Here is a 115,343-nt window from a genome sequence, read left to right as displayed (position 1 = left end):
ATTCGCGCGACGACATCCGAAAGATCTAAATGGTGCATATGATTATTCATTTAATATTTAATTCTTTCAAAAGGCGGCAAATTTTCGGGGATGAGAGCTCTATGCTCGCCTATACTAAAGATGTTAAGTCATTTTGGCGAGCTCGATTAACAAGGTATTGATATATATGGAAATTTAAAATATTGGTTGCCTTTGAGGTTGCTAGTTAATAAATTTTCTGTGAGATGGTTTGGTGTCGTGACGAGGTTTTGATATGAACGTCTTGTTGAAAGAACTTCAGGCCTATCATCATGAGGCAGCTATAAAAATCACTCAGATCAAAGAGTTGCTGAGGAAGATAAGGCATGAATCCGATGGTTCTGATGACTGCAAGTTGTTGTTCAAGATGCTGGAAGCCATGCATGGTGACGCAGAACAACACCACCATGAAAATGAAGAACTTATTCGGCTGTATTTGCTAGGGACTGAGGCACCGATCCACCGACGGGTCAAGGATATCGAGCGAGATCATCAAGCATTTGGACGCATTGCTGGACAGCTAAAGATGTTGGAGGATACAACTCAGGAAACGAGAGTAATTGCTGACACTATCGATGACTTTATCAAAAAATATTTCGATCATATGGACTCGGAGGAAAATATTTTCTTTCCGTTGGCAGATAAGTGGCTGTCAGACGAGCAGTGGCAGGAAATAAAACGTCAGTGGCATTAATTGGGTCTTATCGTAGACCTTAAAATTCTAGCTACTACTTAGTCCGCGATCTAACAAGCTCGGTTTGCTTTGCTTGATTTGGTAATCGGAAAATTGAAATGCGCTCATTTAAGCCTCTTCACTTTTTCTCCGGTGAGAAAAATTATAAACTCGGAATCGCTGATTTGACTGACCGGCCAAAAATCTATCGCGCGCAAATATGATGATCCGTTAACCCACTTTGACTCATCGCCAATCATGGCATCTCGTGACGACTGGCTCGTTGATTCAACAATCGTGTATTGCCGTCCAAACTTACCTATTGCTTCGAAGCGATCGGTTTCTTGAAGACGACCTCCATTTCGGTTGATAGATGTTAAAAGATAGCATCGTGGCGCTAAATTGCCAGAAAACGGGCTTGTTTCAGCTTCAGTGATTTATCCGATGTAATAGGCAAGCCCTCAAACGTCGCTGCAAGCGTAATCGGCTTCAAAGATGATGTTATTGGCGCTTTGCCGACCTCTACAACTAGCCCCATAAATGCACATCCTTACCCAGTGGATCGATTCCCGTCACATACCAGAGGCAAGAGCGTATGCGTTAACCACTCGGGTGCAGGGTGCGTTTAGCTAGCGTAGCGAACGTCCTGATTGGCCAAACCTACGATTTACTGCCGCCTTAGCATGCTGTGGCTTGTGTCGTAGCGGCCATGATTCAGGTCGTATTTGGGTACATCCAGATCTTACCGGTCAGTATAGTCAATTCCGTCCCTATGCCGGAGTGCCTTAAATTGGACAATACCCGCGAGCGCTTGATTGACTCAGCGCTGAAGCTATTTCTGTCACAAGGTATAAACATTACTGGTGTGATGGCCATCGCCGCGATGGCGGGCGTTACCAAGATGACGCTCTACAACCATTTCCCCTCCAAAGATGCGCTGATAGTGGCTTGCCTTGAGGAGCGTGACCGACGCTGGCGTGAAGAGGTAGCGCGCACCTTGGCAGGGCATCCTGACCCGGTCAGTGGCATGCTCGCTTTTTTCGATTTGTATCAACGCTTTCTTTTGCAAGATAGCGAGCGCGGGTGCCTGTTCGTCAACAGTGCGGCTGAATTCCCCAAGTTTAGCCACCCTGTGCATTTGGCAGTGAGCAGGCATAAGCAAGGGATACGCGAAAAACTTACTGACTTGGCTGTGAGCGCCGGTACAAGCGACCCTGACGCAGTTGCTGAGGGGCTCTTTATCTTGCTGGAGGGTAGTTTTGTCAGCGGCGCCATGGGCCAGGATGTGCGGGTATTCGACACTGCCCGGCACGTAGCTCATTGCTGGATCCGGAAGCTGTGCCAGAAGGAGCAGAGCGTATGACCCTAGGTTTAATAGCGGCCATTGCCGCCACTTTTTCCTGGTCCCTTCTCTACATCTTTCCGGGGTTGGTCGGCGATTACAGCCTTTTTGATCTGGCTGTGGTGAGCTATGCCTTTGCCGGTTTAGGTAGTCTGCTTGTGCTGTTTGTTTACCGTAGCGAAGTGAGGCAATTGCGACTCACCGACTGGGCCTGTGCAGCACTGCTGGGCTTCTTGGGATACATCGGCTACTTCTTCCTGATCACCACTGCGGTCTTGGCAGCTGGGCCGGTGATTCCTCCGGTAATGATGGGGTCAGTACCGATTGTGCTAGCGATTGCCGGTAACATGCGAAGCTCCAGCGTGCCCTGGCGCGCCATTGCCGGGCCGCTGCTGGTGGCCGCATTGGGCATAAGTTTGGTCAACTTGAGCGTGTTTGATTTTAGCGCCGCAAAGGTGGTGCTCCCGACCCATTCGATACTGCTGGGGCTGCTCGCATCGTTAATGGCAATTGGATTTTGGACGGGCTTTGGATTGTTAAATGAAAGTGCTTTGGCTCAGCGCCCAAGCATGTCGCCAATGTTGTGGTCAGCCATGCTGATCTTCATGTGCAGCGTCGAGATGCTGGCGTTCATACCCGTTGGTCTGCACTTGAACCTGTCCCACTTCGCTAGCCATCCGAGCGGGTTAGCAGGTACTCAGGCGCTATTAGTCTGTGGGTTGATTCAGGGGTTAGGGGCTACCCTTGCGGGTGCCTGGGCGTGGTCAATTGCAACTCGACGTCTACCTTTGGCGCTCAGCGGGCAATTGATCGCCAGCGGAACCATTTATGCAACTACGATGGGCCTGCTGATCAACCAACGCTGGCCCTCTCCTATGGAAGCGCTTGGGACAGGGTTGCTATTGGTCGGGGTGGTATGGGCAATTCACGCCTTTTATCGCAGGCAAACACGCCTCGTGGTGGGATAACTGACCTTGGCCAAAACTAATTCGACTGCGCCGGCAGCAGTAATAGCCCCTTTGGTATCCTTTGCAGCGTCTTGTTCATCACTACCCCATTTCTCAGAGTCGCCAATTCGCTAGGAGGTAGCCGACCGGGGCCACCACCTTTTTGGATTTACTCCTGCGTGCCAGCAGAGGCCTGGACGCGGGTTTTCCACAGCGACAGCAGCACACCGCCCAGCAGCAGCACCAGGGTCACGCTCAGGGAAATAACCGCCGGAATCTTGCCGATGATGCCGACCAGGAAGATCTTGCCTCCGATAAACACCAGCACCAGTGCCAGCGCGTACTTTAGGTAGGCGAAGCGGTGAATCATCGCCGCCAGGGCGAAATACAACGCACGCAGGCCAAGGATGGCGAAGATGTTCGAGGTGTAGACGATGAAGGGGTCTTGGGTGATGGCGAAGATCGCCGGCACACTGTCCACGGCGAACACCAGGTCGGCACACTCGATCAGCACCAAGGCCAAGAACAACGGCGTCGCCCAGACCACGGACTTGCCGCTGGCATCTGCCTGACGGACAAAGAAGCGCCCTTCATGCAGTTGCTCGGTCACCCGCATGTGTTTGCGCAGGAACTTCACCAGCAGGTTTTCGCTAAGGTTTGGATGGGCATCGACCTTGCTGAACAGCATCTTCACTCCAGTTAACAGCAGGAAGATGCCGAACACATAGAGAATCCAGCTGAACTCGGCGATCAGCGCCGCCCCCAGGCCAATCATGATCGCGCGCATCACGATGACACCGAGAATGCCCCAGAACAGCACCTCGTGCTGATACCTGCGCGGGATAGAGAGGAAGCTGAAGATCATCGCCATCAGGAACACGTTGTCCATCGACAACGATTTCTCGATCAGAAAACCGGTGTAGAAATCCATCCCGGCGTCAACCCCCTTGACCTGCCAGACCCAGAGGCCAAACAGCAAGCCAGCCGTGATATAGCCAGCAGACAGCAGCAGACTTTCAGTAACGCCGATTTCTCGCTGCTCACGGTGGAGAACCCCGAGGTCGAAGACCAACAGGCCTATCACGATGCTGATAAAGACTAGCCACAACCAAGTGGCGGTGCCGAGGAACTCGGCCAGGAAGAACGGTTCTAGGGCAGTCATGAGCCCCTCCTCTAAGTGTCGAAGTTGTACAAACTGCAACTCCGACATGGCAGCGGGTAGCTGTCAGAGGGGCCCGGCATTGCGACATCAAATCTAGAGAGACGCGTGCGGTTTCTCAATCACACAAGAGTTGCAAGTTATTTCATTCTGGAAGGCCGCATCAGAAGTCGGAATGCCGATATGCAAAAATGATATCTGCATCCAGAGAACCTTTAATAGAGCCTGGCTCCCTGGCTTTTTTTGTTGCCGAACTTAGCGATTAAATGAGCCTGAACATCCTATTAGCATCTCAAGCTTGCGGGGACTCAGTCATCGCGACTCCTCTTCGCCCCAGTTGTTTAACGCCATACATGGCCTGATCCGCTGCCTTAAGCAATGTATCGAGACTATTGCCATGGATAGGACAGAGCGAGACACCAATACTGCACGATATTGAAAGCTCTCCCGCACTGGTCACGACTGTCTGCTCGATGGTTTCGAGCACTCTCGCCGCCTTCAGTTCCGCACTCTCGGGGTGGGTAATGCCTGTAACCAGAATCACGAACTCATCCCCGCCGTAGCGTGCGATGGTGTCACACGAGCGAGTGGCTTGAAGCATGCGATTTGCGACCGCTCGGAGAACCTGATCGCCGACCTCATGGCCGTACTTATCGTTGATATCCTTGAAGTGATCCAGGTCGATCAACAGCACGGCAAACGGAACCCCGTTCACGTTCCAATCGGCGGAGGCCTGTTCAAAGCGATCGGCGAAAAGGTAGCGATTAGGCAATTGGGTGAGCACGTCATGAGTTGCGAGATAAACCGAGCGTTCGTGTTCAACCTCTGCTCTTTCGATCGCTTTGAAATGCCGAGTCAACACCACAGGCACAAGCACGAACGCCCCCGCGAGAACCGCAAGGATGATCAATGTTTGCGCTGTCAGAATATCCTCCAATCGCAACTGACGCTCAAACAACAAGGTCATCGGTTGCGAAACACTCCTGATCTCGACCCGGTCAGATAGCGCCGGTAATAGGAAGCGATCCAAGATACAGGCTTGCTCGGTCTGCGTTGAAAAAACATTGCTTTCAGATCCTGCAGCGGTTTTCAGGGCCGCACTGACGCGAACCAGGGGATCCACGTTCGCATAACTCACAGCATCCTTTAGCGAATCCGTCTTGATCAAAAGCAAAGACACCATCGTGCTGCCAAAGAAATTGGGGCGAGTGTTCTCTCGATCCTGTTCAGGACGAATGACTGACTGCATCAGAATGTAAGCGTCACCGCCCTCATACATTGAGAAAACAGGCGATACGACCGGCTTCTGATTATTGTGTGTTCGAGCCAACGCATAGGAGAGATAGGCGACGGTTTCTAGCTTGACGCCATAGATCGAACTCGATTCAGGGAGTAAGGGGTACATGAACAACACAGGCCAAGTCTCATTGAGATAGACCTGATGTTGCGCAGGTTGGTGAGTGAGACTCGGAAAATCCTTGAGTTGAAAGTCTGGACGCCAAGTACGGCGCAACAGATCTTCAAAAGCCGCCTGTTCGGCGATGGGTACCGCCCGCGCCGCCTCAAGCATATAAATATGAGGGTAAGCGGCTAAAACGACAGCTGCATACCGGGCCGCAGCTTCCGTATCGCTCTGATCGACGGCCTGAAGAAATGCCGAGAAACCCGCCAGCACAGCCTCATTAGTATCAAGCTGATTTCGCACGATACCTGAAATATTTTGCACGTATTCCGAGAAACGCTTTTCTCTACGCTCAGTCTCAGACTTCAGCAGTAACAGAGCTGAAAAACCGACCAATCCGACAGCGAGGATAATGAAACCTGCCAGGGAGCGGCGCCGCCTGGTAAGCATCACTTTAACTTTTCCAAGGCGCAGAGTGAGAGCCGAGCCTTGGCAAGCACCGTTGAAGCTAAAAGAGATCGCGGGTGAACGAACGATAAATGCCGATTTGAAGGTCGCTGAGCATTGAAAAAAATTCCCAAGGAATCAGATCCGATACGATTTGTGCTCTGCACTGCGACTCCCCCTTTCGCATGTGCTCGAAAGAAAAATTTTCGAGCTCCATTTGCTGCTTCCTCGATGGTCACCACTGCAACGAGACTCACTATAGGGCAATTTGCCATCATTCGCTGTGTCGTGTGCAATACCTTCGGTTAGAGCTCAGGCGTTTATAAGGGGAAACTCCAAGTGAAAGCTCGTACCTGCGTCACTGCTATCAACGGTTATACAACCGCCATGCAGTTGCATAATCGAACGAACGATGGCCAATCCCAGACCACCTGAATCGTCGGGTTGATTGCGTGATGGGTCACACCGGTAAAAGCGCTCAAACAATCGTGGAAGATGTTCTGCCGCAATCGGCTCGCCGTGGTTGTGCACCGTGATGTTGAGACGGTGCTCCAAAACCCTGCTGCAGATCGTCACTGCAGAGGTAGGAGTTGCATAGCGCAGCGCATTCGCCAGCAAGTTAGCCAGTGCTCGACGGATCAAGCCTGGATCCCCCAGCAATTGATCCTGGGCCTGGTTTATCAGCTGTACATCTCGTTCTTGCGCTACCCCTTCGAAATACTCACAGAGCTGCTCGATCAGATCGTGCAGGTTGATTTGCTCGAATTTTACGCAAGCGTTTGGCTGCTCGGTGCGAGCGAGAAACAGCATGCTGTCGATCATGCGGGCCAGCCTTTCATACTCTTCCTGATTGGAAACCAGCAGGTTCTGATAGTCCTCTATAGAACGACTGCGCCTCAGGGTTTGTTGGGTATGTCCCATCAGGTTGCCTAGTGGGGTTCGCATCTCATGGGCGAGGTCTTCGGAGAAACGTGAAAGCTGGGCGAATCCGTCCTCAAGGCGTGCAAGCATCTGGTTGAGGGCATTACACAGCGGTTTGAGCTCATTCAGCTCACTGAACTCATCCAGCCGCAGATGCAGATGCTGCACATCGATTCCGGCAGCGCGCTTGGCCAGCAGGCGCACAGGGTGCAGGCCTCGTTGACTAACCCACCAACCGAATGCAAAAGCCAATAGCGCTCCGACTGACATGGCCAACCAAAGCCTGAGTCGGTAAACCCCCAGCATCTGCTCACGCTCAGCCAACAACTTGCCAGCGATCAGGGTCAAGCCGCGATCACCCTGCATGACATCCTGCCAGGCAAGCCGCACAGGCTCGGAAGAGTGATCCTCAACAAGGCGCGCCTGGGGGGCAGCCGGCAACTTTGGAAAAGTCATACCCACCGGGTTGATTTCGATCAACACCTTGCCGGTGTCATCGACAATCCATAGCAGACTGTCGCGATTGCCCAGCATGTTTTCGTAAAGCTTGGGCCGAGCTCGCAGTTGCTCGATGCTGTCGCTATCGCTGATCAATGCTTGCATTCGCTCCAGGCGTCCCAGCAGGGCTTGGTCGTCGCGCCACGCAATCTCTCGCTGTAACGATTGATAAAGATAAAAACCAATGGAGCCCAGTAACAGTGCGCTGACCAATGCGAACATGATCGCCAGGCGCAGGCTCAGGGTGCGCGGAAAAAGAGTCAAGATTGCACCTCAAGCATGTAACCGATACCACGCACTGTGTGTATCAACTTGAGCGAGTATGGATCGTCGACCTTGGCCCGCAGGCGACGAATCGCGACATCCACCACATTGGTGTCACTGTCAAAGTTCATTTGCCAGATCTGTGAGGCAATCAACGAACGCGATAGCACCTCCCCTTCACGACTGAGCAGAAGATGCAGCAGGGCGAATTCCTTGTTGGTCAGGGTGAGGCGCTCTCCGTTGCGCGTTACCTTGCGTCGCAACAAATCCAGGCTCAGGTCGCCAGCCACAAAATGCTCCACCTCGCGAGGCGGGCCACGGCGCAGCAAAGTGCGTACGCGCGCCAACAGCTCGGCATAGGAAAAGGGTTTGACCAGATAATCATCGGCCCCCAACTCCAGCCCTTTGACCCGATCATCAACCGAATCACGTGCGGTGAGAAACAGCACCGGGGTCTGCCACTTACGGCGGATGATTTGCAGCAATTGCCAGCCATCCAACCCCGGCAGCATGACATCCAGAATGATCAGATCGTACTCACTCTCCTGCGCCAAATGCTGGCCATCCAGCCCGTCAAGGGCGATCTCTACGACATAGCCCGATTCAGTCAGGGCTTTGCGCAGGTAATCCGCCATTTTCGTTTCATCTTCAACCACCAGGATACGCATTTTTTCCTCCAGGACTGGAGCACAGGCTAGCCCGCTTCGCTGATTTCTCACATTACATATTGGTAATCCGCAGGCAATCATTCTGACGGGGTGCGCTGTTCATGATGTCTGGCAATGACTCAGACAGACTCAACCCACCAAGGAAACAGCATGCGTAAAAGCCTATCGACTTCATTGCTGATCCCACTCGCAATGAGCTCTGCATTCGCCGTTGCAGCCCCGGATCAAGTTGCGCAGCGCAAGGACGTGTCACTTGCAATGGCCAACGATTTGCTAAATGCCGCGCTGACGGCCTGTCACGGCGATGGCCGCACAGCCGTTGCCGCAGTTGTCGACCGTGGCGGCAATCTGGTTGCCGTGCAACGCGATGACAATGTCGGCCCGCACAACACCTTAGCCGCACAACGTAAAGCCTATACCGCCCTGTCGACCAAGACGTCGACGCGCGTGTTGGCGGAGCGTGCTCGCGCTATTCCAGATGCTGAAAACCTCAACACCCTCGATGAGTTGTTACTGCTCGGTGGAGGCGTGCCCTTGAAATTCGATGGTCAGGTCATCGGCGCCATCGGGGTGGCTGGTGCGGGGGGCGCAGCACACGATGAAGGTTGCGCAGAGGTCGCTATCAACAAAGTTTTACCTGCCGTTAAAAACTAAGGACATCACCATGACTGTATTGAAAAGCTTCTTCGCTGGCGCTGTATTGAGTGCTCTTTCAGCCCTTGCATCAGCGGCAACAAATCCATTGAGCGTGCATGTACTCAACTTGCAGGATGGCCTGCCCTCCCCTGGAGTCAATGTCACGTTGGAAAAACAGGATGGGAAAAACTGGGACATGCTCAACAGCGCGGCAACCAATGAGCAAGGTCGTATTACCGGGCTGTATCCGGAAGGTCGGGGTCTGGAGAAAGGTACGTACCGTGTCACCTTCAAGACTGGCGAGTGGTTCAAGGCGCACAAAACATCCAGCTTCTTTCCGGAGGTACCCGTCATATTTGAGGTGGACGGCACTGTCCCGCACTACCACATCCCGTTGCTTCTCAGCCCCTATGGTTTCTCCACGTACCGAGGAAATTGATAAATAAGCGATACCCAATGGTAGCCGCCCGAAGGGGAAGACAGCCGCCCTACTCGAAAGGGCGGCACTGTGGCCTGACTTTGCGGCGTCAAAACCTTGCGCGATAACCGGCTACGGAAATGACTTTAGGCGCCATCCGTGCGCCCCTTTCAGTCGGATATTGAGTGCTCTGCCAATCATGCGGCAGCTGCGAAAAGAGAGGGGCAAACGCCGATGCGCAATCCCCTACCCGATCAATGCGTGATTCGCGATCAACGTGCGTACCTCGTGTTTAACCACGGATTTTCTTGTACAATCTCTATCGCTATGTATAAGTATTGCGTTTAATGAAAGTGCCAAGCAGTCCATACCACTGAGGTACATATGTTCAACTCGCAAATCAAAAAAGAACTGGCCATCAGCCAGCAGCGCTTGGCCGACTGCGAAGCCACCCTCGCTGCACTGGGTGGCTCCATGGCTCTGATTGAGTTCCAACCTGATGGCACTGTCCTCGACGCCAATACCAATTTCCTGAGACTAATGGGCTATCGCCTTGAGGAAATTCAATCCCGGCATCACCGCTTATTCTGTACGCCGACATACGCCAACAGCCTCGCTTATCAAGATTTTTGGTCGCGCCTGAGCAAGGGTGAGGTCATAAACGACAACTTCCTGCGCCTGGACAAACAAGGGCGTGAGATCTGGCTGGGGGCCACTTATAACCCAGTTCGCGACATATCCGGACGGGTGATCAAGGTCGTCAAGATTGCGACTGATGTCACTGCCCGGGTACAGAAGGAACAAGAGCAGGAGAGCCAAATCAAGGCGATTAACCGTTCCATGGCAACCATTGAGTTCAACCGGCAGGGAGAAGTGATCAGCGCCAACGAAAACTTCCTTGCAGTGATGGGTTACCGCCTGGATGAGATTATTGGCAAGCACCATCGTCTGTTCTGTGAGCATAGCGAAAGTGAATCCAACGAGTACCGACAGTTCTGGGAGCGCTTGAATCAAGGCGAATTTTTCTCCGGTAACTTCAAGCGCCTCAACAACCAGGGACACACCGTCTGGTTACGTGCGACTTACAATCCGGTGTTCGACGCCAACGGCAGCCTTTACAAATTCGTCAAGTTTGCGAGCGATATCACTGCTCAGGTGCTCCAGCAGGAAGCTGAGTCACGAGCCGCGCGCATGGCCTGTGAGACTTCATTGAAAACCGACGGTACAGCGCGCGAAGGAGCACGAGTGGTGCAGGAGACAGTGGATGTCATGCAAAGCCTGGCTGGCGAATTGAATCACGCAGCCGAAGGTATCAATGCTGTCAGTCAGCAGTCGGAAGTCATCAGCAGCATCGTGCAGACCATCCGTGGCATCGCCGAACAAACGAATCTTCTCGCACTTAACGCAGCCATCGAAGCGGCGCGTGCCGGAGAGCAGGGTCGTGGTTTTGCGGTGGTCGCCGACGAAGTGCGCAATCTCGCTTCGCGCACAAGCCAAGCCACCACCAAGATTGTCGAGGTGGTGCAACACAATCGTGAATTGGCCAAGGGGGCCGTGACCAGGATGGAGGCGAGTAAAGACAAGGCAGAACAAGGCGTCAAATTAGCCGGTGAGGCTGGACAAGTGATCCTGGATATTCAGGACAGTGCTCGCCAAGTCGTACACGCGATCAGCAATTTCTCGTCGGCATTAGCACGATGATTCAGCCTTGCAGCCTTGTGCAAAGTCTTGTTTTGTCAGCATCAATTTTTTACCCAATGCGGCCTATGTTATGCAAAACCTATACGCGACCATACCATCTGTACAATAAAGAGCATCGACCACTGACGCTGTGTCCTGAGCGTGAAGTTAACTTTACTGGACGATGTAGCGAAGCCTATGCACCTTCGTTCTATCAATCACCTGCGTGAGTTAATGCCGCTTGTCCCGCCATTTCCATGCGTGCTTGTGCAGCAGTGTGTCCATGACGAGATGTGCGGCTCACGTGAGGGTCCCATCGAGCCGTTGCGCATTCCTTTCTCCCTGGCTGCGCCTTGGTAAGTCACATTTAGGCTGGATCCTGTCAAATGAACAAGACTCACCGGCTATACCTGGTCTTGGGCGACCAGTTGTCCTTCGACCTGGCCTCATTGAAAGGGCTGGATGCGGAGCGGGATACGGTTCTGCTGGTGGAGGTAATGGAGGAAGCCAGCCACGTGCCCCATCACCCGCAAAAAATCACCCTGATCTTCAGCGCCATGCGCCATTTTGCCGAAGCGTTGAAGCAGCGTGGCATCCGCGTGCAGTACGTCACCCTTGATGACCCACAGAATAGCGGAACGGTGCCGGGCGAATTGCGCCGCTGGCAGGCGCTGCTGCACGCAGAGGAACTGCACCTGACTGAGTGTGGTGACTGGCGCTTGGAGCAGTCGCTCAAGGACTGCGGCTTAGCGATCCAATGGCATAGCGATAGCCGTTTTCTCTGCAGCCGCGCCGAATTTTCGTCCTGGGCCAAAGATAAAAAACAACTGCGCATGGAGTTCTTCTACCGAGAGATGCGGCGCAAGAGTGGCCTGTTGCTCAATGGCGACGGCAGCCCGGTCGGCGGCTCCTGGAACTTTGATGCGGAAAACCGCAAGGCATTACCCAAAGGCGTGAGCCCCCCCTCGCCCGTGCGCTTTTCGGCAGATGCGATTACCCAGGAAGTGCTGGCGCTGGTCGTAAAGAACTTCTCCAGCCACTATGGCGTCCTCGACACCTTTGACTACCCGGTAACCCACGCCGACGCCCAGGCGTTATGGGACTATTTCCTCGATTGGGGTCTGGCAGCCTTCGGCGACTATCAAGATGCGATGGCCAGTGATGAGCCCTTCCTGTTCCACGCGCGGATCAGCGCTGCACTCAATATTGGCCTGCTGGATCTGCGTGAATTGTGCAATGACGTGGAAGCTGCTTACTGGGCGCACAGGATTCCGCTGAACGCTGCCGAAGGCTTTATCCGCCAACTCATCGGCTGGCGTGAATACGTGCGAGGGGTCTACTGGCTGAAAATGCCCGAGTACGCCAGCGGTAATCTGTTTGGCAACAGCAGGCCGCTTCCGGAGTTCTATTGGACGGGCGCTACGAAGATGAACTGCATGAGCCAGGCGATCGGTCAAAGTTTGAAACACGCCTATGCCCATCATATCCAGCGCCTGATGGTGACCGGCAACTTTGCGCTGCTGGCCGGCATCGCGCCGAGCCAGATTTGCGACTGGTACCTGGCGATATACATGGACGCGTTCGACTGGGTTGAACTGCCGAATACGTTGGGGATGGTCATGCACGCCGATGGCGGTTACGTGGGCTCCAAGCCTTATTGCGCCAGTGGCCAATATATAAAGCGAATGTCTGACTACTGCCGTAACTGCGCTTACAAAGTCAGTGAAAGTACGACGCACGACGCTTGCCCTTTCAACTCGCTCTACTGGCATTTCCTGATGCGTCACGGTGACCTTCTGCGTGGCAATCAGCGCATGAGCATGATTTATAAGAACCTTGATCGCATGCCTGAATCCAGGCAGCAGGCACTATGGCAACGTGGCCAATTTTTGCTCGCGAAACTAGATGAAGGTGAGTCATTCTGAAAAGAGTGAACGCCTGTCAACGCATGCCTGGCATGCGGCCTTCTCTTCACATGGAGGAAGAAGTGGGCTCACTGCCGGGAGGAAGTGCGCTACTGCCCGGAATGCTGCCATAGGTAGTCTTCAGACGTAGGCATTCCAACAACAAATTGACGTGGAGCAGCAACGCTTGGAATTAAGACAACTGCGTTATTTCGTAAAAATCCTCGAACACGGCAGCCTGGGACGCGCAGCGCTTGAACTGGACGTGGGCGTATCAGCCCTTAGCCAACAGATCGCGAAACTTGAAAGTGAACTGTCAACCCGCCTCCTTAATCGCACCACCACTGGCGTCACACCGACCAGCTCCGGTATGGCGTTCCTGCACCATGCCCAGCTGTGTTTGCGGCAGGCCGACAATGCGATCATGGCGGCTCACCGTGGGCGAATGAGTGGGTATGTCACCGTCGGAATGGCGCCCACGACTGCCACTGTTCTCGCCCTGCCATTGATCAACGCGATGCGAGAGCGCTACCCGGATATTCAATTGCACCTGGTCGAGATGCTGTCCGGGCATTTGGCCACGCAACTCAATGCTCGCCAGATCGACCTGGCCATTCTGTTTCAACTCGAAGGGGGTAAGCGCTGGAGCGTGACGCCGCTGCTCGACGAGAAACTATTTGTCATCAGCTCACCTCACCTGCTCCACGCCCCCCAAGGAACCAGCGTGCAACTGGCGGATCTGGGTCAACTTCCACTGGTGATGCCGAGTGTGCAACACGGTTTGCGTTCTACGCTGATGGTTGCGTTTGAACGTTCGGGATTGGCGCCCAACATCATCATGGAAGTGGATGGTCTTGCCGTATTGATGAACGCCGTACGCGCAGGTCATGCCGCCACCATCCAGCCCGGAGCGGCGGCGGCGCTTAAAGGCGAGTCGGGACTTTCCGTGGTGGATATTTCCGATGCTCACGTGGGTCGACGAAACCTGTTGGCGACACTGCCTGATGATGAACTGGCTCCCGCAGCCCTGGCGGCGCGGCTGGTCATCACTGATGTCGCGCGACAGTTGGTGATTGATCATCAGTGGCCGGGCGCTTCGTGGATCGAAGACGTCGCGCCATGATCTCTATGCCCCCTACCCCGGCTTTACGGTGAGCGCCAACCGGCAAAGCCTTTACGAAAACTAAACACCCCAACTCATTTCGCGCCTTTCGACAATAAGCTGACAGCTCTACCTTCTCCCCACTCGCGAGGAGCACTTCGTTCATGCCTCCTTGCGATTGAGGAGTGATGATGATCGACGTATTAGTAATTGGCGGTGGCAATGCTGCCTTGTGTGCAGCGTTGATGGCTCGAGAGGCCGGCGCTAGCGTCATGTTGCTGGAAGGTGCACCAAAAATCTGGCGCGGCGGCAACTCGCAACACACCCGAAACCTGCGCTGCATGCACGACGCGCCGCAAGATGTACTGGTCGATGCCTATCCCGAAGAAGAGTATTGGCAGGATCTGCTGAAAGTCACCGGTGGGATTACCAACGAAAAGCTTGCTCGTATTGTCATCCGCGCCTCGTCGAACTGCCGTGACTGGATGCGCTCCCATGGTGTGCATTTTCAGCCGTCGTTGTCTGGAGCCCTACATGTTGCGCGCACCAATGCGTTTTTCATGGGCGGCGGCAAAGCGTTGGTTAATGCCTACTTCCGCAGCGCCGAGCAGCTGGGCGTCAAGATCCGCTACAACGCACAAGTCACTGACATTGAGTTGAAGGGTGGAGAGTTCGTCGCGGCGTACATCGGTGAACGTGAGGTCGATGGTCAGCGTTTTCCCGCCGAGCGTATCCAGGCCAAGGCCTGCGTTCTGGCCGCTGGCGGATTCGAATCCAACCGCGAATGGCTCCGTGAAGCCTGGGGTCAAAACGAGCGCGGAGAATGGCCTTCAGACAACTTTCTGATTCGCGGGACGCGTTTCAATACCGGCGTACTGCTTCGGCGCATGCAGGCCCTGGGCGCCGATTTCATTGGCGACCCGACGCAAGCGCACATGGTGGCCATCGACGCCCGTGCGCCCCTGTATGACGGTGGTATCTGTACCCGTATCGATTGCGTATCGCTGGGCGTGGTGGTTAATCGCGACGGTGAACGCTTCTATGACGAGGGCGAAGACTTCTGGCCCAAGCGGTATGCGATCTGGGGGCGCCTGGTCGCGGGTCAACCCGGCCAACAGGCTTACTCGATCATCGACCAACAAGCCCTCGGCCGGTTCATGCCGCCTGTGTTTCCGGGCACTAAAGCCAACTCGTTGGAAGATCTGGCCCGCCAGTTGAAGCTTCCCGTTACCCAATTCGTCAAAACCATCGAGCAATACAACGCGGCCTGCCGCGTCGGCACGTTCGACCACACCGCACTGGACGATTGCCACACCGAGGGTTTGGCGCCCGCCAAAACCCATTGGGCCCGCCCGCTGGTAAAGCCACCGTTCTGCGCCTACCCACTCAAGCCCGGCGTGACATTCACCTATTTAGGTCTCGCTACCGACGAAACCGCCGCCGTTCACTTCAACGGCAAGCCTAGCCCCAACCTTTTTGTCGCAGGAGAAATGATGGCGGGCAACGTATTGGGCAAGGGCTATACCGCCGGCATCGGCATGGCCATCGGTACCGCATTCGGTCGCATCGCCGGTGTGCAAGCCGCGGCTGCGGCCGGCTTCCTTACCTCTTCATCCACGGAGCCCCAACATGCAGCTGTTTGATCCCCAGGCACCGGGTCAATTGATACCGGTACTCAACCTTGAAGAAAGCGAAGTCCAGCGACAAATGACCGTTTGCAATGCCTGTCGTTATTGCGAGGGCTTCTGCGCTGTATTCCCGGCCATGACAAGGCGTCTGGAGTTTTCTCAGGCCGATATCCATTACCTGGCGAACCTTTGCCATAACTGCGGTGCGTGCCTGCATGCCTGTCAGTACGCCGCCCCTCACGAGTTCGAAATCAATGTGCCCAAGGCCATGGCCAAGGTCCGCCTCGACACTTACGCCGAGTACGCCTGGCCACAGGTGATGGGCAAGTTGTACCGGCGCAACGGACTGACTTTGGCGCTGGCATCCGGTGCAGGGCTCGCGCTGTTTCTCTGCCTCACGTTGTTGGCGATGGGCAATCTGTTTACCGCAATGCCCGGGGGAAATTTCTACGGGATCTTCCCGCATAACACCCTGGCACTGATGTTCGGTGCGGTCTTCGGCTTCGCGGTACTGGCTTTGACGATTGGCGTGCGACGCTTCTGGCGCAACGTTTCACCGGCGGATGCGCCCCGCCAGGAAAAGACAGCCGCTGCGCTGGAGGCCACGGCCAACGTCGCCCAACTCAAATACCTGGACGGGGGTCATGGCGAGGGCTGCAATAACGCCGATGATCAATTCACCCAGTGGCGGCGGCGCTTCCACCACTTCACCTTCTACGGCTTCATGCTGTGCTTCGCCGCCACGGGTGTCGCCACGCTCTACCATTTCCTGTTGGACTGGTCGGCGCCCTACCCCGTCCTGAGCTTGCCGGTAATGCTGGGTATCACCGGTGGACTCGGCCTGCTGATCGGCCCCGCAGGCCTGTTGTGGCTGAACCTGCGTCGCCACCCCGAGCACGGCGACGAGAATCAGAAACCCATGGATCGCGGCTTTATCGCGCTGCTGTTTCTAGTTAGCGCCAGCGGCCTCGCACTTCTCGCGTTTCGCGACACCACTGCCCTGGGCCTGCTGCTGGCGATCCATCTCGGCCTGGTCATGGCGTTTTTCCTGACCATGCCCTACAGCAAATTCGCCCATGGCATTTTCCGCAGCGCCGCGCTGCTCAAATACTCCATCGAAAAACGCCAACCGAACCCGATCAACGCTGGAAGCGACTGATCGTTGAGCCATCCATTCCAAAAACAATATTGATCACCACGGTAGCCATGATGAAAACAACAACTCAAGACACCCGATCCAAGGGGTCGAAACTGGGCGCCATCCTGCGTGTCACCAGCGGCAATTTTCTCGAACAGTTCGACTTCTTTCTGTTCGGGTTCTACGCGACCTACATCTCGCAGACTTTCTTCCCTGCCACCAGCGAGTTTGCTTCGCTGATGATGACCTTCGCCGTATTCGGCTCGGGGTTCCTGATGCGTCCGTTGGGCGCTATCGTGCTGGGGGCGTACATCGACAAGGTGGGACGGCGCAAGGGACTGATCGTGACGCTGTCGATCATGGCTGCCGGAACAGTATTGATCGCCTTGGTGCCCGGCTACGCCAGCATAGGCATCGCAGCGCCGATATTGGTGTTGCTCGGGCGACTGTTGCAGGGATTCTCCGCGGGTGCGGAAATGGGGGGTGTTTCCGTGTACCTGGCTGAAATCGCCACGCCCGGACGCCGGGGTTTCTTTACCAGTTGGCAGTCGGCCAGCCAACAAGTGGCAATCATTCTTGCGGCTTCGTTGGGTTATGCGATTAACGCGTCCATGGACGCTGCGGACGTTGCAGCCTGGGGCTGGCGTATCCCATTCTTCATTGGTTGCCTGATTATCCCATTCTTCATTGGTTGCCTGATTATCCCGTTCATCTTCATCATTCGCCGCTCGCTTCAGGAAACCGATGCTTTCAAAGCGCGCAGCCATCACCCAAGTGCCAGTGAAGTCTTTCGCTCGATGCGCGACAACTGGCGCACGGTACTGGCTGGTGGTCTGTTAGCGTCGATGACCACCACCACGTTCTATCTCATTACCGTCTACACCCCGACTTTTGGCCGGTCTGTACTGAACCTGAGCACCAGCGACAGTCTGGTGGTCACGCTCTTCGTCGGCCTGAGCAACTTCATCTGGCTGCCCATCGGCGGTACGATCTCTGATCGCATTGGTCGCCGCCCCTTGTTGCTGGCGGTCAGCTTGCTGTGCATCTTCACCGCCTATCCCGCCATGCATTGGCTGGCCGCGGCGGCAAGCTTCGAACGACTGCTCGCCGTGCTGCTGTACTTCTCTTTTTTCTTTGGCATTTACAACGGCGCGATGGTTGCGGCATTGACCGAGGTAATGCCGCAGAACGTACGAGTCGTAGGATTTTCACTGGCATTCAGTTTGGCAACGGCTGTGTTTGGCGGTTTTACACCCGCCATCTCAACAATCCTGGTACAGGCAACAGGAGACAAGGCGTCGCCCGCCTACTGGCTGATGTTTGCTGCGGTGTGTGGGTTCACAGCGACGACGATCCTGTATCGCAGGCAAAAAGCAGTGCCAGTCAACGCTTGATCAAAGATAGGTTTCGGCGGAATTCAGGGCTTTGCGCTGAATAGATATCGCGCCCTGGCCTGCATTGAGTCCTCTTCGTCTCAATGCAGGCCAACAACCTACCTATCCTTTCCAGAGCCCTGCTCCACGGTGCCCAAACCTAAAACCAGAGCAAACAACATCACGGGTGCGCGAGGCCGCGATCAGGGGATCACCAAAGAACGATGTCGTAGGTAAAGTAGACCCGGTTGCTGTCTCGGCCACGGGAATAATCCGAGCGGTAAACGTAGTTACGCAACCGCACACCCAGGCCTTTGAAGGTGCCTTGCTGTACGACGTAAGCCAGTTCGGCATCACGTTCCCACTCTTTTACCGTGGTGTTGGATTTACCGTCATTGCCGCTTAAATAGCGGGTGGAGAACGTCAGGCCCGGCACACCAACGGCAGCAAAGTTATAGCCGTAATTGAGCATCCAGGTTTTTTCATCTTCCTCGACGAACTTGCCTATCCCGGCGTTGCTGAACGAGTAAACCGTAGCGCCACTGATAAAGGGCAAACCAGCATCACCACTCAGGGTCTGGTATCCGCCACCGAAGGTATGGCCGGAGATGGCGTAGGACAGTTGCCCGCTCAGCATGTTGTTGTCGATCTTGCCGCTGTAGGCAGAACCGGTATCAACACTGTTGAAGTAGCGCAAATCACTGGTCAGCACGCCGCCGCCCAACGGAAGATCGTGCTGGATACCCGCAAAATTCTGACGGTAGAAATTTTCCAGCTCGCCGTAGAAGTAACTCAAGCGAATGGTTTTCCCCAGCTTGTACTCGGCCCCTGCGTAGCTGAAGTCGCCTGATTTATCACCGCCATAACCGTCGGGCACAATCGGCATGCTGTCGGTGGAATCACGCTGTTTGAATCGATCCAGGTAGCCCCCGGTGAGGGTGAGGTTGTCGATGTCGACGCTACTGATCTGTGTGCCCTGGAACGTTTGCGGCAATAGTCGCGCATCGTTGTAGATCAGCACCGGAGTCTTGGGTAACAAGGTGCCGTATTTGACCGTGGTCTTCGCCAATTGGGCCTTGGCGGTCATGCCCAGGCTTGAAAACTCGTCAGCCGCACGTCCGTCATCATGGACAGGCAACAAACCAGTGCCGCTACGGCCCCGGCCGGAGTCAAGCTTGACCCCGAGCAGGCCAAGGGCATCCACACCAAACCCGATGGTGCCGGGGGTAAACCCTGACTGGTAATCCAACAGGAATCCCTGGGCCCACTCGGTTCGCTCGCTCTTCGCCGTCCTTGCCGATTTGGCACTCAAACCATGCTCGTCGCGGAAATTTTCATTGAAATAGACATTACGCAATTGCAGCTTGAGCTTGCTGTCATCGATAAATCCTTGCGCACTGGCACTGGCCAGCGGCATCAAACAAAGAAGTGGAAATAGCGCCCGTTGGGTGTGCAAAGTGGTCATGACAAGCTACTCATTGTTGTTTTTTTGGAGTGCAGGACAGCGCGCGCCTCACTGGCGAGGCGCGTCAGGAAAAAGCAAGTGGTATTGGGGGAATCAGGTGAAGAGACTGATCGCCCCGGTCAACAGCGCTAGCGCGGTAATCACCAGGGAAGTGAGCACCGCCCATTTGACGGTGGCTTTCTGGAAGTCGCCGATATCGCGATCAACCATTCCCACCAGCAACAGGGTTGAAGCTACCAACGGACTCATCAGGTGTACTGGCTGGCCGAGAATCGATGCGCGGGCGATCTCCACCGGATCAATGCCATACGCTGCAGCGGCATTCGCCAGGATGGGCACCACACCGAAGTAGTAAGCATCGTTGGACAGGACGAAGGTCAGCGGCATGCTGGTAATCGCCACTACCAGTGGGAACAGATGCCCCCAAGACGGCGGAATCCAGTCAACCAGGGTTTGCGCCAGCGAGTCGACCATCTTGGTGCCCGAAAAAATCCCGGCAAAGATACCGGCGGCAAACACCAGGAGTACGACTGTCATCGCGTTGCCCGAATGGGCAAGGATGCGTTCCTTCTGAATATCCAGTTGCGGATAGTTGATCATCAGCGCCAGTACGAACCCGATCAGGAACAGGATCGCGGAATGCATGATCCCCATCACCAGCGCGACCATCACCACGATGACCAACAGCAGATTGACGTAGGCCAGCTTCGGGCGCTTGTGCGGAGTATCTTCAAGAATCGCCTTGATGTAGCAATCACCGCCGCCGCTTTCCAGTTGGATATTACCGATACGCTTGCGCTCGGCACGGCCCAGCAGGAAGGCGGTGAAGACCACCCACATTGCACCGCCGATCATGGTCGGCAGCAACGGCACGAAGTAGGCACCGGCATCCAGGCCCAGCGCCGCGATCGCTCGGGTCGCGGGCCCTCCCCAAGGGGTCATGCCACTCATGATGCTCAGAGAAAGCATGGCAATGGTCGCCAGGATCATTGGATTCATCCCGATACGTTTGTACAGGGGAAGCATTGCCGCACAGGTAATCATGTAGGTGGTGGTGCCATCACCGTCCAGGGCTACCAGCAGCGAAAGCAACGCTGTACCGACTGCGATTTTCATCGGGTCGCCGTTGACGCGCTTGAGGATCTTGCGAATCAGTGGGTCAAACAGGCCGGCGTCGATCATCAAGCCAAAAAACAAGATCGCGAACAGCAGGAGCGCGGCCGAAGGTGCGACCATTTTCAAGCCGTCGAGCATCATCTTGCCGGTAGTGCCCCCAAAACCGCCAATGACGGCAAACACAATCGGCACCACTGTCAGGGCGACAATCGGCGACAACCGTTTGGTCATTATCAGGACTGTGAAGACCACCACCATGGCCAAGCCAAGCAATGCGAGCATAGGTAAGTTCTCTTGTTCTTATGAGTAGCGTGGCCGACGCACAGACGCACGACCCCGTGCCCGCCAGATGGCACGATCAACGGTACCTGGCGGGGGGTGTTAATTGAAGTATTGAAGGGGGCTCGATTCAGCCGTGACCGGTTAGACGTGTTCCGTGACCTTCAGGCCGTCCCCGTCCGGCGTCTGGACTTGGGTAGAGGCCACCGCGGGCAAAGGTGTGCCGTCCAGGGTGCGCATCAAGGTCTCGCGATCGCAGGCGTTCTCCGAGATGGACATCACTACGGTAGCCACCGCGTTGCTTGCCAGACTGGTCAATGCCCGGGCTTCCGACATGAAGCGGTCGATACCGATCAGCAGGGCGAGGCCGGCCAGGGGAATATCATGGATCACGGTGAGTGTCGAAGCCAGCGCGACAAAACCGGCGCCGGTGACACCCGCAGCCCCCTTGGAGGACAAGAGCATGATCGCCAGCATGGTCACGGTCTGGGTCATGCTCAGTTCGATGTTGCAGGCTTGGGCAATGAACACTGCTGCCAGCGAGAGGTAGATCGCCGTACCGTCGAGGTTGAACGAGTAACCCGTTGGCAGCACCAACCCCACCACACCTTTCTTGCAACCCAGGGCTTGCAGCTTTTCCAGCATCCGCGGCATCACAGGCTCAGTGGAAGAAGTCCCCAACACCACCAGGAATTCTTCACGGAAGTAGCGCAGCAACTTCCAGAGGCTGAAACCATTGGCCCGGCAAATGCTCCCCAGCACCACAAAGACGAAGAACGCGCAGGCGATGTACAACGTCATGATCAACTTGGCTAACGAGCCCAGCGATGTAATACCGTACTGGCCTACGGTGAACGCCAAAGCGCCGAAGGCACCGATCGGAGCGAAGCGCATCAGGTAGGAGAAGATCTTGAACACCATGTGCGAGGCGGATTCCAGTACATCCAGCACCGGCTTGCCACGCTCGCCGATGGCCGAGAGTGCAAAACCGCAAAGCACTGCGATGAACAACACCGGCAGTACTTCACCTTTATTGAAAGCACCGATGAACGTGTCCGGGATGATGTGCATGAAAAACTCGACCACTCCCAGCTTCGCGGCAGAATCGGTGTACTGCGACAGGCCCTTGGTGCTCAACTGGGTGGGGTCAATGTTCATGCCCACACCGGGCTTGAACAGGTAGACCGACACCAGGCCGATGATCAAACTGATCACGGTCAGCGCCAGGAACAGCAGCATGGTCTTGCTCAACAGGCGGCCGAGGGAGCGTTTGTCGCTCATGCCGGCGATGCCGGTGACGATGGTGCAGAAAACCACCGGAGCGATCATCATCTTGATCAGCTTGATGAAGGCATCACCCAGCGGTTTCAAGGCAATGGCCTGTTGCGACCAAAAATGTCCGACCAGCACGCCCAACAGCACGGCGAGGAGGATCTGGAAGTAGAGCGATTTTACAACTTTCATGGCATCACCCATTTTTAGAATTGTGCTGATGCAACAACGGCAATGACTGGGGGGAATTATCCGGCGAGTCGTTGGGAAGCCGCGGCGTAGACAAAACCGGAGAACAGTCGACGCGATGTACGTACCACCGAGGCGCGAATGGTCTCACCCTGATCGCCGGTGTAAGACAATACGACATCTATTCCACCACTTGGATGTTCAATGCGTACTTGCTTCAAGCGCGGCTCGCTAACCCCGCCAAGCAATTGCGCGACCACACTGCCTGGCGTGACGCAAGCGGTGGCCAGGCCGATGGAACCGGTGATCGCCAAGGCCCGGTGGCAGTTGTGGGGCATGAAGTAGCGCACCTGGATTGTGCCGCCGGCCTTGGCCGGAGATACCAGTACGGGCTTGGGAATCACTTTATCGCTGACATCACCCAGGCCCATTGCCAGGCCCGCTTGCAGTCGCAAGGACTCCAGGCGACGCAGGAACTCTTTATCGGCATCCAGTTCAGCAGGGCTTTCATCACCCTGTTTACCCAGTTGGCCGGCTTCGACGATCATCATCGGCATTGCCATGTCGATGCAGGTCACGGGGATACCGTCGATTAAATCCTGCGTTTGCCCCGTCGGGAAAAGTTTGCCGGTCTTGCTGCCCGCAGCATCCAGGAACGTCAGTTGCACAGGAGCGGCGGTACCCGGCACTCCATCGATGGCGGTGTCGCCTTCATAGCTGACCGTGCCACCGGGGGTCTGTACCTCGGCGTTCACAAAAGTCCCGGTATTGAGGTTGCGAATACGCACACGGGTCAGGTCTTTGCAGGCTTTGACCAGCCCCTGCTCGATGGCGAACGGGCCAACGGCGCAGAGCATGTTTCCGCAATTGGGCGCGGTATCGACTCGACGCTGGGAGACCATGACCTGAACGAACAGATAGTCGACATCCGCATCAGGATGCAGCGACGGGCTGACGATCGCCACCTTGCTGGTTTGTGGGCTACCGCCACCGATACCGTCAATTTCCAGCTCATGCCCAGAACCCATAAGGTTGAGCAACAGTTCATCACGCTCTGCGATCGCAACAGGTAAATCCCAGGCGAGGAATACCGGGCCCTTGGAAGTACCACCGCGCATTAGCACACAGGGAATTCGTTGCATGAATACTGACTCTTGTTGATCAATGGGGGTTATTGATGTCTTGTGAGCAAGAGTCGCAGGCTTTCAAAATTGTTTCCAATGCAAATATCAGCCTGATTATTGCGTTTGACGAATGATAAACCTAGGATGACTGGGCTGACCAACGCTCCTCTGAGGGGATAAAAAAAGTGAATTATGAGCTCAATGACATTCGATCTTTCGTGAAGATCGCAGAACTTGGCAGTTTCCACGAAGCTGCCGATGCATTGCATCTCTCTCAACCTGCGTTGAGTCGCAGAATGAAAAAGCTTGAAGAGGGATTGGGAACAGCGCTCCTCGATCGCACGACAAGAAGGGTAAGCCTCACCAGTGTCGGGCGAGACTTCCTGCCCAAGGCACGACGCTTACTGGATGACTTCGACGACTCGATACTCAACATCCGGGAGCTGGCGGAGCGCCAAAGCGGCCGGGTAACCCTGGCCTGCATCCCCACCGCAGCCTTCTATTTTTTGCCATCGGTCATCCGTCTCTACAACGAGCGCTATCCACAAATTCGCATTCGCTTGCTTGACCTGAGTGCGAACGAAGGGCTGGAGGCTGTCCTGCGTGGCGAAGCCGACTTTGGCATCAACATGATGAGCGGCCAGCACCCGGACATAGAGTTCGTGCCGTTGGTCAACGAGCCTTTTGTACTGGCGTGTCGACGCGATCATGAGTTGGCCAAACGAAGCGCCGTCACCTGGTCTGAACTCAGCAATTACCGCCTGATCGGGGTCGGTCGCCTGAGCGGCAACCGAATGTTGCTTGACCACGCTTTGTCGGGCTTGAGCTGGCGCCCGCAGTGGTTTTATGAGGTGCAACACCTGTCTACATCGCTGGGTCTGGTAGAAGCTGGATTAGGCGTTTCGGCAATGCCGAGCCTGGCAATGCCTGCAGTGGATCATCCAACGTTGGTGAGCATCCCTTTGATCGAGCCTGTTGTGAACCGATCGTTGGGACTGGTTTACCGACGAGGCGCCTCCCTCTCCCCTGCAGCGGAAAAATTCGTCTCCATCCTACTGGAACAGTGGGAGCAATGACCCTTGAGTTTCCGCTAGCCTAAGTTGAGAGAAAGGCCGATCGGCTTGGGCGGCTTATCCAGCAAAACGCGCCGGTGCATCAAATCAATGATCACATTTTGGCGCGTGTCAGCCGTAATCGGGTCGCCTCCTACCTGTGACACTCAGCCGCTTACGAATAACACTCGCAGAAATCTAAGCGACTGGATCGTCCGGCACTGTTTTTATCGTACACCCCTTCGATCCTTGGTCTTTACTGCCAAGCGGACAGGAGCGCTCGATTTCGACCTGTCCTTAGGACTTAGTCAACGCCATCTAGGGAATGATCGATGAAGTGCATCCAGTTGAAAGAAAATCATCCGGGAAAAATGCCTAAAAAACGCGTTGCATTTCAATGGACAGCCATTGGGATGTTGGTATTCAGCTTTCCGCTCAGCGGCCTCAGCGCTGCAAAGGCGGCTACTCAAGTCGCAGACACCGTCTATTTCGGCGGCTCTATCTTGACCATGGAAGGTGATAATCCAACCTATGCTGAGGCGATTTCCGTGAAGGACGGAAAGATTCTGTCTGTCGGAAACAAGACTGATGTCCTGAAGGGTCAGGGAGATCACAGTCGCCTTGTGGATTTGAAAGGTAAGGTACTTCTTCCGGGATTCATTGATGCGCATGGCCATGCCTGGACAACGGGCTTTCAGAAACTGTCCGCTAACCTGCTGCCACCTCCGGATGGCGGGGGCAAATCCATTCCAGCGGTGGTAGCTGCGTTGAAAAGCTGGCAGCAAAAAAACGCTGTCGCTATCGATAAGGTTGGCTGGATTGTCGGATTTGGCTATGACGACTCTCAATTGGTGGAGCAGCGCCATCCCAACGCAGATGATCTTGACCAGGTTTCTACCGAGCTGCCTGTTGTCATTATCCATCAGTCAGCCCACCTGGCAGTGATGAATCATAAAGCACTGGAAATGTCCGGCATTTCGGCGCAGAGCACCGACCCTTCCGGCGGCGTGATTCGTCGTACAAGCGACGGTAAAACCCCTGACGGCGTGCTGGAGGAAATGGCGTTTTTCGCCCCGATCTTCAAACTGCTGGCCACTTTTGACCCTTCGGTGAATGAAAAAATTGCCTTGGCCGGTGCCGATTACTACGCACAATACGGATTTACCACGGCCCAGGAAGGCCGAGCCAGCAAAGCGCAGGTAGAGACCTGGCAAAAACTGGCCAGCCAGAAAAAGATGAAGATTGATGTGGCAGCCTATCCAGACCTTCAGGCTGAGCAGGCTTTCATGAAAACGGTTTCTCCGAGTGTCGAGTACGACAACCACTTCCGGATCGCCGGGGTAAAGCTCAGTTTGGATGGCTCTCCCCAAGGACGCACTGCTTGGCTGACAGAACCGTACAAGGTTCCGCCGCCAGGCCAGGCAGCCGACTACAAAGGCTACCCTGCAATTCCCAAAGCTGAAGATAGAGAAGCGCTTGTCAATCAGGCATTTGAGAGTAACTGGCAGGTGCTTGCCCATTGCAATGGTGATGCTGCATCCGACGCATTCATTGATGCGGTGACAAAAGCCGAAAAAAGGTACGGCAAAGGTGATCGTCGGACGGTGATGATTCATGCTCAGGCTGTTCGTGAAGATCAGTTGGACAAGATGAAATCGCTGGGCATCATCCCGTCTTTCTTCGGCATGCAGACCTTCTATTGGGGGGACTGGCACCGCGATGTGACCATGGGCAAAGAGCGTGCATTTCGTTGGGATCCTGCCGCCTCTGCCATCAAACGCGGAATGCTTTTCACTGAGCATCACGACGCGCCAGTCGCCACACCTAGCGCAATGATGATCGTCTTTGCCTCAGTCAACCGCACCAGTCGCTCGGGAGAGGTGATTGGACCTGACCAGCGCATCAGCCCATACGTGGCTTTGAAGTCCATTACGGCCTCTGCGGCTTATCAATATTTTGAAGAACGGAGCAAAGGAACCTTGCAGCCAGGCAAACTCGCCGACTTCGTTATCTTGAACAAGGATCCTACCAAGGTTGCCCCTGAAACCATCAAGGACATCCAAGTTCTCGAAACGATCAAAGAGGGCGACACTGTCTATCAGGCAGTAGAAGGATAACTATTTCTAGAAGTCGCGGCTTATCGCGGTGTTGGAAGCCGGTAGGTGTGTTTGGCAAACGCTTACGCATGATGCGCGGACAAGGTGAGGCTGCCGAGAACATACGCGGGGCCCTGGCTCCCAAACAGGTGAAGGGCGATCCAACCGCATGGCCGGATTATCACGCCCTGGAATCCACCATTACGCTGATGCCTCACTCAATGCAGCGCGTTCGGCCACATGCCGTAAAGAGTCGAAATTGATATTGGCGCCGGAGTCGATGGCAATCAGTGTCTGATCCCGCACACCCGTTCGCGCAACGTATTTCTTGATGCCAGCAACGGCCAGAGCGCCAGAAGGCTCTGTGATAGAGCGTGTATCGTCGTAGATATTCTTCATCGCGATGCAAAGCTCATCGTTACTGACAGTCAGTACCTCATCGACGCAAAACCTGCACACCTCAAAGCCGTGGGCGCCGATCTGCGCGACCGCCACACCATCGGCAAAGGTGCCCACACTTGGCAGCACCACTCGATCATCGGCCTGGAGGGCTGCATTCAAACAGGCTGAATGTTCCGACTCGACGCCAATGATGCGCACCTCTGGCCGCAAGTATTTAACGTAAGCCGCGATGCCGGCGATCAAACCGCCACCGCCCACCGGAACAAAGATGGCATCCAGCCCCCCTTGATGCTGACGCAGTATTTCCATGGCGACCGTGCCCTGCCCGGCAATGACATCTGGATCATCGAAAGGCGAAACAAAAGTTTTGCCGGTTTGGCTTGCCAGTTCTAGTGCATGAGACAAGGCAAACGGAAAGCTTTCGCCGTGCAGCAGTGCCTGGGCGCCACGACTACGGACTCCTGACACCTTCAACTCTGGCGTCGTGGTGGGCATGACAATCATGGCGTCGATGCCAAGTTGCCGTGCTGCCAATGCCACACCCTGGGCATGATTACCCGCTGAAGCGGTGATCACTCCGCGCTTCTTTTGCGCCGCGCTCAAGTTGACCAGTTTGTTGTAGGCGCCTCGGATCTTGAAGGAAAAGGTCGGTTGAAGATCTTCGCGCTTGAGCAGGATCTGGTTACCCAATGCCAACGATAATGCAGGTGCCGGCTGCAGGGGCGTATGCACGGCCAGTTCGTAAACCGGCGCGGCGAGGATCTTTTTGACGTACTGCTCAAGTAGGGTGTGTTGGGCGAGCGTACTGGGCATGATCGTCTCCTGACATTGATCAGAGCCCCGAGACAGAAAATGAAAACCCGCCTCCAGGGCGGGTTGGGTGCTGCAGTCGTGAGCTAGCCCGCCAAATGAGGAATGGCGGTAATAATGCTTGGCTGGCAGCGCAATACGATGAAAGTCATGCTCGGAAATTAGCCGGGCGCCGACGGCAAGTCAACGGCCAATTTCCAAATTCTTCGGTAGCTGATTGGCAACGCCTCATTTACGTTTGCGTGGCGGCAAAAGCATCGGACTTTGCAGTGTTCCGTAACGCAGTTGCCCCTTTATCTGAAACATTGCAGTGGATTAGACCGCACCAACTCAACAACGGACTGGCTCCAGCTAAGGCCGAGAAAAAACTTAACGTCGTGTCCGGGATTAGTTGCCCACTACAGAGCGTCCGTTCTGAGTGACTGAAGAACTCGACCTTTATCGAACCCTTGCCGAAGCGATAGGTCTGCTCTTGTACACGTCCACGGAAATAATCGAATGTCCGCTCAACACACCCTTGTCGTCCTCGCTCGGGGCGGATATGCCGCTCGCGGCGTTCTGTATCTGATCATTGGTATCTTCGCGCTGCTGGCGGCTCAAGACTCAACAAAACCGAAGGACAGCCACAAAAGCCTTGAAGCGTTATTGAGCCAGCCATTTGGATATGTCCTGGTTGGGCTAGTGGTGGCGGGACTACTGGCCTTCGCAGGGTGGCGAGTGCTGCAAGCCATTCGCGACGTCGATCATCACGGTACGAAACTAAAGGGGCTGGTGATTCGTGCGGGTTTGTTGGCGGGCGGTTTACTCAATGGTGCTCTTGCATTTTTTGCCTTAGGGTTGCTCATCAGCGGCGTCAGAAGCTCAGGTAATGCCGGAGGTGGAGAGACGAAGGATCTACTGGCGCATCTTTTGTCCTGGGATCACTCAAACGTGGTCGTCTACCTCGTGGCGCTCGTTCCATTAGGCGTAGGAATCGCTCACATCATCAAAGGATGGAAAGCGTCGTTCGAGAAGTATTTTGAGGCTGATGAGGACGTGATGCGATACGTCCGTCCGGTGGCTCGTTTCGGACTCATCGCTCGCGGCGTGGTGTTTCTCGAGATAGCCCTGCTCCTGGCGATCAGCGGCTCCCGTTATCAAGCCACGGATCCACCCGGCATGAAGGAAGCGCTCGATGCTCTTCAGAACCTGCCTGTTGGCGGTTTGATTCTGATGGTGATGGCATTGGGATTGATCGCCTTTTCAGCTTACAGCTTCTCCGAAGCCGCATGGCGCAAAATAAACATGGATGTGCCTGGGGTAACGAAAACATAGACGCGTGGCAGGAGCCATCGCCAAGGCGGAACCCTCAGTATTAAATTAATTTGAACCGCTTTGAGACGTGCCCGCCTAATGATCAGCTTGTGATGAATTGCACAGGCAATGTGCCAATAACGGCATACTCCGAGAGGTGATCGACGTGGCTAAAGACGATAAGAAAAGCAAAGGTGACGCTTCGAAAGCAAGCAAGGATTTGAAAGACAAAAAGGCATCACCGGCGAAGAAATCAGCTGCGGCCTCGGCTCTTTCGAAGTCTTCCGAAAAGAAAGACAAGAAAAAAGATGCCGAACCAAAGAAATCTGCAAAAAAAGCTGATAGCAAGCCAGAAAAGGCTAAGAAATCAGAGAAAGCAGAAAAGTCGACGAACAAGAAAAAGTGACATCCTGGTATTTGCTAGGGCTTTACGCCCTAGCTTACTCAGGCCGAGTTGTTCGCAACCGCGATCAGTACCTTCGCCATGAAGGTGGAGCATTTGGACAATCTTGATTGGGTTCAATGGCCCGCGATGTTCGTCACGGTACTTGCGGCGTGGCTGATCGGATCTCAGCGCCCAAGAAGGCGAATGACCGGGTTCGTATTGTTCAGCTTGAGTAACGTGCTATGGGTGATTTGGGGCATTTATGCGCAAGCTCATGCCCTTATCGTGTTACAGATTTGCCTGTTCCTGATGAATCTCCGTGGGTTCAAAAAGAACTCTAGAGCTCCGTAGCATCAGGATCCTGGGATACCCTCGAACCCTTGAGATTCTTTCTGAAACCCCGGGCGTTCATCCCTAGAAGCACACACTCAAGTACGATCAACGCATAAGCGTGCGAGTGAAGGCCCCAGACAACCCACAAAGCATTACTCGCGATGAAGCCCCAAAAAGCGATCATCCGTCGGCGTGGTCGTTGGGAACCGACGAACCAGGCCGAGATCACCGTGACCACCATAGCGGGCCATTGCACAAAATCGATGTAATCCAAGCCAGCCCCCCCTCGCGCTACAGCCTTATTCAATGTGCAGCGCCAGCACTCGCCAGCGAGTTGAGAGTTGGCAGTCCACTCAAACCGTGGATATGGCGAATAGGTGATTCAGGCCATCGGCCCGGTAGATGTAAGGGTCTGGACACCGCTGCACAGCTCAAAGTTCTAAGCGAAGCCTTCGGGTTACGGTTTCGTTCGCTAATCGCACGACATCTCCTGCCAGGACACCCGCCTGCGCCCATTGTTTGGCACCCTATGCACATCGTTGCAGTAACCATGAATTCATGCGGTTTGGCGTCAGAGCATTCTGTTCGGCCAACTTGAAAACAGGAGTAAGCCTTGATCAATAAAACATTTGAATCCGTCGCTGCTGCACTGGACGGTATTGCCGATGGTTCGGTCATCATGGTGGGTGGCTTCGGCACTGCCGGGATGCCGTCGCAGTTGGTAGATGGCGTCATCGCTTCGGGTGCTCGCGATCTGACCATCATCAGCAACAATGCCGGCAATGGTGAAATCGGCCTGGCCGCATTACTCAAGGCCGGACGCGTTGCCAAGGTCATCTGTTCGTTTCCACGCCAATCCGATTCCTATGTATTCGACGAACTCTACCTGGCGGGAAAGGTGCAGCTTGAGGTAGTGCCGCAAGGCAATCTGGCCGAACGTATTCGTGCGGCAGGCTCTGGAATCGGTGCGTTTTATTCGCCAACCGGATATGGCACGTTGCTGGCCGAAGGCAAGGAAACCCGAGTAATCGACGGTCGCAATTATGTGCTGGAAATGCCGTTGCACGCTGATGTCGCATTGATCAAGGCCGAAAAAGGCGATCGCTGGGGCAACCTGACCTATCGCAAAGCCGCGCGAAATTTTGGACCGATCATGGCGATGGCAGCGAAAACGACAATCGCCCAGGTCAACCGGATCGTCGAGTTGGGAGAGCTGGACCCCGAACACATTGTCACCCCGGGGATCTTCGTTCAGCGCGTGGTAGCAGTGCCGCTCGCCCCTATCTCGAATGCCAACGTCAACTGAGGCCCGCCATGACTGTCATGAAAAAACTATCGCGTAGCGAAATGGCCCAACGTGTGGCCGACGATATTCTCGAAGGCTCTTACGTGAACCTGGGCATTGGCGTGCCCACGCTGGTGGCCAACTACCTGGGTGACAAGGAAGTGTTCCTGCACAGTGAAAACGGTGTACTGGGCATGGGCCCGAGTCCTGCGCCGGGCGAGGAAGACGATGACCTGATCAACGCGGGCAAACAGCATGTGACGCTGCTGCCCGGTGGGGCCTACTTTCACCACGCCGATTCGTTTTCGATGATGCGCGGTGGGCACATCGATATTGCCGTGCTTGGCGCCTTCCAGGTTTCGGTCAACGGCGACCTTGCCAACTGGCACACCGGTGCCGAAGGTTCCATTCCCGCAGTGGGTGGCGCAATGGACCTCGCGACAGGCGCACGCCAGGTGTTCGTCATGATGGATCACCTGACCAAGACTGGCGAAAGCAAATTGGTGCCGCAATGCACTTACCCGCTGACCGGCATTGGCTGCGTGACTCGGATTTATACCGACCTGGCTATTCTGGACGTGACTGCGCAAGGCTTGAAGGTGCGGGAGATCGTCGCCGATATCAGCTTTGAAGACTTGCAAGCGCTCAGTGGCGTGCCGCTGATTCGATAACGGATCGAGTTTGCGTGGCCACGCAGCCATGTTGCCGGACGACTTCAAGCGTGTCCGGCAACATGGCTGCGATGGGTTGCTTGTTCGCTGGCGGCCGGACGCAGGCTGAACTGAACGTCATCTCGACGTTGTGGCCCTGGGTCGAACTGGGAAGAAGAGTCAGCCTGTTCAGGCCGCTATCCGGGTTGCCTGCAGTGCCAACTCGTGCAAACTGGCCAAACGCTGCATGACGCGCTCGACCACTTCCAGCCTGGCCACCGCACCACTGCGCAACTCCCCCATCGATTGCAAGGCGACCTCGGCCTTGTCCAGGCCCAGGCGCGTTGAATCGGTAAGCTGTTCAAGCCCCTGACGGGCATCTTGGGCCGACTTTTCCAGGCCTGTGGCGATCTGCCGGATTTGCGCACTGGAGTCCGCTGCCTGGCGCGACAGATTACGGACCTCGTCCGCCACCACTGCAAAACCGCGGCCATGATCACCGGCCCGCGCGGCCTCGATCGCGGCATTGAGTGCCAGCAGGTTGGTATGTCGGGCGATGTCCTGGATGCTGCCGACAATCGCACCGATGCGTACCGACTGGCTGCCCAGCTCGTCGAACACCTGGTCCAGGCGCTGCAGATACTGATCCAGGTCCCCAAGCACCGCAGCCGAAGACTGCATGCTCACCGCACTGGCCTGTACCCGCTCGCCCGCGCCTCGCGCCAACTGGTTGGCAAAGCGCATGTCTTCTTCAGTTTGCAGCACCACTCGGGTCAGGTGTTCAAGTGCCACCTTTACTTGAGCCCCCGGCCAAGCGGGCTCGGCCACAGGCAACGACACAAGCGGGACCGGCGCGTTGCAAATCATCGGTTCCGGCTCCTGCTGTACAAGCACTTCAACCACCCGCACTGGCTGACGGTGATAAAGCACCGCCGCTGCCAGCAGCAACAGGTCGATGATGCCGGCATATATCAGGTGCAGGCCGTTGCCGGCAGCGAGCAGCAACACCGCGCTGCCAGCGGCAACCAAGGCCAATCGCGCCAGAATTTTATTGCTCATACTTGTCTCCAGGTCACTCACAGCAACGTCCAGGTGTAGCTCAGGATCCGTGTGCTCTTATTGTTGTTATGAACGAGGCAAGGCGTGGCGGCAGCACTGTTGCGCGCCATGTAAAGCACCGTTACGCAGGAAGCAAGTGGAAGGTATTGAGACGGTGAGAGTGGCAATATCCGCTTTGCGCTTATCGCTATCCGCTTTGTGCAAAGGCACGACATAGATGCTGATCACCGTGCGTACCGATACTGCAAAGACCGAAGGCAAAATCAATGACGCCAACGTACCGATCAAGGTGTTCTGAACAGCATGAGCGCGCCCTGCTCAACCCGGTCGTGAAATACCGTGCTGACGCAGTTTGCGATAGAGCGTATTGCGGCTAATCCCCAGGCGTGCGGCAACATGGGCGATATGCCAGTGTTCTGCCTCAATCAACGTCAGCAGCGTCTGCCGTTCGGATACCCCAAGCGGATTTTCAGCCAGCGCGGCGGTCGCTGGCGGTTCCGGCAGCAACTCTGCCAAGTCGTCCAGGGTGACACGTCCCTCCAACGCCAACGCCACCAGTGTGCGCAAACACGTGCGCAACTGCCGGACATTGCCCGGCCACGGCTGTTTCAGCAAGCGATCCCTGACGCCTGCCTCCAGCCGAATCCTTGCACCTTTGGTCTCTTCGCGTAGCAGCAGGTCGAGCAAACTGCCTTTGTCTGATCGTTCGCGCAACGGCGGGAGCTGCACGGCGAATCCGGCGATGCGATAAAACAGATCTTCGCGAAAGCGCCCTTCGGCCACACAGGTCTGCAGATCCTGGTGGCTGGCACTGATAAGGCGTACGTCGAGGGGACGCGCCGTCGAGCTACCTAGCGGCACCACTTCACGCTCCTCCAGCACCCGCAACAAGCGAGTCTGTAACGCCAGTGGCATATCGGCGATCTCATCGAGAAATAGAATGCCGCCATGGGCCTGTTCCAGCTTACCGATCATCCCGTCCTTGCGTGCGCCGGTGAAGCTGCCGCCGCGATAGCCGAACAGTTCGCTCTCGATCAGCGTTTCTGGAATGGCCGCACAATTGATCGCCACAAACGGCTGGCTAGCCCTGGCGCTGGCGCGATGCAGCGCCGTCGCAAAGGCTTCTTTGCCGGTACCGGTTTCGCCCTGCAGAAACACCGGAACGTCACGTTCCAAAACACGCAATGCGCGAGCAAAGCCGCGTTGCAGGCGCGGGTCTTCCAGGCACACGCGCACATCGTTGATCTTGGGGATAGCAGGAGTGACCAAAGGCACCTGGCGCAGGGGTTCTCGCAACTGCCCGTAGAGCAGGCGCCCGTCCACCAGCCGCATTGGCCAACAGACACTCGGCTGGGCGCTGGCCTGACTCATCACCTGATCGATAGGTGTTTCCAGCAGCATCGTCAGAGATTGACCGATCAATTGATCACGGCTGAGGCCCAGCAGATCCAGCGCCGCTTGATTGACGGAACAGATACGGGCGCCCTCGTCGAAACTGAGCAGTCCTTCACCCAGCAGCCCAACGAAGCCGGCCTCAGGATGGAAGCGCAGCAAGTATCGTTGCGGATCATGCCCCAGGAAAAAACAGTTCTCGATCAACTTGGCTGACAGGTTGGTCAATGCCATGGCCTGGAAGTGTTGCTGAAGACTGTGGTCATCCCTTGCAGAAGAGAGGTTGAGCACGGCAAGCAACTCTCCACCGGCATCGAATATCGGGCTGGCCGAACAGGTCAGGCCGACGTGTTTGCCACGGAAATGCTCATCTCGACGGATGGTCACATGTTGGCGCTCGACCAGGCAGGTGCCGACACCGTTGGTGCCCTCACAATCCTCACTCCACACCGAGCCGAGCCACAGCCCGGAGCGCTGGGCATCGGCGCGTTCCGATTCGTTGAACACACTGTCGATCGCCACACCGCGCGCATCGGTGAGTAGCACCACGTGGCCGTCACGACCGAGTTGCTGGTGCAAATTGCCCATCTGCCAATGCGCCACAGCGATGATGTGTTCCAGTGGCCCGCGGTGATCCTGCAAGCGTGCTTGTTCAACCACATTAGGTGCGCGGCGGCTGGCCGGATCGAGCTGATACTGATCCAGGCATCGGCGCCAGGAGCGTGTGATGGCCAGGTCAGCAACAGGACTGTGGCTGGCGATAGTGCCCTGCACAGCTTGTAGCACTTGTTGTGCATGGGCGTTGATCAAAGCCGGCTTCATTGTTCTTGTTCTCCGTTACGGTCAGGACACGGGGCTGCTTGCAGCTTATATGAAAAGACGGCAACGAGCGTTTTTTGCACCGAGTGACACTCTGTCACCCCCCATTCCCGGATTCGTGACATAGATCCGCATCAAAGCCTGTCCAATACTGCGCCAGCCGCTCTGCAACGAGGCTTTCATGAAGATGGCCCGGGCCTTGCTCTAGTGCAAGTCGTACAAAAACAACAAGATCGGAGATGCCCCATGAACATCGCTGTTGAAACACCTCTGAACACGCCCACTGCTCAGCTCGCGACCTGGGTCGAAACCCTCGGCGAGCGCCTCGCCCAACGTGATGTGGACGGCGCGTTGGAATTGTTTGCCGAGGAGTGTCACTGGCGGGACCTGCTACTTTTCAGCTGGAACCTGGTGACCTTGGAAGGCAAGCCTGCCATCCGGGATATGCTCGAAACGCGCCTCGACCAGACTCGTCCCGGGCGATGGATACTGGAAGGTGAGGCGACGCTGAACAACGGTGTGCTCGAAGGCTGGATCAGCCTGGAAACCGACGCGGCGCGAGGTAAAGGCTACGTGCGCTTGAAGGAAGGCTTGTGCTGGACGCTGCTGACGACCATGCGTGAGCTCAAGGGTTATGAAGAACCCAGCGGCCGCCGTCGCCCAATGGGGGCCAGTCATGGTCACGCCCATGCCGACAAACGCAACTGGCTGGAGCGCCGTCGTGATGAAGAAGCCGCGCTCGGTATCACCAGCCAACCGTACTGCCTGATCGTGGGCGGCGGCCAGGGCGGGCTGGGGCTCGCAGCACGGCTCAAGCGAATGGGCGTACCAACCCTGATCGTCGACAAGGCCGAACGGCCTGGCGATCAGTGGCGCGGTCGCTACAAGTCGCTGTGTTTGCACGACCCGGTCTGGTACGACCACATGCCCTACCTGCCCTTCCCCGATCACTGGCCGGTCTTCACCCCGAAAGACCAGATTGGCGACTGGCTGGAAATGTACACCAAAGTCATGGAGCTCAATTATTGGCCGCGCACAGAATGCGTGAGCGCCAGCTTTGACGAACAAAGTGCCACCTGGAAGGTTGAAGTGCAGCGCGATGGCGAGCGTCTGACTTTGCAGCCGACCCAGTTGATCCTCGCCACCGGCATGTCTGGCGTACCCAATGTGCCCAGTTATCCGGGTGCCGAGGCATTCAAAGGCCAGCAGCATCATTCCAGCCGCCATCCCGGCGGAGACGCCTGGAGCGGCAAGCGTGCGGTGGTCATCGGTGCGAACAATTCGGCTCACGACATCTGCGCCGACCTGGTGGAGAACGGCGCCGAGGTGACCATGGTGCAGCGCTCCAGCACCCACATCGTGCGTTCCGACAGTTTGATGGAGCTCGTCTTCGGCGGGCTCTACTCTGAAGACGCCGTGGAATCGGGTTTGACCACGGACAAGGCTGACATGCTGTTCGCCTCGATCCCCTACAAGGTCATGCCAAGCTTTCATCAACCCGTCTTTGACGCGATCAAGGAGCGTGACAAGGACTTCTACGAGCGCTTGGCCAAGGCCGGCTTCATGCTCGATTTCGGTGACGACGAGTCCGGCCTTTTCATGAAGTACGTACGCCGTGGTTCTGGTTACTACATCGACGTCGGCGCCTCTGAACTGATCGCCAACGGCACGATCAAGCTCAAGAGCGCGCCTGGCCTGGGTGTCGAACGCATCGAAGCGGATGCCGTCGTGCTCAACGATGGCAGCCGGCTGCCGGCAGATCTGATCGTCTACGCCACGGGCTATGGCTCAATGAATGGTTGGGCGGCGAAGCTTATTTCCCAGGAAGTCGCTGACAAGGTCGGTCGTTGCTGGGGCTTGGGTTCCGGAACCACGAATGATCCTGGCCCCTACGAGGGCGAACTGCGGAACATGTGGAAGCCAACCCAGCAGGAGAACCTCTGGTTCCACGGCGGCAACCTGCATCAATCAAGGCATTATTCGCTGTATCTGGCGCTGCAGTTGAAGGCGCGCTTCGAAGGGATCAACACATCCGTCTACCGCCTTGCAAAGCGTCACCATACCGGCTGAGTCAAATGGCGCCCAGCCTTGGCTGGGCGCCTCTGCACTCTGGCCCCAGTGGGGCTTCTGCTTCTCCATCCGTTGCCATCGAGTCGTGCGTATAATGCGTTTCCTTTCAATCGCTTAAGCTGTCCAATGAAAAAACTGCTTGCTATCGTAGCGCTGTCGCTCTCGATCATTACCCCCGCCTTTTCCAGTCCTCCATCGACCTTCTCCGAAGCCAAGGTCGTCGCAAAGCAGAAGATCTACCTCGACCAGGCGAACAGCGCCATGGGCGAGTTGTATTGCGGCTGCAAATGGACGTGGGTCGGTAAGTCGGGTGGCCGTATCGATGCCGAATCATGCGGCCTGAAGGCCAGGAAACAAGAGAATCGTGCGCAACGGACTGAGTGGGAACACATCGTTCCCGCCTGGACGTTCGGTAACCAACGCCAATGCTGGAAGAACGGCGGGCGCGAGCACTGTGTAGACGATGATCCTGTGTTTCGGGCAATGGAAGCAGACCTGTTCAACCTCTACCCATCTGTTGGAGAGGTGAACGGCGACCGGAGTAATTTCAACTACGGCATGGCCGCCGGGATAGCGCCGCAGTATGGCCAATGCAAGACGCGGGTGGATTTCGACCAACAGGCTGCGGAACCGCGTGACGAGGTCAAAGGGCTGGTTGCCCGAACAACCTTTTACATGTTCGACAGATACAAACTGAGCATGTCACGTCAGCAGCAACAGCTACTGATGGCTTGGGACAAGCAGTACCCGGTTTCGCCTTGGGAAATAGAGCGGGATCGACGCATTGCAGCGATCATGGGGCACTCCAATCCATTCGTAACGGGCGAGCGTCGATGGTCGCAAGGATACAAGGCAGTGGGTGATGGGGTGGTTAGCGCCATTCCTGTCAATCCTCCGCGAACAGCAGCCCAGCCAACCTTGGCCAGCGCGACCGGCGCAGGCTTGATCATTGGCAACCGAAATAGCCAGGTCTACCACCTCTCCATCGGGTGCCCTGGGTATGCTCAGATGTCCGCAAAAAATCAGATCTCCTTCACGTCAGAATCTGAAGCTCAGGCGGCGGGATATCGAAAGGCAGGCAACTGCAAATAGTGGATTTGCCGCCCCCGGCAACGTCAAGATAACGGCCTTTCCAGCAAAGGCCGTTCCGACCACTGATCATTTATATTCGTATTTTTCCCGTACTTCCGATATGCGGTCATAACTTTCGCGTTCCTCCGAGTCTTAACAAGCTGATCGTCGATGGAATATTGGCGTGCGCTGCGGTTTAGCCTGTTACGGAGATAAGTTAATGATATTCAACGTACAAAATTTTGGCGCTAAAGGCGATGGAAGTACCGACGACACGGCGGCGATACAGAGTGCCATTGATGCGGCAGCTGCTGCAGGTGGCGGTCAGGTGTATATGCCAGCCGGAACCTATATCGTTTCCGCAGGCACGGAACCCTCAGACGGTTGCCTGATGCTCAAGAGCAACGTCTACCTGTACGGAGACGGCATGGGCGTCACCAACGTCAAGGTGGCCGACGGCTCCGACACCAAGATCACGGGCGTTATCCGCTCTGCCTATGGTGAGGAAACCCACGATTTCGGGGTCAGTAATCTCACCATCGACGGCAACCGCGACAACACCACGGGCAAGGTCGACGGTTGGTTCAACGGCTACATTCCCGGCGAAGAAGGCTACGATTCCAACGTCACCCTCGACAGCGTCGAGATCAAGGATTGCTCCGGGTATGGTTTCGATCCCCACGAGCAGACCGTCAACATGGTCATCAAGAACAGCGTGTCCCATGGCAATGGCCTGGACGGCTTCGTCGCTGACTTCCTGAGCGACAGCACCTTTGAAAACAACATCGCCTACGACAACGACCGCCACGGTTTCAACGTCGTTACCAGCACCCACGACTTTACCCTGACCAATAACATTGCCTACGACAACGGCGGCAATGGCATCGTGGTGCAGCGCGGCAGCGAGGACATCCCCTCCCCGAGCAATATCACCATTACCGGTGGCGAGGTGTACGGCAACGGCGCCGAAGGGGTGCTGATCAAGATGTCCAGCGAGGTGACTGTCAGCGGCGTCGATATCCACGACAACGCCAGCGCCGGGGTGCGCATCTACGGCAGCAATCACGTCGAGATCATCGACAACACGCTCAACAACAACTCCCTTGGCAACCCCGTTCCGGAAATCATCATCCAGTCCTACGACGACACCCTGGGCGTGTCCGGCAAGTACTTCAACGGCAGTGACAATACGATCCAGGGCAACATCATCAGCGGCAGCGACCTGTCGACCTATGGCGTTGCAGAGCGCAATGAAGACGGCACCGATCGCAACGCCATCGTCGGCAACACCATCAGCCACACCAGCAAAGGCGCGACGCTGGTCTATGGCGACGGCAGCTACGCCAGTGCCACGGTGCCGATGACCACTGTGCAAGGCACGGCTGGCAACGACACCCTGCTGGGCAGCACCGCCAGCGAGATCTTCTTCGGCGCAGCCGGGAACGACACCATCAACGGCGGAGCCGGTGCCGACATTCTGGTGGGCGGTGCGGGCATCGACAAACTCACGGGCGGTACCGGCGCCGATACCTTCCGTTTCTCCTCGCAGTCCGACAGTTACCGCAACGCCACAGCAAGCTTCGATGACACGATCACCGACTTCGACGTCACCCAGGACAAGATCGACCTCGCCGGCCTTGGTTTCACCGGCCTGGGCAATGGCCGTGGCGGCACGCTGCAGGTCAGCTACAGCGCCAGCAATGACCGTACCTACATCAAGGACTACGATGCCGACGCCAGCGGCAATCGCTTCGAGCTGATTCTTTCGGGCAATCTCGCCAGCACCCTGACCGCCAGCAATTTCATCTTCAATCGAGTAATCACCGGCACCAGCGCCAGTGACGCGTTGTCCGGCAGCGATTCGGCCGACACCTTGCTTGGCCTGGCAGGTAACGACAGCCTGGCTGGTGGCGCGGGCGATGACAAGCTTGACGGCGGCGCCGGCATGGACAGCCTTTCCGGTGGCGCCGGAGCGGACACTTTTGTCTTCTCCAGCCGCATGGACAGTTATCGCAACTACAACACTGGCGGCGCCAACCTCAGCGACGTGATCACCGATTTCGATATCAGCGCCGACAAGATCGACCTCTCGGCCATCGGTTTTACCGGCCTGGGCGATGGCAAGAACAACACCGTGTACCTGGCGCTCAACAGTACCGGCACCAAGACCTACATCAAGTCGCTGGCCGCCGACGCCGATGGTAACCGTTTCGAAGTGACGCTCACTGGCAACTACCTCGACAAGCTGACCAGCGCCAACTTTGTCTTCGCTACGGCGTCTACGACCAACCAGGCGCCGGTGCTGGCTACCCCCCTGCTCGATCAGAACGCCACGGAAAGCACCCCGTTCAGCTACGTGGTGCCGGCCACCAGCTTCACCGATCCGGATAACGACAGCCTCAGCTACATCGCCAAACTGGCCGATGGCAGCGCCCTGCCCGCCTGGCTGACGTTCGATGCAGCGACTCGTACGTTCAGCGGAACACCGAGCGATACCGCATCGGGCACTTACTCTATCCAGGTCACCGCGACGGATGGCAGCAACGCCACGGTCAGCGACAGCTTTACCCTCGCGGTGCAGGATGTGCCGGCCTCTTCCACGCAGATCAACGGCACGCCGAACAATGACACCCTGACCGGCACCGCTGCCAATGAACAACTGTTCGGTGGCGCCGGCAACGACACGCTCAATGGCGGCGCGGGCAACGATATCCTGGTGGGTGGCACGGGGGCGGACAAGCTCACCGGCGGCGCGGGTGCCGATGTGTTCCGCTACACCTCGTCACTCGACAGTTACCGCACCAGTTCCACCAGCGTCAGCGACCAGATCCTCGATTTCGACGTGACCGCCGACAAGATCGATGTGGCGGCGCTTGGCTACACGGCCCTGGGCAACGGTCTGAATGGCACCCTGCAACTGACCTACAGCGCGTCGACCAACCGCACTTACCTCAAGGACCTCACCGTCGACGCCAACGGCAACCGCTTCGAAGTGTCGATGGCGGGCAACCTGGTGAGCAGTCTGACGGCGAGTCATTTTGTCTTCGCCGGCCAGAACACCTCGAGCAATGTCGCGCCGGTGGTGACCATTCCCCTGCTCGACCAGAACGCCACCGAAAGCACGCCATTCAGTTACACGGTGGCCCGTGACAGCTTCACCGACGCCAACCAGGATGCATTGGTCTATACCGCGACCCTGGCCGACGGCAGCGCCCTGCCTGCCTGGCTGAGTTTCAACGCCACCAGCCTTTCGTTCAGCGGCACGCCGCTGAGCACGGCGTCCGGCAATTACAACGTCCTGGTCAAGGCCACCGATCCATCGGGAGCCTCGGTCAGCGACAGCTTCGCCCTGGCGGTGGCCGATGCGCCGGCCACTACCATCGCCGGCACCAACAATGCCGAAACCCTCAACGGCACGACGGGCGCGGACCTGATCCTTGGCCTGGGTGGCAATGACACCATCAAGGCCGGCACCGGCGCGGACATCCTTGACGGTGGCGCTGGGCGCGACTCGCTGTACGGAGGCGATGGCGCCGACACCTTCCGCTACACCGACGTGCTCGACAGCTACCGTGACTACGACACCGGCGGCATCACGGCCACCGACACCCTGTATGACTTCACCGTGGGCGTCGACAAGATCGATGTGTCGGGCCTTGGCTTTCTCGGTCTCGGCGACGGCAGCAATGGCACGCTGTACATGACCCTTAACGCCGCTGGTGACAAGACCTACGTCAAGTCCGCCACAGCGGATGCCGACGGCAACCGCTTTGAGATTGCCCTCAATGGCAATTACCTCAACACCCTGACCGCCAGCGACTTCGTGTTCGGCGAGCGCGCGCAACAGGACATCCTCTATCTGCCCACCCTCGGTCAATCCAATGCGCGCCTGTTGCGCATGACCGAAGACGACGATCAGTCCGGCACCTCGATGCTGGTCAAGGACCTGGACCGCTACACGCCTTATGACGTGCGCAGCCAGTTCACCGACGCCGATGGCAACGGTATCGACATCGCGGTAGGTGGCAGCACGGTCAACGGCCTGTCGACCTTGGGCGCCGAGGAGCTCAAGTTGTGCTGGTGGTTGACCGACACCGACCAACCCGGGCCCGCGCTGTTGCGTGCCGTCGCGTTGCTGGGGGACCAACTCAGCGAACTGCAATCGATCGATAACGTCACCATGGGCATCATTTGGGGACAGGGCGAAGAAGCCGCCCAGGAGATCGGCCGCGCCACCGACAAAACCGCGGCAGCCGCGGCCTACAAGGCCGCAACCCTGAAGGTGTTTGATTACCTGCATACCCAGTTCGGCAGTTTCAGCGTGTACATGATGGAAACCGGCCACTACCAGGAGGATGCGGCGCGCGCCCGTGGTTATGCGCCAGAGAAGATTGCCGCCATCGTCGAGGGCGTCGGCTACGTTCGCGCAGTCCAGGAACAAATCGCCGCCGAGCGCGCCGACGTCAAGCTGGCGGTGGACTACACCGACCTGCCTTTGCGTTATGAAGTCGATCCGCTGGTGTATCCCGACGACGTCTGGCACCTGCATGAGGAATCGGCGGAAATCGTCGGCCAGCGCCTGGCCGACTACATCGCCAATGACCTTGGCTTCCAAGGCAACCCCAGCGACAACAATAGTGTTCAGGCGATTTTCGACAACGCTCAAAACCAGGGCGGCATGATCTCCGGTACTGACCAGGCCGATACCTTGGTGGGCAGCTCGGGCAATGACACCCTGGATGGCGACCTGGGTGCCGACACCATGACCGGTGGCGACGGCAATGACATCTATGTGGTCGATAACGCATCCGACAGCGTGGTTGAGACCAACACCTCACCCGCGCAGATCGATACGGTACAGGCCTCGGTCAGTTGGACCTTGGGCGCCAATCTGGAAAATCTGGTGCTTACCGGTGTGTCGGAGATCGACGGTAACGGTAATGAGCTGCGTAACTTCATCACCGGCAATGCCGCCGCCAACGTGCTCAATGGTGCCGCAGGGGCCGACAGCATGAGTGGCGGCGACGGTAACGACACCTACTATGTCGACAACGTCGACGACAGCGTGATCGAGGCCCAAAGCAATCCGGTGCCAGGAGGTATCGACAGCGTGCACAGCAGTTTGGCGGCCTACACCCTCAGTGCCAATGTCGAAAACCTGTATATCGATAGCACCGGCGCCGCCAACGGAACAGGCAATGCGTTGGACAACACACTGTTCGCCGCAGCGGGCAACAATGTGCTGGACGGGCGCGAGGGTAATGACACCGTGTCTTTCGAACGCGCCCTGTCCGGTGTCACCGTCACGCTCTCGACGTCAGCGCAACAAAACACAGTGGGTTCAGGGCTCGACACCTTGAAGTTCTTCGAAAACCTGACCGGCAGTGCCTACGCCGACAGTCTGTCGGGCAACAGCGCGGCGAACGTACTCAACGGCGGTGCGGGCAACGATACGCTGGTGGGCGGTTCCGGCGATGACCGCTTGATCGGCGGAGCAGGCACCGACACGCTCACCGGTGGCACGGGTGCGGACACTTACGCATTTGGTGCGCTGTCGGACATGGGTATTGGGGATTTGCGCGATGTGATCAATGGCTTCAAGACCACTGAGGGCGATCACCTGGATTTCACCGGCCTGGACGCCAACCCGTTGACCGCCACTGTCGATACCTTCACCTTCATCGGCAGCAACGCGTTCGACCCTGCCAACGCCACCGGCCAGCTGCGCTTTGCCGATGGCATTCTCTACGGCAGCGTCAACGCCGACGCCACCCCGGAGTTCGAGTTCGCACTGGTGGGGGTCAAGGAGCTGCACGCCAGCGATTTCACCGCATGAGTCAACACCTGTAGGCGCGAGCCCGCTCGTGAAGCGGTGGCAGATCCAGCATGGATGCTGACCGACCCACCGCTTTCGCGGGCAAGCCCGCTCCCACAGGTGGTTTGTCGTGCCCACAAATCCAAGGACAACCACAAATCAAAATGTGGGAGCGGGCTTGCCCGCTCCCACAGGGATTTGCACTTTGAGGGGAGGCAGGCGTCAATCTTGCCCTTGCTTCATGTCTCAGAACAGGTTTTGCACTTGCTCCAGGACTGCCCGGTTCATCTGGCCGGTATGGGTGTGCAGGCTTACATAGCTTTGCAGCATGTCTAGCTTGGTATTGAGCAAATCCCGTCGTGCCTGGAACACCCGCTGCTGGGCATCGAGAATATCCACCGTGGACCGCACGCCACCCTGGAAACCTTTTTGAGTGGAGATCAGCGCCCGCTGATTGGACTCCACCGCCCGCTGCATGGCCTTGCTCTTGGCAAATCCGGCCACCACACCCAGGTAGTCGGCCTCGATATCCTCGGCCAATTGTTGGCGCTGTACATCATAATCGGACTGGGCGCCGGCCACCTGGGCCTCGGCCTTGGCCACCGACGCACGCACCGCACCGCCGTTATACAACGGGATATCCAGTTGAACCCCCACGTAATAGGCGTCCTGTCGCGGGTCTTGCTCCTGATACTGACGGTTTTCCCTGCGACTTAGCTGGCTGGTCAGCGACAAGGTCGGATAATGCCCGGCGCGTTGGCTGTCGGCCTGGGCCTCGGCGACTTTCACCGCCGCCAGCCGCGCTGCCAGCTCGGGGTTGGCTTCACGGGCAATGTCCGTCCAGTACGACAGATCCCGTTCCGGCGGAATCGGGGTGCCAGCGGGCAGCTCTTCGTCCATCGCCTGGATGTCATCGATGGCGACACTGGCGCGACCGGACAATGCCCGCAACGCCGCCACCCGACGAGCCTGGGCCTCGGCCTCCTGGGCTTCGACCAGGTCGAGCCGGGCCTGGGCTTCATCAACATCGGTGATCGCGCCCTGCCCGCCCTGGTAGAGTTTTTTGCTCTGCGTCACCAACCCGTTGATGGCGGCCTTTTGCTGGGCGATCAACTTGATCTCGTTCTCGGCCCGGGCGACGTCGAAGTATCCTTTCGCAACCCGGTCGTACAGTGTCTGGCCGGCAACGTCGAACAATTGGGTACCCAATTGCCCACGCGCCTTGCCCTCCTGATACGCCGCCCAGCGCCCCTTGTCGTACAGCGGTTGCTGCGCCGCCAGGGTGACATTGTTCGACTGGTAATCGTTACTGTTGACGTAACTGCTGTCATCGCCGCCATCGGTACGACCGCCGTAGCCGTAGCGCGACGTCAGCGACACTTGCGGATAGAGGCCACCGCGGCCGATCGCCTCTTCATGGGTCGACGCCTCAAAGGCATGGGCGGCCGATTGCACGGTCGGGTCGTTGACGCGCGAAGCATCGTACGCGGCGGTCAGGCTCAGTGCCTCCTGGGACGCCCAGACGGGACTGAATGCTCCCCAACCGGTACACAGACTCAGCAACAGGCGGGCGCTATAACGGAACCGTACGGTCATGCTCATTCCTCTTTGAAGGCTGCGAGCAAGCGTTCGCGCAAGGGTTTCATCAGGTAGTTCATCAAGGTGCGCTCACCCGTGACCACCGTGACGTCGGCCAGCATGCCTGGGCGCACCAGCAGGCCGGCGGTCTGTAGCGACACCACGGTGTCTGCGGGAATTTCCACCTTGGCGGAAAAATACGGCTGGTGGGTCTGTTCATCGATCAACTGGTCGGCCGACACCGTCGTCACCGTGCCGGTGACCGTCGGGGTGTCCACCCGTTGCAGCGCCGTGAAATGCACGTGCACCGGCAGCCCCGGACGCAATTTATTGGCCATCAACGGCTCGAAACGCGCGGTGATCGCCATCGGCGCATCCAGCGGCACCACCTGCATCAGGGTTTGACCGGCCTGCGCAACGCCGCCGACCGTATGAATGCTCACGTCCATTACCTGCCCGGACACCGGTGCCCGGATCGCACCGTTGTCGACTTCAAACTCAAAGGCCTGGATCTGATCGGCATAGCCTGACGCCTCGGCCGAGACTTCACTGAGCTGGATTTCAGCATCGCGACGAAATTCCTGCTGCGCCTGCAAGGCCTTGAGCCGACTTTCATTGATCGCCTGGCGTGTCCGGCCGATATCGCCCACCCCGGAAGCGATTTGCCCGGCCATCTGGGCGGCGTTGCGCTCGGCCTCGAACAGCTTGTTGCGTGCCACATAGCCCTCGCGAGCCAGCTCACGCAGGCCTTCGAGCTCCTGCTGCTGGAAGCGCATCTGCGTGTCGTAGTTGCGCTTGACGCCTTCGTAGCCAAGCAATTGCTGCTGCAAGGCCGCGGCTTCGTGTTCGATGATCTGCAAGCGACTGCCCAATTCTGCGCGACGGGTCTCAAACAGCTGGCTCTGCAAGGCCATGGCGGCCTTGACCCGGGGCTCTTCAGCGTGGTCCAGCAGTTCGGCGGGCCATTGGATGCCGGTTGTGCCCAAGCGCTCGGCAATCAACCGCGCCTCGACGCTGCGAGCGTTGAGCAACTTGCCCCGGGTCACGTCGAGTTGTGACCGCGCTTGCACCGTGTTGAGCTGCACCAGCAACTGCCCCTGGTTGACGCGGTCGCCATCGCTGACCAACAGTTTTTCCACAACGCCACCCACCAACGACTGCACCGCTTTGCGTTCGCCCGCCACGACCACCGTGCCGCTGCCCACGACTCCCTGGTCGAGCGGCGCCAAGCAGGCCCATAGCAGGAATCCGCCAAGCGCCAGGACCAGGAAACCCACGCCATAGCGCGCCACGCTTCCCGCGTCGGTATTGGCACCCGCCGGCGCCGGGTTTGCGCGCAGGATCGGTCGCTGCTCGCTGTACACCTGTGTGCCCGGAGTCAGATCATGCATCTTCGCCAGCCTCCTTGACCGCTGCCGGCCTTGGCGCCGCAATCAATGCCTTGAGCACCCGATCCCGTGGACCGAAGGCTTGTTGGGTGCCGTCCTTGAGCACCAGGATGTGATCGACCACCGCCAGTACATTGGGTCGATGGGTTATCAGTACCACGGTGCTTCCGGCCGCCTTGAGCGCACGAATAGCCTGGACCAGCGCCAACTCTCCGGCTTCATCGAGATTGGAGTTCGGCTCATCTAGCACGATCAGCGACGGAAGCCTGTAAAGTGCGCGGGCCAGCCCCAGGCGCTGCTTTTGTCCGCCGGACAAGCCAAGCCCGCCGGGGCCCAACGGCGTGTCGTAACCCTTGGGGAACTTCAGGATCATCTCGTGAATGCCGGCATGACGTCCGGCCGCGATGATCTTGTCGGCGTCCTGCTCACCGAAGCGGGCAATATTGTCGGCCACGCTGCCGTCGAACAATTCAATGTCCTGTGGCAGGTATCCGAGGTAGGGGCCCAAGGCGTCGTGAGACCATTGACTGATCTCGGCGTCGTCCAGGCGCACCGATCCGCCCATCGCCGGCCAGATCCCGACCAGCGCCCTGGCCAGCGTTGATTTGCCACTGGCGCTGGGGCCGACGACAGCGAGCACTTCGCCGCTGGCCAGGCTGAAATTGATCCCGCGCAGGATCGGTTGCGAGGCACCGGGCGGGCCAACGTACACCTGCTCCAGACGTACTGCGCCGGTGGGTGGCGGCAAAGGCATACGCAGGCGCTCGCGCGGGTGTTGGGCAAGCAGCAGGCTCAGGCGCTGGTAACTCTGACGGCCAGCGGTGAATTGCTTCCACGAGCCGATGGCGATTTCCACGGGTGCCAGGGCGCGCCCCAACAGCAGCGACATGGCGATCATCATGCCCGCCGATAACTGGCCTTCGAGCACCAGCAATGCGCCCAGGCCCAGGGCCAGCGACTGCCCGGAGATGCGCACGAAACGTGTCATCGAAGTGATCCGCGCGCTTCGGTCGCTGGCATGGGCCTGGGCGGCAACGATGCGCTGCTGCAGCAGGCTCCAGCGCTGGCGTAATGGCCCGAGCATGCCCAGGGCCTGGATGACTTCGGCATTCTGGAAGGAGCTGTTTAGGTAAATCGAGGACTGCACGCCGAGCCGATTGGCTTCGCCCAGAGGCGTTCGAGTCGCCAACTCGCCCCACAGGGCCAGACCGATCAGCACCAGGGCCAGCACCACCGTCAGCACGCCGAACCAGGGGTGGATAATGAACGCTACCAGCACAAAAATCGGCAACCAGGGCGCATCGAGCAACGCAATCAGGCCCTGGCCGGTGATCAATTGCCGTAGCGTCGCCAAATCGATGAGCACTTGCGCCGGGTTGGCGTTGTGTTCGCGAAGACTGCGGGCGAAAGCCGCGTCGAAAATCCGCTCACCCAAGGCATCGTCAAGCCCCGCGCCCATGCGAATCATCACCACACCGCGAACCCATTCGATCAGGGCGCTGAACATCAACAGGCCCAGGGCGATGAAGGTGAGCATGAACAACGTGGTTTCGTTGCGACTGGTGAGTACCCGGTCGTACACCTGCATCATGTAGAGCGACGGCACCAGCACCAGCAGGTTGATCACACCACTGAACAGCGCCAACGACCAGAACACCCGGCGGTAGCTTAATAGAGCGGCATCGATGTCGTGCCGTGGATCGAGAAGAGAACCCAATAGAATGTCGCTCGTAAAAGAATGAGTCGGTTCGGGACGCAATCCATCGCGAGCATAAGCCCAAGGGGCGATACACTAAATGCAGCCTGACGTGCCGCTATCAGAGACGAATCTCGTCGTTAGAGGCGCCAATAACTGACAACGTGACTTCGGGATAGTGCCGGTCATGGACATCGGGCTTTTAATTGGGTGACGGGCGGGTATGTTGCGCATCGGCACGGGCGCTTGTTGTTGGAGTACAGGTTCATTGCTGCGGTAGCGGCGGCTTAGGGTTTCGCTTCGCCCCACTGCCAGAACGAAGGCATTGCTCCGTGGGTCGCCTGCGATCAACAGCAAAGCGAGGCGGCCTTAAAGCCGACCTGACTTTGACGGGTGCACTTGGATCCCCTGTAGGAGCCAGCCTGCTGGCGATTGATCGTTCCCACGCGCAGCAAAGGAATGCCGCCAGGGACGCTCCGCGTTCCGCTGACGACGCATTAATTGAGCCGTGCGCGACGGTGATGCGGGGCGTCACAGGAAGCCCTGTGTGAAATTGGTTGTCGGAGTGCATATCCATTGGTGCGGTAACGGCGGCTTATGGTTTCGCTTTTACAGCGACTCCCTTTTTCAAACGCCAAAAAGGAAGCAAAAGGCTTTGCCCCACCACTCGGTGCCTCGCTTAGGCTCGGCATGCCCTCTCTCCGGCATTGCTCCGTGGGTCGCCGCGATGGGCTGTCCCTGGCCCAGCGCGGCTAAACCGGCGTCCTGCCGGTTTCCCCACTGCGCAATGCCTGCGTTCAGCCATCGTGGTTAACGGGGCGCCCGCGATCAACAGCAAAGCGAGGCGGCCTTAAAGCCGACCTGACTTTGACGGGTGCACCTGAATCCCCTGTTGGCGATTGATCGTTCCCACGCTCTGCGTGGGAATGCCGGCAGGGACGCTCTGCGTTCCACTGACGACGCATTAATTGAGCCGTGCGCAACGGTGATGCGTAGCGTCACAGGAAGCCCTGTGTGAAATTTGCTGTCGGAGTGCATATCCATTGCTGCGGTAACGGCCTCCTATGGTTTCGCCCTTACGGCGACTCCCTTTTTCAAACACCAAAAAGGAAGCAAAAGGCTTTTCCCCACCACTCGGTGCCTCGCTGGGGCTCGGCATGCCCTCACTCCGGCATTGCTCCGTGGGTCGCCGCGATGGGCCGTCCCTGGCCCAGCGCGGCTAAACCGGCGTCCTGCCGGTTTCCCCACTGCGCAATGCCTGCGTTCGGCCATCGTGGTTAACGGGGCGCCCGCGATCAACAGCAAAGCGAGGCGGCCTTAAAGCCGACCTGACTTTGACCGGTGCACCTGGATCCCCGGTGGGAGCCAGCCTGCTGGCGATTGATCGTTCCCACGCTCTGCGTGGGAATGCCGCCAGGGACGCTCCGCGTTCCACTGACAACGCATTAATTGAGCCGTGCGCGACGGTGATGTGGGGCGTCACAGGAAGCCCTGTGTGAAATTGGTTGTCGGAGTACATATCCATTGCTGCGGTAACGGCCACTTATGGTTTCGCTTTTACAGCGACTCCCTTTTTCAAACGCCGGAGTGCCGGCCCAGCAAAAAGGAAGCAAAAGGCTTTGCCCCATCACTCGGTGCCTCGCTTAGGCTCGGCATGCCCTCACTCCGGCATTGCTCCGTGGCGTCGCCGCGATGGGCCATCCTTGGCCCAGCGCGGCTAAACCGGCGTCCTGCCGGTTTCCCCACTGCGCAATGCCTGCGTTCGGCCAGCGTGGTTAACGGGACGCTCGCGATCAACAGCAAAGCGAGGCGGCCTTAAAGCCGACCTGACTTTGGCAGTTACCCCCAAGTTCCCTGTAGGAGCGAGCATGTCGAATCGTCGCACCGTCGCGATGGTCGTCAACGATGACGCGGGGCACCTGGTAGCCCGCGGTGCTCTCAGGTTCATCGCGAGCAGGCTCGCTCCTACAGAGGGTATGCGTATGGCTTCCGGTCAGGTCGGCTGTCAGGCCGCCTCGCTTTTGATTGTGATCTGGCTTTTGATTTTCTTGCCCCCTCGAGAGGCCGAGTGGAGGTTCTGCGCAGTGGGTAAACCGGCAAGGATGCCGGTTTAGCCGCGCTGGGCCAAGGATGGCCCATCGCGGCGGGCCCACGGAGCAGGACCGGAGCGAGGGCATGCCGAGCCTTAGCGAGGCACCGAACGCCAGGGGCAAGAGCCCTTGGTTACTTGGGGCTTTTCCAAGTGACTCGCCGTAAGGGCGAAACCCTAAGTGGCCGTTACCGCAGGAATGGATATGTACTCAGTCACAAAATCCCCATTGGCCGTCAGAACGCCTTCGCCGGCAAGCCTGGCTCCTACAGTAAGAGCGAAACCCAACCGTTACCGCATGAATGGACATTTACTCAGTCAACCAACAATAGGTCGGCTATCAGGCCGCCTCAAGGGAGGTTGACGGGGTGGTCGCAAAATCACCACCCACGTCTGTCGGTCACACTGCCTGCATCTCAGAAGGATTAGCGCAGTCCATCGGAGCGCAGTGCTGCGGGGGTGAATTCGAAGTTCTTGGCGGTCAGGCCGTACTCGGTGTTACGCGGTTCCTCGTTGCGCAACCCAACCACCATGTAGCGACCTGAGATCAAGTCGTACAGGGTTTCGGCGGCAAAGTAGCTGGCCTGTTCGTCGTATCGATACAGCGCATGCCCCTCCGCTACCCGCCATAGCTGGCCTTTCTGATCGTAATGATCGACTTCCGCCAGTTGCCAGGTATCTTCGTCGAGGTACATATGACGCTTGGCATAGACATGGCGCTGGCCAGGCTTGAGGGTCGCCTCCACCTCCCATACGCGGTGCAGCTCATAGCGGGTATGGTCAGGGTTGAGGTGCCCGGCCTTGACGATGTCGTCGTACTTCAGCGCAGAAGATTCCAGGCGATAGCTGTTGTAGGGAATGTACATTTCCTTCTTGCCAATCAACTTCCAGTCGTAGCGATCAGGTGCTCCGTTGAACATGTCGAGGTTGTCCGCCGTGCGCAGGCCGTCGGAAGCGGTGCCCGGCCCGTCGTAGGCCAGTTGCGGGGCACGTCGCACGCGACGCTGACCGGCGTTGTAGACCCAGGCGCGACGGGGCTCCTTGACTTGATCGATGGTCTCATGCACGAGCGCAACCGTGCCGGCCAATCGTGCTGGCGACGTCACGCGCTGCTTGTAGTAATACAACAGGTTTTGCGCGTCGCCGGCAGGCAGGTCGGTCACTTGCCGGGGGTACACTTGCTCTTCCCCGATAAAACCGTTGTTCGCCCCGCTGATGTTCAACCTGCGCAGCGATCCGTTCGAGAGTTACGACAGCAACGACTCCTGCGGCCAAATGGGAGAGCTGATAGGCAACCTTTTGAAGACCCTGGCCGAGTACCCGCCCGTGCAGGCGGCCAAGTCATTTGACCGATCGAACCTGGTGCAGGATTTCCTGAGAAGTCAGCAGCCGCCACGCTGAAACGCGGGGTGTCTGGATACCCGCGTTGTCTGGACGTTTTTCGCGAGCAGACCTCCTGCAAGGGCATGCATCAACACTCGAAACGGCTCAACGTGGTGTACGTATCAAACGCCTGGTAACGCGAATGTCGATCACGCATGATCTTGATCATCGCAATCTGCGGATCACTGGAGAACACCAGGCGCCCGCCGCTGGCCACCAGGTGGTCCAACAGCCGTTCTTTCTCGCCCACCAACCCTTCGGGATTGCGATCGTTGGCCGTCGTTACGTCCAGGCGCAACCAATGGGTACCGGGAATCAGGTCGCCGGCAAACACCACCGGCCCGCCGGGCATGGCGATTTCCGGGATCAATTGTCCGGGGGTGTAGCCATCGCTGAAGTGAAACTGCCAACCGTCGCCGAGCTCTTTGCAGCGCGCGTCATCGACCAGCACCAGCCGCCCACTGCCTTGCAGCCTGCGCACGATCTGGCGGACGAATAAAGCGCGATCATGGGGATGGTTGTGAAGCGCACGGGACCAGTGACGCTCTCCGGTAATGTAATGCGCAGCAGGAAACAGCAAGCGCGGCGTATTGCCCTCCTCGATCGCCGCACTCAGTTCGGGAGTCAGTTGCGCGTGCAGATGCGTCAGCACCACCGCACTGATATCGCCTTCAGCCAGCCCCTGTTGCGCCAGGCTGTCGAGCAATCCCGGCGGATGTTTCTGACAGCTGCAGGTCCGTCGCAGCGGCGCCAGCAAGGCGCTGGCACCGGCCAGCACCAGGATATTCTTGCCCCCTTGCTGCACCAGCAGGCCCCGCGAGGCCAGGTCCACCAGGTTGTCCTGGTCGGGCTTGATCCATTCAGCCCATAACTGCCGCGGCGTATTACCGAACATCACGCCACCATCAAGCTTGCGACTGCTACCGGCCAGAGTGGATAAACAACGGTTCACGACAGACACCTCTTCGAATTCGCCCCAACTTTGCAGAACGTGCGGGTTTTATGAGGCCTGAAGGATAATCCGCCTTCACGTCCACGCCCCCACCCGTGTGGAGTGGGGCCCGGACGGATCACTGGCCAACACATTCCACATCCTCGCCGAAGCTCTACCCCTGTCATCAATAGCCAAGTAACTGTCGTCAAATGCGAAGCACCCCTCAATCGCAGGTCTTCTAATAGCGCTACAAACTCTGGCAATTGAGCCGACGGATGTGACCGTGGCCTCTGAGTCACGAGTTGCCTGGTCCGCCTGGCAGGAGAATAACAAGATGAAATTGGTGAAAAGTCTTCTGGCAGCCATCCCCCTAATGGGGCTGGTCATCGATGCCCACGCCTATGTATCGAGCCAGGAAGCCGCCCGGCTGGGCACCAGCCTGACGGGAGTGGGTGCCGAACAGGCCGGCAATGCCGACGGTTCCATTCCGCCCTACAGCGGTGGCCTGACCACGGCCCCCGCCAGTTTCAAGGCCGGCGACAGCATGCGCCCCGACCCCTTTGCCCACGAAAAACCGCTGCTGGTGATCAACGGCAAGAACGTCGATGCGTACAAAGGCATGCTGACCGCCACCACTGTCGCGTTGGCCAAGCGCTACCCTGGCTTTCGAGTCGATGTATATCCGACCCACCGCACCGCATCGTTGCCACAGGCGGTGCTGGACAACAGTCGCAAGAATGCCACCAACGCCAGGTCCCTCGACGGCGGAACCGCCATCGACAATGTGATGCCCGGCGTGCCGTTCCCGATCCCGCAGTCCGGTGCCGAAGCGATGTGGAATTTCCTGTTGCGCTACCAGGGCGTCAACATCCATTCCAAGTACGACTCCTGGAGCGTCGACACGGCGGGCGTGCCGAGCCTGGCGGTCACCGGCGAAGCGTACGTGTCCTTCCCGATCTACGAGAACATGTCGAAGCCGTTCAGCAGCTCGGACATCTATTATCAGTTGAAACTGTCCTACACCGGGCCTGCGCGCCGAGCCGGCGAGTCGATCATGCTCAAGAACGCCACCAATGCCACGGAGTTTCCTGGCCGCGCCTGGCAGTACATGCCGGCCCAGCGCCGGGTCAAGCAGATTTCGATCCTGGCCTACGACACGCCCAACCCCGGCACCGCCCGTGCGTTGGAGCTGTATGACTGGACGCTGGTCGGCAAACGGGAAATGATCGTGCCGTACAACACTTACAAACTCACCTACGCCCGCGAAGCCAAATCGCTGACCACCCCCAATTTCATTGCCCCGGATTACGTGCGCTGGGAAAAACACCGGGTCTACGTCGTCGAGGGCAATCTCAAGCCCGGTGCCAAGCACATCTACCAGAAGCGCCGCTTTTACCTGGATGAAGATACCTGGGCCGCGGTGGCCTCCGATCAGTACGACACCGATGGCCAGCTGTATCGGGGCTCCTTCGCCTTCTTCAGCCAGAGCTATGACCAGCAGGTTCCCGATGCCACCCCGTTCATGACGTACGACCTGTCGCGTGGCACCTACAACATCAATGGCGTGGTCGGCCCCCACGGTGGCATCCGCTACATCGAACCGCTGTCGACGGCGCAGTGGGCGCCAGAGTCCATGGCGGTGAGCGGTATTCGCTAGGGGCGGCGATGGAGACCGATCAAAAAGGGACGGTCAATTTCATCCAGTAGGCATTACCTTCCGCGCGGTTGCGAACCTGGGTTTCCTGCTCCCACTTGGCGGTCAGAAACCAGCCTTTATCGCTCGTATATTTCACCGACGGGCCAATCGCTAGCGCCCTGCCTTTGTTGTCCTTGACCCGTTCACCGTCCTGCCGGTCATCGGTGGTCTGGTGAACGATGTAACCGCCCACGCCCACCACCCAGCCATTGCCCAGGCCCCAACCTACTGCGTAATCGGCATGCAGTTCCGAGCCGGAACGGTAGTCGGTCGCGGGGTTGCGCCGGTTGAAGTCATACATGATTTTCGCGTCGACGTTCAGGCCATTGGGGTCGACGTAAGACACCGCCACCACGGGTTCGACTACCCAGTAATTGCGTCCGATGTTGGCCAGGTCATCGCGATCGTATTCACCCGACGGCGCAATGAAATCCACGGCGACAATACTGTGTAGCTTCTCACTGTGATGGAAACCGAGCGCCGGCCCGAAGATGATGTCGCCCAATCCCTGTTTGCTCTGGGACTGACCATTGAGCTCAACCTTGAGGTCTACCAGCGGCACGATGGCGTGGAAAGCCAGGTTGCCACCAAGCACCTGCTGCTCGGTGACCCAGATCAGTCGTGGTGCAATGGAGTTGGCCCGGACGCGGAAGTCCACAGGCACTTTGTCACCCCGATTGTCGCGCAGCGAGTCGGCTTCGTAGTGGCCGACATAGAACTGCGAATACAAGCCCGGCGGTGGCATGGCACCGGACATGTAGTTTTCCGCCCCCATCGGGTAGGAAGATCCACCGTTTTCGGTGGCCAGCGCCCCGCCACTGACCACCGCCAGCAGGCTCACTGCGGCACGGCACAGGCAATTGCCACGCTTGTTACGCGGTACGGCTTTCATAGGTTGATGACCCTTTTGTTGTTTTTATAGTCAGCCGAAACCCTGCCGACCTTCGGGAGGTCAGCAGCGTCCGGCGTTGTGTGTTGCGGGTAAACTCAGATGCGTTTGAACAACGCTGAGCGAGTGCTTTCGCTGGCGCCATCGGCGGCGCTGTAGAAGCGCTCCATGAAGATGTCGCGCTCGAACAGCCGCCCTTGCATCAGGCAAGTAATGGCCGAATCGATCATCACCGGTGGCCCGCACAGGTAGGCTTTACGCGTACTGAAGCGGCCCTCGAAATGCTCCTTCGCGGCGTCATGCACGTAGCCTTTGAACCCCGTCCAATCGACATCGTCCTCTGCCTGGCTGAGCGCGGGTACGTAGGTAAAATTGGCGTAGTCGCGCTGCAATGCCTCAAACAGTTCCTGGTTATAGAGCTCCGCGCGATTGCGCGCCCCCTGGAACAGCACGATCTGGCGCGTATCCCCTGCCTCCAGCAGATCGAGAATCATCGATTGAGGGCTGGATAATCCCGAGCCGCCCGCGATGAAAATCAAGTCACCGCTTTGCGAGGTGCGTACAAAAAACTGCCCGTACGGCCCGGACAATTCCACCCTGTCTCCGACCTTCAGTTCATCGTGAATCCTGCCGGTCACCCGCCCGCCCTCGACCCGACGCACGTGCAGTTCCACTTCGTCGGCGCGACTTGGTGGGTTGGCCAGCGAAAACGCGCGAGTACCGTCAACGCCAGGCAATTGCAGGTTGATGTACTGCCCGGCCTGGAACGCCATGGGTCGATCGAGCTTGAGGTGCACGCCCTTGATGGTCGGCGACAAGTCCACCAGCGCACTGACCACTGCGCGGAAGTCCTCGACCGGGTGCCCGAGAAAATCCGGGTCGGCGTCGATATCCGCTTCGATCACCATGTCGCTTTGCGGAATGGCGCAACACGCCAGGACCTTGCCTTCGTCACGCTCGATATCCATCAGTGCAAAGGAAGACGCCGCTCCCAGATCCGCTTCGCCTTCAAGGACCTGGATCTTGCAGGTGGCGCAGGTGCCATGTCCGCAGGCGAAGGGCAGCCAGACGCCCTGGCGCAACGCTGCCTGGAGGATGGTCTGGCCCTCCTCCACTTCGATTGTTTCGCCCGTAGGCTCGATGGTTACTTGGTAGCTCATCACCGTGTCCTCAGTTGAAGGTGCCGGCAATGCCGTTCAAGCCCGGAGTAGCGAGGTGCAGCAGGCTTTTATGGTCGATGCCGTTATCGATCAGGCTTGCCGCATTGTCGGGTGTGAACGGTTGATCGTTCAGGCGCCATAGCGCCTGGCTGAAGTCAACCTGCTTGGCATCCGGGTGCTGGGAAATCGAGGGCTTGACCACTTGCTCGATGAAGTCCGCGAATGGCATTGCCGGTGGCAGCGGGAAAGTGAACGGGGCGCAAAACATCAGGTGTTTTTCCCAGCACAGGTACACCAGTTGCAGGCCGTGGAAGTTTTCCTGGCGATCCAGGGGTTGGGCCTCATAGGCTCCGATGGAGGTCACGGGCATGATTTTGTCCTTCCTGTCAGGTGGGTTTGAAGCGGACCAGCAGGCCCGCTTCGGCGCAGGGCATCAGCCGGTCTTGAGTAGATCCGGGTCGACGGGATTGGCCGGCGCACTGTGACGATCGTTCGGGTGCCAGTCCTGCCAACGCCGATGCTCGGTGGAGCCCAGGTATTCCAAGTTGTCCTGGCCGGGGTCGATGTTGTAGTAGTCGCGCACCACCGACTCGACATCCGCGCCACCGCAGTTACCTTGCAGAATCTGATGCACCGGCAACCAGGCCTGGATGTACTTGGTCGGCTCGTACTGGAAAATGTCGCAGCAGCCCTGGGAACAGAAGTGATAACGCTCGCCTTCGTGCTCGGTGCTGCGATGGCTGAGTGTGGTCTGGTCATCCGGCTCGCCAAACGACAGCGGGATCTGGCAGATCTGGCACAACATCGGCAGGGTCGGGTTGTAGAAACGCTCGCCCTTCTCCTGGAGCGCGCGCCAGTGCTCAAACCGTGGGCGGTAGATCTTGTCGAAGGTGTCCGGGTACTTGGACGAGAGCCAGTCCAGCTCTTCGTCGGTTGGCATCCAGGTATGGAAGTTGGTCGCCTGGCTGTACTGATAGAAGATCGACCAGGCCTGATGGCTGACGTGATCCTTGGCAATATTGGCTTCTTCGACATGCTTGGGCGGGCGAATACCGTAGCGCTCCAGGTCCTTGAACAATGCCCCGCCCGCCTCTTCGAAATACACGCCCCAGGCTTCGGACCAGGACATCACCTTGTTGGGCAGCATGTAGTCCATCATCATCCCGACCAGCGTCAGCAAGCGGTAACCACGCCAGAACCACTTGTCGATCCAGCGCTGGATGATCGGCACATTGTCTTCGTGTTGCTCGAGCAAAAACTTGATGACCTCAAGGCCCAGGGTCATGTGGCGGGCCTCATCCGATTGTGCGGAGAAGCCGAAGGTCACGGTGGCCATGTCGCCGTTGAACGCGGCGCCGGACATGAAAGGAACGAACAGCAGATTGGTCAGCACGTACTCGAACGAAAACGAGATCGCGGTGAGGAACTCGAACGGCCCCGCCGTCCGCGCATCCTCGAAGAACGACTTGGGCACCGAGAGGAACCACACGCGGTCATGCATATGGGCGAAATCATGCAGACCGTTGAAGTGCTTGTTGTAGTGGCTCATTGCATGAATCTGGGTCTGTACGTGGCGCAGTTCGTCGATAGCCTGCATCTGGCAGGCAATTCGTGCACCGGCGCCACTGAACTGTCGTCCAACCCGTGCGAACCCTTGGTAGGCCTGATATTCCAGCGGTGTCACACCGGACAGGAACAGCTTCAGCGCGTTGACGTAGCGGGCGTCCGACAGCGTGGTATGCCCATTGTTCTGCGAGAAGGCGTCGAAGATCGCGTAGAGTTTTTTCTCTTTCTCAGCCTGGTATTTCCAGTAGGTATCCATGGTCAAGCGGAACGGATCTTCCCACTTGTCCCAATCGGTGATCTTGATGCCTTCGAAACGTTCGTGCGGGTAGATGTCCTCGTGGGTCTGGTAGCTGGGCTCCCAGTCGAGGTCACGGGTCATGCAGCGGTATTTTTCTTTGGCATTAAGGCGTTTTTTCACGGCCATGATGGCGCTCCCGTATTCTTGTAATGGATCAAACCCTGGCTTGAAACCGGCGGTCAGTTGTTCCAGTGGAGGGAGAAGCTGTCGTCCTCTTCCACGACATTGCCGCCGAGGGTGATGACGTACATGAGCATTTCCTGGATGTCCCAGGGGCTGCCGGTCAGTTGCTCGACTGTCTCGCGATGGATATCCAGGCGGCCCCTGGCCTCGATGCGGATCATCGACGGCTGGTGCTGAATCTCGGCATGGGGGTTGTCCTGGACGATCGCGTCGACAATCGAGCGCGCGTAGTCGGTGTCCTGCAGGTTGATGTAGACGAGGGAAGTCATGGGCGGGCTCCTGTCAGGCCGATTTTCTTCAGGCGTGCGCTGAACTCGGTGCACACGGTATCCAGCGCGGACGTATCGAGAGTCAGGGCCGCCAGGGGCTCGAGTGCCTCCACGCAACGGGCACTCCAATGATCGACCCAGCCTTGCACCAGGTCCTTGTTGGCAGCGCTTTCGTTGATCACGGTCTTGAGCAGCCCGTCGACCCAGCGTTGGCTTTCGGCGAACCACAGGCGCATGAACTCGGTGAGCATGCCGACCTGGCCGGCACCATTGGCCGAGAGTTGCTCGTCGAGCTTGTGGAACAGCAGCGGGTACACCAGGCCATCGCTGACCAGGTTTTGCGCCAGGGTCAATTCGAACCAGTCGCGAACCACCAGGGTGTCTTCGACGTATCGGCGCAGGCCTTGCCATGCCGGGTCGCCGAGCCACTGTTGTTTGGCCTCGGCCAGCAGCAACACGTCGCCGTCATCGAGCATCAGGCCGATCCGTGAGAGGTACTGGGCGATGCCCAGGCGATCCATGGCCTGGAACATGTGCATTTGCGTGACGCTCGTGCCGAACCCGTCGGCGGCGATGCTGCTGTTGTTCATGTTGGCGCCCATCTCGGCGTGCCGAAGCGGCAACAACAGCCTGCTGATCAACTGCACATTGCGCGCGGACAGCCCGGCAAGCATGTCGCGCTTTTCGCAGAACGCGTAATCATGCTCGGCATTTTCCTGCATCTTGGCCCGGGCCTGGACGTAGGCGCCGTAGTAGTACTGGCGAGGGTCGCTGACGGCATACCAGTCAGCCATCACCACCGCAGTGCGGGTGGCGTCATTGAGCAGTTTGTCCGGTTGCCACAACGGCCGGTAATGAAAATTGGTCGCCGACTCCAGGTCGAAACTCGCCTCCTGATATCGGCTGGCAACCTTGTCGCCAAAGCGGCGACGGGTATGGCTGAAGGTGTTGCGGATCGTCTCGACGGTCGTCGTCTTGATCTCGACACTCATGGTGTGGACTCCTGTAATTATTGTTGGGGGGCCTGGTCACCTGCGGCGCCGCGGGTTTCGCCGTAGCGCCACTTGTGCGCATCGGCGTCGAGGGCCTGGGACATTTGCGCGTCCATGTGCTGAACGTGGTGGGTTTCACAAAATTGCCTGAATGCCTGATGCGGCAGTACAAGCTCGACGTACAGGTCGGGAAAGCCGATGGCGAAATCGAACTCGACAAAGGCAGCGTCTGGCTCGCTGCGCACACGGACGTAGCGCGGCATTTGATCGAAGGTGCTGCCAGATGGGTTCATGCTCGGAAACTCCCTTGTTGTTATGCAGGGATGCAGAGCAACATGAGTGCCAGCGCAACAGCTGGAATCTTAAATAAAGAATAAACCTTATAAAAACAGATGGTTACATAGAGCGCAGTAGGCCCTGCAGGGTGCAAGTATTCGCATGCGGAGATCTGTCGACATGGACGAATTGATGATTTGATCAATCCCGGGCAGGCGGTTCGAGCAAATGAACAAACGGCGCTGCAAAGGCCGTAACCGCTCCGGATCAGTCGTGATGTCGACCCAAGACCCGGCGCTCAGTCGGTGAATATCCATTTGACTTTCAATTGAAATTCGGGACGTTCTATATAGGAATTTTCATCGCTTTTTCTGACACGGTCCCTCGGTCACGCCCCAGCCTGGGTGCAAGGAGCCCTGTTATCCCCACAAACAAAAAGACATAGGGGTTTGTTTTCATGACCATGAAATACCGGGCCTCCGAGCATTCTGCACAGCTCAAGGACCTGACCGACCGCGTGCACTTTCTCGGCGGCGAAGGAAAGATCTGGCTCGATGAGCAACGCATGATGCTGATGCAGGTTTCGGCGATGGCGTCGTTTCGCAGGGAGCTGATCGAGATGATCGGAGCAGAACGTGCAAAGGGCTTTTTCCTTCGCCTGGGCTATCAGTCCGGGCTCAAGGATGCGCAGCTGGCACGAAAACTACGGCCCAATGCCAGTGACATCGATATGTTCCTTATCGGACCGCAACTGCACTCGCTCAAGGGCATGGTCAAGGTGCGTCCGTTGAAGATGGACATCGATATCGAGGCCGGAACCTTCTATGCCGACATCGAGTGGATAGACTCTTTCGAAGTGGAAAACCACCAGAGTGAACAACTGCATTCCGATCAGCCGATTTGCTGGATGCTCCTGGGCTACGCAATCAGCTATTCGTCGTTTTTCATCGGCCGGCAGATCATTTACAAGGAGGTCAGCTGCCGGGGATGCGGGGACACAATGTGTCGGATTATCGGCAAGCCCGCCGAGGAATGGGAGGATGCCGACACGTTCATGCGCTATTTCCAAAGTGATTCAATCATCGATGAATTACACACCCTGCAGCTTCAAGTAGAAAACATGAACCAGCGCCTGCAACTGGGTGCAGGCCAGTTTTACGGCATCGGCCGGTCAGCGATCTACCGCAAGACCTGCGACCTGATCGACAAAGTCGCCCCAGGCAAGGCTTCAGTCCTGCTACTGGGTGAAACCGGCGTCGGCAAGGAAGTCATCGCGCGCAGTCTGCATTTGCGCAGCGAGCGCGCTGGCGGTCCTTTCATAGCCCTGAACTGCGCAGCCATCTCGCCAGACCTGATTGAAGCGGAGCTGTTTGGCGTCGAAAAAGGCGCTTACACCGGCGCTCAACAAGCGCGCATGGGTCGCTTCGAGCGCGCCCATGGCGGCACCTTGTTTCTCGATGAAATCATCGAACTGACGCCTCGTGCCCAAGCCAGCCTGCTACGGGTGTTGCAGGAGGGCGAGCTGGAACGGGTGGGCGATAACCAGACGCGCACGGTGGATGTTCGCGTCATCGGTGCTACGCATGAGGATCTCGCGCAGGCGGTGAAGGAAGGACGTTTTCGTGCCGACCTTTATTACCGATTGAACGTGTACCCGGTGCGGGTGCCCGCGTTGCGCGAGCGTCGCGAAGACATCCCGCTGTTGATTGAGCACTTCCTTGAAAAGCTGCATCAGAGCTACCAGAAAAAAACCCTCGGCCTGTCGGATCGCGCCAGCGAGGCCTGTTTGCGCTACGACTGGCCAGGCAATATCCGTGAGCTGCAAAATCTCATCGAACGTGGCGTGATCATCACAGACAGCAATCAGAGCATTTCCGTGGAGGCACTGTTCCCGCACCAGTCCGACGAGGCCTACAGTATTGGCCTGTCGAGCGAAGGTGCTTTGATCAGCCAGAAGCTGGCGCCCACCGATGAGTGGGTGGGCTGCCTGCTCGATCTTGGAGTGAGCCTTGAAGCCATGGAAGAGCAACTCCTGCAAGGTGCCATGGAACGCGCCGGGCAGAACGTTTCGGAAGCAGCGCGCCTGCTCGGAATGACGCGACCGGCACTGGCTTACCGGCTGAAAAAGAAGCCGGATTGAGGCCTGGCCTTCAAGCGCACGGGTCTCCACTGGCGCTTAAAGGCTTGAGCGTGTCACTGCGTAGCGCAACACTGCGCAGCACTGTCCCTAATCAACGGGATATCGATGAGCGGGTGTACATCACCTACACCCGCGAGTCGTTCTGATCAGGCCTTCTCCTTCAACGAGCCGTCGCCGGGAGAACGTTGCGGTCACTGCCGTTCCACCTCTTCAAAAGATCCCGTGCGCACCTCGCCGCGGGTGTCCTCATCAGGCCCGCCGGGTGCTTGAATGACGCCATCGAGGCTGATGAAAGCGGCAACGATAAGCTTGCGCATACTCGTCTCCTGATTCGCCCTCGTGAAAGTTCTTGCCCTGGGAACATCGAACCAGATGCATTCCCTGAACCCTGGTCGAACCGACCTCTGCGAAATCGACAGCAGTTGCTCGAAGCGCCCCGGCGACATACTGTTTTACCCCAGGTCAACGTCATCACAACGAACTATGGGGTCCATCACGTGAGCAAAGCGTCTTATGTTCCTCCCAAGGTCTGGAAAAACAACGCGCCCTCTGGCGGCGAGTTTGCCAATATCAACCGCCCTGTTGCCGGCCCGACGCATGACAAGACACTGCCGACAGGCAAGCATCCGTTGCAACTGTATTCGCTGGCGACGCCCAATGGCGTAAAAGTGACGATCATGCTCGAGGAGCTATTGGCGCTTGGGCATACCGGTGCCGAATACGACGCCTGGCTGATACGCATCAGCGAGGGCGAACAGTTTTCCAGCGGCTTTGTCGAGATCAACCCGAACTCGAAGATCCCGGCGTTGCTGGATCGCAGCGTCGAGCCGCCGCTGCGCGTGTTCGAATCCGGTTCGATCCTGCTCTACCTGGCGGAAAAGTTCGGCGCCTTCCTGCCCACCGATCTCGCGGGACGCACCGAAACCCTGAACTGGCTGTTCTGGCAAATGGGTTCGGCGCCTTACCTGGGCGGCGGCTTCGGGCACTTCTACGCCTACGCGCCGGAGAAGCTCGAATACCCGATCAACCGCTTCACGATGGAGACCAAGCGGCAACTGGATGTCCTCGACCGCCGACTTGCGCAAAGCCCCTACCTGGCCGGTGACCGCTACACCATCGCCGACATCGCGGTCTGGCCCTGGTACGGCCAGTTGGTGCGCAACAACGTGTATTCGGCTGCCGAATTTCTATCCGCCCACCAATACACCCACGTGCAAAGATGGGCGCAAGAAATCGCCAATCGACCCGCGGTCATCCGCGGCCAGCGTGTAAATCGGACGTGGGGGGATGAGGCGAGCCAGGTGCCTGAACGGCATCAGGCTGCTGATCTGGGCTGAAGGACCGCATACGTCCGGCGTTCACAGCGCCGGGCGACAAGAGCGGCGCCCGTTACTTCCCCTTCCAACCCGCCAGCTATTGCTCGGGGTGCATCGCCAGATAGTTGTCGACTGCAGCCCCTACCGTGGGAAAAAACGCCGATTCGCCAAACCTTGCGAAAAGCCCGAAGCGCTTGAGTTTGTCCTTGACCGGGTCCTTCATCTCTGCCACGCACAACTTGATGCCCGCCGCGTGCAGGGTGTCGTCGAGCTCTGCCAACATGTCGGCCGAGGTCACGTCGACACTGGTGACCGGCTCCGCCGCCACGACCAACCAGCGCACCGGCGTGGGCGAGGCCGCCACGGCGTTCAGCACACGCTCGTTGAACAGTTCGGCGTTGGCGAAAAACAATGGCGCATCCCATCGAAACAAGACCAGACCGGGGATCAGGTGCGCGTTCGGATAACGCTGGATGTCGTGGTAGCCCTTGACCCCCTCGGCTTGCCCCAGCACTGCGGAGTACGGCCGCCAGCCATCCCACAGGAACTCGATAACGGCGATCACGATAGCCAGGGCGATACCCTCGATCGCCCCGAACACGGCGACGCCAATGGTGCAGGCGATCGACAGCCAGAACTCCCAGCGCTGGATACGATAAATGCGTCGCAGGTCGGCGACTTCGATCAAGCCGATGGCCGAGGCGATCACCACGGCTGCCAGTGCGCTGTTGGGCAGGTTTTCCAGCAGGTTCGGCGCCACCATCAACAGCACGGCCACCGCCAGTGCGCCGACCACGCCAGTCAACTGGGTCTTGGCGCCGGCGGCTTCGGCCACGGGCGTGCGTGAAGAACTGCTGCTGATGGGAAAACCCTGGAAAAAACCCGCCGCCAGATTGGCAAAGCCCAGCCCCGCCATCTCCTGGTTCGGGTTGACATAGGTACGGGTGCGCGCCGCGTAGACCCGCGAGAGCACGCTGGTGTCGGCAAACGAGACAAGGGCGACGGCGCAACCGCCGATAATCACCGGGACCAGGTCGTCGCGGGTGATCCAGGGGATCGCGAACGCTGGTAAACCTTGGGGAAGCGCACCGAGGACCGCCACACCCGCGCCCTTGGCCAGGCCCAGCACACCCACGGCGATGGTCGCGCCTGCCACGGCGATGAGGATGCCCGGGATACGCTTGTGGCCTTTGAGCAGCAGGATCACCGCCAGCGTGGCGGCGCCCACCATGAAAGTGGTCCAGTTGGCCTTGCCCTCCATCACCCCGGTGGTGATCGCCCACAGGTTTCTGAACGGACCGTCGGACTCGATCGAAAAACCGAAGATTTTCGGCAATTGACTGATCAACACCGTGATGGCGATCCCGTTCATATAGCCGTAACGGATCGGTTTGGACAGCAGCTCGGTAATGAAGCCCAGGCGTGCGATGCCCGCCAGGATGCACACGGCGCCCGACACGATCGCCATCATGCTCGCCAGGGCAACCGCGCGATGAGGGTCGCCGCCCGACAGTGGCAAGACGACGGCAAGGATCACTGCCGCCAGCGAGGAATCCGGCCCCAGCACCAGGATCCGGCTGGGGCCGAACAGTGCATAAGCGATGAGCGGAACGATGGTCGCGTACAGGCCATAGATGCCGGGCACGCCTGACGCCACGGCGTAGGCGATGCCGACGGGCACCAGCATGGTGGTGAGCACCAGGCCGGCCATGATGTCATGGCGCAACCAGGCTATCTGGTACTTTCGCAGCGTAACAAGCCCGGGGAGCCAACGGCTCCAGCCGTTGCCGTCGCCGCTATCGCGAGGTGCAATGCGACCCGGTTCCGGGGTGGGCGGCGAAATATCCGAATGGCTCATGTGTCTATGGCCTTTAGTGTCCGGCATAGCGCCGCGGAAGGTGCCTCTCAGAATTTTTCGGGAATTCGCCGCAGCGGATAATCCGGCTCGCGATAACCGCCAGGCTTCTGCCGCTTGGGTAACACCACCTTCTCGCGTGCGACGTCCTCATAGGGAACACGGCTGAGCAAATCAGAAATGATGTTCAGCCGCGCGCGGCGCTTGTCGTTTGAGTTGGCCACCAACCAGGGGGCGTGCTCGGTGTCGGTCGCCTGGAACATGTCGTCACGGGCTCGCGAGTAGTCATACCAACGGCTGTAGGATTTGAGATCCATGGGGGTAAGCTTCCAGATTTTGCGCCCATCCTTGATACGCTCTTCCAGCCGTCGGGTCTGTTCCTCAGGACTGACTTCCAGCCAATACTTAAGCAAAATAATGCCCGAATCGACAATCGCCCGCTCCACGTTGGGCACCGTTTTCAGAAACCGTGCAACCTGCTCCTTAGTGCAGAACCCCATCACCCGCTCCACGCCCGCACGGTTGTACCAACTGCGATCGAAGATGACCACTTCGCCGGCCGCTGGCAGGTGCGGCAGGTAGCGCTGGACATACATCTGGCTTTTTTCCCGATCAGTCGGTGCCGGTAGCGCCACCACGCGAAACACCCGCGGGCTCACACGCTCGGTCAGTGCCTTGATGGTCCCGCCCTTGCCGGCGCCGTCGCGCCCCTCGAAGACAATGCAGATCTTGATGCCCTTGGCTTTTACCCATTCCTGCAATTTGACCAACTCGACGTGCAGCAGGCGCAGTTGCTCAAGGTAATCGCTGTTCTTCAGCTTCAGGCTTTGTGCGGGATAACCCTTAGCGGCTTTCTTTTTGTCCTTTGCCATGACCAAGACCTCAGGAAAACAGGTTGTCGACAGGTACGCAGTGTGATTGCTGGCTGCTCAGCCACCGAGTGCAATGATCGCGACGATCAGCACGGCACCGGTGACCGCCATCGCAACGCCGCCAACCCAGGGTTTTGCGCCGGCATAGCGCGCCAGTATCCAACCGGCGAGGAATAGCACCACCAGCCCGACCAGGTTGGACAGGCGTACGGCAAGCGCTGTCTGGTCGAGCAACAGAAACGGCACCACGAGGGGAAATGTCGATGCCACCACCAACAGGAACACCCCGACCGCGCCCCTGATGTCGTCCCAGGTAAGGCGTGGCTGCACCGACGTGTTGGCAAATTTGACCAAGCGCAGACGCAGCGACTCCAGCTCTTCGGGACCGGCCGCGGCGACGAGACGTGGTGGCAGTGCATCGGCAATCAGCGCTTGCCCGGTCGCCGCATCCGCTCCGCCGCTCAGGGCGGTGAACAGCGTACGTTTGCGCGTGCGCTCGATCAGGCTGCGCAGTAAATACATCACTGCGTCGGCAAGCCCCCAGGCCAGGTTGCAACCCAGCGCTGCGAACATCATCGTGCGTTCCGCCTCCTGGCCAGATGTTGCCACGCTGATGGTTCCGGTGAAGGTCATTGCCATGAGCAGGCCAAAGATCACTTCAGTCACGCGATCGACCGGATCAAGTACCCGTGCCCGCTTTTGCTCTGCTGTACCTTGCATGCAGTCATCCTCGCACGGCCGCATCCACGTGAGGCCCTTTGAGACAGGCCACGGCAGCGGTCTTTTATCACTGGGCAGTTTCAACAAATTTTCAGTGTAGTTTGAAAAGCTTGTTTCGCTGGCGATTCAGACTGCACCGTCGCACCGCGAGGCCTCGGCACCGACTAAGCTTTTACAATTGAACCTGATTGCCCATGGAGATGTGCGTGAGCAGCGCTCCCCTGTCCGAACTCGATGCCGCCCTGCCCGGTCTGGTGCGCAAGATCCGCGTGCTGGATGCCCTGGCCTGGCCGGAGGGGGTCGAGGAAGATTTCCTGGCGCGCTGGCGCGCCGGACAAGCGCAATTGCCCAGGGTCGAGTTGCGCCCGCGTGATCACGGCGCCGACATTTGTGCGCTCGAAGCCTTTATCGGTCGCTGCGATGAGGGGCATCCAGCCGGGCGCCACCTGGCCATGACCGCGCGCAGCTATGCCACGGCCGGGCACATGCTCGGTGCCATAGGCACGCCCGCCTTTACCCAGTATTCGTCAGCCTTGTATCGGCGTCCGGACTTCTACTATCCGAGCCTGAACCTGAGCATGCTGGACGCGGCCCACTTCTTCCTCAAGACCACCGACGCCCTTCTGGGCGGAGCGCGGATTCCTCCGAGCCCCGCTGAGATCCCGGCCGAGGCCTTCGCCGCCTGGATGCAACCGGAACTGGACCGTTTCTTCGGCCCGGGCCGGATCACAGTGGTGCTCGATCCGACCCTGGCCGCCAAGGCCATTGCCGGGGCGAGCCGCATTCGCCTGCGGGCCAGCGCACTGTTTTCGCAACTGGACAAGAACCAGCTGTTGCAGCACGAGGCTTTCGTGCATGTCGCCACGGCGCAGAACGGCGCGTTGCAATCAAACCTCAAGAGTCTTGGCCTGGGAGCACCGCGTACCACCCAGACCCAGGAAGGTATCGCCACCCTCGCCGAGCTGTTCACCGGCAGCATGGACATCAACCGCCTGCGTCGCCTCGCCTTGCGTGTGCTCGCGGTGCAACAGGCGCTCGATGGCGCCGATTTCATCCAGGTGTTCGAAGGTTTTCTTGCTGCCGGCCAGACCCAGGAGGAATCCTTCCGCTCGACCCAGCGGGTATTTCGCGGTGCGGATCTGCACGGCGGTTCGGCGTTCACCAAGGATGCGGCCTACCTGACCGGCTTGCTTGGCGTGCACACCTTGCTGCGCATCGCGATCCGCGACAACCGACCGGAACTGGTCGGCTATCTGTTCGCCGGGCGCCTGAGCCTGGGGGACACCGTACGCCTGGCCCCGCTCTTCGAGTCCGGTTGGCTCCAGGGGCCAGTCCATCTGCCGGCCTGGGCCTCGGACCTGCGCCTGCTCGCCGCCAATCTGGCCTTCTCTGCTTTCATCTCGAGGATCAAGCTGGATGTGCTCGACCTTGACGTGCTCATGGCCTTCGCCGATGCACATGAAGCCGATGCCAGTGCCTAGGAAGGTAGGACCTGTAGGAGCGAGCATGCTCGCGAGAAACCTGGGGGCCTGCGGGGTATCAGACTCCCCACGTCATCGTTGACCTCCATCGTTAACGATAACGCGCCCTGTCTGGATGAACGCAGGCTCGCTCCTAGTCGAAGCCTGTGGGAGATTATTGTCTGAGTACATATCCATTGCTGCGGTAACGGCCACTTATGGTTTCGCCCTTACGGCGACTCCCTTTTTCAAACACCAAAAAGGAAGCAAAAGGCTTTGCCCCACCACTCGGTGCCTCGCTAAGGCTCGGCATGCCCTCTCTCCGGCATTGCTCCGTGGGTCGCCGCGATGGGCCATCCTTGGCCCAGCGCGGCTAAACCGGCGTCCTGCCGGTTTACCCACTGCGCAATGCCTGCGTTCGGCCATCGTGGTTAACGGGGCGCCCCAGATCAAAAGCCAAAGCGAGGCGGCCTTAAAGCCGACCTGACTTTTACCGGTGTACCTGGATCCCCTGTGGTAGCGAGCCTGCTGGCGATTGATCGTTCCCACGCTCTGCGTGGGAATGCCGCCAGGGACGCTCCGCGTTCCGCTGACGACGCATTAATTGAGCCGTGCGCAACGGTGATGCGAAGCGTCACAAGCCCTGTGTGAAATTGGTTGTCGGAGTGCATATCCATTGCTGCGGTAAAGGCCACTTATGGTTTCGCTTTTACAGCGACTCCCTTTTTCAAACGCCAAAAAGGAAGCAAAAGGCTTTGCCCCACCACTCGGTGCCTCGCTAAGGCTCGGCATGCCCTCTCTCCGGCATTGCTCCGTGGGTCGCCGCGATGGGCCGTCCCTGGCCCAGCGCGGCTAAACCGGCGTCCTGCCGGTTTCCCCACTGCGCAATGCCTGCGTTCGGCCATCGTGGTTAACGGGGCGCCCGCGATCAACAGCAAAGCGAGGCGGCCTGAAAGCCGACCTAACTTTGACCGAGGCACCGATATCCTCTGTAGGAGCGAGCATGCTTCGGGCGGCGTTCCGACGATGGTCGTCAACGATGACGCTGGGCACCTGGTAGCCCGCGGTGCTCTCAGGTTTTTCGCGAGCATGCTCGCTCCTACAGAAGGTACGCGTATGGCTTCCAATCAGGCCGGCCGGTCGGCCGCCTCGCTTTTGATTGTGATCTGGCTTTTGATTTTCTTGCCCCCTCGAGAGGCCGAGTGGAGGTTCTGCGCAGTGGGTAAACCGGCATGGATGCCGGTTTAGCCGCGCTGGGCCAAGGATGGCCCATCGCGGCGGGCCCACGGAGCAGGACCGGAGCGAGGGTACCCCGAGCCTTAGCGAGGGGCCGAACGCCAGGGGCAAGAGCCCTTGGTTACTTGGGGCTTTTCCAAGTGACTCGCTGTAAAAGCGAAACCCTAAGTGGCCGTTACCGCAGCAACGGATATGTACACCTGAAAGACAATTATCGCCTACCAGTACGCCTTCGCCGGCATGCTTCGGGGCATCTGATACCCCGCGGCGCTCTCAGGTTTTTCGCGAGCATGCTCGCTCCTACAGTAAGGGCGAAACCTTAGTGGCCGTTGCCGCGCAAATGGATATACATCGAAAACCGAGCATACGCGTCGTTGCCTCAATGCTCTTTGACTTTCCTGATATGCAGGATGATCCAGACAAGAATCCCGATCGCAAGGGGCGCCATGGCCAACATGGCCTCGCGTGGGGTCAGCGCCACGCCGAGCAGGTGCAGTCCCGAGTAACCCAGCTTGAGCAGGCTCAGCAGGTAGTAGCTGATAGCAATGATCGAAAGACCCTCCACTGCTCGCTGGATCTTGATCTGGGCATCAGCGCGGGCGTTCAGGCTGCTGAGAATTGCCGAGTTCTGCTCTTCCATTTCCACCTGGACCCGTGCCTGCAACAGGTCGCCCAGATTGGCCACGCTTTCGGCCAAATGCTCCAGTCGCTGCTCGGTAGCCGTGCAATACCTGACGGTGGGCTTGAAGCGGCGCTCGATAAATACGCCAAGGCGCTGGCAATCACCTACATGACTTTCTCGCAGTTCACCCAGGCGTTCGAACACCAATTGCGCATAGGCCTGGGTGGCACTGAAGCGATGGCGCGTTTTCGCCGTCGTGCTGACCACCTGGGCAGAAAGGTTGGAGATATCCGCCAGCAGGGCTTTGGCATGACTGCCGGCAGGGTCTGCGTTGCGTTCTGAGAGGGTGACCAAGGTCTTGTCGAACACATCGAGCTGAGCGCTCAAGTCCTTGGCCATGGTCAAGGACAACGAGGCCATCATCCGGTAAGTCTCGATTTCCAGGAGGCGGCGGATCATCCGTCCCTGGCGGTAGGCATTCAGGCGCCGGTTGATGAATAACAAGTGGTTACTGCCATCCTCGCTGATCCGGAAATCACTCCAGACCACCGCATCGCCTCCCCCCACACAGGAACCGCAAGGGTCCTTGAAACCGTAGCGCGAGAGTTCCAGCTGCGCTTCACCACGCACAACGATCTGTACCGAATTGATCAGGGTCGGCAAATACGCCTGGATTTTTCGCGCCAGTACATCGGGCAGCGCCGTCCAGGACAACTCATCGCCCGAGGACGTGACCACCAGGGTCAAGGTGAAAAACTCGGTATGACGCTCCCACTTCAGCGCGTGGCCATCAAGCTGGGTAATGCCTTGGGCAGCCTTGAGATCGAGGGAGGCAGGGCAGCAGTCTTGAAGAAAGGTATTGCACACCTGCTCGCTGCCGAGGAAAGCCAGGTGAAACACATGGGCCGGCTCATCGAAATACAGTGACGGGCGTGCGTGCAGTTCGTTGTGCAGGCTTTGTCTTAACGGGTGCATAGGGTGTGGCCATCTTGGAGTTGTTTTTGGCGCCTGCGATAAATGCCTGGGCTTACAGGGCGTTATCGACTGCTATTGTCAGTGGGACAGGTCGACGCCCGCACGAGTCACCGATTTTCGCGCGCTCTGTGCGAGCGGGTTGCGGAACGCAAGTGCGCACCAAGGGGTCTTTTGTACTAGACACGTTGGTGTCGCAACCCCTTGAGAGACAGAGGTGATCTTCATGAACAATATTATCTACATCGTTGGTGCCGTCGTGATCGTCCTGGTGATCCTGTCATTTGTCGGTCTTGTCTAGTCCAGGCTGCCCTCTGGCGAGCCTGGGCAGCTGAAGAGGGTTGAGCGGCGTGTGCAGGTCGCACGCAAAAGGAGATGTTGATGCCCGGACGCAAGCAGCCATCGCCAATGGGTGATGAAGACGCCGCAAAAAACGTGCGCGGTGGCACTGTCTTCCGACTTACCGTGAGCTTCATGCTGGTGGTGGTCCTGGCGTTCCTCGCTGTCGAGGGTTGGCGAATGTGGCGCGATTACCGGTCAGCCTTCGATTCTGCCCGCGATTCGGTGACGAACCTGGCGCGCGCTACTGCGCAGCACGCCGAAGATGCCATTCGGCAAGTGGATGTACTGACCGGCACCCTCGGTGAACGGGTGGAAGGCGACGGACTACAGAACATCAACGTCCCGCGCATTCATAAGCTGTTGGTCCAGCAATCGAAAATCATGCCGCAACTGCACGGCCTGTTCATCTACGGCGCGGACGGCCAATGGATCGTCACCGACAAGGAGACCACGCCGGAACCCGTCAACAACGCCGACCGCGATTATTTCCAGTATCACCGCACGCACGAGGATAAAAACGTGCGCATCGGTGAGGTGGTGAAGAGCAGATCCACCAACGATCTGATCATCCCCATCTCTCGTCGCTTGAACAATCTGGATGGAAGCTTCGCCGGCGTGCTCCTTGGAACGATCAAGGTCAGCTACTTCGTCGACTACTACGGCGACTTCAAGATCGATGACAAGGGTGCATTGGTGCTGGCCATGCGCAACGGGACCATCCTGGTACGGCGTCCCTTCATTGCATCCGTGGTGGGTAAGAGCCTGGCGGACAGTGAGATTTTCAAGCGTTATCTTCCCAATGCCAGCCAAGGCATCGCCGAAGTCAAGGCCGTCGTGGACGACACCGAACGCCTGTACGGCTACCGCGCATTGACCACCTATCCCCTGGTGGTGGAAGCCGGACTTTCCCGTGACTCCATCATCGCGCCCTGGCGCCGTGATCTACTGAAAACCGGGTGGGTGCTGGTGGTTCTGATCGGGGTGCTCGCGGTGTTCGGACTCATCGTCTTGAGTCAGTTGCGCCAGAGGATGGTGACGGAAAGAAAATTGCGCCGCGCACACCAAGCCATGCGCGACATGGCGCTGACCGACAGCCTGACGGGCCTGGGCAATCGCAGACGCCTGGATACAGCGCTGCCCGAGCAGATTCGCCTGGCTGCGCGCCAAGGGTCCACGCTTTCATTGATCATGCTCGATGTCGATTACTTCAAGCGCTACAACGACAGCTATGGGCACGCTGCCGGTGATGATTGCCTGGGCGCCGTAGGGACGGCGATCCAGCAGGCGGTCAAGCGACCGGGGGATCTGGCCGTCAGATACGGTGGAGAGGAGTTCACGGTGCTGCTTCCCAACACCGATGGCGCTGGCGCTGCACAGGTTGCCGAAGAAATTCTGCAAGCCATTCGAGCACTGGACATCGAGCATTGTGCGCATCCCCTGGGAAAGGTCACGGCCAGCGCGGGTATCACCACTGCCCGCCCGAGTTTCGAAAGCGTGACGCCGGCCAGCTTGATCAAAGCCGCTGATGCCCTGCTCTATGTGGCAAAACAACAAGGACGAAATCGTTGGTGCTGCGCCAACGAGCCAAGCGCAAGTCATCCACTGTAAGCACCCGCTTTGTGTTCAAAATCCTGTCCAATGAATTGGAGCGACCTTGAGTCCCACCCAGTCTGCTACGCTTTTCATTCTCCGGATGGATTCGGGCAATCATTGCCATAAGGCTGTTTCGCCGGCCACTCGAGGGGATGGAATGTGAAAGTCCAATTACTGGGGGTCGCTGCAACGATCATCGTCATCGGTACCACTGTCTATGGACTTAACAACTGGAAAGCGCAGCAGAGTCAGCGCCAGGAAGCGGTATGTGCGTTAGCGCGCCAGCACCTCAAGGATCTGGAAGTACAGGCTCGGGCCCTGGCCGCCGGGTTGTCGGTCGAGGCCTATGCCGAGGCCGAAAAAGCCGAGGCTGGCAAACTGGTTTCGGCGCTGGATACTGCAAAGAACGAAGCCGAGGTTGACGCGGTGATCGATCAGCATTCTGCCGCCATCGAAGCGCAGATCCATGCTGAAGACGCGGAGGTCAAGTCTCGGGGTGAGCAGAAGTTCCTCGGTCAGGAACGCAAGGAACAGCGCATCACCACCGACATGAAACAGGAAATCCAACGGGCCGAGAAGGCCGTCGCCGATGACTGTCAATAGTCTGGCCCGTGCATTTCCCTAAACCTGCCAGGGCAAAATCTTGCAGTGCAGATTTTTTAAATGCGCATGCTTCTCAAAGTGACTAACGCGTTCTAGACTCCACTAATTACAGGTTTATTCAAGCTCCGCGTCCCTGACATAACGCCAATAAAAACCAGGAAGATACAGCCTTGAAAACTTCAACTATCGGCGTTGTGGGGAGTCTGCTGGTCTCGGGCGCGGTTTCGGCTACAGGGATTGCTCCTATCCTCGATCTGGATTTCACCAGAACGGCCATTGAAACCCTGAAAAAGCATGGGATCGACGACGCGTGCATCATTGCCGCCCCACACCCGGGAACGTTCACTTACTGCCGGGAAGGCTCTTCGACACTTTGGCAGTACCAGACCCTGGACCTGGTTCAACAGGCCAGGCTGCTCAATGAAGGAGCACGGGCTTCGACCGAACATGGGCAAATCACTGTCGTGCAGGTCGATAGCGCTGCCTGCGATGTAGAACACCCGGTAGCGAAAGGTGAAACGACAACCTTTTCCGCCCTGGTCCTCAGCCTGGCAAGCCTGTTCCTGTTGATCGGTTTTCGCTATACCTATCTGGCAATCATGCAGGGACGCTATCAGCCCATGGCCTATTCGGATCCTCGCCTGCAGCGCTTGATCAGCCCCCTGACAGCGCACCCCTCGACCATCAAGGCACTGAGGTCCTTCGGGATCGCCGCCGCGTTGGCCCTGGTCTACTGCTGCTATCTCGGGTTCTGAACCAGGAACCCGCCAACGATCTGGCCGGTCCCTGAACGGTCGATCCCATGAATGATCCGCTACAGCCTTTCCTCTACCACCGGCGGCTCTTGCACCCACTGCCAGAACAGCTGGTAACCGACCGCCAGCACCACCGGGCCGATGAACAAGCCAAGGATACCGCCGGTGACCATTCCGCCCAGGGCTCCGATCAATATCACCGGCATCGGCACGTCGACACCGCGCCCCAGCAACAAGGGCTTGAGCACGTTGTCCACCAGGCCCGCGACGAAGACGTAGATGGCAAAGACGATGGTCGCGGTGCTTGCCCCTTCGGTGGCGAAAACATAGGCAATGACGGGGACTGTCACCAGCGTTGCCGGCAACTGCATGATGCCCAGCAGAAACACCGCCAATGCCAGCAGCCCGGCACCTGGAACGCCCTTGAAGACAAATCCTAACCCCACCAGCAGCATCTGGATGAACGCGATACCAACCACTCCAAGCGCTACGGCGCGGATGGTTGCGGTACACAAGGTCGCTATCTGGGGGCCTCTTACCGGTCCGCTGATTCGCGAGGCGATCTGTACCGATGCGCGGCTACCCGCTTCGCCGTAGGCCATGAAGATCCCGGCAATGATCAGCGCGAAGATAAACATCAGAAAACCCATGCCGACGCCGGCCAGCTTGCCCAGCAACGACAGGCTGAAATCTTTGATTTGCGGTATGTATTTCGCCGTCAGGCCAGGCAAGTCAGTGGCCGCCTGCAGCCACAGCGCCGACAAAGGTTTGCCCACCAGTGGCCATGTGGCGACGGAATCGGCCGGAGGCGGAATGCGGATGCCTTCATCGCGGACCACGGTCATGGCGTTTTCGACCGAATCGGCAATCGAGGTGCCCAACAGGTAGATCGGCACCATGAGAATGACGATGGCCACCAGCACGATCAGCGTCGCAATGCGCCCGTCTTTTCGCCCCAGCGGACCCCGAAGCCGCTCTTGCAACGGGTAAAGCGTGATCGCCAGGATGATCGACCACAGCATCAGGTCGCGAAACGGACGGAAAATTTCGAAGCAGAACAGCACCAGTACGACAATCAGTCCGGCGCGGATCAAGGTATCGAGTAACCCGCGGGACAAGGCCTTCTCTGACAGCGGCATGGGTACCATGGATGTCTCCTGGCTAGTATTCGGTTAGCCCAGCATAGACGCTGATTTCAAGGTTCGAAGGGTCAATGCGTTTCCGTGTAGGCGCCAGGCTTGCCGGCGAAGAACGATAACGCGGTGCAACAGATGTGATCGCTCCCATGCGCCGCAAAGGAATGCCGCCAGGGACGCTCTGCGTTCCGCTGACAACGCATGACGTGAGCCGTGCGCAACGGTGACGCGGAGCATCACAGGATGCATTCCTTTGCGGCGCGTGGGAACGATCATGTAAACAGGCAGACACACCGCTGGGAAAAATGGCGGAAGGTAGCCGGAGTCGAACCTGCCCGGGAACGGATGCCGTCCCCAACCGGGTTTGAAGCCCGGCCGCGCCACCGGGCGCGATTACCTTCCTTTAAACGAACCCCGGATCAATCTTTCGGCCTGCGTGCCAGGGCATTGTCCGGGCGGATCTGGCGTCGATCGCCCACGCGGCGGGTCAGGCCGAGTCGGTCGAAGTACTCAAGGATCTGGATACTGCGCTTGCGTCCCAGGCCCACCGCATCACGAAAGGCCGATACCTCGATGACCGGGTTGTCGTCGGCCAGTTGCAACAGCATAGCCGCCAGGCGACGGATCATCGTGTCGGTGTAGAACAGATCACGCACCACCGGATGCAACAGGCCCAGGCGCGCCATTTTGCGCAGCAGTGCGCGCACAGTGGCTTCGTCGTATCCCAGATCGCGCACCCACGGTGGGTCGAACCCGGCGGTATCGAACCGCGGCTGCATTTGCAGCCATAAGGCTTGCTCCTCGTCGCTCAGGCGTACCTGATGCTCCGGAAGGTGCAGCCACGGCCCACTGGCCGCGATGCGTCCGGCGGCCAGCAATTGCTCAAGCAGGCTGATGAATACCGGGCGATCCAGGGCGCTGCCGGCGAATCGGCGCAGGCGATCGCGATCCGGGCCCATGTGGTCCGGTTCCTGTTCATGGAAGCGCGCCAGGTGTTGCTGCAATTCATCCTGCAAGGCCTGCCACCGGCTGGCGCTGAACAAGACCGGTGCCTGGCGGGTTTCAATCAGGCGTATGTCGCCGGGCAGCACCCAGGTAGCGCGCGGGCGATTGAACTGGCGTTCAAGCTGTTGCGGATCGAGCCCGCTGTCGCTATTGGCCAGTAACGCTGGCAGCACGTCTTCCAGGCGAGTGCTCGCGGCCAATGCCGTCAGCTGCGCCAATCGCTCGGGGCTGCGGCGGTGTCGGCTGGGCGCGAAGGGATCGAGCACCCTGCCGCCGCCGAGGGTGCGCTGAGCGCTCTGGTCACGCAGGATCAACCGGTCGCCCAGCACCGCTTGCACCGGCGCATTCACCAGCAGTTGCGCGAACATCCGTTGCCCTGGTGCCAGGCTGTCACCCTCCAGCAAGGCCACACGCCCGGTGACGTCCCGTGTCCCCAGGTGCACGTGCACCGGATCGAAGTGCTCGAAGGCACGCGGTTCGGCGGGTAACAGCTGCAGGTCGATGTCCAGGCGCTGGGTCGGTGCGTGCAGCCACGGCGCCGACAACCACTGGCCGCGGTGGATTTGCGACAACGCCAGGCGCTCGGCACTCAAGTTCAAGGCGACCCGCTGCCCGGCGACCGCCACGTTGGCCGCCTGATTCTGCGCGTGCAGGCCGCGAACCCGCACGGTTTTGCCAAGGGGGCCGAGCACCAGGGAGTCGCCCACCGTGACCTGGCCGGACAGCGCCGTGCCGGTCACCACGATGCCCGCACCGGGGACACTGAACGCGCGATCGATGGCCAGGCGAAAACCGCCGTCCTGACTGCGCTGCAGCACTTCGGACTGGGCCTTGAGCAACGCTTGGCGCAGGGTCTGCACCCCCTCCAGGGTCACGCTCGACAACGCAATCAACTGCGCCTCGGCGTACGGGCCGGGCGCCAGCAACGTTGCAATCTGCTCGCGCACAGCCTGCACCCTGGACGGCTCGACCCGGTCGCATTTGGTGATCGCCACAATGGCACGGGGAATACCCAGTAATTCGACGATGGCCAGGTGTTCCCGGGTCTGCGGCATCACACCGTCGTCGGCGGCCACCACCAGCAGCACCAGGTCGATGCCGTGTGCACCGGCGAGCATGTTATGGGTGAAGCGCTCATGCCCCGGCACATCGATAAAACCGGTCAGGGCCGCACCGGGCTCCAGTGCGGCGTAAAGATAGCCCAGGTCGATGGTCATGCCGCGTTCGCGCTCCTCGCGGCGGCGATCACCGGCCTGCCCGGTCAGTGCCTCGAGCAATGCCGTCTTGCCGTGGTCGATGTGCCCCGCCGTGCCGACGATCACCCTGCCCGGCCCTCCACCTGCAGTTGCTCAAGCTGCGCCAGCCACGCCGGTTCGTCATCCAGTTGGCGCACGTCGAGCCACAGCGCGTCGTCATCGATACGCCCCAGCACCGGTATCGGCAAGGCTCGAAGGGCCTGTTCCAGATTCAATAGCGCGCGCCCGCGCTGACGTTTGGAAGTATTGGCACGCAGGCATAGCGCGGCACTCGGCAAGCGTGCCACCGGCTGGCTGCCACTGCCGATCATTCCCAGCGCCGGCACCGCGCTGACGCTCCAGCCCGCGCCCAACCGCGTGGCCAGCGACGGTTGCAGGCGCTCGGCCTGGGCCAGGATGTCGGGTTGCGCACGGGTTAGCAGGCGCAGGCTGGGCAGTCGCTCGGCCAGGCGGTCCGGGTCGCGGTACAGGCCCAACACCGCTTCGAGGGCGGCCAGGGTCAGCTTGTCGACCCGCAGCGCCCGTTTCAGCGGGTTCTTCTTGATCCGTGCAATCAGGTCCTTGCGGCCGACAATCAACCCGGCCTGGGGACCGCCGAGTAATTTGTCGCCGCTGAACGTGACGATGTCCGCGCCATCAAGCAGGGCCTGGCGCACCGTCGGTTCGGCCGGCAAGCCCCAGCGGGTCAGGTCCAGCAGGCTGCCGCTGCCGAGGTCTTCAAGCAGTGGCAAGCCATGTTGATGGGCCAGGCGCGCCAGCTCGACGGTCGGCACCCGGGTGGTGAACCCCTCGATGCTGTAGTTGCTCGCATGTACCCGCATGATCAAGCCGCTACGCGCGCCGATCGCGGCTTCATAGTCGCGGGCATGGGTGCGGTTGGTGGTGCCGACCTCAACCAGTTTGACCCCCGCGCGCGCCATGATGTCGGGGATGCGAAAGGCGCCGCCGATTTCGATCAACTCGCCCCTGGAGATGATGCCTTCCTTGCGCGCACCCAGGCTGTTGAGGGTGAGCAGCACCGCGGCGGCATTGTTGTTGACCACGGTCACCGCTTCTGCACCGGTCAGTTCACGAATCAGGCCCTCGATCAGATCGTCGCGGTCGCCGCGTTTGCCGCTGTGCAGGTCGAACTCCAGGTTCAACGGATAGCGCGCGGCCATTTGCACGGCGTCGATCGCTTCCTGCGGCAACAAGGCGCGCCCCAGATTGGTGTGCAGGACCGTCCCGGTGAGGTTGAACACCCGACGCACGTGACTGCGATGCTGGCTGGCCAGACGCTCGCCCGCCCTGCCCGCCAGTACTTGCGGGGTGAGTTCGACCGCGTCGAGTTGCCCCGCCAGGACCGGTTGGCGCAAGTCATCGAGCAACTGGCGCAAGCTTGCGAGCAAGGCCTCGCGCCCATAACGTTCGGCCAAGGGATGGCAGGCCGGGTGGCGCAGCAGGCTATCGATGGAAGGCAGTCGCAAGGCTTGGCTGGTGGATCTGGCAGACATCAGGCACTCCGGCAAACGTTGACCGCCTGAGTGTAGACGTTCGCTTCAATCGCCCCCGGGTGCCAGCAGCAGGTTGGGCGCAGGGCGCGCAAAACCCTCCTGTTCCAGGCGCATGTCGAGCATCAGGCTGCTCAGGTCCGCGGACAGCGCTTCGCCCTCGGCGTCGCATTCCAGGTACAGCTGCTTCAGATAACTGCGACAACCGGGGCAGGTTTCAGCGCGCAACGGTGCCTTGTCCGCGGCGTGACGGTCGCTGTCGAGGCTGACGTATTGCAAGCCTTTGCTCTGCTCGCAATAGACGCACTTGACCCGCACTACATGCCATTCACAGGCACACAGCGAGCACACCAGATAGCGCAAGCCGTTGTACTTGCCGCGATGGCGGATCACCCCAGCCATGGCCGGTGAGCCGCACGCCGGGCACTGGTTAAGACTGTTGCCGGGTTTCAAGGCGAGGTCGGGGGTACTCAGCAGCCAATGGCTCCACGCGACTTGCAACGCAGCCCCCAGAAATGGCACCAGCGCCGCCGGCAGCAAGGTGAACTGTCCGCTGACCAAGGCTATCGCCCACGCCTTGCGCTGCCCGACGTTGGCCTCACGCAAGGTTGCCACGGCGTTTTCCACCGCCGGTTGCGCCGGTGGCTGATAGCGCTGCAACAGCGCTTGCAGATACGCCAGCCACGCATCCTCGCGCACCAGGCTGTCGGCGGCAAACGGTGGCAGGCCGTGATCCAGGCACTGCCTGACGCGTTGCGGGTCCGGCTGTGCCGCCTCGGGGGGATCGTCCATCAGACGTTGCTGCACGTTGCACAACCCCGCCACCAGACGCAGGTAATCGGCCAATGGATGACCGGCGGCAAGGCGCTCCAGGCGCGACGCACGCAAGGCAAACAGGTTCGGCGGTGGCAGGTGCAGAAACGGCGGCGATGTCGCCGCCGCTTCAATCTGTCCCGGCTCCAGGATCGTGGCCAAGTGGTTATCCTTTTCTGTTCAGCGGCGGATCGGGACGCTCATCCCGGGTCACTTCACGGTACCAGAGCTCATGGTGTTTCTTCGCCCAGGCGCGACTGACCCAACCATGCAGCATGGCGCTGACCGATCCCTTGATCCAGATGCCGGCGTAGATGTGCACGATGATGCTCAGGATCAGCACGAAACCGGCCAACGCGTGCAACAGCATTGCCCAGCGAATGCTGGTGATGCCGAAATAGGCGCTGAAGTAGGCGCGCCAGATCACCAGCCCGCTGAACAACAGCACCAGCATGCACAGCAGTAAAGTCCAGAACAGCAGCTTTTGCCCGGGATTGTATTTGCCGATGGCAGGCACGCCCTCCTCTTCATTTTTCATCACCCGGTCGATGCGCCGCAGCCACAATCGATCATTGGCGATAAAGATATTGGCGCGCCAGAAACTCAGGACCAAGCCGAAGAAGAACACGAACATCAGCACGCCCATGAACGGATGCAGGATACGCGTCCACGGCCCGCCGCCGAACAGATTGCTCAACCAGAACAGCGCCGGATGGAACAGCGCCAGGCCCGATAACCCGGCCATCAGGAACAGAATCGCCACCAGCCAGTGGTTGGTGCGCTGGTTGCTGGTGTAGCGCAGGATCTGTTTGCGGATCATGGCCTGTCCTCCTGCTTCGGATCATAGGTATGCACCGATGGATCGACTTCATGCACCGCAGGATCGCTCGACGGCGGCCGTTCATCTTCCTCGACCACCTGTGGCCCGACGCGCACGTAATGGAAGAACCCGGCCAGCACCGCCGCGCCCATGGCCAGCAGCGCCAGGGGCTTGCTGACGCCCTTCCACAGGCTCACCAACGGGCTGATGACCGGATCGCTCGGCAGTCCGGCGTACAGCCTGGGGGTGTCGGCGTGGTGCAGCACATACATCACGTGCGTGCCGCCAACGCCCGCGGGGTCGTACAGGCCGGCGTTGTCGAAGCCACGACTCTTGAGGTCGACGATGCGCTCGGCGGCATGTTCCTTCATGTCCTGCTTGGAGCCGAACACGATGGCGCCGGTCGGACAGGTTTTCACACAGGCCGGTTCCAGCCCCACCGCCACCCGATCCGAGCACAAGGTGCATTTGTAGGCTTTGTGGTCCTTCTGCGAAATGCGCGGAATGTTGAACGGACAACCGGTGATGCAGTAGCCACAGCCGATGCAGTGATCCTGATTGAAGTCGACGATGCCGTTGGCGTGCTTGATGATCGCTCCGGGACTGGGGCAAGCCGCCAGGCAACCGGGTTCGGCGCAATGCATGCAGCCGTCCTTGCGGATCAGCCATTCCAGGTTGCCGGCGTCGGTTTCGTGCTCGGTGAAACGCATCAGGGTCCAGGTTTCTGCTGTCAGGTCCTGCGGGTTGTCGTAGGTGCCGAGGTTGTGGCCGACCTCGTCGCGCAGCTCGTTCCATTCCGAGCAGGCGACCTGGCAGGCCTTGCAGCCAATGCACTTGGTGGTGTCGATCAGCTTGGCGACTTCCTCCTGATTGCGTACCGATGGCGGTACGGTGGTAGTGGCCGAGCGGGCAATGATGTCTTGGCTGGCCATTTAGACTTTCTCCACGTTGACCAGGAATGACTTGGATTCCGGGGTCTGGGTATTGCCATCGCCGAGGAACGGCACCAGGGTGTTGGTCAGGTAGCCGTGGCGCGTGAGCCCGGTGAATCCCCAGTGCAAAGGGATACCGATCTGGTGCACGATCTGATTGTTGACCTGCAACGGACGAATCCGCTTGGTCACCACCGCCACCGCCTCGATGAAGCCTCGCTTGCTGCTGACCCGCACACGGTCGCCGGCGACGATGCCGAGTTCACTGGCCAGCACTTCGCCGATTTCGACGAACTGTTCGGGCTGGGTAATGGCGTTGAGCTTGCAGTGCTTGCTCCAGAAGTGGAAATGCTCGGTCAGCCGGTAGCTGGTGGCGGCGTAGGGGTAATCCTTGGCCACACCCAGCGTGTCCCATACCGAATCGAAGATCCGCGCCGCCGGATTGCTGGTGGCTTTCTTGTTTTGCGGGTGCAGTGGGTTGATGCCGATCGGTGTCTCGAATGGCTCGTAGTGCTCGGGGAATGGCCCTTCGTTCATCTTGTCGACGGCGAAGAACCGCGCCACGCCTTCGGGGTTCATGATGAACGGGTTCATCCCCGCCTCTGGCGCCACGTCAGCCTTGTAGTCCGGTACATCGGTGCCGGCCCAGGCCTTGCCGTTCCACCACACCAGGCGCTTTTTATCGTCCCAGGGTTTGCCTTGCAGGTCGGCCGAGGCGCGGTTGTAGAGAATCCGCCGGTTTGCCGGCCAGGCCCAGGCCCAACCCTGGTGCTGGTGCATGCCGTACGGGTCGTTGTTATCGCGGCGGGCCATCTGGTTGCCCGTTTCGGTCCAGCTGCCACAGAAAATCCAGCACCCGGACGCCGTACCACCGTCGTCCTTGAGCTGGCCAAACCCGGCCAGTTGCGCGTTGCCCTTGATAAGCGCCCCCGTGGCGTCGGTAAAGTCGGTGACGGCGTAACCGTTGATCTCCTTGGCCAGTTCTTCCGGTGACGGTTCGTCAGGCACCTTGTACGGCCACGACAGTTTCAGCAACGGGTCGGGATAGGCACCGCCTTCAGCCTGATAACGCTGGCGCAGGCGCAGGAACAGCTCGCTCATGATGCGAATGTCGGTGTAGGCCTCCCCAGGGCCGTCGGCGCCCTTCCAGTGCCATTGCAACCAGCGACTGCTATTGACCAGCGAGCCGTCTTCCTCGGCGAAACAGGTAGTGGGCAGGCGAATCACTTCGGTCTGGATCGCGGAGCTGTCCACGTCGTTATAGGGCCCGACCTTTTGCCAGAACTCCGAGGTTTCGGTGGCCAACGGGTCCATCACCACCAGCCATTTGAGCTTGGCCAGCGCGGCCATCACGCGGTTCTTGTCCGGCAACGCGGCAATGGGGTTAAAGCCCTGGCACATATAGCCGTTGACCTTGCCCTGGCCCATCAGGTCGAACACCTTGAGGATGTCGTAGTTGGGAATGTCCAATTTCGGCAGATAATCAAAGGCCCAGTTGTTTTCCAGCGTGGCATTGGCCCCGTACCAGGCCTTCATCAGGCTGACGTGGAATTTACTGTAGTTCTGCCAATAGGACAGTTGACCCGGCCGTAACGGTTTTTGCGTGCGCTTGAGGATGTAGGCGGTGTAGTCCTGCTCGCCGTCGCCGGGCAGCGTGAGGTAGCCCGGCAGCGAGTTGGACAGCAGGCCCAGGTCGGTCAGCCCCTGGATATTGGAGTGCCCGCGCAAGGCATTCACCCCACCGCCCGGCATGCCGACGTTGCCCAGCAACAGTTGCACCATCGCCGCGCTGCGGATGATCTGCGCGCCAATCGAGTGCTGGGTCCAACCCAGTGCATAGAGGATGGTCATGGTCTTGCCCGGTTGCGAGCAGGTGGCGATTTCCTCCCAGATTTTCTGCATGGCATCGACCGGCATCCCGCAAATCTGGCTCGCCAGTTCGATGTTGTAGCGGCTGTAATGCTGCTTCATCAGTTGATAGACGCAGTGCGGGTCCTGCAGGGTCGGGTCAGTCTTGACGAAGCCGTCTTCGCCCAGCTCATAGCCCCAGCCGGTTTTGTCGGTGTACACACGCTTGGCCGCGTCGTAACCGCTGAAAATCCCGTCCTCGAAGCCGTACCCGGGTTTGACCAGGAACGACACGTCGGTGTAGTTGCGCACGTACTCGTGCTGGATCTTGTCCTCGGTCAGCAGGTAATTGATCAGCCCGCCCATGAAGGCGATGTCGGTGCCGGTGCGGATCGGCGCGTAATAATCGGCCACGGAGGCCGTGCGGGTGAATCGCGGGTCGACCACGATCAACCGAGCCTTGTTGTGCGCCTTGGCTTCGGTCACCCACTTGAAACCACAGGGGTGCGCCTCCGCTGCGTTGCCGCCCATTACCAGAACCAGATTCGCGTTGGCGATATCGGTCCAGTGGTTGGTCATGGCACCACGGCCGTACGTCGGGGCAAGACTTGCCACCGTCGGGCCGTGTCAGACACGCGCCTGGTTATCGAACCCCAGCATGCCGAGACTGCGAACCACCTTATGGGTGATGTAGCCCGCTTCGTTGGACGCCGCCGATGCCGCGAGGAAACCAGTGGTCAGCCAGCGGTTGACCGTCTGCCCCTGGGCGTTCTTCTCGATGAAGTTGGCGTCGCGGTCGGTCTTCATCAGGTCGGCGATGCGATCGAGCGCTTCCTCCCAGGAGATTCGCGTCCACTCGCTGCTGCCGGGTTTGCGCACCTGCGGATATTGCAGGCGGCCGGGACTGTGAATGAAGTCCAGCAGGCCTGCGCCTTTGGGGCACAGGGTGCCGCGGTTCACCGGATGGTCGGCGTCACCTTCGATGTGGATGATATTTTGCGCGACATTCTTGGCCGCATCGCCCTGGCTGTACATGATCACCCCGCAACCGACCGAGCAATACGGGCAGGTGTTGCGGGTTTCATGGGTGTGGGCAAGCTTGAAATGGCGCACCTGCTCGGCGAAAGCGGCAGTCGGGGCCATGCCCAACGCGCCCAGGCTCGAGCCTGCAAGGCCGATACCGGCGACCTTGAAGAACTGACGACGGCTGAGGTCCATCGTGCACTCCTTATCAGGTGGAAATCCGGTGCGTTGCCGGATTTTTCTGGACAATCACGGTGGCGGCAGTCTCGCTACCGACACCTGAAACTGTAGACAATGGGTAGGCGTCTTGTGTGAAAACCGACCGTCGGGCAACCATCGACATCCTTGCTCGCACCCACAGGGGCTTGGCGATTATCATGGTTGCCATTCCAACCCAGCGTTTACGAGACTGCGCATGACTTTCGATTTTGATCAGGTGTTCGACCGCCACGGCACTGGTAGCACCAAGTGGAGCCGTTACCCGACCGATGTGCTGCCGATGTGGGTCGCCGACATGGATTTCGCCGCGCCGCCGATGATCATCCAGGCCCTGCAAAAGCGCCTGGAACACCCGTTGCTCGGCTACAGCGTGGCCAAGGACGATTTGCGCGAAGCCATCGTTGCCGATTTGTGGAACAAGTACGCCTGGCGCGTCGAGCCGCAAGAGCTGATCTTCCTGCCGGGCGTCGAGTCGGGCTTCAACATGGCGCTCAAGGCGCTGGTACAGCCGGCACAGAATGTAGTGGTGCAGGTTCCCAACTACCCGCCCCTGCGTCACGCAGCGGGTCATTGGGGCCTGAACAAGGTCGAGCTGGGCTTCGACCCGCAGCCCGACGGCACCTACGCCACGCCATTGGCGACCTTGAACGAATCCCTGGAAGGCGGCGGTGCGCTGCTCCTGAGCAACCCGCACAATCCGTTGGGCAAAGCCTTCGCCCGGGATGAACTGCAGGCTATTGCCGACATCTGCCTGGCCAACGAAGCCTGGATCATCTCCGACGAGATCCACGCCGAACTGTGCTTTGACGGTCGCCAACACCTGCCGATGGCGACCCTGAGCCCCCAAATCGCCCAGCGCACCATCACGCTGATGTCGGCCAGCAAGGCCTACAACATCGCCGGCCTGAAAACCTCGTTCATGATCATCCAGGATCGCCACCTGCGCGAGAAGGTCAATCACGCCCGTTGCGGCATGGTCGACAGCGTCAATCCACTGGGCATGGAAGCCACCCGCGTCGCCTACAGCGAAGCCGCCCCCTGGCTGGCCGCGCTGAAGGACTACCTGCAGGGCAACCGCGATTACCTGGTCGACGCCGTGCGCAGCCGTTTACCGGGCATTACGATGAATGTGCCGCAAAGCACCTACCTGGCCTGGCTCGATTGCTCGGCTCTGGGGCTGGATAACCCGCAACAGTTCTTCCTCGAACAGGCCAAGGTCGGCTTGAGCCCAGGCCTGGATTTCGGCGATGGCTGCCAACAGTTCGTACGCCTGAACTTCGGCTGCCCGCGGTCGTTGCTGGAAGAAGGGATTGCTCGGATGGAGCGCAGTTTGCGTCACCGTAACGGCTGATCCCGATTTGCCCGCGAAAAACGATATCGCGGTGCAACAGACACGCCGGCAAGCCTGGCTCGCCTGTAGGAGTCAGGCTTGCCGGCGAAGACGATCGCAAGGCGCTGGTCGGGCCGGTGAATAGGCTGGCTGAAGATCTGTCGATGATGCGGGGCAAGCTTGGGTTGAATGGAGTGTTGTAGTGCCTGGACGGGCCTCTTCGCGAGCAGGCTCGCTCCCACAGTGATTGATGATGTACACATAATTTGTGTTCACATCGGACACTGTGGGAGCGAGCCTGCTCGCGATGGCGTCAGTGGTCGCGCTACAGCTTCTAAAGAATGCGGTAGAGCAACCGCTCGATGCGCACCCGGCTTACCCGCTTGAGAAACTTCGCCACCCCTGCCGGGTAATCCGGCAGGGTTTGCAGGTCCTGGTAGCGCTCGATGCGCCGGGTGTGCTCGAAGATCTGTGCCAGCTCGGCGCGGCGTGGTTCCAGCAATTCGTTTTGCGGATCATCGATCAGCAAGGCGTTTTCCAAGTCGAGACGAAACGCCCGCGGATTGAGGTTATTGCCGGTTAGCAAGGTGTAGCGCTGATCGACCCACATGCCCTTGAGGTGGTAGGTGTTGTCGCCGTCCTTCCACAAGTGCAGGTTCAACTGGCCGCTGTCGATGTTGCGCTGATGCCGCTTGGCAAAGCGGCGCAAGCTGATTTCGTAGAGATACGGCAGCGCCGAGATCACCTTGAACGGTTCGCTGGGTGGAATGTAGAAATCGTTGGCGGTCTTGTCTCCGACCACGATGTCGATCTTCACACCCCTGGCCAGCGCCCGGTTAATTTCCCGGGTCACCGCCAACGGCAGGTTGAAATATGGCGTGCAGATGGTCAGCTGCTGCCGGGCGCTGCCGATCAGCTCGCCAATCACCCGGCTCAACGGGTTGTTCTTGCCTACGCCCAGCAGCGGGCTGACCGACAGGCCATCTTTGTCCGTGGTGCCCTGGGTCGTGTCGTAGGCCGCGTGCTTGAGACGGCTGCGCAGGTCGCCGATGTCGTTGCGCAGGCTGCGGGTGGTCGGCAGGTTTGGCAGGTCCAGGCGATGCACCGCCTTTGAAGCCACCAGGCCGTGCTGCACCAGGTGATGCATCGAGTCGGCCAGCGCGCGGTTGTGCAGCAGGTGGTAACGGTCATACCGGTACTTGTCGAACTTGTGCAGATAGACGTTGTTCAGGCTCGCACCGCTGTAGATCACGCAGTCATCGATGACAAAACCCTTCAAGTGCAACACGCCAAACAGCTCGCGGGTCTGCACGGGCACGCCGAACACCGGCACCACGCTTTGGTGGGTGCGGGTCATTTCCTGATACCAGGCCGAATTGCCCGGCTGCTTGCCGGCACCGATCAGCCCGCGCTGGGCGCGCAGCCAGTCAACGACCACCGCCACTTCCAGTTCCGGCCGCGCCAGCTTGGCCGCGTGCAAGGCATCGAGAATTTCCTGGCCGGCCTCGTCCTGTTGCAGGTACAGCGCAACGATATAGATGCGCTGGGTGGCGCTGGCGATTTTTTCCAGCAGGCAACGGCGGAACTCGGCGGCGCCAGAGAGGATGGTGACGGCATCGGCGGTCAGCGGGAAACTGCGCAGTTTGGGCAACAGGGGGCGTTTGAAAAGCGACGGCATAGGGCTCGCAATGGGTCGAATCCGAAGAACCCGAGAGCTTACACCATCGTTCGGTTCGGGTCTTGCGATGAGGCTCATACCCTATAAAAGATCGCAGCCTGCGGCAGCTCCTACAGAGATCGGTGTAGGAACTGCCGAAGGCTGCGATCTTTTGATTTCAAGAACAGGTTGACCAAGGAGAACGATCGTTCTACTGTAGCCACATGAACAAGATAACCAGCAACGACACACGCGACATCATTCTGGATGTCACCGAAAAGTTGATCTACAAAAGTGGCATTGCCGCCACGGGCATGGATCTCCTGGTGAAAACCGCCGGCGTCTCCAGAAAAAGTATCTATCGCTACTTCGCCAACAAGGAGGAGCTGACCGTCGCCGCCCTGCAACGCCGGGATGAACGCTGGATGCAGTGGTACAGAAGCGAAGTCGGACAGGCCCAAACGCCAGCCGAACGCCTGCTCAACCTGTTCACCGTACTCACGTCCTGGTTCGCCAGCGAAGGCTTTCGCGGCTGCGCATTCATCAACACCAGCGGTGAAACCGGCGATCCGCGAGACCCGGTTCGCCTGGTCGCCAGGGACCACAAACAGAAGCTGCTCGACTACGTGTGCGAGCTGTGTACCGAATATGGCGCTGAAGATCCGCAGACGCTGGCCAAGCAACTGCTGATCCTGATCGACGGCGCCATTACCGTCGCACTTGTCATGGGTGACTACAGGGCTGCCGATAATGCGCAATGCATGGCGCGGAAGTTATTGGGCCTGTAATAACCTGATCAAGACCGACAACTTGTTTGAACTTTAAATTAATAGGGAGACATGAAATGTCTAACGCCGAAGTTCGTCCGCCATTGCCGCCGTTCACCCGTGAATCAGCCATTGAAAAAGTTCGCCTGGCTGAAGATGGCTGGAACTCCCGCGACCCGGAACGCGTTTCGCTGGCCTACACCCTGGACACGAAATGGCGAAACCGCGCCGAGTTCGCCTACAACCGTGAAGAAGCCAAGGGCTTTCTGACGCGCAAATGGGCCAAGGAACTGGATTATCGCCTGATCAAGGAGCTCTGGGCGTTTACCGATAACCGCATCGCCGTGCGTTACGCCTATGAATGGCACGACGATTCGGGCAACTGGTTCCGCTCCTATGGCAACGAAAACTGGGAGTTCAACGAGGACGGCCTGATGGCGCGGCGCTTCGCCTGCATCAACGACATGCCGATCAAGGAAACCGAGCGCAAGTTCCACTGGCCGCTGGGGCGTCGTCCTGACGACCATCCGAGCCTGTCGGACCTCGGCCTGTAACCCGGCACTGATCGTTCCCACGCTCTGCGTGGGAATGCAGCCCGGGACGCTCCGCGTCCCTGAAGCGGACGCGGAGCGTCCGGTGAGGCGTTCCCACGCAGAGCGTGGGAACGATCAGTCGTGTTCAGGCGACGGCTGATTGCGGCTTCACCAGCGCCTTGGCCTCCAACTCACGCACCAGCGGCAACACCCGCTTGCCGAAGTATTCGACTTCTTCCTGAAAGTGCAGGAACCCCGCCAGTACCAGGTCTACACCCACCGCTTTCAATGCGACGATGCGCTCGGCGATCTGTTGCGGCGTACCGATCAGGTTGGTCTTGAAGCCGTCGTTGTACTGCACCAGGTCCTCGAACGTCGACTTGGCCCAATTGCCTTCACCTTCGGGTGATGCCCTGCCCGCCTGTTTCGCCGCATCACCAAAGGCATTCACTGCCTGCGGATCGGCCTGGTCGATGATCTGCGCCAGCACCGCTCGCGCCTCTTCTTCGGTATCGCGGGCGATGACAAAGGCATTTACGCCAACCTTCACCGAGTGATTGTTCGCCGCGGCCTTGGCGCGAATGTCGTCGACCTGGGCCTTGATGCCTTCCGGGGTATTGCCGTTGGTGAAGTACCAGTCCGACACCCGCGCTGCCATGTCCCGCGCCGCACGGGAACTGCCGCCCTGGAAGATCTCCGGCCGGCCCAGTGGCTTGGGCTTGAGGCTGTAGTTGTCAAAACGATAGAAATCGCCGCGAAAGGTGAAGTTGTCCTCGGTCCATACGCCTTTGAGCGAGCGAATGAATTCTTCGGAACGGCGATAGCGTTCGTCGTGCTCCAGCCAATGCTCGCCAATGGCCTGGAATTCGCCCTTGAACCATCCGCTGACGATATTGACCGCCACCCGGCCGTTGGTCAGTTGATCGATGGTCGCCAGTTGCTTGGCCGCCAGTGCCGGTTGCCATGGCCCCGGCAGGATCGCGGCGATGACTTTCAGTTTGTGGGTGGCAGCCAGCAAAGCATGGCTGAAGGCGACAGATTCATGCTGGTATTCGGCGCCGTAACCGGCGGTGAAGCGAATCTGCGTCAGCGCATATTCAAACCCCGCCTCTTCGGCCAGTTGCGCCAGTTTGCGGTTGTAGTCGATGCCCCAGTGGGTCCGTTGCTCGATCTTGCTGACCACCAGCCCTCCGCTGACGTTCGGTACCCAGTAGGCGAATTTGACGGCTTGCTGACTCATTGGCGTGTCCTCGGGACATTGGGAATGTCCCAGGGGTAGAGCAGCAAGCGTGCCAGTGCCTGCCACGACTTCCCTGAACCGAACGAGATCCCCTTGTGGGAGCGAGCCTGCTCGCGAAGGCGGCTTGTCTGTCAACATCGATGTTGAGTCGGATGGCCCCTTCGCGAGCAGGCTCGCTCCCACAATGATTGAGCTGTGTCAGAAGCAATTTGCTGATGCACTGTTGATCCGGCAACAGTTGAGGACGTCATGGTATTAGCGCCGGCCAGTAAATCCACGCGTTAGCCTCCGGCATGGACTGTGCAATCGCTCCTTGCACAAACATCGTTTTTTCTGCCCAGCCAAGGAGCTGTTTCCATGACCGAACACCAGGTAATCAACCCGCTGTCCATCGGCACTGACTACGAAGCGCTGGCCGCCCGGTATCGCCCGATTTTCCAGCGAATCGCCGAAGGTGCCCTCGAACGCGAGCAGTCGCGCACCCTGCCCCATGAGCCGATCCAATGGCTCAAGGACGCTGGCTTTGGCGCAGTGCGGGTGCCCGTTGAATACGGCGGTGGCGGCGCCTCGCTGCCGCAGCTGGTTGAGTTGCTGATCGAACTGGCCGAGGCTGACTCGAACATTCCGCAGGCATTGCGCGGTCACTTCGCCTTTGCCGAAGATCGCCTCAATTCCCCGCCTGGCGCGGCCCGGGACATCTGGTTCAAACGGTTTGTAGACGGTGACGTCGTCGGTTGCGCCTGGACCGAAATCGGCAACGTGGAGATTGGCGACGTCATCACCAAGGTGTCGCTCCATGGCGAGCAATGGCGGCTGAACGGCGAGAAGTTCTACAGCACCGGTAGCCTGTTTTCCGACTGGATCGATGTCTATGCCCAACGTAGCGATACCGGTGGCGACGTGATTGCCGCGGTGCGCACCCGCCAGCCTGGGATCGTGCAAAGCGACGACTGGGACGGGTTCGGCCAGCGCACCACGGGCAGCGGCACGTCGCGCTTTGTCGACGCCGAGGTGGACGCACAAAACATCATCGACTTCGCTACGCGCTTCAAGTACCAGACCGCGTTTTATCAGTTGGTGTTGCTGGCAACCCTGGCCGGGATCGGCCGTGCGGCGTTGCGCGATGTGTCCCGGCAGGTGCGCGAACGCCAACGCATCTACAGCCATGGCAATGCCCAGCGCGTCAGTGAGGATGCGCAGGTCCAGCAAGTGGTCGGCGATATTGCCGCGTGGGTGTATGCCGCCGAGGCCGCCACTTTGCGGGCGGCGCAGCCGGCACAACAGGCTTATCTGGCGCGGTTCGCCGGCGATGAACAATGGGAGCGTTCGGCAAACGTCGCAGCGGAAATCGAATCGGCGAAAGCACAGGTGGTGGTCACGGAGTTGATCCAGCGCGCGTCCACGCAGTTGTTCAATGCGCTGGGGGCTTCGGATATTCGCCAGGGCAAATCGCTGGATCGGCACTGGCGCAATGCGCGTACCGTGTCGTCGCACAATCCGGTGATCTACAAGTCGCGGATTGTCGGGGACTGGGAAATCAACCGGACCGAGCCGCCATTCGTGTGGCAGATCGGCAATGGGCCTGACCGTAAAATCTGAGCCCGATCCCCGTAGGAGCTGCCGCAGGCTGCGATCTTTTGATCTTGCCCCCTCAAAAACAAGATCAAAGATCGCAGCCTGCGGCAGCTCCTACAGGGGGTTGCGTCAGCGCGGTCGCAGCAAGAGTTGGATATGGGTAAGATACCGGCCCTTCCCTGCAGCCCTTCGCTGCCCCCCGCCGATTAAGCCGATTCCATGCCTTTCGAACTCAGCGTTGACCTCACTACCCTGGCCATCCTGGCCATTGTCGCTTTCATTGCCGGTTTCATCGACGCCATCGCTGGAGGCGGCGGCTTGTTGACCACCCCGGCCTTGCTGACCGCTGGCCTGCCACCGCACCTGGTGCTGGGCACCAACAAACTCAGTTCGACCTTTGGCTCGGCCACGGCCAGCTTCACTTTTTACCGCCGCAAGTTGTTCCACCCCAGGCAGTGGACACACGCCATCGTCGGCACCCTGGTGGGTGCACTGACCGGTGCGGTTGTCGCTCATTACCTGCCGGCCGAATGGTTGAACAAGATGCTGCCAGTGATCGTGTTTGCCTGTGGCCTCTATCTTTTGTTCGGTGGCACGCCCAAAGCGCCGCTGGACAGCAACGCCCCGATCAGGAAAAAGTGGCAATCGACCCAAGGCTTCAGCCTCGGTTTCTACGATGGCGTGGCCGGTCCCGGTACTGGCGCGTTCTGGACCGTCAGCAGCCTGCTGATGTACCCGATCGATCTGGTGAAGGCCAGCGGCGTGGCGCGCAGCATGAACTTCGTCAGCAACATTGCGGCCTTGTCGGTGTTCGTGTTTTCCGGGCAGGTGGACTGGATCATCGGCCTGAGCATGGGCCTGTCGGTAATGGTCGGGGCATTCTTCGGCGCCCGCACCGCCATCAGCGGCGGCGCGAAGTTCATTCGTCCGGTTTTCATCACCGTGGTATTGGGCCTGACCGTCCGGCTAGCCTGGCAACACTGGTTCAGCGTGGCCTAAGCGCCGCGCCACGTAGACGTCGATCAGGTAGCGGGCGATCGAGCGTGACGCCGGCAACGGCGGTAGATCATGCACATTGAACCACTGGGCGTCTTCGATCTCATCCTCCTGGCAGACGATCTCGCCACCGGCGTATTCGGCATGGAAGCCGAGCATCATCGAGTGCGGGAACGGCCAGCACTGGCTGCCCATGTACTGGACGTTCTTCACTTCGATCTGCACTTCTTCACGCACTTCGCGAATCAGGCAATCCTCGGCCGATTCGCCAGGTTCGGCAAACCCTGCCAACGTGCTGTAGACCCCGGCGACGAAGCGCGGCGAGCGTGCCAGCAGCACCTCATCGCCACGCGTCACCAGCACGATCATGCTTGGGGAAATCCGTGGATAGCTGCGTAAATCACACGGCTGGCAATACATCGCCCGCTCACGCGGCACCTGGATCATGGCTTGGCCGCAGTTGCCGCAAAAACGGTGCTCTCGGGCCCAGGTGCCGATCTGCGCCGCGTAACCCAGGACCTTGAACACCGTGTGATCGCCTTCAAGCATGAACGCCCGCAAGCCTTTCCAGTTACAGCCCGGCACCTCGCTGTGGGCGCGCAACTCCAGCAGATAGACAGGTTCGCCATCCAGATGGCCAATGCCGTGCTCGGCGAGTATTGCCAGGTCCTGGCGCTTGAGCCATTCGCGGGGGAACAATGCGCCGTTGTCATCGAACAAAAAGCCTTCGGGGCTGCGTGCTACCGCCCAGCCGCCGGGCTGGTCGGTGTCCAGTACTGCCGTGGTCCAGCGTGGTGTCATTTTTCAATCAATCCAGAAATTCGGGTTTCTGTTTGCTCATATGGGCGGCCATGGCCACGCGCAGATCGGTCGATTGCAGCATGGCGGCGTTCCAGGTGGCGACGTATTCCAGGCCGTCGTCGATGCGATGATCGCGCATATAGCTGATCATCTCCTTGGTGCCAGTAACGGCAATCGGCGACTTGCTCGCAATCTCGCGGGCAATGCCCATGACGCCGTCGAGCAGGCTGGCGGTATCGCTGTAGACGCGATTGACCAAGCCAATGCCTCGCGCTTCTTCGGCGCCGAAAATACGACCAGTGTAAGCCAGTTCACGCAGCATGCCGTCCCCGATGATCCGCGGCAAGCGTTGCAGTGTACCGACGTCAGCGGCCATGCCGATATCGATTTCCTTGATCGAGAATTGCGCGTCTTCGGCGGCGTAGCGCATGTCACAGGCGGCAATCAGGTCGATGGCACCGCCCAGGCAATAACCCTGGATGGCCGCGAGCACCGGTTTGCGGCATTGGTCGACCGCATTGAAGGACGCCTGCAGATCAAGAATCTTGCGGCGCAGCAAGCGCGCATTGCGTCCGACGTCCTTGCCCAGCTCATTGGCCACGCCAGCCAGCATCATCAGGTCAATGCCTGAGGAAAAATGCTTTCCGGCGCCACTGAGTACGACTACCCGAGCTTCGTCGGTGTCGTCGATCCATTGGAAAATCTCGATGATTTCGGTCCAGAAGGCAGCATTCATCGCGTTGATCTTGTCCGGGCGATTGATCTGCACATGGGCGATTTTATCTACCAGTTCGACGCTGAACGCTGTGTACTCAGACATGCTAGTGATCCTTTACCGGGCAAAAAAGAAGCCTGAACTATAACAAGGCAGCAAGGCAGTGGTTCAGCCAAAAGCGGGACTTGCACGCGCACCATAACGGTGCGCGCGTAGCAAGACGTTACGCACATCCATGTGACCACCCAGTGAATTTCCAGGGCAACAATTCAAAAAAAACTGCATTTCGTCGGTGCTTTCGCACCGGTATCAGGCACGTTCGTACCTAAACAACCGATTGTCGAACAATTTTGCCATCAGCACTTTACCGCTCTAAGTTCTGGCCTAGACTGATTTCCCCAAGGGCGACCGGTCAGTCAAAAAGTGGAAAAAAAGTCGAAACTTTTGCCACACGGGATCGGTCGAGTAAAAAGAAGGTGCGTTGCGACTGGTGCAATCCTTGCAATGGTTAATTCACCCATTTTGCTTCAGCGCATTTGGGGAGCGCTTGCTCGCCGAGGCGTAGCGCTTTGCGCGTGGCCACACCCATTGGCCAGGTAACGTTTGCCAGACCCAAGAACTAGATCAACAACACGGGAGATTCATATGATAAGTGCGGCTTTGGATGTTCAGGGAGAGCTGGCTCATCAACAGATCGGCGAATCGAGCGCCGCGACTGCTCTCAGTGCCCAACCGATCAGCGTTAGCAGTACGCGGACGCTGGCGCCGGTGGCCAGTCAGAATCCCAATAAGAAGAAAGTGTTGTTCGTCACCTCCGAAATTGCCGACCTGGTGAAAACCGGCGGCCTGGGAGACGTTTCCGCCGCGCTGCCACGGGCCATGGCACACCTGCATGATGTGCGTGTACTGATCCCCGGTTATCCGCAGGTCATGCACAGTGAAAATCCGATTCACATCATCGGTGAACTCGGTGGTCACGCGGCGCTCCCGCCGTGCAAGATCGGGCGCATGGACATGCCTGACGGTCTGGTTATCTATGTGTTGATCTGCCCTGAGCTCTACGAGCGCGAAGGTTCACCCTATGGCGCCAACAACGGCCGCGACTGGCCGGACAACCATATTCGTTTCGCCCGCCTGGGCCTGGCGGCCGCCGATATTGCCGCCAACCTCGCACAGATCCACTGGTGCCCGGACCTGGTGCACGCCCATGACTGGCCCGCCGGCCTGGCCCCTGCCTATATGCACTGGCGTGGGCAGCGCACGCCGACCCTGTTCACCATCCATAACCTGGCGTACCAGGGCGTGACGAGCCTGGGGTCTTGCCCCGAACTGGGCATTCCGCAGCACGCCTTGCAACAGGAAGGCATGGAGTTCTACGGCAAGATGTCGTTCCTCAAGGCTGGCATGGCCTATTCGAGCCACATCACCACAGTCAGCGCGACCTACGCCCAGGAAATCACCACCCCGGACTTCGGCTGCGGTCTCGACGGATTTCTCGCCGCCAAGACCCAGCAAGGCCTGCTCAGCGGCATTCCCAACGGCATCGACGAAAGCTGGGACTCGGCCACCGACCCGCACCTCTTTTGCCCCTTCAAAATCGGTGACTGGGACGGCAAGGCGGTCAACGCCGCCCACGTTCGCCAGTTGTTCGGCCTGCAAGACAGCAAAGGCCCGCTATTTGCCGTGGTCTCGCGCCTGGTTTACCAGAAAGGCCTGGACCTGACCGAAGCGGTCTCCGAATACATCGTCAAATCCGGCGGCCAGATCGCGATCATCGGTCGTGGCGAGCCGGAAGAAGAACAAGCCATGCGCGAACTGGCCCTGCGTTTTCCCGGGCAGATCGGTGTGCGCATCGGCTTCAACGAAACCGATGCCCGACGGATGTTTGCCGGTAGCGATTTCCTCCTGATGCCGTCGCGCTATGAACCTTGTGGCCTCAGCCAGATGTACGCCCAGCGTTTCGGCTCGTTGCCGGTGGCGCGCAATACCGGTGGCCTGGCAGACACCATCGAAGATGGCGTGACCGGCTTCCTGTTCAATGAATCCACGGTGGAAAGTTATCAGCAAGCCTTGAGCCGAGCGTTCAAGGTGTTCGCCTTCCCCGACCTGCTGAATGCCATGCGCTGCCGCGCCATGGCGGCACCGTTCAACTGGTGCAAGGCGGTCGAACCCTATGCCGAACTCTACGAGCAGCTTGTAGCCAAAGCCTTGGGGAAATCGCACAAACAGTAAGAGGCTCACGCAATGCCGTTACGGACCCTTGAGACCTGGCCCCACGGCGCAATCAAACTGGACCCGCAAAACACGCGATTCGCGTTGTGGGCACCCGATGCGTTCTACGTCAGTGTCGAACTGGAAAATGGACAGTCCTTGCCGTTGCTGCCTCAGGCCGACGGTTGGTTCGTGATCAACACCCGCTGCCCGGCGGGTACCCGATACCGCTACAACATCGATGGCGAACTGGAGGTGCCCGACCCGGCCTCCCGCGCCCAGGCCGGGGACATTGACCAGCACAGCGTGGTGGTCGACCCGTTGGCCTACGAGTGGCGGCACAGCACTTGGCTGGGACGTCCGTGGAATGAAGCGGTGATCTACGAGTTGCACGTCGGCGCCCTCGGCGGCTTTCTCGCCGTCGAGGAGCACCTGGCACATCTGGTGGAGCTTGGGGTCACCGCAATCGAGTTGATGCCGATCGCGCAATTTCCCGGCGAGCGCAATTGGGGCTACGACGGGGTGCTGCTCTATGCACCCCAGGCCTCCTATGGTTCTCCCGAACAACTCAAGCACCTGATCGACACCGCCCATGGCCTTGGCCTGGCGGTGATGCTCGATGTGGTCTACAACCACTTCGGGCCGGATGGCAATTACCTGCACCGCTACGCCAAGGGGTTCTTCCGCGAAGACCGACACACGCCTTGGGGAGCGGCCATCGATTTTCGCCGGCGCGAGGTGCGCGACTTCTTCATCGACAACGCCTTGATGTGGTTGCTGGAGTACCGCTTTGACGGCTTGCGCCTGGACGCGGTGCATGCCATCGAAGACCCGGACTTTCTCCAGGAACTGGCCCAGCGTGTGCGCCAGCAAACCGATCCGTCGCGACATGTGTGGCTGGTGGTGGAAAATGAACATAACCAGGCCAGCCTGCTCGAACAGGGCTTCGACGCACAGTGGAACGATGACGGTCATAACGCCTTGCACGTACTGCTGACCGGCGAGACCGATGCCTATTACGCCGACTATGCAAAAAATCCCACCGAACAGTTGGCCCGCTGCCTGAGCCAGGGCTTCGTGTTCCAGGGCCACCTCAACCGCCATGGCCAAGCGCGCGGCGAGCCCAGCGGGCATTTGCCACCCAGCGCGTTCGTGCTGTTTCTGCAGAATCACGACCAGATCGGCAACCGCGCCTTTGGCGAGCGTCTGCATCAACTGGCCCACCCCGACGCATTAAAAGCCGCGACGGCGCTGTTGCTGCTATCACCGATGATCCCCCTGATGTTCATGGGCGATGAGTTTGCCGCCGAACAACCGTTCCTGTTTTTCACCAGCCACCACGGCGAACTCGCACGCTTGGTGCGCGAAGGGCGGCGCAACGAATTTGCCGCGTTCAGCGCGTTTGCCGACCCGCATCAACGTGAACGGATTCCCGATCCCAACGCACCACAGACCTTCGAAGCGTCCCGCCCTACCCTCACGGTCAACGGGGCTTCGGCGATGCATGAGTTCTACCGCCAACTGCTGCAGATCCGCCATCGGCACATCGTCCCGCACTTGCCTGGGACCCGGGCGCGCAATGCCCAGGTGCTGGGTTTTGGCGCGGTCAGCGCGTCATGGTGCCTGGGCGATGGCAGTCAATTGCGCATCGACCTCAACCTCAGCGACACGCCGGTCCGCCATATGCCACAGGTGGACGCAAGCTTGCTGTTCGAACACCCGCCCGGGTCTGGCCAACGGCTGGACCAGGGCACCTTGCCCCCGTATTGCGCAATTGTCAGCCTCACGGCCGCGGCCCCTTTGCTACACCTTGATGGAGAGCGCCAATGAGTGATGCGCAACTGGAAATCCTTGCTAGCCGGGCTGGCCTGGCGGTCGACTGGATCGACGCCAACGGTCGTCCGCAAAAAGTCGCGCCTTCGGTTCTGCGCAACGTCCTCACGGGACTCGGCCACCCGGCCGGCAGCGCCCAGGAAATCGACGCCAGCCTGCTCGAACTGCAACAAGTACAACAGACCCGGCACCTGCCGCCTCTGATCACCGCCGATGTCGGCGTGGGACTCAACCTGGCGCACTTTTTTGAGCCGCTGACACCCTGCGAGATCCATCTTGAAGATGGCTCGAAACTCAGTCTCAAGCTGGATGCCGAAGCCGTTCTGCCGGGGCTGATCCCGGTCGGTTACCAACACGTCGAGATCGATGGACAAAGCTTTACCCTGGCCGTGGCTCCCGCCCGTTGCTACAGCGTAGCCGATGCGGTGGACAGCCCGATCCCGCGCGCCTGGGGCCTGAGCGTGCAACTGTATGCATTGCGCCGTGCCGGCGATGGCGGCTTTGGCGACACCCAGGCACTGGAAGACCTGGCCCGGGTGGCGGGCGAACGCGGCGCCGACGCACTGGCGATCAGTCCCTTGCATGCCATGTTTGCCAACGACACCCAGCGCTATAGCCCCTATTCGCCGTCAAGCCGTCTGTTTCTCAATAGCCTGTATTGCGCGCCGGGGGCGATTCTTGGTGAGCGCGCGATGCGCACCGCTATCGATGCCACCGGCCTGGCTGCCGAACTTCTGCGTTTGCAAGAACTGCCATTGATCGATTGGCCGGCCGCTGCCGAAGCCAAGCATCGCCTATTACAGGCGCTGTACGACGGATTCGTGCACGGCGAACATCCACTGCACGCCGACTTCAGCAGCTTTCGCCATGCCGGCGGTGAAGCGCTGGAAAATCATTGCCGCTTCGAGGCCATTCAAGAAACCCGTGCCGCCCGGGGCGAAAGCCTCGACTGGCGTGAGTGGCCGCCGCAGTGGCGCAACCCGCGCAGCGCTGCCCTGGCCGAATTCGCCGAAGAGAACGCTGGCCGCATCGGCTTCTTCGCCTTCTGCCAATGGTTGATCACCCGTTGCCTGGAGCGCGCGCAAGCCGCCGCCCGCAGCAGCGGCATGGGCATTGGCCTGATCGCCGACCTGGCCGTTGGTGCCGATGGCGGTGGCAGCCAGGCCTGGAGCCGCCAGGACGAATTGCTCGCTTCCCTCACCGTTGGCGCGCCACCGGACATTCTCAACCGCACCGGCCAGGGTTGGGGGATCTCCGCTTTCTCACCCGAAGGCCTGGTGCGCAACGGCTTTCGTGCGTTCATTGAAATGCTGCGCGCCAACTTCGCCCACGCCGGTGGCCTGCGGATCGACCATGTCATGGGCTTGCAACGGTTGTGGGTGATCCCCAATGGCGCATCGCCCGCTGATGGGGCTTACCTGTATTACCCGTTTGACGACTTGTTGCGCCTGCTGACCCTCGAGTCCCATCGCCACCAGGCCATCGTCCTCGGTGAAGACCTGGGCACGGTGCCGGACGGTCTGCGGGAAAAACTCAGCGCCCGTTCGATCCTCGGTATGCGAGTGTTGCTGTTCGAACAGGACAACACTCACTTCAAACCGATCCTCGACTGGCCGGACAACGCCCTCGCCACCACCAGTACCCACGACCTGCCCACCCTCAATGGCTGGTGGCATGGCCGCGATATCGACTGGAACGCCCGCCTCGGCCTGATCGATGCCAGTTCTGAAATCGAGTGGCGCCAGCATCGCGAGCGCGAACGCGAAGGCCTGCGCCGGACCTTGAGCCAAGACCCGCAGAACTTTCGCGAAGAGTCCCACGAAACCGATCAGGTCCTCGATGCCAGTGTGCGTTTCCTCGGCCACACCCGCGCGCCGTTGGTACTGCTGCCTCTGGAGGATGCACTGGGCATCGAACAGCAGGCCAACCTGCCCGGCACCATCGATACCCACCCCAACTGGTCCCGCCGTTTACCCGTCACCAGCGAAGCCTTGCTCGATGGCCCGGACGCCGCCAGACGCCTGGAACTGCTCGCCTGCGCGCGACTTCAGGCGGCCGAGCGTGACCAATGAACCCGGTCGCTATCGCGCCGCTACGGGCCACCCTGCGGCTGCAATTTCACAAAGGCTTTACTCTCGATGATGCCGTGCCCCTGGTGCCCTATTTCGCCCGCCTCGGCATCAGCCATGTCTACGCGTCGCCGCTGCTGAGCGCCCGCGCGGGCTCCATGCACGGCTATGACGTGGTGGACCCGACCACGGTCAACCCGGAACTGGGCGGTGAATCTGCGCTGCACCGCTTGGTCGCCGCGCTGCGTGAACAGGACATGGGGTTGATCCTCGACATCGTCTCCAACCACATGGCAGTCGGCGGTAACGACAATCCCTGGTGGCTGGACTTGCTGGAGTGGGGTCGCCTGAGCCCGTACGGCGAGTTCTTCGATATCCAGTGGCACTCGCCCGACCCCTTGATGGAAGGCCAGTTGCTGTTGCCGTTCCTGGGCAGCGACTACGGCATCGCCTTGCAGGACGGCACCCTGGCATTGCGTTTCAATGCGCAGCGCGGCGCGTTTCATGTGGAGCATTACGATCATCACTTTCCGATATGCCCCAGTCATTACGGCGAGCTGCTCAAGACGGATGCCGAGCCGCTGAAATTGCTGGCGGACCGGTTCAACACCTTGAGCTATCAGACAGATGCCTACACCCTGGCGATTGCGTTAAAAGAAGCATTGCGCGAACTGGCCAGCGATCCCGCAATACTGCACGCCATCGAACAAAACCTGCAGGCCTACGATTCGCTGACCAGCGAAGGTTTTCAACGCCTGCATGACTTACTGGAGCGCCAGAGTTACCGCCTCGCCAGTTGGCGCACCGCCGCGGACGACATTAACTGGCGGCGGTTTTTCGATGTCAACGAGCTAGGCGGTTTGCGCGTCGAGCGCCCAGCAGTGTTCGAGGCGACCCACGCGAAGATCTTCCAGTTGGTGGAACAAGGACTGGTCGACGGGTTGCGCATCGACCATATAGACGGTCTCGCCGACCCACGGGGTTACTGTCGCAAACTGCGTCGGCGCGTCGACAGCCTGGCAGCGGGTCGACACCTGCCGATCTATGTGGAAAAGATCCTGGGCGAAGGCGAAACCCTGCACCGCGACTGGTCGGTGGATGGCACCACCGGCTACGAGTTCATGAACCAGTTGTCACTGCTGCAGCACGATCCCGCCGGTCAACCCATCTTGGGTGAGCTCTGGCACCGCTATAGCGGGCGCCCGGCTGACTTCCGCCAGGAAGCGCAACTGGCGCGCCAGCAGATTCTCAATGGCTCGCTGGCCGGGGATTTCGAAAGTGTCGCCCAGGCGTTGTTGCAAGTGGCCCGGGATGACCTGATGACCCGTGACCTGACGCTGGGGGCGATCCGTCGCGCGCTGCAGGAACTGATCGTGCATTTCTCGGTGTATCGCACCTACATCGGCGCTCTGGGCCGTTCGGCGCAGGACGAAGTGTTTTTCCAGCAAGCCATGGAAGGCGCCCGACAAACCCTTGGCGAAGCCGACTGGCCAGTGCTCGAGTGCCTGGCGGGGTGGTTGGGGGGCGAGAGCTGGCGAAAACGTCCGGCTGGCCGGCTGCGCAAACGGCTCAAGCATGCCTGCGTGCGCTTTCAGCAACTGACTTCACCTGCCGCCGCGAAGGCCGTGGAAGACACCGCGTTCTATCGTTCGGCGGTGTTGCTTTCGCGCAATGACGTCGGCTTCAGCACCGAGCAATTCAGTGCGCCTGTGGCCGATTTCCATGCTGCCTGTGCCCAGCGCCTGGCCGATTTCCCGGACAACCTGCTCGCCACCGCGACCCACGATCACAAGCGTGGCGAGGATACGCGCGCGCGCCTGTCCGTCTTGAGTGAACGCAGTCAATGGTACGTCGAACAGATCGGCCTCTGGCACGCCCTCGCCCGGCCCTTGCGCGACGATGAGCAGATGCCGTCAGCCGGCGATGAATTGATTCTCTATCAGGCACTGCTGGGCAGCTGGCCGCTGGACCTGCGCACCGACGACCCAATGGCCTTGGAGGACTACGCCCAACGCATCAGCCAATGGCAACGCAAGGCCCTGCGCGAAGCCAAGCTGCAAAGCAGCTGGAGCGCACCCAATGAAGCGTATGAACAAGCCAGCGAAAACTTTACCCGGCGCCTGCTGCTGAGCCCGGAAGGTGATCTATTGCGCACCGCCCTGGGCAAGGCAGCCCGCACGATTGCCCTGCCTGGCGCCCTCAACGGATTGGCGCAAACCTTGCTGCGCATGACGGTACCGGGAGTACCGGACCTGTATCAGGGCAACGACTTCTGGGACTTCACGCTGGTCGATCCGGACAACCGCCGGCCAGTGGATTACGCCAGCCGCCAGCAGGCCTTCCAGCAGCCATTGGATCTGCCTGATCTGTTGGAGCACTGGCACGACGGGCGCATCAAGCAAGCCTTGATTGTGCGGACTTTAACCACCCGGGCCGAGCACGCCGAGCTGTTTCGACGCGGGACTTACCAGCCCCTCGAAGTCATCGGCAACCAGGCCAATCGGGTGCTGGGATTTGTCCGTGAATGGGAGGGGACCCGCGCCATCGTCATCGTGCCGATCCGTTGTTCGGCATTGCTGGAAAACAGTGCCGTGCCTCATGTCGACGCGCCGCAGTGGGGCGATACCCGGATCAGCTTGCCGTTCACAATCGCCGACGAAAATCTGAAGGGACTTTTTTCAAGCGTCGCAGTCACAAAACACAGGGAGCTGATGATCAGCGCCGCGCTGGGGGATTTCCCGGTCAATCTCTTTATCCAGGCTACAAACATTTGAGTTCAGTTCAGGAGCAATGCGATGAGTACCGACGATAAACGCATCCGCGAGTTTGCCTATCAGATCTGGGAATCCGAAGGCAAACCTGAGGGCCAGGAAGCACGGCATTGGGAGATGGCGTGCAAACTGGCTGAAGCCGAAGCCTTGGCTCCGAAAAAGCCGGCAAAAGCAGCGTCGAGCAAGACAACCGTGGGCAAAGCCGGCGACGGCAAACTCAATGGCAAGGCCGGGGAAGCAAAACCCAAGGCCAAGGCCAAGCCGGCAGCTGCTTCCGCGGTGATACCACCGGGGGAAAAGGCCGCCGAGAAAAAACCTCGCGCACCGCGAAAACCGCCTGCGGTCTAAGCTTTTCTCCCGCTGTCCTGAAGATTCCAGTGGCGAGCCCTCTCGCCACCGAGGGATTCGCTCGCCCGCGAAAAAAATATTGAGCCCTGTCACTGCCTGCCGTTACTGGAGCATTTATGACCCGAACCAAGAAAGAAACTCCACCTCCCCGTGCCGAACCCTCGCGTATCCGCGAAGGACTGCCCTTCCCGCTCGGTGCGACCTGGGATGGCCTGGGGGTCAACTTCGCCCTGTTCTCGGCCAACGCCACCCGCGTCGAACTGTGCATTTTCGATGACGCCGGCGAAGTGGAGCTCGAACGCATCGAACTGCCGGAGTACACCGACGAGATCTACCACGGCTACCTCCCCGATGCCCATCCGGGGCTGATCTACGGCTACCGCGTGTACGGCCCGTATGATCCGGCCAATGGTCATCGTTTTAACCCCAACAAGCTGTTGATCGACCCTTACGCCAAACAGTTGGTCGGTCAGTTGAAATGGTCCGAAGCCTTGTTTGGCTACACCATTGGCCACCCCGACGCAGACCTCAGTTTCGACGAGCGCGACAGCGCGCCCTACGTGCCAAAATGCAAGGTGATCGATCCGGCGCACACCTGGGGCCACGATCACCGGGTCAGCGTGCCATGGGACAAAACGATCATCTATGAAACCCACGTGCGCGGCTTCAGCATGCGCCACCCCGCCGTTCCCGAAAACCAGCGCGGGACCTTTGCCGGCTTGATGGTCGACGAAGTGCTGGAGCATATCCGCAAGCTGGGGGTGTCGACCGTCGAGCTGCTGCCGATCCACGCCTTCGTCAACGACCAGCACCTGCTGCACAAAGGCATGACCAACTACTGGGGCTACAACAGCATTGCGTTCTTCGCCCCCGACCCGCGTTACCTGGCCAGCGGCAAGATCGCAGAGTTCAAGGAAATGGTCGCGCACCTGCACGAAGCCAACCTGGAAGTCATCCTCGACGTGGTCTACAACCACACCGCCGAGGGCAACGAACAGGGCCCGACCCTGTCCATGCGCGGTATCGACAACGCCTCTTATTACCGCTTGATGCCTGACGACAAGCGCTTCTACATCAACGATTCCGGCACCGGCAACACCCTGGACCTCAGCCATCCGTGCGTATTGCAGATGGTCACCGATTCGCTGCGCTACTGGGCCTCGGAAATGCACGTGGACGGTTTCCGCTTCGACCTGGCGACCATACTGGGGCGTTATCACGACGGTTTCGACGAACGTCACAGTTTCCTCGTGGCTTGCCGCCAGGACCCGGTACTGCGCCAGGTCAAGCTGATCTCCGAGCCCTGGGATTGCGGGCCCGGTGGTTATCAGGTCGGCAACTTCCCGCCGGGCTGGGTGGAGTGGAACGACAAGTTTCGCGACACGGTGCGCGCTTTCTGGAAAGGTGACGACGGCCAATTGGCGGACTTTGCCAGCCGCATGACCGCGTCCGGCGAAATGTTCAACCAGCGTGGTCGGCGTCCTTATTCATCGCTGAATTTCATCACCGCCCACGACGGTTTCACCCTCAACGACCTGGTGTCGTACAACGACAAGCACAACGAAGCCAATGACGAGAACAATCAGGACGGCAGCAACAACAACCTGTCCTGGAACCATGGCGTAGAAGGCCCCACCGACGATCCGCAAATCAACGAATTGCGCTTTCGACAGATGCGCAATTTCTTCGCCACTTTGCTGCTGGCGCAGGGTACGCCAATGATCGTGGCCGGCGACGAATTCGCCCGGACTCAGGAAGGCAACAACAATGCTTATTGCCAGGACAGCGAGATCGGCTGGGTCAATTGGGACCTGAGCGAGGACGGCAAGGCGTTGCTCAAGTTCGTCAAGCGTCTGATCAAGTTGCGCCTGGCCTATCCGATTTTGCGCCGGGGGCGCTTCCTGGTGGGCAACTACAATGAGGACATCGGCGTCAAGGATGTCACCTGGCTGGCGCCCGATGGTAGCGAGATGACCACCGAGCACTGGCACGATGCGCACAATCGCTGCCTGGGCATGTTGCTCGACGGGCGAGCCCAGGAAACCGGGATCCGCCGCAAAGGCGCGGACGCCACGTTGTTGCTGGTGGTCAACGCCCATCACGACATCGTCAACTTCCTCCTGCCGGAGGTACCGGACGGCAGCTTCTGGACCTGCCTGATGGACACCAATCAACCGTCCATACGCGGTCAGGAACGCTTCGATTTCGGGCGCGAGTACTCGGTCACCGGACGTTCGCTGCTGTTGTTCGAATTGCAACGTGAGGAAGAGGAGTAGAAATCACCGGCGCAATGGAAAAATTGAGCCATGCGTGCACTTCCGGCGCGACGAATAGCGATACATGAGCAATACTCGATGCGCGGCTGTCCAGGGTCCGGAGCGCCGCGCTTCGCTATCAACCCGCCCTCACGGCTGTAGCAGCGCTTGCGTTGCGCAGGACTGGGGGCGTATGGAACAAGGACGTAACGCCATGAAATCTGTGTCCATCAGTGACAGCAGCTGTACAGAGCAAATCTGGAACAGCGCCCCGCAACTGGCCAATATTCCGGTCATCGGTACTCAATCCCTTCTCCCCCCGGGTGCGCGCGCCGTGGTGATCGCCCCACATCCCGGCGACGAAGTGTTGACTTGCGGCGGTCTGCTGCAGTTGCTCAGCGCCATGGGACACCCCTTGCAATTGATTTCGGTGACCGATGGCAGCGCCAGTCATCCAGGCTCCCAACAGTGGTCGGAGAAACGCCTGAGCGTGTTTCGCTCCCAGGAAAGTGTCGAGGCCTTGCGCCGGCTTGGCTTGCCGATGCACAGCCTGAAATGGATACGCGGCGGCTTCACCGACCATACCCTGGCTGAGCATGAACAGGCGCTCACCCAATTCATCGTCCGATATCTACGGCCAGGCGATATGGTGTTCAGCACCTGGTGCGAGGATGGCAACAGCGACCATGACGCCGTCGGTCGCGCCAGCGCCAATGCCGCCACCATCGCCGGTGCAGTTTTCACCGAGATACCGGTCTGGGCCTGGCATTGGCCATCGCGAGACAGCGCCTTGATCCCCTGGCACCGGGCACGCAAAGTGCGCCTGGACACCTGGACGGTGGCGCGCAAGAGCCATGCTACCCATGCCTATGCCAGTCAACTTGACGGTGAACCGGCCGTCGGCATTGCGCCACGGCTGCCGCGGATTTTGCTGGAGCGGATGCGGTTGCCTTATGAGATTGTGTTTGTCTGAAAGTGCGGTTTTTTGGTGTACATATCCATTGCTGCGGCAAGGCCTGCGTTCGGCCAGCGTGTTTAACGGGGCGCTCGCGACCAACAGCAAAGCGAGGCGGCCTTAAAGCCGACCTGACTTTTGGTGATGCCTTTGTTTTGATCGTTCCCACGCTCTGCGTGGGAATGCCGCCAGGGACGCTCCGCGTTCCACTGACAACGCATTAATTGAGGCGTGCGCAACGGTGATGCGGGGCGTCACAGGAAGCCCTGTGTGAAATTGGTTGTCGGAGTGCATATCCATTGGTGCGGTAACGGCGGCTTATGGTTTCGCTTTTACAGCGACTCCCTTTTTCAAACGCCGGAGTGCCGGCCCAGCAAAAAGGAAGCAAAAGGCTTTGCCCCACCACTCGGTGCCTCGCTTAGGCTCGGCATGCCCTCTCTCCGGCATTGCTCCGTGGGTCGCCGCGATGGGCCATCCATGGCCCAGCGCGGCTAAACCGGCGTCCTGCCGGTTTCCCCACTGCGCAATGCCTGCGTTCGGCCATCGTGGTTAACGGGGCGCCCGCGATCAACAGCAAAGCGAGGCGGCCTTAAAGCCGACCTGACTTTGACGGGTGTACCTCGATCCCCTGTAGGAGCGAGCATGTTGATCGTTCCCACGCTCTGCGTGGGAATGCCGCCAGGGACGCTCCGCGTTCCGCTGACGACGCATTAGTTGAGCCGTACGCAACGGTGATACGGGGCGTCACAGGAAGCCCTGTGTGGAATTTGCTGCCTGCGTACATATCCATTGCTGCGGTAACGGCCACCTATGGTTTCGCTTTTACAGCGACTCCCTTTTTCAAACACCAAAAAGGAAGCAAAAGGCTTTGCCCCACCACTCGGTGCCTCGCCAAGGCTCGGCATGCCCTCTCTCCGGCATTGCTCCGTGGGTCGCCGCGATGGGCCATCCATGGCCCAGCGCGGCTAAACCGGCGTCCTGCCGGTTTCCCCACTGCGCAATGCCTGCGTTCGGCCATCGTGGTTAACGGGGCGCGCGCGATCAAAAGCCAAAGCGAGGCGGCCTTAAAGCCGACCTGACTTTGACGGGTGCACCTGGATCCCCTGTGGGGAGCCAGCCTGCTGGCGATGGAGGTCAACGATAACGCGCCCTGTCTGGATGAACGCGCTGTCTGGACGTTTTTCGCCAGCAGGCTGGCTCCCACAATGGCATGGCGGACAAACCTATAATCAGGTCGGCGAACAGACCGCCATCGCTGCGTCGCGATTCCCGCTGCGTTCGGACGATTTTTTGGCATCACGGCATAACGCGCTGAACTGCACGCTCCCCTATCAGTCGCATGCATAAGCAACCCGGATTCAGAGGAGTGAAAGTGAGCAGTGACTCTAATCGGCTGGCAGCAGGATCAGTGCCGTTGAACAGCCCCGAGGCTATCCATCGACTGCGCGTGTTGACCGTCAACACCCACAAAGGCTTTACCGCCCTCAATCGGCGTTTCATCCTCCCGGAATTACGCGAAGCGGTACGCAGTACCTCAGCGGACCTGGTGTTCCTGCAAGAAGTCGTCGGTGAACACGAGCGCCATTCTTCGCGCTACAACGATTGGCCACAAACCTCGCAGTACGAGTTCCTCGCCGACAGCATGTGGAGCGACTTCGCCTACGGGCGAAATGCGGTTTACCCCGACGGTCACCATGGCAACGCACTGCTGTCCAAATATCCTATCCGAGAATACCGCAACCTTGACGTCTCCATTACCGGCCCTGAGCGCCGTGGGCTGTTGCACTGCGTGCTGGATGTACCGGGCCATGCCGAGGTCCATGCTATCTGCGTGCACCTGAGCCTGCTGGAGAGTCATCGACAGTTGCAGTTGCAGTTGCTCTGCCAGTTGCTCGAATCCTTGCCCGATGACGCCCCTGTCATCATTGCCGGCGACTTCAACGACTGGCAGTTGCAGGGCAACGCCGCTCTCTCGCGCCGCGACTACTTGCACGAAGCGTTCGAACGCCACCATGGCCGGCCGGCAAAAACCTACCCGGCACGCTTTCCGCTGCTGCGCCTGGATCGGATCTACCTGCGCAACGCCAGTAGCCACGATCCGAAAATCCTCGGCCACAAGCCCTGGACACACCTGTCTGATCATTTGCCATTGGCGGTTGAAGTGCACCTGTAACACGTAAAACTGATCTCTAACTGTCATTTATGACAGTAGATACATCCAAAAACACTTGCTACGGTGCTCTCGTCCGTTCGAATGACTCGGATGGACATGCCCCGTAGCCGTCGTTGCCTGAAGGGTCTTATGCCTTCCTGATGATGTCTCGCGACTCGCGCTGCAGATACACCCCCTACCTTGCCGTTCCTGCAAGGCATCGGGTGTCGAATCTTGAGCGGAGACGCGCATGGACCTTTGTAAAGCACTGCCCAGCTACCGTTACAGCGCCTGTGCCATTTCGATCTGGCTGTGCATGGGCTGGTCCCTGCCCGGCCAGGCGGCTTGTACCTTGGTCCCTTCCACTGGCAACGACAACTTCGTGTGCGACAGCGGCAACAACGGGCCGCTGACTGATTTGACGGGAAACAACAACCTGGCCTTCCCCGCCAATGGCACCGGCACGATCACAGGCAATGTGACGTTCGGCGCCGGCAACGATACCCTGGACATGAAATCCGGCGTCATTAGCGGGATCGTCCAACTGGGGGACGGCAGCGATACTTTCAGCATTGACGCCGGCCAGATCACCGGGGCGGTGAACCAGGGCAATGGCGTCGACACCGCCCTCATACGTGGCGGGACTATCCAGTCGCTGGCCCAGGGCGACAGTCGCGACTTTTTCCAGATGAGCGCAGGCACGATCATTGGCGCCTTCGAAGACGGTGACACCGCCAAAATGACAGGTGGCAGCATCGGCCGGGTCGATATGAAGCTCGATGACAATCTGTTCGACCTGTCTGGTGGCGAGATCCTCGGCAATCTGGTCACCGGGTTTGGGACTGACACCATCATCGTGTCCGGTGGCAGGATTGGCGGCAACATCAGTGTCAGCGGTGGCAATGACAGCATTACGGTGACTGGAGGCGAAATCGTCGGGGAGATCCGGGCCAGCGCGGGCAGTGACAGCTTGACCTGGGATGGCGGCGGCATCATCCGTTCGGCGATCCTGATGGGAGATGGCGATGACCGGGCAACCCTGCGCAATCTCAGTGCCAGCCGCTTGGCCCAGACTCCGACCCTGGATGGGGGCAACGGCAGCGATCTGCTGACTTTCGATAACACCACCACCACCAGCGGCGTCGCTCGCTACATCAATTGGGAGACCGTCAACCTGAACAATAAGTCGCAACTGGACTTCGACGGCAACTTTGTCCTGGGTGACAGCACCAGCGGTAGCGGTGTATTCAACATTGACAGCAGCAGTGTCGTGACCTCGGCCAGGGGTAGCCTCACCCCCTTCTCCGCAGGCCAGCGGGCGACGCTGAACAACGCCGGGATCATCGACCTTGGCAGTGGCAACAGTCGCACCAGCGACACCCTGACAGTACAGGGCAACTATGCGGGCAACGGCGGCCAGCTATGGCTGCAAAGCGTACTGGGCGATGACAGCTCCCCCAGTGACAAACTGGTGGTCAACGACGGTACCTTGGCTGGGTCCACGTCCATTACCGTCAGCAACCTTGGCGGCACGGGCGCCGCCACCTTGCAAAACGGTATTCAAGTTGTCCAGGCCCAAGGCACGGCCATCAGCGACAGTGGCGCCTTCAGACTCAAAGCCCCGTTGTCGGTCGGCGCGTTTGATTATCGACTATTCAAGGGGGGCGTCACTGCCGGCAGCGCAAACAGCTGGTACCTGCGTTCGTCCGTTGTTGCGCCGCCGCTGGTTGCAGCGGCAGTGCCCAATCCCGATCCAACCGTGCCGCCCGTCCTGGTGCCTCTGGTGCCGTTACCGGTGGCGGCTGTCGGCACACCACCCTTGCCGACGCCCGTTGCCGGTGCGGCGCCCATTCCCCTGTACCGCCAGGAAGTCCCGGTCTGGTCAGTGTTGCCTCCGGCGGTCGCGCAGTTGGCCCTGACGGCACTCGGCACCTTCCATGATCGACAGGGTGATCAACGCCTGCTGAAAGAAACCGGCGCCTTTGGCGCGGGCTGGGGCCGGGTCTATGGCAAAAACATCGAGCAGACCTGGGCCGGCACCGTCACGCCACGACTCGATGGCTCGCTGAACGGATTTCAGGTGGGCAACGACCTGTTCGGCTCGCAAACTTCCGGTGGGCAAACCCAGCGCACCGGCTTCTTCGTCGGCCATAGCCGCTTGAAGGGTGATGTCGACGGTTTCAACCAGGGTTTCCAGGACAAACGTGCCGGCAAGATTGAATTGCAAGGCGACAGCCTGGGACTCTACTGGACCCTGACCGACCCCAAGGGTTGGTATCTCGATACGGTGGCGATGTACACCTGGCTCAACGGCGACAGTCACTCCGAGCGCGGCCTGAAAATCGATAATGACGGCCACGCCATGACCCTCTCCGTCGAGGCCGGCTACCCTGTTGCCGTGGCGGACAACTGGGTGGTCGAACCCCAGCTGCAAGTCATCAATCAAACGGTTGACCTGAAGCGTCAGGACGACGGCATTTCAAAGGTGTCGTTCGATTCCGACACCGCCTGGACCGGTCGTCTCGGCGCCCGGCTCAAGGGGCGCTACGACGTCGCCGGCCTGCCGCTGGAACCCTACCTGCGCGTGAACCTGTGGCACACCATGTCGGGAACCGACACGGTGACTTTCGACGACAGCACCGAAATCAACACCCGCCAACGTTCCTCATCGGCGGATCTGGGTTTGGGTGCCATCCTGACACTTGCACCCGCTGTCAGCGTGTACGCCAATGCAGATTACAGCAGCAATATCGACAGCAATCCTTTGCGGGGAATGAGCGGTAACCTGGGAATCAGGATGAGCTGGTAAGACTGAGCAAAGGCTCTAGCTCGAGAGTTTTTTGACGTTTCAACCAATAAACAAGCACTTAAGCATGCGTCGTAAATCAGTCACTTATATGATCTAAAATACCTCTACCACTTATCGGCCATTTTCTTGACGCAATGCCAGGGGTCCTCTTGACTTCACGTTACTACCCCGGAACCACCACCAGGATCAATCCGATGACTACCCGTAAAAACGGGCGGGAGTCGGCTTGCCCTAATTCTTTCGGTCGCCCCTCACTCGGGGTAGGAGAGACGCCACAGCGAGATACCGCATGCGATTGCAAGGTAGACCTCCATGAAAACTTCATTCACCCCTCAAGAGATCCGGATTAGTGTTTGCACCGTCTCCAGTACACTGCTGTTATGTTCTTCCATGGAAGTGCAGGCTTCCCCCACAGAGGAAGAAACCACGCCCTGGTACCGCCAGGACGTCCCGTCGCTTACCTTGTCTGCACCAACAACGTCCTATCCCGGCCGCTTCAGCCCGATTGCCGATACGCGAAGCTCGAGCCTGACCGTCGAAGCGGCTGCACCCGGAGCCTGGGATCAACTGTATGGCCAGGCTTCACGCCAGGCGCAAACCGACGCCATGGCCCAGGGGTTTTCCATTGTCGGCTCCGGCGAACTGAAAAGCCCGGCGATCCTGACCTTGCAAAGCAACAGTGGCCATACCCAACGGGTCGGCCTGATCGGCGGCACCGCCGAGTTCCACGGCACCGGCAACGGCTTGCTGACCAATCGCGCACAATCGGACCCGCACACCGACACCCTCAACCTGCAGGGACAGAGCCTCGGCGCCTACTGGAGCCTGACCGGCCCACAAGGCTGGCACGTCGATCTGTCGGCCAGTGGTGGTCGGGTCAACGGTTTCAGTCGCAATGAACAAGGCGCGAGGCAAGCCACCGAAGGCAGCGCAGTGACCCTCTCGGTCGAAGGCGGATTCCCGATTGGCATCAGTGAGAACTGGGTGGTGGAACCCCAAGCGCAATTGATCAACCAGCGAATCACCCTGGACACGCCCTATGCGGGTTCGGGGAATGCATCCTCCAGCGACCTCTCCTCCTGGAGCGGCCGGGTCGGTGCCAAGTTGAAGGGTAGCTACGACATCAACGGTCTGCCCGTCGAACCCTATGTGCGAACCAATTTGTGGCACACGGTGTACACCGGCAATACCGTAACCCTCGACCAGGTCGACAAGATCAGCAGCAGCCGAAACTCCTCGACGGTCGAACTGGGCTTGGGCCTGGTGGCCAGAATGACGCCGACCGTGAGCCTGTACGTCAGCGCCGACTACAGCAGCGATGTGGATGACAATGACTTGAATGGCTTGATCGGCAGCCTGGGCGTGCGGATGCGTTGGTGAGCAGCTGCGCGCACTGGTGATAGCCAATTTGCTGGTGAAGGCAACTATGCGGTGTGTCCGACACACCGCAATGCCGGCTACCCCATGACGCCTGAACCGGAGGTTCGCCAGCCCCAATAGTTCGTCACCTGTTATTTCTGACAGTAGCGCCTCAAACAACCTGTTGGTACCGTGGGAAAACACTGTGCCTTGTAATGCGCAGTCGTAAAAACCATGTCGACCGGTTGCATTGCCCGATGACTTCGCGCAGGAAACCTGCAGTTCCTGATCCGTATCGCTCTTGACGTTGCCATGGCCTGCCCCGCAGGAGCGGGAGCAGCACGTCTTGCGAGGATGGATCATGAGCAATCCGTTTTCAGCCTTCAGGCTCCCGGGCACTATTGCCCTGTCGATTTTTACCCTGTTTTTCTGGCCCCTGGCCTCCCATGCTGACTGCACGCTCGTGCCCACCAACGCCGATGACAGCTTCACCTGCAGCAGCGGAAGCAGCCCAGGGCTCACCGACACAAGCGGCAATAACAGCCTGGTTTTCCCCGAGAGCGGAAACGGCAACATCAATGGCCCTGTTATTTTCGGCGCTGGCCATGATCTGCTGACAATGAACTCCGGTGCCATCCTCGGCCCGGTGGACATGGGCGATGGCGCAAACATCTTTCAACTCTTCAATGGGACCATTGGTGGCACGGTCCGCCAGGGCGACGGTGCCGACATCGCACAGGTCAGCGCCGGTACGGCAGCTCTTATCGACCAGGGGGCCGGCAACGACCGATTGGCGATCAGCGGTGGCACCCTCATATCCGTGAACCAGGGGCCAGGCGATGACACCTTCACCATGAGCACCGGCGTCATCACCGGACTTTTTGAAAACGGCGAGCATGCACTCATGAGTGGAGGACAGATTGGCGCGGTCGCGATGAATCAGGACGCCAACACCTTTGAAATGCTTGGCGGTCGGATCCTCGGTGATCTGGATGCCGGCACCGACAACAACAACGTCATCATCAAGGGCGGCACCGTCGGCGGTAATATCATGGTCAGTGGCGGTGCAAACTTCATCACGGTCAGCGGCGGCGAGATCCATGGCCAGGTCCGTGCCGGCAGCGGCAACGACCTGTTCACCTGGGACACCCATGGGCTCATTCACTCGGCTGTGCTGTTGAATGGCGGCGACGATCAATCACTACTGCTCAATCACACGGAAACCAGCCTGGCATCGACTCCCAGTATCGATGGTGGCCTGGGCAGCGACACCCTGACGTTCGACAACAGCCAATCGGCGAGCCCCACACGCTATCCCCACTGGGAAACCGTGAACATGGACAATGG

At 59.1% G+C, this 115,343-nt stretch carries 82 protein-coding genes, 1 tRNA gene and 7 pseudogenes (1 of these 90 only partly in view); 49 read left to right on the top strand and 41 right to left on the bottom strand.

What is annotated here, in order from left to right; genetic code table 11:
* Window positions 1-253: 253 nt before the first annotated feature.
* The 3 genes from HGP31_RS15190 to HGP31_RS15180 all read left to right on the top strand — a co-directional run bounded on the left by HGP31_RS15190 (window position 254) and on the right by HGP31_RS15180 (window position 3,001).
* On the top strand, window positions 254-712 hold the full coding sequence (locus tag HGP31_RS15190; protein ID WP_168758093.1) for a hemerythrin domain-containing protein: 459 nt from the start codon (window positions 254-256) through the stop codon (window positions 710-712).
* Window positions 713-1,481: 769 nt separating this feature from the next.
* Window positions 1,482-2,054 (top strand): TetR/AcrR family transcriptional regulator, encoded by a 573-nt coding sequence (locus HGP31_RS15185; RefSeq protein ID WP_168758092.1) that lies wholly within the window; start codon window positions 1,482-1,484, stop codon window positions 2,052-2,054.
* Window positions 2,051-3,001 (top strand): DMT family transporter, encoded by a 951-nt coding sequence (locus HGP31_RS15180; RefSeq protein WP_033041309.1) that lies wholly within the window; start codon window positions 2,051-2,053, stop codon window positions 2,999-3,001. Before HGP31_RS15185 ends, HGP31_RS15180 begins: the two co-directional genes overlap by 4 nt.
* 148 nt (window positions 3,002-3,149) lie before the next feature.
* Here the strand turns inward: HGP31_RS15180 and HGP31_RS15175 are convergent, their stop codons facing one another.
* The 4 genes from HGP31_RS15175 to HGP31_RS15160 form a co-directional block, all read right to left on the bottom strand.
* Window positions 3,150-4,142 (bottom strand): TerC family protein, encoded by a 993-nt coding sequence (locus HGP31_RS15175; protein WP_033041311.1) that lies wholly within the window; start codon window positions 4,140-4,142, stop codon window positions 3,150-3,152.
* A gap of 289 nt (window positions 4,143-4,431) precedes the next feature.
* Window positions 4,432-5,991 (bottom strand): sensor domain-containing diguanylate cyclase, encoded by a 1,560-nt coding sequence (locus tag HGP31_RS15170; protein WP_168759177.1) that lies wholly within the window; start codon window positions 5,989-5,991, stop codon window positions 4,432-4,434.
* A 309-nt stretch (window positions 5,992-6,300) separates the two neighbouring features.
* Complete coding sequence (locus tag HGP31_RS15165; RefSeq protein WP_168758091.1) at window positions 6,301-7,671, bottom strand: heavy metal sensor histidine kinase; 1,371 nt, start codon at window positions 7,669-7,671, stop codon at window positions 6,301-6,303.
* Entirely contained in the window at window positions 7,668-8,339 is a 672-nt protein-coding gene (locus HGP31_RS15160; protein WP_020797495.1) for a heavy metal response regulator transcription factor, read from the bottom strand. Before HGP31_RS15160 ends, HGP31_RS15165 begins: the two co-directional genes overlap by 4 nt.
* A gap of 150 nt (window positions 8,340-8,489) precedes the next feature.
* Here HGP31_RS15160 and HGP31_RS15155 point away from each other — a divergent pair, with 150 nt between their 5' ends.
* The 11 genes and pseudogenes from HGP31_RS15155 to HGP31_RS15115 all read left to right on the top strand — a co-directional run bounded on the left by HGP31_RS15155 (window position 8,490) and on the right by HGP31_RS15115 (window position 18,239).
* Window positions 8,490-8,993, top strand: coding sequence for a GlcG/HbpS family heme-binding protein (locus HGP31_RS15155; RefSeq protein ID WP_168758090.1), 504 nt, complete (start codon window positions 8,490-8,492; stop codon window positions 8,991-8,993).
* Between the two features lie 10 nt (window positions 8,994-9,003).
* The gene (gene uraH, locus HGP31_RS15150; protein WP_020797493.1) at window positions 9,004-9,414 is read left to right on the top strand and encodes a hydroxyisourate hydrolase; all 411 of its coding nucleotides are present in this window, start codon (window positions 9,004-9,006) and stop codon (window positions 9,412-9,414) included.
* Window positions 9,415-9,777: 363 nt separating this feature from the next.
* Window positions 9,778-10,551, top strand: a pseudogene (locus HGP31_RS30995) (PAS domain-containing protein); the annotation flags it as partial.
* Between the two features lie 33 nt (window positions 10,552-10,584).
* Window positions 10,585-11,094: a methyl-accepting chemotaxis protein gene (locus HGP31_RS30990; protein WP_420850698.1), complete on the top strand. Its 510-nt coding sequence runs from the start codon at window positions 10,585-10,587 to the stop codon at window positions 11,092-11,094.
* Between the two features lie 144 nt (window positions 11,095-11,238).
* A pseudogene (locus HGP31_RS30520) lies at window positions 11,239-11,433 on the top strand (DUF6482 family protein); the annotation flags it as partial.
* A 26-nt stretch (window positions 11,434-11,459) separates the two neighbouring features.
* The gene (locus HGP31_RS15140) at window positions 11,460-12,998 is read left to right on the top strand and encodes a cryptochrome/photolyase family protein (RefSeq protein ID WP_168758088.1); all 1,539 of its coding nucleotides are present in this window, start codon (window positions 11,460-11,462) and stop codon (window positions 12,996-12,998) included.
* A 24-nt stretch (window positions 12,999-13,022) separates the two neighbouring features.
* Window positions 13,023-13,115, top strand: a pseudogene (locus HGP31_RS15135) (DUF2256 domain-containing protein); the annotation flags it as partial.
* 49 nt (window positions 13,116-13,164) lie between these two features.
* Window positions 13,165-14,100, top strand: coding sequence for a LysR family transcriptional regulator (locus tag HGP31_RS15130; protein ID WP_168758087.1), 936 nt, complete (start codon window positions 13,165-13,167; stop codon window positions 14,098-14,100).
* Window positions 14,101-14,270: 170 nt separating this feature from the next.
* Window positions 14,271-15,722: an FAD-dependent tricarballylate dehydrogenase TcuA gene (gene tcuA, locus HGP31_RS15125; protein WP_168758086.1), complete on the top strand. Its 1,452-nt coding sequence runs from the start codon at window positions 14,271-14,273 to the stop codon at window positions 15,720-15,722.
* On the top strand, window positions 15,709-16,866 hold the full coding sequence (gene tcuB / locus HGP31_RS15120; RefSeq protein WP_168758085.1) for a tricarballylate utilization 4Fe-4S protein TcuB: 1,158 nt from the start codon (window positions 15,709-15,711) through the stop codon (window positions 16,864-16,866). Before tcuA ends, tcuB begins: the two co-directional genes overlap by 14 nt.
* 47 nt (window positions 16,867-16,913) lie before the next feature.
* Complete coding sequence (locus HGP31_RS15115) at window positions 16,914-18,239, top strand: MFS transporter (RefSeq protein WP_168759175.1); 1,326 nt, start codon at window positions 16,914-16,916, stop codon at window positions 18,237-18,239.
* 190 nt (window positions 18,240-18,429) lie between these two features.
* On the opposite strand, the gene HGP31_RS15110 is transcribed toward HGP31_RS15115, so the two are convergent.
* From HGP31_RS15110 to HGP31_RS15095, 4 genes are all read right to left on the bottom strand, one after another.
* A complete protein-coding gene (locus tag HGP31_RS15110; RefSeq protein ID WP_020797485.1) occupies window positions 18,430-19,683 on the bottom strand; it encodes an OprD family porin in 1,254 nt (417 codons plus the stop codon).
* A gap of 93 nt (window positions 19,684-19,776) precedes the next feature.
* A complete protein-coding gene (locus tag HGP31_RS15105; protein ID WP_020797484.1) occupies window positions 19,777-21,081 on the bottom strand; it encodes a CitMHS family transporter in 1,305 nt (434 codons plus the stop codon).
* Between the two features lie 141 nt (window positions 21,082-21,222).
* The gene (dctA, locus tag HGP31_RS15100; protein ID WP_168758084.1) at window positions 21,223-22,554 is read right to left on the bottom strand and encodes a C4-dicarboxylate transporter DctA; all 1,332 of its coding nucleotides are present in this window, start codon (window positions 22,552-22,554) and stop codon (window positions 21,223-21,225) included.
* Window positions 22,555-22,598: 44 nt separating this feature from the next.
* Window positions 22,599-23,681 carry a 4-oxalomesaconate tautomerase gene (locus HGP31_RS15095; RefSeq protein ID WP_083349079.1) on the bottom strand — a complete coding sequence of 361 codons (1,083 nt, stop codon included), beginning with the start codon at window positions 23,679-23,681 and terminating at the stop codon, window positions 22,599-22,601.
* A 167-nt stretch (window positions 23,682-23,848) separates the two neighbouring features.
* On the opposite strand from HGP31_RS15095, the gene HGP31_RS15090 reads away from it, so the two are divergent.
* Both HGP31_RS15090 and HGP31_RS15085 read left to right on the top strand, forming a co-directional pair.
* A complete protein-coding gene (locus HGP31_RS15090; protein WP_020797481.1) occupies window positions 23,849-24,739 on the top strand; it encodes a LysR family transcriptional regulator in 891 nt (296 codons plus the stop codon).
* Window positions 24,740-25,047: 308 nt separating this feature from the next.
* Window positions 25,048-26,832, top strand: a complete 1,785-nt coding sequence (locus HGP31_RS15085) for an amidohydrolase (protein ID WP_083349078.1) — start codon at window positions 25,048-25,050, stop codon at window positions 26,830-26,832.
* A gap of 180 nt (window positions 26,833-27,012) precedes the next feature.
* Here the strand turns inward: HGP31_RS15085 and ilvA are convergent, their stop codons facing one another.
* Window positions 27,013-28,026: a threonine ammonia-lyase, biosynthetic gene (gene ilvA, locus HGP31_RS15080; protein ID WP_080725354.1), complete on the bottom strand. Its 1,014-nt coding sequence runs from the start codon at window positions 28,024-28,026 to the stop codon at window positions 27,013-27,015.
* A 495-nt stretch (window positions 28,027-28,521) separates the two neighbouring features.
* Between ilvA and HGP31_RS15075 the strand changes: the two genes are divergently transcribed.
* From HGP31_RS15075 to HGP31_RS30515, 3 genes are all read left to right on the top strand, one after another.
* Window positions 28,522-29,337 carry a DUF1206 domain-containing protein gene (locus HGP31_RS15075; protein ID WP_168758083.1) on the top strand — a complete coding sequence of 272 codons (816 nt, stop codon included), beginning with the start codon at window positions 28,522-28,524 and terminating at the stop codon, window positions 29,335-29,337.
* Window positions 29,338-29,473: 136 nt separating this feature from the next.
* Entirely contained in the window at window positions 29,474-29,722 is a 249-nt protein-coding gene (locus tag HGP31_RS15070; RefSeq protein WP_168758082.1) for a hypothetical protein, read from the top strand.
* Window positions 29,723-29,800: 78 nt separating this feature from the next.
* A complete protein-coding gene (locus HGP31_RS30515) occupies window positions 29,801-30,052 on the top strand; it encodes a hypothetical protein (RefSeq protein WP_371106608.1) in 252 nt (83 codons plus the stop codon).
* Here HGP31_RS30515 and HGP31_RS30510 read toward each other — a convergent pair.
* Entirely contained in the window at window positions 30,039-30,308 is a 270-nt protein-coding gene (locus HGP31_RS30510) for a hypothetical protein (RefSeq protein WP_240963553.1), read from the bottom strand. The two genes, HGP31_RS30515 and HGP31_RS30510, sit on opposite strands and share 14 nt — an antisense overlap.
* A gap of 339 nt (window positions 30,309-30,647) precedes the next feature.
* Between HGP31_RS30510 and HGP31_RS15065 the strand changes: the two genes are divergently transcribed.
* Together HGP31_RS15065 and HGP31_RS15060 are read left to right on the top strand one after the other, a co-directional pair.
* Window positions 30,648-31,340: a 3-oxoacid CoA-transferase subunit A gene (locus tag HGP31_RS15065; protein ID WP_168758081.1), complete on the top strand. Its 693-nt coding sequence runs from the start codon at window positions 30,648-30,650 to the stop codon at window positions 31,338-31,340.
* Window positions 31,341-31,348: 8 nt separating this feature from the next.
* Window positions 31,349-31,990 carry a 3-oxoacid CoA-transferase subunit B gene (locus HGP31_RS15060; RefSeq protein ID WP_020797475.1) on the top strand — a complete coding sequence of 214 codons (642 nt, stop codon included), beginning with the start codon at window positions 31,349-31,351 and terminating at the stop codon, window positions 31,988-31,990.
* A 168-nt stretch (window positions 31,991-32,158) separates the two neighbouring features.
* Here HGP31_RS15060 and HGP31_RS30985 read toward each other — a convergent pair.
* Window positions 32,159-32,560, bottom strand: a pseudogene (locus tag HGP31_RS30985) (methyl-accepting chemotaxis protein); the annotation flags it as partial.
* Window positions 32,561-33,346: 786 nt separating this feature from the next.
* Window positions 33,347-35,242: a sigma-54-dependent Fis family transcriptional regulator gene (locus HGP31_RS15050; protein ID WP_168758080.1), complete on the bottom strand. Its 1,896-nt coding sequence runs from the start codon at window positions 35,240-35,242 to the stop codon at window positions 33,347-33,349.
* 243 nt (window positions 35,243-35,485) lie between these two features.
* Here HGP31_RS15050 and HGP31_RS15045 point away from each other — a divergent pair, with 243 nt between their 5' ends.
* The 3 genes from HGP31_RS15045 to HGP31_RS15035 all read left to right on the top strand — a co-directional run bounded on the left by HGP31_RS15045 (window position 35,486) and on the right by HGP31_RS15035 (window position 44,216).
* Window positions 35,486-37,309: an NAD(P)/FAD-dependent oxidoreductase gene (locus tag HGP31_RS15045; RefSeq protein WP_168758079.1), complete on the top strand. Its 1,824-nt coding sequence runs from the start codon at window positions 35,486-35,488 to the stop codon at window positions 37,307-37,309.
* 126 nt (window positions 37,310-37,435) lie between these two features.
* Window positions 37,436-38,401 (top strand): endonuclease, encoded by a 966-nt coding sequence (locus HGP31_RS15040; protein WP_168758078.1) that lies wholly within the window; start codon window positions 37,436-37,438, stop codon window positions 38,399-38,401.
* A gap of 199 nt (window positions 38,402-38,600) precedes the next feature.
* Entirely contained in the window at window positions 38,601-44,216 is a 5,616-nt protein-coding gene (locus tag HGP31_RS15035) for a putative Ig domain-containing protein (protein ID WP_168758077.1), read from the top strand.
* Window positions 44,217-44,441: 225 nt separating this feature from the next.
* On the opposite strand, the gene HGP31_RS15030 is transcribed toward HGP31_RS15035, so the two are convergent.
* The 4 genes and pseudogenes from HGP31_RS15030 to HGP31_RS15015 all read right to left on the bottom strand — a co-directional run.
* Window positions 44,442-45,791: a TolC family outer membrane protein gene (locus tag HGP31_RS15030; protein ID WP_168758076.1), complete on the bottom strand. Its 1,350-nt coding sequence runs from the start codon at window positions 45,789-45,791 to the stop codon at window positions 44,442-44,444.
* 2 nt (window positions 45,792-45,793) lie between these two features.
* Window positions 45,794-47,164: an HlyD family type I secretion periplasmic adaptor subunit gene (locus HGP31_RS15025; RefSeq protein WP_168758075.1), complete on the bottom strand. Its 1,371-nt coding sequence runs from the start codon at window positions 47,162-47,164 to the stop codon at window positions 45,794-45,796.
* Window positions 47,157-48,878: a type I secretion system permease/ATPase gene (locus HGP31_RS15020; protein WP_033043595.1), complete on the bottom strand. Its 1,722-nt coding sequence runs from the start codon at window positions 48,876-48,878 to the stop codon at window positions 47,157-47,159. The genes HGP31_RS15025 and HGP31_RS15020 overlap by 8 nt, the downstream gene beginning before the upstream one ends.
* Window positions 48,879-51,371: 2,493 nt before the next feature.
* Window positions 51,372-52,133 (bottom strand): annotated as a pseudogene (locus HGP31_RS15015) (DUF1329 domain-containing protein); the annotation flags it as partial.
* 13 nt (window positions 52,134-52,146) lie between these two features.
* Here HGP31_RS15015 and HGP31_RS15010 point away from each other — a divergent pair.
* Window positions 52,147-52,347, top strand: a complete 201-nt coding sequence (locus HGP31_RS15010) for a hypothetical protein (protein ID WP_240963551.1) — start codon at window positions 52,147-52,149, stop codon at window positions 52,345-52,347.
* 70 nt (window positions 52,348-52,417) lie between these two features.
* Here HGP31_RS15010 and HGP31_RS15005 read toward each other — a convergent pair whose 3' ends face one another.
* Entirely contained in the window at window positions 52,418-53,281 is an 864-nt protein-coding gene (locus HGP31_RS15005; protein ID WP_168758074.1) for an MBL fold metallo-hydrolase, read from the bottom strand.
* A gap of 316 nt (window positions 53,282-53,597) precedes the next feature.
* On the opposite strand from HGP31_RS15005, the gene HGP31_RS15000 reads away from it, so the two are divergent.
* Window positions 53,598-54,920, top strand: coding sequence for a DUF1329 domain-containing protein (locus HGP31_RS15000; protein WP_020800819.1), 1,323 nt, complete (start codon window positions 53,598-53,600; stop codon window positions 54,918-54,920).
* Between the two features lie 19 nt (window positions 54,921-54,939).
* Here HGP31_RS15000 and HGP31_RS14995 read toward each other — a convergent pair whose 3' ends face one another.
* The 7 genes from HGP31_RS14995 to HGP31_RS14965 all read right to left on the bottom strand — a co-directional run bounded on the left by HGP31_RS14995 (window position 54,940) and on the right by HGP31_RS14965 (window position 60,609).
* Window positions 54,940-55,851 (bottom strand): SphA family protein, encoded by a 912-nt coding sequence (locus HGP31_RS14995; RefSeq protein ID WP_020800818.1) that lies wholly within the window; start codon window positions 55,849-55,851, stop codon window positions 54,940-54,942.
* A gap of 95 nt (window positions 55,852-55,946) precedes the next feature.
* Complete coding sequence (locus HGP31_RS14990; protein ID WP_168758073.1) at window positions 55,947-57,008, bottom strand: NADH:ubiquinone reductase (Na(+)-transporting) subunit F; 1,062 nt, start codon at window positions 57,006-57,008, stop codon at window positions 55,947-55,949.
* A gap of 10 nt (window positions 57,009-57,018) precedes the next feature.
* Window positions 57,019-57,378: a phenol hydroxylase subunit P4 gene (locus HGP31_RS14985; protein ID WP_020800816.1), complete on the bottom strand. Its 360-nt coding sequence runs from the start codon at window positions 57,376-57,378 to the stop codon at window positions 57,019-57,021.
* 63 nt (window positions 57,379-57,441) lie between these two features.
* On the bottom strand, window positions 57,442-58,998 hold the full coding sequence (locus tag HGP31_RS14980; RefSeq protein ID WP_168758072.1) for an aromatic/alkene/methane monooxygenase hydroxylase/oxygenase subunit alpha: 1,557 nt from the start codon (window positions 58,996-58,998) through the stop codon (window positions 57,442-57,444).
* A gap of 53 nt (window positions 58,999-59,051) precedes the next feature.
* Window positions 59,052-59,324 (bottom strand): MmoB/DmpM family protein, encoded by a 273-nt coding sequence (locus HGP31_RS14975; RefSeq protein ID WP_020800814.1) that lies wholly within the window; start codon window positions 59,322-59,324, stop codon window positions 59,052-59,054.
* Window positions 59,321-60,316 carry an aromatic/alkene monooxygenase hydroxylase subunit beta gene (locus HGP31_RS14970; RefSeq protein WP_168758071.1) on the bottom strand — a complete coding sequence of 332 codons (996 nt, stop codon included), beginning with the start codon at window positions 60,314-60,316 and terminating at the stop codon, window positions 59,321-59,323. Before HGP31_RS14970 ends, HGP31_RS14975 begins: the two co-directional genes overlap by 4 nt.
* A 17-nt stretch (window positions 60,317-60,333) precedes the next feature.
* Complete coding sequence (locus HGP31_RS14965; protein WP_020800812.1) at window positions 60,334-60,609, bottom strand: phenol hydroxylase subunit; 276 nt, start codon at window positions 60,607-60,609, stop codon at window positions 60,334-60,336.
* Window positions 60,610-61,049: 440 nt separating this feature from the next.
* Between HGP31_RS14965 and HGP31_RS14960 the strand changes: the two genes are divergently transcribed.
* Window positions 61,050-62,732: a sigma-54-dependent Fis family transcriptional regulator gene (locus tag HGP31_RS14960; RefSeq protein WP_168758070.1), complete on the top strand. Its 1,683-nt coding sequence runs from the start codon at window positions 61,050-61,052 to the stop codon at window positions 62,730-62,732.
* A 212-nt stretch (window positions 62,733-62,944) separates the two neighbouring features.
* On the opposite strand, the pseudogene HGP31_RS14955 reads toward HGP31_RS14960, so the two are convergent.
* Window positions 62,945-63,049: pseudogene (locus HGP31_RS14955) on the bottom strand (dihydrofolate reductase family protein); the annotation flags it as partial.
* 180 nt (window positions 63,050-63,229) lie between these two features.
* Here HGP31_RS14955 and yghU point away from each other — a divergent pair.
* On the top strand, window positions 63,230-64,069 hold the full coding sequence (gene yghU / locus HGP31_RS14950; protein ID WP_020800808.1) for a glutathione-dependent disulfide-bond oxidoreductase: 840 nt from the start codon (window positions 63,230-63,232) through the stop codon (window positions 64,067-64,069).
* Window positions 64,070-64,145: 76 nt separating this feature from the next.
* Here the strand turns inward: yghU and HGP31_RS14945 are convergent, their stop codons facing one another.
* The 3 genes from HGP31_RS14945 to HGP31_RS14935 are packed head-to-tail and all read right to left on the bottom strand — an operon-like array spanning window position 64,146 to window position 67,495.
* The gene (locus HGP31_RS14945; RefSeq protein ID WP_168758069.1) at window positions 64,146-65,906 is read right to left on the bottom strand and encodes a SulP family inorganic anion transporter; all 1,761 of its coding nucleotides are present in this window, start codon (window positions 65,904-65,906) and stop codon (window positions 64,146-64,148) included.
* A 47-nt stretch (window positions 65,907-65,953) separates the two neighbouring features.
* Window positions 65,954-66,775, bottom strand: coding sequence for a polyphosphate kinase 2 (ppk2, locus tag HGP31_RS14940; protein ID WP_020800806.1), 822 nt, complete (start codon window positions 66,773-66,775; stop codon window positions 65,954-65,956).
* 57 nt (window positions 66,776-66,832) lie between these two features.
* A complete protein-coding gene (locus tag HGP31_RS14935) occupies window positions 66,833-67,495 on the bottom strand; it encodes a VIT1/CCC1 transporter family protein (RefSeq protein WP_020800805.1) in 663 nt (220 codons plus the stop codon).
* Window positions 67,496-67,701: 206 nt separating this feature from the next.
* Between HGP31_RS14935 and HGP31_RS14930 the strand changes: the two genes are divergently transcribed.
* The gene (locus HGP31_RS14930; RefSeq protein ID WP_168758068.1) at window positions 67,702-68,976 is read left to right on the top strand and encodes a peptidase MATCAP family protein; all 1,275 of its coding nucleotides are present in this window, start codon (window positions 67,702-67,704) and stop codon (window positions 68,974-68,976) included.
* A gap of 1,594 nt (window positions 68,977-70,570) precedes the next feature.
* Here HGP31_RS14930 and HGP31_RS14925 read toward each other — a convergent pair.
* Complete coding sequence (locus tag HGP31_RS14925) at window positions 70,571-71,788, bottom strand: DUF3422 domain-containing protein (protein WP_168758067.1); 1,218 nt, start codon at window positions 71,786-71,788, stop codon at window positions 70,571-70,573.
* A gap of 378 nt (window positions 71,789-72,166) precedes the next feature.
* Between HGP31_RS14925 and HGP31_RS14920 the strand changes: the two genes are divergently transcribed.
* The 3 genes from HGP31_RS14920 (at window position 72,167) to HGP31_RS14910 (ending at window position 75,078) form a co-directional block, all read left to right on the top strand.
* Window positions 72,167-73,735, top strand: a complete 1,569-nt coding sequence (locus tag HGP31_RS14920; protein ID WP_168758066.1) for a sensor domain-containing diguanylate cyclase — start codon at window positions 72,167-72,169, stop codon at window positions 73,733-73,735.
* A 144-nt stretch (window positions 73,736-73,879) separates the two neighbouring features.
* The gene (locus HGP31_RS14915; protein WP_020801043.1) at window positions 73,880-74,323 is read left to right on the top strand and encodes a hypothetical protein; all 444 of its coding nucleotides are present in this window, start codon (window positions 73,880-73,882) and stop codon (window positions 74,321-74,323) included.
* A gap of 170 nt (window positions 74,324-74,493) precedes the next feature.
* Window positions 74,494-75,078: a hypothetical protein gene (locus tag HGP31_RS14910; RefSeq protein ID WP_033044244.1), complete on the top strand. Its 585-nt coding sequence runs from the start codon at window positions 74,494-74,496 to the stop codon at window positions 75,076-75,078.
* A gap of 59 nt (window positions 75,079-75,137) precedes the next feature.
* Here the strand turns inward: HGP31_RS14910 and HGP31_RS14905 are convergent, their stop codons facing one another.
* From HGP31_RS14905 to fdnG, 8 genes are all read right to left on the bottom strand, one after another.
* Complete coding sequence (locus tag HGP31_RS14905) at window positions 75,138-76,226, bottom strand: AI-2E family transporter (protein WP_033044243.1); 1,089 nt, start codon at window positions 76,224-76,226, stop codon at window positions 75,138-75,140.
* A gap of 294 nt (window positions 76,227-76,520) precedes the next feature.
* Window positions 76,521-76,616, bottom strand: a tRNA-Sec gene (locus tag HGP31_RS14900).
* 17 nt (window positions 76,617-76,633) lie between these two features.
* Window positions 76,634-78,541: a selenocysteine-specific translation elongation factor gene (gene selB / locus HGP31_RS14895; protein ID WP_168758065.1), complete on the bottom strand. Its 1,908-nt coding sequence runs from the start codon at window positions 78,539-78,541 to the stop codon at window positions 76,634-76,636.
* Window positions 78,538-79,968, bottom strand: coding sequence for an L-seryl-tRNA(Sec) selenium transferase (gene selA / locus HGP31_RS14890; protein WP_168758064.1), 1,431 nt, complete (start codon window positions 79,966-79,968; stop codon window positions 78,538-78,540). The genes selB and selA overlap by 4 nt, the downstream gene beginning before the upstream one ends.
* 45 nt (window positions 79,969-80,013) lie before the next feature.
* On the bottom strand, window positions 80,014-80,940 hold the full coding sequence (gene fdhE / locus HGP31_RS14885; RefSeq protein ID WP_168758063.1) for a formate dehydrogenase accessory protein FdhE: 927 nt from the start codon (window positions 80,938-80,940) through the stop codon (window positions 80,014-80,016).
* Between the two features lie 4 nt (window positions 80,941-80,944).
* Complete coding sequence (locus tag HGP31_RS14880; protein ID WP_020799205.1) at window positions 80,945-81,598, bottom strand: formate dehydrogenase subunit gamma; 654 nt, start codon at window positions 81,596-81,598, stop codon at window positions 80,945-80,947.
* Window positions 81,595-82,530 (bottom strand): formate dehydrogenase subunit beta, encoded by a 936-nt coding sequence (gene fdxH / locus HGP31_RS14875; protein ID WP_168758062.1) that lies wholly within the window; start codon window positions 82,528-82,530, stop codon window positions 81,595-81,597. Before fdxH ends, HGP31_RS14880 begins: the two co-directional genes overlap by 4 nt.
* On the bottom strand, window positions 82,531-85,596 hold the full coding sequence (gene fdnG / locus HGP31_RS14870) for a formate dehydrogenase-N subunit alpha (RefSeq protein ID WP_168758061.1): 3,066 nt from the start codon (window positions 85,594-85,596) through the stop codon (window positions 82,531-82,533).
* A gap of 220 nt (window positions 85,597-85,816) precedes the next feature.
* Between fdnG and HGP31_RS14865 the strand changes: the two genes are divergently transcribed.
* Window positions 85,817-86,971: a MalY/PatB family protein gene (locus HGP31_RS14865; RefSeq protein WP_168758060.1), complete on the top strand. Its 1,155-nt coding sequence runs from the start codon at window positions 85,817-85,819 to the stop codon at window positions 86,969-86,971.
* Between the two features lie 86 nt (window positions 86,972-87,057).
* A pseudogene (locus HGP31_RS14860) lies at window positions 87,058-87,153 on the top strand (iron uptake system protein EfeO); the annotation flags it as partial.
* A 131-nt stretch (window positions 87,154-87,284) separates the two neighbouring features.
* On the opposite strand, the gene pssA reads toward HGP31_RS14860, so the two are convergent.
* The gene (gene pssA / locus HGP31_RS14855) at window positions 87,285-88,628 is read right to left on the bottom strand and encodes a CDP-diacylglycerol--serine O-phosphatidyltransferase (protein WP_168758059.1); all 1,344 of its coding nucleotides are present in this window, start codon (window positions 88,626-88,628) and stop codon (window positions 87,285-87,287) included.
* 203 nt (window positions 88,629-88,831) lie between these two features.
* Between pssA and HGP31_RS14850 the strand changes: the two genes are divergently transcribed.
* A complete protein-coding gene (locus HGP31_RS14850; RefSeq protein ID WP_020799198.1) occupies window positions 88,832-89,395 on the top strand; it encodes a TetR/AcrR family transcriptional regulator in 564 nt (187 codons plus the stop codon).
* Between the two features lie 56 nt (window positions 89,396-89,451).
* A complete protein-coding gene (locus HGP31_RS14845) occupies window positions 89,452-89,928 on the top strand; it encodes a nuclear transport factor 2 family protein (RefSeq protein WP_168758058.1) in 477 nt (158 codons plus the stop codon).
* Between the two features lie 124 nt (window positions 89,929-90,052).
* Here HGP31_RS14845 and sfnG read toward each other — a convergent pair whose 3' ends face one another.
* On the bottom strand, window positions 90,053-91,147 hold the full coding sequence (gene sfnG, locus HGP31_RS14840) for a dimethylsulfone monooxygenase SfnG (protein WP_168758057.1): 1,095 nt from the start codon (window positions 91,145-91,147) through the stop codon (window positions 90,053-90,055).
* Between the two features lie 357 nt (window positions 91,148-91,504).
* Between sfnG and HGP31_RS14835 the strand changes: the two genes are divergently transcribed.
* Together HGP31_RS14835 and HGP31_RS14830 are read left to right on the top strand one after the other, a co-directional pair.
* Window positions 91,505-92,746 carry an acyl-CoA dehydrogenase family protein gene (locus tag HGP31_RS14835; protein WP_033045418.1) on the top strand — a complete coding sequence of 414 codons (1,242 nt, stop codon included), beginning with the start codon at window positions 91,505-91,507 and terminating at the stop codon, window positions 92,744-92,746.
* 195 nt (window positions 92,747-92,941) lie between these two features.
* A complete protein-coding gene (locus tag HGP31_RS14830; protein WP_020799193.1) occupies window positions 92,942-93,721 on the top strand; it encodes a TSUP family transporter in 780 nt (259 codons plus the stop codon).
* Here HGP31_RS14830 and nudC read toward each other — a convergent pair.
* Window positions 93,689-94,519, bottom strand: coding sequence for an NAD(+) diphosphatase (nudC, locus tag HGP31_RS14825; protein WP_033045352.1), 831 nt, complete (start codon window positions 94,517-94,519; stop codon window positions 93,689-93,691). The genes HGP31_RS14830 and nudC overlap by 33 nt on opposite strands.
* Window positions 94,520-94,526: 7 nt before the next feature.
* On the bottom strand, window positions 94,527-95,339 hold the full coding sequence (locus HGP31_RS14820; protein ID WP_168758056.1) for a crotonase/enoyl-CoA hydratase family protein: 813 nt from the start codon (window positions 95,337-95,339) through the stop codon (window positions 94,527-94,529).
* A 540-nt stretch (window positions 95,340-95,879) separates the two neighbouring features.
* Here HGP31_RS14820 and glgA point away from each other — a divergent pair.
* The 11 genes from glgA to HGP31_RS14765 form a co-directional block, all read left to right on the top strand.
* Window positions 95,880-97,466 (top strand): glycogen synthase GlgA, encoded by a 1,587-nt coding sequence (glgA, locus tag HGP31_RS14815; RefSeq protein ID WP_168758055.1) that lies wholly within the window; start codon window positions 95,880-95,882, stop codon window positions 97,464-97,466.
* A gap of 12 nt (window positions 97,467-97,478) precedes the next feature.
* Window positions 97,479-99,275, top strand: a complete 1,797-nt coding sequence (treZ, locus tag HGP31_RS14810) for a malto-oligosyltrehalose trehalohydrolase (protein WP_083349010.1) — start codon at window positions 97,479-97,481, stop codon at window positions 99,273-99,275.
* Complete coding sequence (gene malQ, locus HGP31_RS14805; RefSeq protein WP_020799188.1) at window positions 99,272-101,350, top strand: 4-alpha-glucanotransferase; 2,079 nt, start codon at window positions 99,272-99,274, stop codon at window positions 101,348-101,350. The genes treZ and malQ overlap by 4 nt, the downstream gene beginning before the upstream one ends.
* Window positions 101,347-104,121 carry a malto-oligosyltrehalose synthase gene (locus HGP31_RS14800; protein WP_168758054.1) on the top strand — a complete coding sequence of 925 codons (2,775 nt, stop codon included), beginning with the start codon at window positions 101,347-101,349 and terminating at the stop codon, window positions 104,119-104,121. The genes malQ and HGP31_RS14800 overlap by 4 nt, the downstream gene beginning before the upstream one ends.
* Window positions 104,122-104,142: 21 nt before the next feature.
* On the top strand, window positions 104,143-104,466 hold the full coding sequence (locus tag HGP31_RS14795) for a DUF2934 domain-containing protein (RefSeq protein WP_020799186.1): 324 nt from the start codon (window positions 104,143-104,145) through the stop codon (window positions 104,464-104,466).
* 116 nt (window positions 104,467-104,582) lie between these two features.
* The gene (glgX, locus tag HGP31_RS14790; protein ID WP_168758053.1) at window positions 104,583-106,742 is read left to right on the top strand and encodes a glycogen debranching protein GlgX; all 2,160 of its coding nucleotides are present in this window, start codon (window positions 104,583-104,585) and stop codon (window positions 106,740-106,742) included.
* 193 nt (window positions 106,743-106,935) lie between these two features.
* The gene (locus HGP31_RS14785) at window positions 106,936-107,694 is read left to right on the top strand and encodes a PIG-L deacetylase family protein (RefSeq protein ID WP_168758052.1); all 759 of its coding nucleotides are present in this window, start codon (window positions 106,936-106,938) and stop codon (window positions 107,692-107,694) included.
* 1,354 nt (window positions 107,695-109,048) lie between these two features.
* Window positions 109,049-109,849 (top strand): endonuclease/exonuclease/phosphatase family protein, encoded by an 801-nt coding sequence (locus HGP31_RS14780; RefSeq protein ID WP_020800631.1) that lies wholly within the window; start codon window positions 109,049-109,051, stop codon window positions 109,847-109,849.
* Window positions 109,850-110,078: 229 nt separating this feature from the next.
* The gene (locus HGP31_RS14775) at window positions 110,079-112,637 is read left to right on the top strand and encodes an autotransporter family protein (protein WP_168758051.1); all 2,559 of its coding nucleotides are present in this window, start codon (window positions 110,079-110,081) and stop codon (window positions 112,635-112,637) included.
* A 312-nt stretch (window positions 112,638-112,949) separates the two neighbouring features.
* Window positions 112,950-114,017, top strand: coding sequence for an autotransporter domain-containing protein (locus HGP31_RS14770; protein ID WP_168758050.1), 1,068 nt, complete (start codon window positions 112,950-112,952; stop codon window positions 114,015-114,017).
* A 340-nt stretch (window positions 114,018-114,357) separates the two neighbouring features.
* Window positions 114,358-115,343, top strand: partial view of an autotransporter outer membrane beta-barrel domain-containing protein gene (locus HGP31_RS14765; RefSeq protein ID WP_168758049.1) — the 5' portion only. The gene runs 1,762 nt beyond the window's last position; the window shows 986 of its 2,748 coding nt (coding positions 1-986); it begins with the start codon at window positions 114,358-114,360; its stop codon lies off the right edge, out of view.

The sequence above is a fragment of the Pseudomonas umsongensis genome (genome assembly GCF_012647205.1).
Lineage (GTDB): Bacteria > Pseudomonadota > Gammaproteobacteria > Pseudomonadales > Pseudomonadaceae > Aquipseudomonas > Aquipseudomonas umsongensis.
The sequence above is the reverse complement of the archived record's forward strand: the minus strand, read 5'-3'. Positions and strand labels throughout refer to the sequence as shown.

Excerpts from the sequence above, each read along its gene's own strand:
- HGP31_RS15190 (WP_168758093.1), top strand. The coding sequence starts at position 254 with ATGAACGTCTTGTTGAAAGAACTTCAGGCCTATCATCATGAGGCAGCT.
- HGP31_RS15180 (WP_033041309.1), top strand. The coding sequence starts at position 2,051 with ATGACCCTAGGTTTAATAGCGGCCATTGCCGCCACTTTTTCCTGGTCC.
- HGP31_RS15175 (WP_033041311.1), bottom strand. The coding sequence starts at position 4,142 with ATGACTGCCCTAGAACCGTTCTTCCTGGCCGAGTTCCTCGGCACCGCC.
- HGP31_RS15170 (WP_168759177.1), bottom strand. The coding sequence starts at position 5,991 with ATGCTTACCAGGCGGCGCCGCTCCCTGGCAGGTTTCATTATCCTCGCT.
- HGP31_RS15160 (WP_020797495.1), bottom strand. The coding sequence starts at position 8,339 with ATGCGTATCCTGGTGGTTGAAGATGAAACGAAAATGGCGGATTACCTG.
- HGP31_RS15155 (WP_168758090.1), top strand. The coding sequence starts at position 8,490 with ATGCGTAAAAGCCTATCGACTTCATTGCTGATCCCACTCGCAATGAGC.
- uraH (WP_020797493.1), top strand. The coding sequence starts at position 9,004 with ATGACTGTATTGAAAAGCTTCTTCGCTGGCGCTGTATTGAGTGCTCTT.
- HGP31_RS30990 (WP_420850698.1), top strand. The coding sequence starts at position 10,585 with ATGGCCTGTGAGACTTCATTGAAAACCGACGGTACAGCGCGCGAAGGA.
- HGP31_RS15140 (WP_168758088.1), top strand. The coding sequence starts at position 11,460 with ATGAACAAGACTCACCGGCTATACCTGGTCTTGGGCGACCAGTTGTCC.
- tcuA (WP_168758086.1), top strand. The coding sequence starts at position 14,271 with ATGATCGACGTATTAGTAATTGGCGGTGGCAATGCTGCCTTGTGTGCA.
- tcuB (WP_168758085.1), top strand. The coding sequence starts at position 15,709 with ATGCAGCTGTTTGATCCCCAGGCACCGGGTCAATTGATACCGGTACTC.
- HGP31_RS15115 (WP_168759175.1), top strand. The coding sequence starts at position 16,914 with ATGATGAAAACAACAACTCAAGACACCCGATCCAAGGGGTCGAAACTG.
- HGP31_RS15110 (WP_020797485.1), bottom strand. The coding sequence starts at position 19,683 with ATGACCACTTTGCACACCCAACGGGCGCTATTTCCACTTCTTTGTTTG.
- HGP31_RS15105 (WP_020797484.1), bottom strand. The coding sequence starts at position 21,081 with ATGCTCGCATTGCTTGGCTTGGCCATGGTGGTGGTCTTCACAGTCCTG.
- dctA (WP_168758084.1), bottom strand. The coding sequence starts at position 22,554 with ATGGGTGATGCCATGAAAGTTGTAAAATCGCTCTACTTCCAGATCCTC.
- HGP31_RS15095 (WP_083349079.1), bottom strand. The coding sequence starts at position 23,681 with ATGCAACGAATTCCCTGTGTGCTAATGCGCGGTGGTACTTCCAAGGGC.
- HGP31_RS15085 (WP_083349078.1), top strand. The coding sequence starts at position 25,048 with ATGAAGTGCATCCAGTTGAAAGAAAATCATCCGGGAAAAATGCCTAAA.
- ilvA (WP_080725354.1), bottom strand. The coding sequence starts at position 28,026 with ATGCCCAGTACGCTCGCCCAACACACCCTACTTGAGCAGTACGTCAAA.
- HGP31_RS15075 (WP_168758083.1), top strand. The coding sequence starts at position 28,522 with ATGTCCGCTCAACACACCCTTGTCGTCCTCGCTCGGGGCGGATATGCC.
- HGP31_RS30515 (WP_371106608.1), top strand. The coding sequence starts at position 29,801 with ATGAAGGTGGAGCATTTGGACAATCTTGATTGGGTTCAATGGCCCGCG.
- HGP31_RS15060 (WP_020797475.1), top strand. The coding sequence starts at position 31,349 with ATGACTGTCATGAAAAAACTATCGCGTAGCGAAATGGCCCAACGTGTG.
- HGP31_RS15050 (WP_168758080.1), bottom strand. The coding sequence starts at position 35,242 with ATGAAGCCGGCTTTGATCAACGCCCATGCACAACAAGTGCTACAAGCT.
- HGP31_RS15045 (WP_168758079.1), top strand. The coding sequence starts at position 35,486 with ATGAACATCGCTGTTGAAACACCTCTGAACACGCCCACTGCTCAGCTC.
- HGP31_RS15040 (WP_168758078.1), top strand. The coding sequence starts at position 37,436 with ATGAAAAAACTGCTTGCTATCGTAGCGCTGTCGCTCTCGATCATTACC.
- HGP31_RS15035 (WP_168758077.1), top strand. The coding sequence starts at position 38,601 with ATGATATTCAACGTACAAAATTTTGGCGCTAAAGGCGATGGAAGTACC.
- HGP31_RS15030 (WP_168758076.1), bottom strand. The coding sequence starts at position 45,791 with ATGACCGTACGGTTCCGTTATAGCGCCCGCCTGTTGCTGAGTCTGTGT.
- HGP31_RS15025 (WP_168758075.1), bottom strand. The coding sequence starts at position 47,164 with ATGCATGATCTGACTCCGGGCACACAGGTGTACAGCGAGCAGCGACCG.
- HGP31_RS15000 (WP_020800819.1), top strand. The coding sequence starts at position 53,598 with ATGAAATTGGTGAAAAGTCTTCTGGCAGCCATCCCCCTAATGGGGCTG.
- HGP31_RS14995 (WP_020800818.1), bottom strand. The coding sequence starts at position 55,851 with ATGAAAGCCGTACCGCGTAACAAGCGTGGCAATTGCCTGTGCCGTGCC.
- HGP31_RS14990 (WP_168758073.1), bottom strand. The coding sequence starts at position 57,008 with ATGAGCTACCAAGTAACCATCGAGCCTACGGGCGAAACAATCGAAGTG.
- HGP31_RS14985 (WP_020800816.1), bottom strand. The coding sequence starts at position 57,378 with ATGCCCGTGACCTCCATCGGAGCCTATGAGGCCCAACCCCTGGATCGC.
- HGP31_RS14980 (WP_168758072.1), bottom strand. The coding sequence starts at position 58,998 with ATGGCCGTGAAAAAACGCCTTAATGCCAAAGAAAAATACCGCTGCATG.
- HGP31_RS14975 (WP_020800814.1), bottom strand. The coding sequence starts at position 59,324 with ATGACTTCCCTCGTCTACATCAACCTGCAGGACACCGACTACGCGCGC.
- HGP31_RS14970 (WP_168758071.1), bottom strand. The coding sequence starts at position 60,316 with ATGAGTGTCGAGATCAAGACGACGACCGTCGAGACGATCCGCAACACC.
- HGP31_RS14965 (WP_020800812.1), bottom strand. The coding sequence starts at position 60,609 with ATGAACCCATCTGGCAGCACCTTCGATCAAATGCCGCGCTACGTCCGT.
- HGP31_RS14960 (WP_168758070.1), top strand. The coding sequence starts at position 61,050 with ATGACCATGAAATACCGGGCCTCCGAGCATTCTGCACAGCTCAAGGAC.
- HGP31_RS14945 (WP_168758069.1), bottom strand. The coding sequence starts at position 65,906 with ATGAGCCATTCGGATATTTCGCCGCCCACCCCGGAACCGGGTCGCATT.
- ppk2 (WP_020800806.1), bottom strand. The coding sequence starts at position 66,775 with ATGGCAAAGGACAAAAAGAAAGCCGCTAAGGGTTATCCCGCACAAAGC.
- HGP31_RS14935 (WP_020800805.1), bottom strand. The coding sequence starts at position 67,495 with ATGCAAGGTACAGCAGAGCAAAAGCGGGCACGGGTACTTGATCCGGTC.
- HGP31_RS14925 (WP_168758067.1), bottom strand. The coding sequence starts at position 71,788 with ATGCACCCGTTAAGACAAAGCCTGCACAACGAACTGCACGCACGCCCG.
- HGP31_RS14920 (WP_168758066.1), top strand. The coding sequence starts at position 72,167 with ATGCCCGGACGCAAGCAGCCATCGCCAATGGGTGATGAAGACGCCGCA.
- HGP31_RS14905 (WP_033044243.1), bottom strand. The coding sequence starts at position 76,226 with ATGGTACCCATGCCGCTGTCAGAGAAGGCCTTGTCCCGCGGGTTACTC.
- selA (WP_168758064.1), bottom strand. The coding sequence starts at position 79,968 with ATGTCTGCCAGATCCACCAGCCAAGCCTTGCGACTGCCTTCCATCGAT.
- HGP31_RS14880 (WP_020799205.1), bottom strand. The coding sequence starts at position 81,598 with ATGATCCGCAAACAGATCCTGCGCTACACCAGCAACCAGCGCACCAAC.
- fdxH (WP_168758062.1), bottom strand. The coding sequence starts at position 82,530 with ATGGCCAGCCAAGACATCATTGCCCGCTCGGCCACTACCACCGTACCG.
- HGP31_RS14865 (WP_168758060.1), top strand. The coding sequence starts at position 85,817 with ATGACTTTCGATTTTGATCAGGTGTTCGACCGCCACGGCACTGGTAGC.
- pssA (WP_168758059.1), bottom strand. The coding sequence starts at position 88,628 with ATGCCGTCGCTTTTCAAACGCCCCCTGTTGCCCAAACTGCGCAGTTTC.
- HGP31_RS14850 (WP_020799198.1), top strand. The coding sequence starts at position 88,832 with ATGAACAAGATAACCAGCAACGACACACGCGACATCATTCTGGATGTC.
- HGP31_RS14845 (WP_168758058.1), top strand. The coding sequence starts at position 89,452 with ATGTCTAACGCCGAAGTTCGTCCGCCATTGCCGCCGTTCACCCGTGAA.
- sfnG (WP_168758057.1), bottom strand. The coding sequence starts at position 91,147 with ATGAGTCAGCAAGCCGTCAAATTCGCCTACTGGGTACCGAACGTCAGC.
- HGP31_RS14835 (WP_033045418.1), top strand. The coding sequence starts at position 91,505 with ATGACCGAACACCAGGTAATCAACCCGCTGTCCATCGGCACTGACTAC.
- HGP31_RS14830 (WP_020799193.1), top strand. The coding sequence starts at position 92,942 with ATGCCTTTCGAACTCAGCGTTGACCTCACTACCCTGGCCATCCTGGCC.
- nudC (WP_033045352.1), bottom strand. The coding sequence starts at position 94,519 with ATGACACCACGCTGGACCACGGCAGTACTGGACACCGACCAGCCCGGC.
- HGP31_RS14820 (WP_168758056.1), bottom strand. The coding sequence starts at position 95,339 with ATGTCTGAGTACACAGCGTTCAGCGTCGAACTGGTAGATAAAATCGCC.
- glgA (WP_168758055.1), top strand. The coding sequence starts at position 95,880 with ATGATAAGTGCGGCTTTGGATGTTCAGGGAGAGCTGGCTCATCAACAG.
- treZ (WP_083349010.1), top strand. The coding sequence starts at position 97,479 with ATGCCGTTACGGACCCTTGAGACCTGGCCCCACGGCGCAATCAAACTG.
- malQ (WP_020799188.1), top strand. The coding sequence starts at position 99,272 with ATGAGTGATGCGCAACTGGAAATCCTTGCTAGCCGGGCTGGCCTGGCG.
- HGP31_RS14800 (WP_168758054.1), top strand. The coding sequence starts at position 101,347 with ATGAACCCGGTCGCTATCGCGCCGCTACGGGCCACCCTGCGGCTGCAA.
- HGP31_RS14795 (WP_020799186.1), top strand. The coding sequence starts at position 104,143 with ATGAGTACCGACGATAAACGCATCCGCGAGTTTGCCTATCAGATCTGG.
- glgX (WP_168758053.1), top strand. The coding sequence starts at position 104,583 with ATGACCCGAACCAAGAAAGAAACTCCACCTCCCCGTGCCGAACCCTCG.
- HGP31_RS14785 (WP_168758052.1), top strand. The coding sequence starts at position 106,936 with ATGAAATCTGTGTCCATCAGTGACAGCAGCTGTACAGAGCAAATCTGG.
- HGP31_RS14775 (WP_168758051.1), top strand. The coding sequence starts at position 110,079 with ATGGACCTTTGTAAAGCACTGCCCAGCTACCGTTACAGCGCCTGTGCC.
- HGP31_RS14770 (WP_168758050.1), top strand. The coding sequence starts at position 112,950 with ATGAAAACTTCATTCACCCCTCAAGAGATCCGGATTAGTGTTTGCACC.